This is a genomic window from Pseudomonas sp. TSRC2-2 (assembly GCF_049897785.1).
Taxonomy (GTDB): Bacteria; Pseudomonadota; Gammaproteobacteria; order Pseudomonadales; family Pseudomonadaceae; genus Aquipseudomonas.
Window position 1 is genome coordinate 56,100 of sequence record NZ_JAFCWZ010000005.1, and the last position, 115,343, is coordinate 171,442.

At 55.8% G+C, this 115,343-nt stretch carries 92 protein-coding genes, 5 tRNA genes, 3 pseudogenes and 1 riboswitch (2 of these 101 cut by a window edge); of the genes and pseudogenes, 43 read left to right on the forward strand and 57 right to left on the reverse strand.

Going from position 1 to position 115,343, the window contains the following annotated elements; translation table 11 throughout:
- Positions 1-448: the 5' portion of a hypothetical protein gene (locus tag ACP7D9_RS11335; protein ID WP_101156065.1), read on the reverse strand. It extends 158 nt beyond the left edge of the window; only the first 448 of its 606 coding nucleotides appear in the window; its start codon is at positions 446-448; its stop codon lies beyond the left edge, outside the window.
- A 143-nt stretch (positions 449-591) separates the two neighbouring features.
- Here ACP7D9_RS11335 and ACP7D9_RS11340 point away from each other — a divergent pair, with 143 nt between their 5' ends.
- The gene (locus ACP7D9_RS11340) at positions 592-1,383 is read left to right on the forward strand and encodes a dienelactone hydrolase family protein (RefSeq protein ID WP_426157461.1); all 792 of its coding nucleotides are present in this window, start codon (positions 592-594) and stop codon (positions 1,381-1,383) included.
- An 83-nt stretch (positions 1,384-1,466) separates the two neighbouring features.
- Positions 1,467-2,192: a 4'-phosphopantetheinyl transferase family protein gene (locus ACP7D9_RS11345; protein WP_426157463.1), complete on the forward strand. Its 726-nt coding sequence runs from the start codon at positions 1,467-1,469 to the stop codon at positions 2,190-2,192.
- A 75-nt stretch (positions 2,193-2,267) separates the two neighbouring features.
- Here ACP7D9_RS11345 and ACP7D9_RS11350 read toward each other — a convergent pair whose 3' ends face one another.
- Together ACP7D9_RS11350 and ACP7D9_RS11355 are read right to left on the reverse strand one after the other, a co-directional pair.
- Positions 2,268-3,878, reverse strand: a complete 1,611-nt coding sequence (locus ACP7D9_RS11350; protein ID WP_426157465.1) for an ATP-binding protein — start codon at positions 3,876-3,878, stop codon at positions 2,268-2,270.
- Complete coding sequence (locus ACP7D9_RS11355; protein ID WP_101156059.1) at positions 3,875-4,597, reverse strand: response regulator; 723 nt, start codon at positions 4,595-4,597, stop codon at positions 3,875-3,877. The genes ACP7D9_RS11350 and ACP7D9_RS11355 overlap by 4 nt, the downstream gene beginning before the upstream one ends.
- An 850-nt stretch (positions 4,598-5,447) precedes the next feature.
- Between ACP7D9_RS11355 and ACP7D9_RS11360 the strand changes: the two genes are divergently transcribed.
- Positions 5,448-8,342, forward strand: coding sequence for a ribonucleoside-diphosphate reductase subunit alpha (locus tag ACP7D9_RS11360; protein ID WP_101156057.1), 2,895 nt, complete (start codon positions 5,448-5,450; stop codon positions 8,340-8,342).
- 863 nt (positions 8,343-9,205) lie between these two features.
- Here the strand turns inward: ACP7D9_RS11360 and flgE are convergent.
- The 6 genes from flgE to ACP7D9_RS11390 all read right to left on the reverse strand — a co-directional run bounded on the left by flgE (position 9,206) and on the right by ACP7D9_RS11390 (position 14,256).
- On the reverse strand, positions 9,206-10,540 hold the full coding sequence (flgE, locus tag ACP7D9_RS11365) for a flagellar hook protein FlgE (RefSeq protein ID WP_101156055.1): 1,335 nt from the start codon (positions 10,538-10,540) through the stop codon (positions 9,206-9,208).
- 31 nt (positions 10,541-10,571) lie between these two features.
- Positions 10,572-11,300 carry a flagellar hook assembly protein FlgD gene (flgD, locus tag ACP7D9_RS11370; RefSeq protein ID WP_426157468.1) on the reverse strand — a complete coding sequence of 243 codons (729 nt, stop codon included), beginning with the start codon at positions 11,298-11,300 and terminating at the stop codon, positions 10,572-10,574.
- Positions 11,301-11,315: 15 nt separating this feature from the next.
- The gene (gene flgC, locus ACP7D9_RS11375; RefSeq protein WP_186552329.1) at positions 11,316-11,759 is read right to left on the reverse strand and encodes a flagellar basal body rod protein FlgC; all 444 of its coding nucleotides are present in this window, start codon (positions 11,757-11,759) and stop codon (positions 11,316-11,318) included.
- Positions 11,760-11,762: 3 nt separating this feature from the next.
- Entirely contained in the window at positions 11,763-12,173 is a 411-nt protein-coding gene (flgB, locus tag ACP7D9_RS11380; RefSeq protein ID WP_101156050.1) for a flagellar basal body rod protein FlgB, read from the reverse strand.
- Positions 12,174-12,449: 276 nt separating this feature from the next.
- Positions 12,450-13,277, reverse strand: coding sequence for a protein-glutamate O-methyltransferase CheR (gene cheR, locus ACP7D9_RS11385; RefSeq protein ID WP_016773612.1), 828 nt, complete (start codon positions 13,275-13,277; stop codon positions 12,450-12,452).
- A 46-nt stretch (positions 13,278-13,323) separates the two neighbouring features.
- Positions 13,324-14,256: a chemotaxis protein CheV gene (locus ACP7D9_RS11390; protein ID WP_101156048.1), complete on the reverse strand. Its 933-nt coding sequence runs from the start codon at positions 14,254-14,256 to the stop codon at positions 13,324-13,326.
- Positions 14,257-14,338: 82 nt separating this feature from the next.
- Here ACP7D9_RS11390 and flgA point away from each other — a divergent pair, with 82 nt between their 5' ends.
- From flgA to ACP7D9_RS11410, 4 genes are all read left to right on the forward strand, one after another.
- The gene (gene flgA / locus ACP7D9_RS11395; protein WP_101156046.1) at positions 14,339-15,100 is read left to right on the forward strand and encodes a flagellar basal body P-ring formation chaperone FlgA; all 762 of its coding nucleotides are present in this window, start codon (positions 14,339-14,341) and stop codon (positions 15,098-15,100) included.
- Positions 15,101-15,261: 161 nt separating this feature from the next.
- Entirely contained in the window at positions 15,262-15,588 is a 327-nt protein-coding gene (gene flgM, locus ACP7D9_RS11400) for a flagellar biosynthesis anti-sigma factor FlgM (protein ID WP_325717363.1), read from the forward strand.
- 48 nt (positions 15,589-15,636) lie between these two features.
- Positions 15,637-16,104, forward strand: a complete 468-nt coding sequence (locus ACP7D9_RS11405; RefSeq protein WP_101156042.1) for a flagella synthesis protein FlgN — start codon at positions 15,637-15,639, stop codon at positions 16,102-16,104.
- Positions 16,105-16,196: 92 nt separating this feature from the next.
- The gene (locus ACP7D9_RS11410; protein WP_101156040.1) at positions 16,197-16,943 is read left to right on the forward strand and encodes a flagellar brake protein; all 747 of its coding nucleotides are present in this window, start codon (positions 16,197-16,199) and stop codon (positions 16,941-16,943) included.
- A gap of 74 nt (positions 16,944-17,017) precedes the next feature.
- Here the strand turns inward: ACP7D9_RS11410 and ACP7D9_RS11415 are convergent, their stop codons facing one another.
- From ACP7D9_RS11415 to ACP7D9_RS11430, 4 genes are all read right to left on the reverse strand, one after another.
- Positions 17,018-18,403, reverse strand: coding sequence for an MFS transporter (locus ACP7D9_RS11415; protein WP_101156038.1), 1,386 nt, complete (start codon positions 18,401-18,403; stop codon positions 17,018-17,020).
- Between the two features lie 69 nt (positions 18,404-18,472).
- Positions 18,473-19,714, reverse strand: a complete 1,242-nt coding sequence (locus ACP7D9_RS11420; protein ID WP_178081143.1) for a glutamine synthetase family protein — start codon at positions 19,712-19,714, stop codon at positions 18,473-18,475.
- Between the two features lie 329 nt (positions 19,715-20,043).
- Entirely contained in the window at positions 20,044-20,736 is a 693-nt protein-coding gene (locus ACP7D9_RS11425; protein WP_426157473.1) for a sensor histidine kinase, read from the reverse strand.
- Positions 20,733-22,337, reverse strand: a complete 1,605-nt coding sequence (locus ACP7D9_RS11430) for a response regulator (RefSeq protein WP_397478863.1) — start codon at positions 22,335-22,337, stop codon at positions 20,733-20,735. Before ACP7D9_RS11430 ends, ACP7D9_RS11425 begins: the two co-directional genes overlap by 4 nt.
- 217 nt (positions 22,338-22,554) lie before the next feature.
- Here ACP7D9_RS11430 and ACP7D9_RS11435 point away from each other — a divergent pair, with 217 nt between their 5' ends.
- Positions 22,555-23,910: a lysozyme inhibitor LprI family protein gene (locus ACP7D9_RS11435; RefSeq protein ID WP_426157475.1), complete on the forward strand. Its 1,356-nt coding sequence runs from the start codon at positions 22,555-22,557 to the stop codon at positions 23,908-23,910.
- Between the two features lie 185 nt (positions 23,911-24,095).
- Positions 24,096-28,232 carry a CheR family methyltransferase gene (locus tag ACP7D9_RS11440; RefSeq protein ID WP_426157477.1) on the forward strand — a complete coding sequence of 1,379 codons (4,137 nt, stop codon included), beginning with the start codon at positions 24,096-24,098 and terminating at the stop codon, positions 28,230-28,232.
- A 6-nt stretch (positions 28,233-28,238) separates the two neighbouring features.
- Here ACP7D9_RS11440 and ACP7D9_RS11445 read toward each other — a convergent pair whose 3' ends face one another.
- Positions 28,239-28,778, reverse strand: coding sequence for a hypothetical protein (locus ACP7D9_RS11445; RefSeq protein ID WP_426157856.1), 540 nt, complete (start codon positions 28,776-28,778; stop codon positions 28,239-28,241).
- Between the two features lie 469 nt (positions 28,779-29,247).
- Here ACP7D9_RS11445 and ACP7D9_RS11450 point away from each other — a divergent pair, with 469 nt between their 5' ends.
- Complete coding sequence (locus ACP7D9_RS11450) at positions 29,248-31,737, forward strand: DUF4238 domain-containing protein (protein WP_426157479.1); 2,490 nt, start codon at positions 29,248-29,250, stop codon at positions 31,735-31,737.
- A gap of 48 nt (positions 31,738-31,785) precedes the next feature.
- Here ACP7D9_RS11450 and ACP7D9_RS11455 read toward each other — a convergent pair whose 3' ends face one another.
- The 4 genes from ACP7D9_RS11455 to ACP7D9_RS11470 all read right to left on the reverse strand — a co-directional run bounded on the left by ACP7D9_RS11455 (position 31,786) and on the right by ACP7D9_RS11470 (position 37,952).
- A complete protein-coding gene (locus ACP7D9_RS11455; RefSeq protein WP_426157481.1) occupies positions 31,786-32,421 on the reverse strand; it encodes a hypothetical protein in 636 nt (211 codons plus the stop codon).
- Positions 32,422-32,436: 15 nt separating this feature from the next.
- Positions 32,437-35,784, reverse strand: a complete 3,348-nt coding sequence (locus ACP7D9_RS11460; protein WP_426157483.1) for a hypothetical protein — start codon at positions 35,782-35,784, stop codon at positions 32,437-32,439.
- Positions 35,777-37,198, reverse strand: a complete 1,422-nt coding sequence (locus ACP7D9_RS11465) for a site-specific integrase (RefSeq protein WP_426157485.1) — start codon at positions 37,196-37,198, stop codon at positions 35,777-35,779. The genes ACP7D9_RS11460 and ACP7D9_RS11465 overlap by 8 nt, the downstream gene beginning before the upstream one ends.
- 262 nt (positions 37,199-37,460) lie before the next feature.
- A complete protein-coding gene (locus tag ACP7D9_RS11470; protein ID WP_426157487.1) occupies positions 37,461-37,952 on the reverse strand; it encodes a hypothetical protein in 492 nt (163 codons plus the stop codon).
- A 1,441-nt stretch (positions 37,953-39,393) separates the two neighbouring features.
- Between ACP7D9_RS11470 and ACP7D9_RS11475 the strand changes: the two genes are divergently transcribed.
- A complete protein-coding gene (locus ACP7D9_RS11475; protein ID WP_426157489.1) occupies positions 39,394-39,585 on the forward strand; it encodes a hypothetical protein in 192 nt (63 codons plus the stop codon).
- A gap of 156 nt (positions 39,586-39,741) precedes the next feature.
- Here the strand turns inward: ACP7D9_RS11475 and ACP7D9_RS11480 are convergent, their stop codons facing one another.
- Positions 39,742-40,167 (reverse strand): hypothetical protein, encoded by a 426-nt coding sequence (locus ACP7D9_RS11480; protein WP_426157491.1) that lies wholly within the window; start codon positions 40,165-40,167, stop codon positions 39,742-39,744.
- Positions 40,168-40,258: 91 nt separating this feature from the next.
- Between ACP7D9_RS11480 and ACP7D9_RS11485 the strand changes: the two genes are divergently transcribed.
- From ACP7D9_RS11485 to ACP7D9_RS11500, 4 genes and pseudogenes are all read left to right on the forward strand, one after another.
- Positions 40,259-40,570, forward strand: a complete 312-nt coding sequence (locus ACP7D9_RS11485; RefSeq protein WP_426157493.1) for a helix-turn-helix domain-containing protein — start codon at positions 40,259-40,261, stop codon at positions 40,568-40,570.
- A 46-nt stretch (positions 40,571-40,616) separates the two neighbouring features.
- Positions 40,617-41,066: an antitoxin Xre/MbcA/ParS toxin-binding domain-containing protein gene (locus ACP7D9_RS11490; RefSeq protein ID WP_426157495.1), complete on the forward strand. Its 450-nt coding sequence runs from the start codon at positions 40,617-40,619 to the stop codon at positions 41,064-41,066.
- Between the two features lie 91 nt (positions 41,067-41,157).
- Entirely contained in the window at positions 41,158-41,412 is a 255-nt protein-coding gene (locus tag ACP7D9_RS11495) for a hypothetical protein (RefSeq protein ID WP_426157497.1), read from the forward strand.
- A 429-nt stretch (positions 41,413-41,841) separates the two neighbouring features.
- Positions 41,842-42,192, forward strand: a pseudogene (locus tag ACP7D9_RS11500) (MFS transporter); the annotation flags it as partial.
- 261 nt (positions 42,193-42,453) lie between these two features.
- Here the strand turns inward: ACP7D9_RS11500 and ACP7D9_RS11505 are convergent.
- Positions 42,454-43,152 carry a hypothetical protein gene (locus ACP7D9_RS11505; RefSeq protein WP_426157499.1) on the reverse strand — a complete coding sequence of 233 codons (699 nt, stop codon included), beginning with the start codon at positions 43,150-43,152 and terminating at the stop codon, positions 42,454-42,456.
- 238 nt (positions 43,153-43,390) lie between these two features.
- On the opposite strand from ACP7D9_RS11505, the pseudogene ACP7D9_RS11510 reads away from it, so the two are divergent.
- Positions 43,391-43,741 (forward strand): annotated as a pseudogene (locus ACP7D9_RS11510) (glutathione binding-like protein); the annotation flags it as partial.
- Between the two features lie 341 nt (positions 43,742-44,082).
- On the forward strand, positions 44,083-44,568 hold the full coding sequence (locus ACP7D9_RS11515; RefSeq protein WP_426157501.1) for a hypothetical protein: 486 nt from the start codon (positions 44,083-44,085) through the stop codon (positions 44,566-44,568).
- Between the two features lie 36 nt (positions 44,569-44,604).
- On the opposite strand, the gene ACP7D9_RS11520 is transcribed toward ACP7D9_RS11515, so the two are convergent.
- The 3 genes from ACP7D9_RS11520 to ACP7D9_RS11530 all read right to left on the reverse strand — a co-directional run bounded on the left by ACP7D9_RS11520 (position 44,605) and on the right by ACP7D9_RS11530 (position 50,831).
- Entirely contained in the window at positions 44,605-46,491 is a 1,887-nt protein-coding gene (locus tag ACP7D9_RS11520) for a UvrD-helicase domain-containing protein (protein WP_426157503.1), read from the reverse strand.
- The gene (locus ACP7D9_RS11525) at positions 46,488-48,731 is read right to left on the reverse strand and encodes an ATP-dependent nuclease (protein WP_426157505.1); all 2,244 of its coding nucleotides are present in this window, start codon (positions 48,729-48,731) and stop codon (positions 46,488-46,490) included. The genes ACP7D9_RS11520 and ACP7D9_RS11525 overlap by 4 nt, the downstream gene beginning before the upstream one ends.
- 342 nt (positions 48,732-49,073) lie before the next feature.
- Complete coding sequence (locus ACP7D9_RS11530) at positions 49,074-50,831, reverse strand: hypothetical protein (protein ID WP_426157507.1); 1,758 nt, start codon at positions 50,829-50,831, stop codon at positions 49,074-49,076.
- A gap of 1,187 nt (positions 50,832-52,018) precedes the next feature.
- Between ACP7D9_RS11530 and ACP7D9_RS11535 the strand changes: the two genes are divergently transcribed.
- Positions 52,019-55,771 (forward strand): hypothetical protein, encoded by a 3,753-nt coding sequence (locus ACP7D9_RS11535; protein WP_426157509.1) that lies wholly within the window; start codon positions 52,019-52,021, stop codon positions 55,769-55,771.
- A gap of 500 nt (positions 55,772-56,271) precedes the next feature.
- Here the strand turns inward: ACP7D9_RS11535 and ACP7D9_RS11540 are convergent, their stop codons facing one another.
- Both ACP7D9_RS11540 and ACP7D9_RS11545 read right to left on the reverse strand, forming a co-directional pair.
- Entirely contained in the window at positions 56,272-60,900 is a 4,629-nt protein-coding gene (locus tag ACP7D9_RS11540; protein WP_426157511.1) for a hypothetical protein, read from the reverse strand.
- Between the two features lie 784 nt (positions 60,901-61,684).
- A tRNA-Arg gene (locus tag ACP7D9_RS11545) sits at positions 61,685-61,756 on the reverse strand.
- Between the two features lie 295 nt (positions 61,757-62,051).
- Here ACP7D9_RS11545 and ACP7D9_RS11550 point away from each other — a divergent pair.
- Positions 62,052-63,263, forward strand: coding sequence for a phage integrase (locus ACP7D9_RS11550; protein WP_426157513.1), 1,212 nt, complete (start codon positions 62,052-62,054; stop codon positions 63,261-63,263).
- Here ACP7D9_RS11550 and ACP7D9_RS11555 read toward each other — a convergent pair.
- Positions 63,260-63,757 carry a hypothetical protein gene (locus ACP7D9_RS11555; RefSeq protein ID WP_426157515.1) on the reverse strand — a complete coding sequence of 166 codons (498 nt, stop codon included), beginning with the start codon at positions 63,755-63,757 and terminating at the stop codon, positions 63,260-63,262. The two genes, ACP7D9_RS11550 and ACP7D9_RS11555, sit on opposite strands and share 4 nt — an antisense overlap.
- Before the next feature lie 161 nt (positions 63,758-63,918).
- Here ACP7D9_RS11555 and ACP7D9_RS11560 point away from each other — a divergent pair, with 161 nt between their 5' ends.
- The 4 genes from ACP7D9_RS11560 (at position 63,919) to ACP7D9_RS11575 (ending at position 65,113) form a co-directional block, all read left to right on the forward strand.
- Complete coding sequence (locus ACP7D9_RS11560; RefSeq protein WP_217862769.1) at positions 63,919-64,119, forward strand: helix-turn-helix domain-containing protein; 201 nt, start codon at positions 63,919-63,921, stop codon at positions 64,117-64,119.
- On the forward strand, positions 64,116-64,304 hold the full coding sequence (locus ACP7D9_RS11565; RefSeq protein WP_426157516.1) for a hypothetical protein: 189 nt from the start codon (positions 64,116-64,118) through the stop codon (positions 64,302-64,304). The genes ACP7D9_RS11560 and ACP7D9_RS11565 overlap by 4 nt, the downstream gene beginning before the upstream one ends.
- 103 nt (positions 64,305-64,407) lie before the next feature.
- A complete protein-coding gene (locus ACP7D9_RS11570; RefSeq protein WP_103303183.1) occupies positions 64,408-64,644 on the forward strand; it encodes a helix-turn-helix domain-containing protein in 237 nt (78 codons plus the stop codon).
- 67 nt (positions 64,645-64,711) lie between these two features.
- Positions 64,712-65,113, forward strand: coding sequence for a hypothetical protein (locus tag ACP7D9_RS11575; protein WP_134023845.1), 402 nt, complete (start codon positions 64,712-64,714; stop codon positions 65,111-65,113).
- Positions 65,114-65,610: 497 nt separating this feature from the next.
- Here ACP7D9_RS11575 and ACP7D9_RS11580 read toward each other — a convergent pair whose 3' ends face one another.
- From ACP7D9_RS11580 to ACP7D9_RS11595, 4 genes are all read right to left on the reverse strand, one after another.
- The gene (locus ACP7D9_RS11580; RefSeq protein ID WP_426157519.1) at positions 65,611-65,916 is read right to left on the reverse strand and encodes a hypothetical protein; all 306 of its coding nucleotides are present in this window, start codon (positions 65,914-65,916) and stop codon (positions 65,611-65,613) included.
- Positions 65,913-66,149, reverse strand: coding sequence for a hypothetical protein (locus tag ACP7D9_RS11585; protein ID WP_426157521.1), 237 nt, complete (start codon positions 66,147-66,149; stop codon positions 65,913-65,915). Before ACP7D9_RS11585 ends, ACP7D9_RS11580 begins: the two co-directional genes overlap by 4 nt.
- Positions 66,150-66,242: 93 nt before the next feature.
- Positions 66,243-66,413 (reverse strand): ribbon-helix-helix domain-containing protein, encoded by a 171-nt coding sequence (locus ACP7D9_RS11590; RefSeq protein ID WP_217864916.1) that lies wholly within the window; start codon positions 66,411-66,413, stop codon positions 66,243-66,245.
- Between the two features lie 302 nt (positions 66,414-66,715).
- Complete coding sequence (locus ACP7D9_RS11595; RefSeq protein WP_426157523.1) at positions 66,716-66,919, reverse strand: hypothetical protein; 204 nt, start codon at positions 66,917-66,919, stop codon at positions 66,716-66,718.
- Positions 66,920-67,942: 1,023 nt separating this feature from the next.
- Here ACP7D9_RS11595 and ACP7D9_RS11600 point away from each other — a divergent pair.
- From ACP7D9_RS11600 to ACP7D9_RS11635, 8 genes are read left to right on the forward strand one after another with little or no spacing between them, the layout of a single operon-like run.
- Positions 67,943-68,137, forward strand: a complete 195-nt coding sequence (locus tag ACP7D9_RS11600) for a hypothetical protein (protein ID WP_217862762.1) — start codon at positions 67,943-67,945, stop codon at positions 68,135-68,137.
- On the forward strand, positions 68,134-68,550 hold the full coding sequence (locus ACP7D9_RS11605; protein WP_426157525.1) for a DUF5681 domain-containing protein: 417 nt from the start codon (positions 68,134-68,136) through the stop codon (positions 68,548-68,550). The genes ACP7D9_RS11600 and ACP7D9_RS11605 overlap by 4 nt, the downstream gene beginning before the upstream one ends.
- The gene (locus ACP7D9_RS11610; protein WP_426157527.1) at positions 68,547-68,981 is read left to right on the forward strand and encodes a hypothetical protein; all 435 of its coding nucleotides are present in this window, start codon (positions 68,547-68,549) and stop codon (positions 68,979-68,981) included. Before ACP7D9_RS11605 ends, ACP7D9_RS11610 begins: the two co-directional genes overlap by 4 nt.
- A complete protein-coding gene (locus ACP7D9_RS11615) occupies positions 68,968-69,168 on the forward strand; it encodes a hypothetical protein (RefSeq protein WP_426157529.1) in 201 nt (66 codons plus the stop codon). The genes ACP7D9_RS11610 and ACP7D9_RS11615 overlap by 14 nt, the downstream gene beginning before the upstream one ends.
- Positions 69,165-70,019: a hypothetical protein gene (locus ACP7D9_RS11620; RefSeq protein ID WP_426157531.1), complete on the forward strand. Its 855-nt coding sequence runs from the start codon at positions 69,165-69,167 to the stop codon at positions 70,017-70,019. The genes ACP7D9_RS11615 and ACP7D9_RS11620 overlap by 4 nt, the downstream gene beginning before the upstream one ends.
- A gap of 50 nt (positions 70,020-70,069) precedes the next feature.
- Complete coding sequence (locus ACP7D9_RS11625) at positions 70,070-70,417, forward strand: hypothetical protein (RefSeq protein WP_426157533.1); 348 nt, start codon at positions 70,070-70,072, stop codon at positions 70,415-70,417.
- A gap of 11 nt (positions 70,418-70,428) precedes the next feature.
- A complete protein-coding gene (locus ACP7D9_RS11630; RefSeq protein WP_426157535.1) occupies positions 70,429-71,049 on the forward strand; it encodes a tail assembly protein in 621 nt (206 codons plus the stop codon).
- A 47-nt stretch (positions 71,050-71,096) separates the two neighbouring features.
- The gene (locus tag ACP7D9_RS11635) at positions 71,097-71,528 is read left to right on the forward strand and encodes a hypothetical protein (RefSeq protein WP_426157537.1); all 432 of its coding nucleotides are present in this window, start codon (positions 71,097-71,099) and stop codon (positions 71,526-71,528) included.
- Between the two features lie 10 nt (positions 71,529-71,538).
- On the opposite strand, the gene ACP7D9_RS11640 is transcribed toward ACP7D9_RS11635, so the two are convergent.
- Positions 71,539-72,267: a competence protein CoiA gene (locus ACP7D9_RS11640; protein ID WP_426157539.1), complete on the reverse strand. Its 729-nt coding sequence runs from the start codon at positions 72,265-72,267 to the stop codon at positions 71,539-71,541.
- A 187-nt stretch (positions 72,268-72,454) separates the two neighbouring features.
- On the opposite strand from ACP7D9_RS11640, the gene ACP7D9_RS11645 reads away from it, so the two are divergent.
- Both ACP7D9_RS11645 and ACP7D9_RS11650 read left to right on the forward strand, forming a co-directional pair.
- The gene (locus ACP7D9_RS11645) at positions 72,455-73,096 is read left to right on the forward strand and encodes a recombinase family protein (RefSeq protein ID WP_426157540.1); all 642 of its coding nucleotides are present in this window, start codon (positions 72,455-72,457) and stop codon (positions 73,094-73,096) included.
- A complete protein-coding gene (locus ACP7D9_RS11650; RefSeq protein ID WP_426157542.1) occupies positions 73,093-73,641 on the forward strand; it encodes a hypothetical protein in 549 nt (182 codons plus the stop codon). Before ACP7D9_RS11645 ends, ACP7D9_RS11650 begins: the two co-directional genes overlap by 4 nt.
- A 75-nt stretch (positions 73,642-73,716) precedes the next feature.
- Here the strand turns inward: ACP7D9_RS11650 and ACP7D9_RS11655 are convergent.
- Positions 73,717-73,793 (reverse strand) — tRNA-Arg (locus ACP7D9_RS11655).
- A gap of 299 nt (positions 73,794-74,092) precedes the next feature.
- On the opposite strand from ACP7D9_RS11655, the gene ACP7D9_RS11660 reads away from it, so the two are divergent.
- Both ACP7D9_RS11660 and ACP7D9_RS11665 read left to right on the forward strand, forming a co-directional pair.
- Positions 74,093-74,326 carry a hypothetical protein gene (locus ACP7D9_RS11660; RefSeq protein ID WP_426157544.1) on the forward strand — a complete coding sequence of 78 codons (234 nt, stop codon included), beginning with the start codon at positions 74,093-74,095 and terminating at the stop codon, positions 74,324-74,326.
- A gap of 20 nt (positions 74,327-74,346) precedes the next feature.
- Positions 74,347-74,526 carry a PA3371 family protein gene (locus ACP7D9_RS11665; protein WP_101155945.1) on the forward strand — a complete coding sequence of 60 codons (180 nt, stop codon included), beginning with the start codon at positions 74,347-74,349 and terminating at the stop codon, positions 74,524-74,526.
- Here ACP7D9_RS11665 and phnN read toward each other — a convergent pair.
- On the reverse strand, positions 74,501-75,070 hold the full coding sequence (phnN, locus tag ACP7D9_RS11670; RefSeq protein ID WP_426157546.1) for a phosphonate metabolism protein/1,5-bisphosphokinase (PRPP-forming) PhnN: 570 nt from the start codon (positions 75,068-75,070) through the stop codon (positions 74,501-74,503). The genes ACP7D9_RS11665 and phnN overlap by 26 nt on opposite strands.
- A gap of 388 nt (positions 75,071-75,458) precedes the next feature.
- Between phnN and ACP7D9_RS11675 the strand changes: the two genes are divergently transcribed.
- Positions 75,459-75,785 (forward strand): Arc family DNA-binding protein, encoded by a 327-nt coding sequence (locus ACP7D9_RS11675; RefSeq protein WP_003178899.1) that lies wholly within the window; start codon positions 75,459-75,461, stop codon positions 75,783-75,785.
- A 114-nt stretch (positions 75,786-75,899) separates the two neighbouring features.
- On the opposite strand, the gene mgtE is transcribed toward ACP7D9_RS11675, so the two are convergent.
- Positions 75,900-77,342, reverse strand: a complete 1,443-nt coding sequence (gene mgtE / locus ACP7D9_RS11680) for a magnesium transporter (protein WP_016773597.1) — start codon at positions 77,340-77,342, stop codon at positions 75,900-75,902.
- A gap of 321 nt (positions 77,343-77,663) precedes the next feature.
- Here mgtE and ACP7D9_RS11685 point away from each other — a divergent pair, with 321 nt between their 5' ends.
- Complete coding sequence (locus ACP7D9_RS11685; RefSeq protein WP_426157549.1) at positions 77,664-78,176, forward strand: cell envelope protein SmpA; 513 nt, start codon at positions 77,664-77,666, stop codon at positions 78,174-78,176.
- Positions 78,177-78,195: 19 nt separating this feature from the next.
- Here ACP7D9_RS11685 and ACP7D9_RS11690 read toward each other — a convergent pair.
- From ACP7D9_RS11690 to ltaE, 7 genes are all read right to left on the reverse strand, one after another.
- Positions 78,196-78,272, reverse strand: a tRNA-Arg gene (locus ACP7D9_RS11690).
- A 71-nt stretch (positions 78,273-78,343) separates the two neighbouring features.
- Positions 78,344-78,420: transfer RNA gene (locus tag ACP7D9_RS11695), tRNA-Arg, on the reverse strand.
- Positions 78,421-78,527: 107 nt separating this feature from the next.
- Positions 78,528-78,618, reverse strand: a tRNA-Ser gene (locus ACP7D9_RS11700).
- A 62-nt stretch (positions 78,619-78,680) separates the two neighbouring features.
- Complete coding sequence (gene csrA, locus ACP7D9_RS11705) at positions 78,681-78,869, reverse strand: carbon storage regulator CsrA (RefSeq protein ID WP_002554426.1); 189 nt, start codon at positions 78,867-78,869, stop codon at positions 78,681-78,683.
- A 187-nt stretch (positions 78,870-79,056) separates the two neighbouring features.
- A complete protein-coding gene (locus tag ACP7D9_RS11710; RefSeq protein ID WP_016773595.1) occupies positions 79,057-80,298 on the reverse strand; it encodes an aspartate kinase in 1,242 nt (413 codons plus the stop codon).
- A gap of 90 nt (positions 80,299-80,388) precedes the next feature.
- A complete protein-coding gene (gene alaS, locus ACP7D9_RS11715) occupies positions 80,389-83,004 on the reverse strand; it encodes an alanine--tRNA ligase (protein ID WP_101155940.1) in 2,616 nt (871 codons plus the stop codon).
- A 146-nt stretch (positions 83,005-83,150) separates the two neighbouring features.
- The gene (ltaE, locus tag ACP7D9_RS11720) at positions 83,151-84,155 is read right to left on the reverse strand and encodes a low-specificity L-threonine aldolase (protein WP_426157552.1); all 1,005 of its coding nucleotides are present in this window, start codon (positions 84,153-84,155) and stop codon (positions 83,151-83,153) included.
- A gap of 302 nt (positions 84,156-84,457) precedes the next feature.
- A riboswitch (FMN riboswitch) is annotated at positions 84,458-84,629 on the forward strand.
- A gap of 103 nt (positions 84,630-84,732) precedes the next feature.
- Here ltaE and ACP7D9_RS11725 point away from each other — a divergent pair.
- Positions 84,733-85,242: a 6,7-dimethyl-8-ribityllumazine synthase gene (locus ACP7D9_RS11725; RefSeq protein WP_426157554.1), complete on the forward strand. Its 510-nt coding sequence runs from the start codon at positions 84,733-84,735 to the stop codon at positions 85,240-85,242.
- A gap of 126 nt (positions 85,243-85,368) precedes the next feature.
- Here ACP7D9_RS11725 and astE read toward each other — a convergent pair whose 3' ends face one another.
- The 7 genes from astE to ACP7D9_RS11760 form a co-directional block, all read right to left on the reverse strand.
- On the reverse strand, positions 85,369-86,376 hold the full coding sequence (gene astE / locus ACP7D9_RS11730) for a succinylglutamate desuccinylase (RefSeq protein WP_426157556.1): 1,008 nt from the start codon (positions 86,374-86,376) through the stop codon (positions 85,369-85,371).
- A gap of 12 nt (positions 86,377-86,388) precedes the next feature.
- A complete protein-coding gene (locus ACP7D9_RS11735) occupies positions 86,389-86,679 on the reverse strand; it encodes a hypothetical protein (RefSeq protein WP_016773591.1) in 291 nt (96 codons plus the stop codon).
- A 57-nt stretch (positions 86,680-86,736) separates the two neighbouring features.
- Positions 86,737-88,083 (reverse strand): N-succinylarginine dihydrolase, encoded by a 1,347-nt coding sequence (astB, locus tag ACP7D9_RS11740; RefSeq protein WP_426157559.1) that lies wholly within the window; start codon positions 88,081-88,083, stop codon positions 86,737-86,739.
- Between the two features lie 92 nt (positions 88,084-88,175).
- Positions 88,176-89,645: a succinylglutamate-semialdehyde dehydrogenase gene (gene astD, locus ACP7D9_RS11745; RefSeq protein WP_426157858.1), complete on the reverse strand. Its 1,470-nt coding sequence runs from the start codon at positions 89,643-89,645 to the stop codon at positions 88,176-88,178.
- Positions 89,642-90,667: an arginine N-succinyltransferase gene (gene astA, locus ACP7D9_RS11750; protein ID WP_426157561.1), complete on the reverse strand. Its 1,026-nt coding sequence runs from the start codon at positions 90,665-90,667 to the stop codon at positions 89,642-89,644. The genes astD and astA overlap by 4 nt, the downstream gene beginning before the upstream one ends.
- Before the next feature lie 51 nt (positions 90,668-90,718).
- Positions 90,719-91,738, reverse strand: a complete 1,020-nt coding sequence (gene aruF, locus ACP7D9_RS11755) for an arginine/ornithine succinyltransferase subunit alpha (protein ID WP_059404897.1) — start codon at positions 91,736-91,738, stop codon at positions 90,719-90,721.
- A 223-nt stretch (positions 91,739-91,961) separates the two neighbouring features.
- The gene (locus ACP7D9_RS11760) at positions 91,962-93,182 is read right to left on the reverse strand and encodes an aspartate aminotransferase family protein (RefSeq protein ID WP_426157563.1); all 1,221 of its coding nucleotides are present in this window, start codon (positions 93,180-93,182) and stop codon (positions 91,962-91,964) included.
- A gap of 304 nt (positions 93,183-93,486) precedes the next feature.
- Here ACP7D9_RS11760 and ACP7D9_RS11765 point away from each other — a divergent pair, with 304 nt between their 5' ends.
- Positions 93,487-101,271: a dermonecrotic toxin domain-containing protein gene (locus ACP7D9_RS11765; RefSeq protein ID WP_426157565.1), complete on the forward strand. Its 7,785-nt coding sequence runs from the start codon at positions 93,487-93,489 to the stop codon at positions 101,269-101,271.
- A 7-nt stretch (positions 101,272-101,278) separates the two neighbouring features.
- On the opposite strand, the gene argR is transcribed toward ACP7D9_RS11765, so the two are convergent.
- The 7 genes from argR to acs form a co-directional block, all read right to left on the reverse strand.
- Positions 101,279-102,259 (reverse strand): transcriptional regulator ArgR, encoded by a 981-nt coding sequence (argR, locus tag ACP7D9_RS11770; protein ID WP_426157567.1) that lies wholly within the window; start codon positions 102,257-102,259, stop codon positions 101,279-101,281.
- Between the two features lie 236 nt (positions 102,260-102,495).
- Positions 102,496-103,260, reverse strand: coding sequence for an ABC transporter ATP-binding protein (locus ACP7D9_RS11775; RefSeq protein ID WP_047599668.1), 765 nt, complete (start codon positions 103,258-103,260; stop codon positions 102,496-102,498).
- Between the two features lie 27 nt (positions 103,261-103,287).
- Positions 103,288-104,400, reverse strand: coding sequence for a M14 family metallopeptidase (locus ACP7D9_RS11780; protein ID WP_426157570.1), 1,113 nt, complete (start codon positions 104,398-104,400; stop codon positions 103,288-103,290).
- A 1-nt stretch (position 104,401) separates the two neighbouring features.
- Positions 104,402-105,100: an ABC transporter permease gene (locus ACP7D9_RS11785; protein ID WP_101155916.1), complete on the reverse strand. Its 699-nt coding sequence runs from the start codon at positions 105,098-105,100 to the stop codon at positions 104,402-104,404.
- A complete protein-coding gene (locus ACP7D9_RS11790; protein WP_016773583.1) occupies positions 105,097-105,786 on the reverse strand; it encodes an ABC transporter permease in 690 nt (229 codons plus the stop codon). The genes ACP7D9_RS11785 and ACP7D9_RS11790 overlap by 4 nt, the downstream gene beginning before the upstream one ends.
- Positions 105,787-105,877: 91 nt before the next feature.
- Positions 105,878-106,651, reverse strand: a complete 774-nt coding sequence (locus tag ACP7D9_RS11795) for an ABC transporter substrate-binding protein (RefSeq protein WP_426157573.1) — start codon at positions 106,649-106,651, stop codon at positions 105,878-105,880.
- 717 nt (positions 106,652-107,368) lie between these two features.
- A complete protein-coding gene (gene acs, locus ACP7D9_RS11800) occupies positions 107,369-109,324 on the reverse strand; it encodes an acetate--CoA ligase (protein ID WP_101155912.1) in 1,956 nt (651 codons plus the stop codon).
- A gap of 409 nt (positions 109,325-109,733) precedes the next feature.
- On the opposite strand from acs, the gene ACP7D9_RS11805 reads away from it, so the two are divergent.
- From ACP7D9_RS11805 to ACP7D9_RS11815, 3 genes and pseudogenes are all read left to right on the forward strand, one after another.
- Positions 109,734-109,994 (forward strand): DUF2790 domain-containing protein, encoded by a 261-nt coding sequence (locus ACP7D9_RS11805; protein WP_101155910.1) that lies wholly within the window; start codon positions 109,734-109,736, stop codon positions 109,992-109,994.
- A 547-nt stretch (positions 109,995-110,541) separates the two neighbouring features.
- Positions 110,542-111,792: a ribonucleotide-diphosphate reductase subunit beta gene (locus ACP7D9_RS11810; RefSeq protein WP_039757978.1), complete on the forward strand. Its 1,251-nt coding sequence runs from the start codon at positions 110,542-110,544 to the stop codon at positions 111,790-111,792.
- Positions 111,793-112,140: 348 nt separating this feature from the next.
- Positions 112,141-112,701, forward strand: a pseudogene (locus ACP7D9_RS11815) (BRO-N domain-containing protein).
- On the opposite strand, the gene ACP7D9_RS11820 reads toward ACP7D9_RS11815, so the two are convergent.
- The gene (locus ACP7D9_RS11820) at positions 112,667-113,479 is read right to left on the reverse strand and encodes an HNH endonuclease (RefSeq protein WP_426157576.1); all 813 of its coding nucleotides are present in this window, start codon (positions 113,477-113,479) and stop codon (positions 112,667-112,669) included. The pseudogene ACP7D9_RS11815 and the gene ACP7D9_RS11820 overlap by 35 nt on opposite strands.
- A 259-nt stretch (positions 113,480-113,738) precedes the next feature.
- Here ACP7D9_RS11820 and ACP7D9_RS11825 point away from each other — a divergent pair, with 259 nt between their 5' ends.
- Positions 113,739-114,725, forward strand: coding sequence for a hypothetical protein (locus ACP7D9_RS11825; protein ID WP_426157859.1), 987 nt, complete (start codon positions 113,739-113,741; stop codon positions 114,723-114,725).
- Positions 114,726-114,728: 3 nt separating this feature from the next.
- Here ACP7D9_RS11825 and ACP7D9_RS11830 read toward each other — a convergent pair whose 3' ends face one another.
- Positions 114,729-115,343: the 3' portion of a hypothetical protein gene (locus ACP7D9_RS11830; RefSeq protein ID WP_426157578.1), read on the reverse strand. 576 nt of this gene lie beyond the right edge of the window; the window shows 615 of its 1,191 coding nt (coding positions 577-1,191); its start codon lies beyond the right edge, outside the window; its stop codon occupies positions 114,729-114,731.

Here is a 115,343-nt window from a genome sequence, read left to right on the forward strand (position 1 = left end):
ACACACCGACCTGGCCACCGATGGCGTAACCGATGTCTTTGTCACGGCTGAAACCTGGCGACTCCTGCGTCAGCTTGGTCAGACCGGCCGTGGCACCCCCGAACAACTTGGTGCTGCCGCCTACCGGGTAGAACAGGTCATAGCTGCCGAGCAGATTTTCCTGGCGCAGTTTAACGCCATTGTGCGAGCCGGAAACGTTGTCATAAGTGGCGTAGTAGCGGCCCTGGCTGTTTTGCTGACCCAAGCGCATGCCGTACGTGTTGTTGCCGTCGATGGCCCCGGTGGCGTTGGGGTGGTCGAGGTTGTCATTCAACGCGTGAGACTTTTTGATCTTGTCGCTGGTCTGGCCGAAGCTCAGGCCGGCGAAGTTTGAAGTCGTGTCGGCGTGAGCCGCGATGCTGGCGCTCATTACGGTCAAAGCCAGCAGCATTTTGTTCAAACGAGTCATGGGTATTTCCTCTTTCGCGGTGCTGTTTGGGTATGACGCAAGATTACTCAGCCGCCCCTGTACGGCCCCTGAACCGTCTCTGAACCTGACCTGAACCAGATCGACTAGGCTGTTCTGACCACTTATCATCAGGAGACCCGACCATGCGCCTGTTCCTCGCCCTTGCTTTGCTGGCGGTCAGCAGCTTCACCCAGGCTGCGATCAAGACTGAAGAAATCCCTTATCAAAGCGCCGACGGCAGCAAGCTGATCGGCTACTACGCCTATGACGACGCGATCAAAGGCCAACGCCCCGGCATCGTCGTAGTTCACGAATGGTGGGGGCTGAACGATTACGCCAAGCGCCGCGCGCGCGATCTTGCCGGGCTCGGTTACAGCGCGCTGGCCATCGACATGTATGGCGAAGGCAAAAACACCGAGCATCCCAAAGACGCGATGGCTTTCATGCAGACAGCAACCAGGGATGCCGATGCGGCGAGCAAGCGGTTTGCGGCCGGGCTTGATCTGTTGAAGAAACAGGCGCAGACCGACCCGAACAAAATTGCCGCCATCGGTTATTGCTTCGGTGGCGGCGTGGTGTTGAATGCGGCGCGTCAAGGTGTGCCGCTGGCCGGCGTGGTGAGTTTCCACGGCGCGCTGGTGACCAGGACTCCGGCGACGCCGGGCAGCGTCAAGGCGAAAATCCTGGTCGAACATGGCGCGCTGGACAGCATGGTCACTCAGGACAACGTCACAGCGTTCAAGGCGGAAATGGACAAGGCCGGGGCGGACTACGCGTTCGTCAGTCTGGATGGCGCCAAGCATGGTTTCAGCAATCCCGATGCCGATCGTTTGAGCCATGGCGAACACGGTGGGCCGGACATTGGCTACAACAAGGCAGCGGACGAGAAGTCATGGGTGGACATGAAAGCGTTCTTTCAGAAAATCTTCAGCTGACTACGCCTGACCTGATCGTTCCCACGCTCGGCGTGGGAACGATCATCTCGACCTCGCCCCGACTAATCGGCAAAATGCCCGCCATGCATACCATCCCCGCCCTGCCCGCCTGCTGCACCGCGCTCGAGAGCCACTGGCCATTGCCGACGGTATTGGCCGATACCGTCCTGCTCAGCACCCAGTTCGATCCGGCGCAGTTGCTTGCCGATGACTTCCAGCGCAGCGCTGTGCCGGCGCCGCCGAGCATCCAGCGCTCGGTGGCCAAGCGTCAGGCCGAATTTCTCGCCGGGCGCGTCTGCGCCCGTGCCGCGCTGCAACAACTCGAAGGCGTCAGCTTCATCCCGCCGATCGGCGAGGACCGCGCGCCAGTGTGGCCGGCGCATGTCTGCGGCTCGATCACCCACAGCACCGGCCGCGCCGCAGCAATTGTCGCCAGCAAACAGCATTGGCGCGGCTTGGGCATGGATCTGGAAAACCTGTTGAGCCACGAGCGCGCCGAACGTCTGTCCGGGGAAATTCTCACGCCGGCGGAACTGCAGCGCATGGCGGCAGGGTCGCAGGATCAACTGGCATTGCTGGTGACTTTGACCTTTTCAGTCAAAGAGAGTCTGTTCAAGGCGCTGTACCCGATCGTGCAGCAGCGCTTTTATTTCGAGCATGCCGAGGTGCTGGAGTGGACTGAGGCAGGTCGGGTGAAACTGCGGTTGTTGACGGATTTATCCAGCGAATGGCGCAATGGTTCGGAGCTGGAAGCGCAGTTCGGCGTGCAGGATGGGCAGTTGTTGAGTCTGGTCAGCATTCAGGCCTGAGGATTTGCACTGCCTGCCATGCCCTCTTCGCGAGCGAGCTTGCTCGCGAAGGCAGCATCACGACTACCTTAAGACTCAGCGGCGCTCCTGATTCCTCGGCCAACTCAGGCTGAAACACGCCCCGCCCAGGCTTTTGCTCTTGCCAATGATCGCCCGGCCGTCATGCCAGTGGATGATCCGCCGCACAATCGACAGCCCCAAACCGTGCCCGCCCGAGGCGCGCGTGCGGCTGTCGTCGAGGCGCAGGAACGGCGTGAAAATCCGCTCCCACGCCACCTCAGGCACTCCCGGCCCGTCATCCTCGACGTCGATCCGACAGCGCAACTGGCCGACCTGATAACTGACGGTCACCCGGGAATGCGCATGACGCATCGCGTTGCCCACCAGATTCTGCAACGCCCGATGCAGATAGCGCGGCTCGGCCTCGACCCAGGCGCCGTCGTTGTCGGCCGATGACAGACACAAACCGCGCTGCACCGTGACCTGGGCGCGTAGCGGCGCCAATTCTTCGATTACCTGATTGACCAGCGCATCCAGGTCTATCCGTTGAAAAGTCAGCGCTGGCGAGCCCTGCTCCAGTCGTGCGTAGGTGAGCATTTCGTCGACGAGCTTATCGAGGTCTTCAATGTCGTGATCCATGCCTTCGCGGTATTTTTCCAACGCCTGCGGGGTGGTCGCCGTGCCGATCATCTCCAGACCGAAGCGCAGCCGCGCCACTGGCGTACGCAGTTCATGGGACACCGCCCGTACCAGTTCGCGCTGGATGGCCAGCAGTTGCTGCAAGTGCTCGGCCATGCCATTGAATGCGGCCGCCAAACGCCCGACCGAGTCGGCGCCACGCGCCGGCACACGAGTTTCCAGACTGCCCTTGGCGATGCGCGTAGCGGCCGCTTCGAGGCCGCGCAAACGCCGCTCAAGCTGACGCACCAACAGATAAACGATGAGACCGATCAGGGTCAGACCCAGCGCGGCAATCAGCACCAGCCATTCCGGCGGGTATGGATTCATCTGATACAGCGGCCCGATTTCCAACACCCACGGCGTGCCGACCATGCCGGCAAATACGCGAATCGAATCGCCGCCCTTGCCCAACGCCATCACCGTGTCACCTTCGGCCACGCGGCGACTCTGGTCCTCGTCCATGTCGGCGTCATTCACCGTAACCAGACGCAAGTCGAAGCCGAAGCCTTTCTCCTGCTTTATCTGCGCCAGACGTTTGGGCTGTTCGCCGACCGGCACCCGCACCAGTTCATCGGCGAGCAGGTAAATAGTTGCCCGAGCCAGTTGCTCGCTGATCTGCTGCACCTCACCGACGAGCATCATCTGTTCTTTTTCGCTGATCAGCCGATAGACCTTGGCCGCGTGTGGCCCAGTCTGTTCGACCAGCGCCTGACCGCGCAGCACACGGGTGCGCTGGGCCAGATCGAGGTCGGTTTCAGAGAACTTCTTCAGCGTCAGCGGAATACCGAGCAGCCGCTCCCACCCCAACAGCGAACGATGGCGCTCGGTCTGGTTCATCGGCTGCAGGTTGTCGGCCATCAGCGAGAAAGTGCCATGCGCCAAGCGTTCGCGGTATTGCTCGCTGCGCACCTGATTGAGCAGGTTCAGCGCCAGCACGCCGAGCACCGCCACCAGAATCAGCGCGGCGCACATGCCGCCGTAGATGCGCAGGAAGATCGAATTCACAGCGCCAGATCTGCGCAGGCCTCAGGGACGAACAAATAGCCTTTGCTGCGGATGGTCTTGATCAGGCGCGGATGATCGGGGTCGTCGCCGATTTTCGGGCGGATGCGTGAGATGCGTACATCAATCGAGCGGTCCTGGCCGTCGTAGCCGATGCCGCGCAATGCGGTGAAGATCTCTTCGCGCGAGAGAATCCGCCCGGCATTGGACACCAGCAGCCAGAGCAGGTCGAACTCGGCGCTGGTCAGCTCGATGCCGTTGTCGCTCAGCCAGGCTTCACGCAAGGCGTTGTCGACCACCAGCGGACCGAATTGCAGGCGACGGGATTTTTCCGCGACCGGTTCCGGTGTGTCACTGCGTCGCAGCAACGCCTGAATCCGCGCGAGCAACAAGCGCGGGCGTACCGGTTTGCACACGTAGTCGTCGGCACCGAGGTCGAGGCCGTGAATCTGGTCGGCGTCGTCGGTACGCGCGGTGAGCATCAGGATCGGCCCGTCGTACTGGCTGCGCACCTTGCGGCAAATGCTCAGGCCATCTTCGCCGGGCAACATCAGGTCGAGGATCACCAGATCCGGTTGCTCCCTGATGATCCGCGCCGCTGCCAGCGCACCGTTGCCTTCGATCTCCACACGCAGACCATTGGCTTGCAGATAATCGCGGGTGAGCTCGGCGAGTCGCTGGTCATCCTCGACGATCAATACCTGCCAGTTTTGTTGCTCCACCGGTGACCTCTGCTTGCTGTTTTTATTGATATGTAAAGGTTTCGCTGAATGAACGCGGCCCCTGCAGGAGCTGACGAGTGAAACGAGGCTGCGATCTTTTGATCTTGAAAAATCACAATCAAAAGATCGCAGCCCTTCGGCAGCTCCTGCACGGATTCTCCCGATCATCTGTCATGTTTCGGGAGGATAAATATGCCCCTGCAGCCAGCGATTGTATAAACGCCGCTCACCCGGAAAACAAGTCGGTAAATGCGTTCGGACAAGACGAAATTCTGTGGTAGGGTTCGCGCCCTTAAAAAACCGCTGAAGCGTTTTTCCGGGCGAAAAAACAGTGACAAACGGTCTGGCTCAGCAGGTTCGCGGCCTACACGCGTTTTCCATGTTTCTTACACAAATTACGCACAGGCTTATCCACAGGTAGTACGTTGCAATCGTCCCCTGAAACGCATTATCTTGTAGCACGGCGAAAACGCAGACCCTACATATAGGGTTTTCGGCTAAAACGCCCAACCACATTTCAGACCTGAAACTCAAGCGCTTTATGGCGGGTTTCCGGTTGAACAAGCGAGTTTTTTCAAGCCCAAACCGCACTGGCGGATGGCACCGTTTTATTTGGTCCGAAACGGACAAAACGGTATGGGTGTTGCAGTCATGACTGTCACCCGCGAGGGAATCCGGTAGCGAGCTTGTGCTTGCGACCAAAACTTCGGCAAGGATGCGGCGTTGCAGCCTTTTTCCTACTGTTCCGAAGTTTGTAATGCCGACGCCCGTCGGTTGCAGTGCTTCGGTACAGAACGGTGAGCACCATGACGGTGCCAAACAAACATAGAGAATGTGGAGACCACCCCCCATGCAAACCGACACAACTCGCGAGAACCCGCAGGGCACCTTGCCGCAGGCCGCCGATTCGAATTCGGATCTGGCAGCCACCGCGCCTGGCCAGCTGCGCGTGATCAAGCGTAATGGCACTGTCGTTCCTTACACTGACGACAAGATCACCGTCGCTATCACCAAAGCGTTCCTCGCAGTTGAGGGCGGCACCGCTGCCGCTTCGTCGCGAATCCATGACACCGTTGCGCGCCTGACCGAGCAGGTCACCGCGACCTTCAAGCGTCGCATGCCATCGGGCGGCACCATCCACATCGAAGAGATCCAGGACCAGGTCGAACTGGCCCTGATGCGTGCCGGCGAGCAGAAAGTCGCGCGTGACTACGTGATCTACCGTGACGGCCGTTCGAAAGAGCGCGCAGCGCACGCTCCTGCCGAAGCAGCCGTCAACGCGCACCCGTCGATCCGCATCACCCGCGCCGACGGCAGCCTCGCGCCGCTGGACATGGGCCGCCTGAACACCATCGTTACCGAAGCCTGCGAAGGCCTGGAAGAAGTCGACGGCGACCTGATCCAGCGCGAAACCCTGAAGAACCTGTACGACGGCGTGGCCCTGACCGACGTCAACACCGCCCTGGTAATGACCGCCCGTACCCTGGTCGAGCGCGAGCCGAACTACTCGTTCGTCACCGCCCGCCTGCTGATGGACACCCTGCGTGCCGAAGGCCTGAACTTCCTCGAAGTCGCCGAAAGCGCCACCCATCACGAAATGGCCGACCTTTACGCCAAGGCCCTGCCGGCCTACATCGCCAAAGGTATCGAGTTCGAACTGCTGAACCCTGTGCTGGCTACCTTCGACCTGGAAAAACTGGGCAAGGCGATCAACCACGAGCGTGATCAGCAATTTACCTACCTGGGCCTGCAAACCCTGTACGACCGTTACTTCATCCACAAGGATGGCGTGCGCTTCGAACTGCCGCAGATCTTCTTCATGCGCGTGGCCATGGGCCTTGCGATCGAAGAGAAGCAGAAAGAAGACCGTGCGATCGAGTTCTACAACCTGCTGTCCTCGTTCGACTACATGGCTTCGACCCCGACCCTGTTCAACGCCGGTACCCTGCGTCCACAGCTGTCGAGCTGCTACCTGACCACCGTGCCGGATGACCTGTCGGGCATCTATCACGCGATCCACGACAACGCCATGCTGTCGAAATTTGCCGGTGGTCTGGGCAACGACTGGACGCCGGTGCGTGCACTGGGCTCGTACATCAAGGGCACCAACGGCAAGTCGCAAGGCGTCGTGCCGTTCCTCAAAGTGGTCAACGACACCGCTGTGGCCGTGAACCAGGGTGGCAAGCGCAAAGGCGCTGTGTGTGCCTACCTGGAAACCTGGCACATGGACATCGAAGAGTTCATCGAGCTGCGCAAGAACACCGGTGACGATCGTCGTCGTACCCACGACATGAACACCGCCAACTGGATCCCTGACCTGTTCATGAAGCGCGTCTTCGATGACGGCAAGTGGACCCTGTTCTCGCCATCCGAAGTACCGGACCTGCACGACCTGACCGGTAAAGCCTTCGAAGAGCGTTACGAGTACTACGAAGCGCTGACCGAGTACCCGGGCAAGGTCAAGCTGTTCAAGACCATCCAGGCCAAAGACCTGTGGCGCAAGATGCTCTCCATGCTGTTCGAAACCGGCCACCCATGGTTGACCTTCAAGGACCCGTGCAACCTGCGCAGCCCGCAGCAGCACGTCGGCGTGGTCCACAGCTCGAACCTGTGCACAGAGATCACCTTGAACACCAACAAGGACGAAATCGCCGTTTGCAACCTGGGCTCGATCAACCTGCCGAACCACATCGTTGACGGCAAGCTCGATACCGCCAAGCTGCAACGCACCGTCAACACCGCCGTGCGCATGCTCGATAACGTGATCGACATCAACTACTACTCGGTGCCGCAAGCGAAGAACTCCAACTTCCGCCACCGTCCGGTCGGTCTGGGCATTATGGGCTTCCAGGACGCCTTGTACCTGCAGCACATCGCCTACGGCTCCGACGCTGCCGTCGAGTTCGCCGACAAGTCGATGGAAGCGGTCAGCTACTACGCAATCCAGGCTTCCTGCGACCTGGCCGACGAGCGCGGCGCCTACGAGACGTTCAACGGTTCGCTGTGGTCCAAGGGCATCCTGCCGCTGGATTCGCAACAGATCCTGATCGAACAGCGTGGCGAGAAGTACATTGACGTCGACCTGAAGGAAACCCTCGACTGGGCACCGGTTCGCGCCCGTGTGCAGAAAGGCATCCGTAACTCGAACATCATGGCCATCGCACCGACCGCGACCATCGCCAACATCACTGGCGTTTCGCAGTCGATCGAACCGACCTACCAGAACCTGTACGTGAAATCGAACCTGTCGGGCGAATTCACCGTGATCAACCCGTACCTGGTTCGCGACCTGAAGGCTCGCGGTCTGTGGGACTCGGTCATGATCAACGACCTGAAGTACTACGACGGTTCGGTGCAGCAGATCGAGCGTATCCCGCAGGAACTCAAAGAGCTCTACGCGACCGCGTTCGAAGTGGACACCAAGTGGATCGTTGACGCCGCCAGCCGTCGTCAGAAGTGGATCGACCAGGCCCAGTCGCTGAACCTGTACATCGCCGGCGCATCGGGCAAGAAGCTCGACGTGACCTACCGCATGGCCTGGTACCGTGGTCTGAAAACCACTTATTACCTCCGTGCCCTGGCCGCGACCAGCACCGAGAAGTCGACCATCAACACCGGTAAACTGAACGCTGTTTCCAGCGGCGGCAACCACGGCGACGATTCGGTCCTGGCCGCTCCGGCAGGTCCGGCGCCAGTGCCAAAGGCCTGCGCGATTGACGAGCCGGATTGCGAAGCTTGCCAATAAGCTGAGCTGAGATCAGGCGTTGCGAGACGCCTGATATCTCGAGAAAAAAGAAAACCCCCGACAGACTTCTGGTTTGTCGGGGGTTTTGTTTTTTTGGGGTTTGGGCTTGGGTTTGGGTGAATATCCGTTGCTGCGGTAACGGCTTCTTATGGTTTCGCTCTTACAGCGAGTCACCTTTTCAGAGACCTGGTCGTACGGTCGCTGCGCTACCACCCCCGGATCGATCCCGTAACGAAGCCCGCCGAAGGGGCGAAAGATCAAGAGCCGAAGCAAAGCAAAAGCCAGATCAATAGATCGTCCGATCGCGGCCCGAGCCTTCGGCGGCTCCTACAGTTGGATCGTGGGTATCTGGGTGAAATTGGTTGGCCGCCAGACCGCTATCGCGAGCAGGCTCGCTCCCACAAAAGCAAAAGCAAAAGCAAAGCAGCGCAGTTGCCCGCGGCGAAGCCGCCCCACTCAACAATGAGCGCAAGCTCGAGGAAGGCTTTTGATCTTGATCCACCGGCGACGTCGGAAGGCTGAGTGGAGGGATTGATCCGGGCGTGGGAGCGCAGCGACCGTCTGGCGCAGCCAGACACAGCGGAAGTAGGTGCAGCGAAGCAAACCGTAGCCGCTGCGCCCGGATCGATCCCGCAGCGAAGGAACCCGAGCCTGCGAGGGCCGAACGCAGGAGCAAAGCGTTTTGGTTACTTTTGGGCGCCTGCAAAAGTGACCCGCTGTAAGAGCGGAACCGCCAGCCGCAACACCCGCAAAAACGGATATACCCCCAAAACCCCAAGAACCTGGTCGGCCCAAAGGCCCCCACGGCCAAAAAAAAAGCCCCTCAAAACCGAGGGGCCCAAAAAACCAGTCAGAAACCCGAATCAGGTCATCTGAATAATGGTCTGCATAATCGTGCTTTGCGTCGAAATGGTCTTGGCGTTCGCCTGATAGTTGCTCTGGCCCTTGATCAGATCAACCAGCTCGTTGGTCAGGTTAACGTTCGACTCTTCCAGCGAGTTGGACACCACCTCACCCAACGTACCGGTCTTCGGCGCGTCGTAACCCGGAATACCCGAAGCGAAAGTCTCTTTCCAACTGGTACCGCCAACAGCCTGCAGACCCTGTTCGTTGGTAAAACTGGCCAGCGCAACCTGACCGATCGCCTTGCTCTGGTTGTTGCTGAAGTTGGCGAAAAGGGTACCGGTGCCGTCGATGGTCAGGTTGGTGATCTGGCCAGTGGCGTAACCATCCTGAGTCGGAATTGTCCGCGAAGTATCCGCGTTGTACTGAGTGGTCTTGGCCATCGAAATGGTCACGCCATTCGGGTTGGCTGCCGCGCCGTTAGGCGTGAAATCGCCATCGGTCACTGTGCCCGGCACCCAGTTGGTCAGTTTCAGATCGCTGCTGATGATCGGGTTGGCGGGATCCGCCGGGTCAGGCGTGCTTACCTGAACCAGCTTGCCGGAACTGTCAAACGACAGCGTCGAAGCAACCGGCGCAGTGGTCACCGGGTTGCTGCCGGTAGCGTCCGGATTACGGCCATCAACCAGGGTGTAAACCTTCCAGGTGTTTTCGCCACTCTTGACCATGTACTGGTCCATGACGTGGGAGTTGCCCTGAGTGTCATAGATCGGTGTGCTGAACGACTTGGTATAAGTCTCAGGCTTCGACGGATCGAACTTGACGGCGCCGGTACCGGTGTCGACGATCACTGGCGCCGACGAATTCAAGTTGATGCTCGAGGTCACCGAAGAGGACGACTTCGGCGCCAGGTTCGACGTGTCGATCTTAAGGTCAGTCAACACACCGTTGAGGATCTTGCCGTTGGCATCCACACCGTAACCCTGCAGACGCGAGGTGTAGTTGGTGTTGGTGATGTAACCGGCGTTGTCGACCTTGAAGGTACCGGCACGGGTGTACGAGATCGAGCCGTTGTTGCTCATGGTGAAGAAACCGGAACCGTTGATACCCATGTCCAACACGTTACCGGTGTTGTTGATGTCACCCTGAGTGAACTGCTGGGACACGTTGGCCAGGCGCACGCCGTTGCCGATGACTTTGCTGCCGCTGCCCAGACGAGTCGACGAATACACGTCTTCGAATTCTGCGCGCGAGGATTTGAAACCGGCGGTGGCGACGTTGGCGATGTTGTTGCCAGTCACGTCGAGTTGCTTGTTGGCGGCATAGAGACCGCTAAGGCCGATGTTAAAAGACATGTTCCACTCCTTCGTGCCGGGTTAGTCGGCTCTATATACCAATGGTTTGTACTTTGGACAGGGCAACGGTGCCCTTGCCGGCCAGGTTGAGCATCAGCTCGCCACCGGTCTGGCTGATCGTCACGCTGTTGACGGTCGCTGGCAGGTAGGTCGCCAGGTCAGTTGCGGTGCCGTTGATCGGTGCATTGGCCTTGAACGTGTAAGTGCCGACCGGCACCACGGTGCCGGCGGTGTCCTTGCCGTCCCAGGTGAAGCTGGCATCGCCGGCAGCGCGGCTGCCCAGGTCGATGGTGCGCACGGTCTTGCCGTCCTTGTCGGTAATGGTCACGGTGCCGGCGGCAATCGTCGAAGGCACGGTGACCGAACCGGTCAGGCCTTTGCTCGGGTCGTCGAGCTGGGCGGTGTTGGTCTGCACGATCACGTTGCGACCAACCAGCGACGACGCTTGCAGCGCCTGCGACGAGTTGTAGTTGCCGGCAAGGCCACTGACCGTGGAGTTCAGCGTGGTGATGCCTTCCAGGCTGCTGAACTGCGCCAGTTGCGCAACGAAAGCGCTGTTGTCCTGCGGGTCGAGCGGGTTCTGGTTTTTCAGCTGGGTGACCAGCAATTGCAGGAAAGCATCCTTGCCCAACGCCTGGCCGCCGGTGGCACTGTCGGTCGCCGAAGCGATGCCGCCGGAGGTGGTGCCGCTGGCCTTCTTCGACGAGTTGGCCAGGATGTCGTTCATGCTCAGGCTGCTGGTGGTATCCGTAACGCTCATGGCAGTCGCCCCTTATTACTGACCGAGGGTCAGTACCTTCTGCATCATGGTTTTGGCGGTGTTCATCATTTCGGCGTTGGTCTGGAACGAGCGGCTCGCGGAAATCATGTCAGCCATTTCTTCCACCACGTTGACGTTCGGGTAGTAGACGTAGCCCTTGGCGTCGGCGGCCGGATGGTTCGGCTCGTAGCGCGCTTCGAGGTTGCTGTCATCCTCGACCACGCCCAACACCTGAACACCCTGACCGGCCGCGTCCTGGTTCTGGAACAGCGAGTTGCTGCCGCCGGCCTGGCCGCCCTGGAACATGGTGGCAAACACCGGGTGGCGGGCGCGGTAGGTCTGGTCGATGCTCGAGGAAACGGTTTCGGCGTTGGCGATGTTCGAGGCGACGGTATTCAGACGCGTGGTCTGCGCGCTCATGCCGCTGCCGGCAATGTTGAAAACGCTGGACAGGGACATGGATTATTCTCCGCGCAGGGCTGACACCAGCCCTTTGAATTTGCTGTTGAGCAAGGTGAAGCTGGCCTGGAAGCCGACGGCGTTTTCCGCGTAGTTCGACTGTTCCAGTTGAGCGTCAACGGTGTTCTGGTCGATCGAAGGCTGCATCGGCGTGCGATACATCAGCGACTCGTCGCCATTGCCCAGCCCTTCAGCTTCGATGTGACGGCTGTTGGTCATGTTCAGGGCAAAGTGGCCGCCGGTCCTGGTCTTCTCGGTCTGTGCTTCGAGCACTTTGGAGAATTCCAGATCCCGCGCCTTGTAGTTCGGGGTGTCGGCGTTGGCGATGTTGTTGGCCAGCACTTCGGCACGCTGGGCGCGGAAGCCCAATGCCTTTTCGTGAATGCCCAGCGCTTTGTCGAAGCTGATGCTCATGTCGGGAACCTTCAGGTGACCGGTTTTTCGTAACTGAGCTTTAGCAAGCGCCGTGCCAAATGGGCAAAGTCCCGTATTCCGGGGCTTTGCGCCAAACAGGCAAAGCGGCAATGCCAGAAAAGCGGCAACCGGTTTCCGCCGTATGCCGCTTTTCTGCCGCTGTCGCCTGCCAACACCGAACCTGTAGGAGCTGCCGAAGGCTCGGGGTGCGGTGTCAGGCAAAAAAAAACGGGAGGCCTTTGAGGGCCACCCGTTTTTTGTATTGCCGCGAACCGGTTATTTCGCCTTGTAGATAATCCCCGGGCTGCACTGAACCATCTGGTAATGATCCGGCAAACCGTTCAGCGCTTCGGAAGCACCGAGGAACAGATACCCGCCCGGCTTTAACGTGCTGTGAATGCGCAACAGGATGTCCTTCTTCACTTCGGCAGAGAAGTAGATCAGCACGTTGCGGCAGAACACGATGTCGAACTTGCCCAGCGCTGCGTAGCTGTCGAGCAGGTTGAACGAGCGGAACTCCACCCGGCTCTTGATCGGCGCCTTGACCACCCAGCGACCCGGCCCTTTCGGGTCGAAATAGCGTTGCAGGCGTTCCGGCGACAGGCCGCGACCGATTGCCAGGCTGTCGTACTCGCCGGTCTTGCAGTTGTTGAGCATCAGGCCCGACAGATCGGTGGCAACGATTTGCACGCCCATCTTCAACTGACCAAGGTTGCTGCGCTCGAACTCGTCGATCGACATCGACAGCGAATACGGTTCCTGCCCCGACGAGCAGGCCGCCGACCAGATGCGCAAGCGCTGGTTGGGACTGGCCTTGATCGCTTCCGGCAGTACCTTGTTCTTCAAGACTTCAAACGGATAGGTGTCGCGAAACCACAGGGTTTCGTTGGTCGTCATGGCATCGACCACCTGCTCGCGCAAACCGCTGCGCGGCTGGGTCTGGATGCGCTGCACCAGCTCACCCAGCGACTTGATGCCTTGCTGCTCCATCAGTTTGTTGAGACGGCTGGAGACCAGATACTGCTTGTTTTCACCGAGCAAAATGCCACAGGCCTTTTCCAGGAAGACCCGGAACTGTTCGAAATCCAAATTACCCGTAGACAATGGTGCCGCCTCTTAAATCGTGTTGAACACCAGGAGCAGAAGGCCCCTAGCTGATATCTGCTGCTTTGATCCGGTCGACTACCCGGGATGCGAGGTCATCAGGACGGAATTTGGCCAGAAAGTCATCAGCGCCGACTTTCTTCACCATCGCCTGATTGAATACCCCCGACAACGAAGTATGCAGGATGATATGGAGCTTTTGCATGCGTGCGTCGCCGCGGATTTCCGCCGTCAGGGTGTACCCGTCCATCTCCGGCATCTCGATGTCGGAAATCATCATCAGGAACTCTTCTTCCGGCTTCTTGCCCTCGTCGACCAGCTTGCGCAGGTAATCCAGCGCCTGCTTGCCGTCGTTCAGCGCCACCACCTCGACTCCGATGGTCTGCAGACAACGCGTGACCTGCTTGCGCGCCACCGACGAGTCATCGACCGTCAGCACCCGCAGCGACAACGCCTTGGTCTGCGTTTCGACATCGACCACGCCCACCGAGATCGCTTCCGGCGTCGGTGCCACTTCGGCCAGCACCTTCTCGACGTCGATGATTTCGACCAGCTGGTTGTCGACCCGAGTCACCGCGGTCAGGTAGTGATCGCGACCGGTACCCTTGGGCGGCGGATGGATCTCCTCCCAGTTCATGTTGACGATGCGCTCCACCGAGCGGACCAGGAAACCCTGGGTCTTGGTGTTGTACTCCGTGATGATCACGAACGGGTTCTTCTTGTCTTTCAACGCACCGGAGCCCGTTGCCATTGCCAGATCCAGGATCGGAATGGTCGCTCCCCGTATATTCGCCACCCCGCACACGACAGGACTGGACTTGGGCATCAATGTCAGTGACGGGCATTGCAACACTTCCCGTACCTTGAACACGTTGATCCCGTAGAGCTGCGGCCCGTCGAGACGGAACAACAGCAGCTCGAGGCGATTCTGCCCTACCAGTTGCGTGCGCTGGTTCACCGAATCCATTACACCAGCCATGCCCAGACTCCTACACCAACGCCAAGTGTTGTTGCGACGCACATTCATTGCTAAACGGCACGGCGCTTGCTTTTTAACTCGTATGAACGCTCAAACGACATTTTCCCGACGCCTGACATCCTCCCTTCGCAAAGGGCTTTGCGCGGTGTCCGCCGTTTGCTGCTTGCTTGCTGGCAGTCCTGCCAATGCAGATGCGGTTACCTTGCCTGATATGCTTATCGGCGTGACTCAGGGCTTTCTTGAATTCACCGTAGAAGACTATTTGGCTTCCAGTCAAACCGAAGGCCGCTACGAAATCGAAGTCAACCAGCTCGACCCGCGCATGCGCATGCCCATGTGCGACAAGGAATTGACAGCCACCCTAGAGAGCCCGGCGCGACCATTGGGCCGCGTTACGGTGAAGGTCCGCTGCGAAGGCAGCTCGCCATGGACGGTGTTCGTGCCCGCTCAAGTCCGCCTGTTTCGCGAGATCGTGACCACCACTCGCCCGCTGAAACGCGCCGGCATTATCCAGCCGCAGGATGTGACCCTGCGTGAGCGCGACGTCAGCACGATCAATCAGGGTTTCCTGACCTCGGTCGACGAAGCGATCGGGCAAAAATTGACCCGACCAACGGTAGCCGATCAGGTCATCACGCTGGTGCATCTGGAGCAGGCCGAAGTCGTGCGTAAGGGCGACCAGGTGGTGATCACTGCGCGTAGCGGCACCCTCGCCGTACGCATGCCGGGGGAAGCACTCTCCAATGGCGGCATGAAAGAACAGATTCGAGTAAAAAACCTTAATTCTCAAAGAGTTATCAAGGCGCAGGTGATTGCGCCGGGACAGGTCGAAGTGGCCATGTAAAAGCCCTGTGGAGAAAACTGGCGCCGATCCCGTCGCTTCCCTAAACTGTGCCGCAGCAGGTCTCGCAACGGCGCATGCAAGCTTATGGTTAATTGGGCCTAAAGTTTTTCAGGGGATAGCCGAAAACATGGCAAGCGTCCAAATTCCCAGAGGTTTTTATCATGGTTATCGATTTCAGCCGTTTGAACAGTTCCTCGTCTCTGACAGGCAATACACGTACCAGCAACGCCAAGGAAAGCGCTGAAAACAGCCCCTCCGCGCCGCTGAATACCCAGGCCGAACAGGCCAATGCCGCCAAAAGCGGGGAGTCGGTACACCTCAGCAATGAGGCTCAACAGTTGCAGAAGGTCACTGACAAGCTGCGCGATCAGCCTGCTGTCGACAAAGCCCGCGTGGCCGAGTTGAAAGCCGCGATTGCCGATGGCAGCTATAAAGTCGACAGCAACCGTGTAGCCAGCAAACTGCTCAACTTCGAAGCCCAGCGCTAGGCTTTTGCCGGCGCCAGGCTTTTGGACGCTTAAACCCCAAGGCCAGCCATGCACGACACTAACTTATTGCAACTGATCAACGACGACTTTGCTCCAGCGCAACAATTGCTGGAGTTATTGCAAACCGAATCCCTCGCTTTGCATGGTCGTGACATGCCGCTGCTGGAAGACATTCTGGCGACCAAGCAAGCGTTGATCATTCTGCTCGAGCAGCATGGCCGCAAGCGCAGCGAAATCCTCGCCAGCCTCAACCTGCCCACCGATCGCAGCGGGCTCGAGCAACTGGCCAGCCAATCGAGTATTGGCGAGCAGTTGCTGGCTCAGGGCGATGCACTGACCGCGCTGATTGCGCAGTGCCAGGCCGCCAACGTCAAGAACGGCCAGTCGATCCAGATCCAGCAGGCGACCACGGCCAATCAGCTGAAGATCCTCACCGGCGGTGAGCCGCCAGCGCTCTACGACGCCAGCGGGACCTTCGCCAAACCCGTCAAGCCGCGTACGCTCAGCCAGGCATGAGCCATTCGGTGGCCCTGCACTATCCACCTGCGCAACATGCTGGCAAAATACTGGCCAGTTGTAGTCTTATTTTGTCTGGAGATTGAAGAACCGTGTCCAACACCCTAAGCGCGGATGATGCTCCGCAGCCTCCGAAGGTGCTCACCACGCCCCTGGAAATCTCCAGCAACCTGCGCCAGCTGCAAGACAGCCATGACCCGCTGATCATTACCTTCCATGAACGCAGCCAGCGTTTTCAGAGTTACCTGATCAAGGTCGACCGTGAAACCGCAACCATTGCACTCGACGAAATGATTCCGCGCGATGGCGAGCGTTTCCTGCAGGCTGGCGAACCGTTCAAGGTCGAAGGCTTTCATGACGGCGTACGCATTGCCTGGGAATGCAACGGCACGCTGAACATCGAAGAATCCGAGGGCGACCGCTTCTACACCGGCGACCTGCCGAGCGAAGTGGTCTACCACCAGCGCCGCAATGCCTTCCGCGCCGCGCTGAAACTCACCGATCTGGTCAGCGTTGAATTGGGCGGGGAAAAGCTCAAGGTCCCTCTGCACGGCAAGCTGCTGGATATCTCCGCCACCGGGTGCAAATTCCGTTTTGAAGGCGATATCACAGATCGCCTGCAACTGGGCCAGGTCTACGATCGCCTGATCGCTCCGCCGCTGTTCGGCAACCAGCCAACGTCGGTCGAGCTGCGCTATTTGCACTTCGAAGAAAAACTCAACATCACCTTCGCGGGTCTGCGCTTCCACAACATCAGTGGTCAGGCTGCGCGCAACGTCGAGCGTTTTGTTTATCAGTTGCAGCGTGAAGCACGGCGTTTCGACAAAGACGACCTCTGATTCGCAGCGACCAATAAAAAGGGCAGCCCTTCACAGGACTGCCCTTTTTTATGCGCCGATCTTTTACGTGACCTTCAGGGCCTGCCGCCACTGATATCCGGCGCAGGTTTGTCATCGACGCTGTCCAGATCGGATTCGGCCACTGCTTCCGGCTGGGCGACGGGTTCGGGTTCGGGCTCAGGATTTGTTGGCGCCGGGTCCTGCACCATCTGCTCCTGCACCACCTGCTCATCGACACGCGGGTCAAGCGCCGCCACCAGCGGCGAGCTCGACATGCTGTCCGGCATTGCCACGTGGTGCAGCGGTGCGTCGTCGACCTGATGCAGGTTGGTAACCGCTTTCGGGCGAATCCGCCAGACCAGCACCAACGCAAAGAAACTGAAGAACGCATACAGGCTCTGACTGCCGAGAAACTTCATCAGCACACCCGCGAGCAGCGGCCCGATGCTCGCGCCAACACCATAAGTCACCAGCAACATGGCGGTCAGCGATACGCGCCGATCACCTTCGACGTGGTCATTAGAGAACGCCACCGCCAGCGGATACAGACAGAACTGCACCAGCGAACAGAAAAAGCCGACAACAAACAGCACCTCCAGCGGCACCTGCGGCATGATCGCCAACGGCAACGCCGCCACCGCCAGAAACCCGGCAAAGCAGCGAATCAGCAGCGCGCGGTCATAACGGTCGGACAACCAGCCCAACGGCCACTGCACCAGCAGACCGGCAAAAATGCAGCTACCCATGAACAGACCGACCTGCTCGGTCGACAGCCCCTGCTGCGAGGCATACAGCGGCGCCAGACCATAAAACGAACCGATGATCAGACCGGCACCGAGCACCGTGCTCAGCGATTGCGGCACACGTTTGATGAAGAAGCGCGGCTCCATCGGCGCCGGATGCAGTGGCGCCGGGTGAATCCGTCGGGTCAACGTCACCGGCACAAGACACAGGGCAAAGCACAGCGCCACCAGCATCAGCAGTTCCAGCCCGAGGCCGGGGTGCATGACCAGAATCAGCTGGCCCAGCACCAGGCCCAGATACGAAGCGATCATGTAGCCGCTGAAGACCAGCCCGCGTTGATTGGCGTCGGCCTGCTCGTTGAGCCAGCTCTCGATAACCATGTACTGGCACATCATGCCCAGACCGACGATTGTCCGCAGCACCAGCCACGCCGGCAGCCAATCCACCAGGCCATGGCCGAGCACCGCTGCGCCGACGATCCCGGCACACGCCGAGTACGCACGGATATGCCCGACCCGGGCGATCAGGCGATGGCCGATCTTGCCGCCTAGCACTAAGCCGAAATAGTTGGCCGCCATCAGCGCACCGACCCACAGCCCGTCGACATTGTCGGCAGCCAGACGCAAAGCCAGATAAGTAGAGAGAAGGCCTGAGCCGATCAACATCATCAGCGAGGCGAAATACAGCGCTCGAAAGGATTTCCAGATTTGGCGCATCGGCGTTCCGAGCGGCTCCTTGCAGTGAATTTCGGGCGGTCAGAACGACCGCCCGATGGCAGCAAAACGTCAGGCCTGGGCGGCCAGCACACGGCGCTCCCAGGGAGTGATTTCATCAAAGAAGCTGGTCAACTCCATGGTCTTCGAAGCGATGTAGCCTTCGATGAACTCCGATCCGAACAGTTCCCTCGCCAACTGGCTACGTTTCAGACGTTCAAGCGCGGCGTGCAAGGTACACGGCAACGCCAGATTATCGGGCACCGCAAATTCGCCCTGTATCGCTGCGCTCGGCTCCAACTCCTGCTCGATGCCGTGCAAACCCGCCGCCAGACTGGCGGCGATGGCCAGATAAGGATTGGCATCGGCGCCCGGCAAGCGGTTTTCGACCCGACGTGCGGCCGGCGAACTGGCGGGAATACGCAAGCCGGCGGCGCGATTGTCGTGGGACCAACAGGCATTGTTCGGCGACGCGTACGGATGACACAGGCGCTGATAGGAGTTCACGTTAGGTGCGAATAGTGCGGTGAAATCGGCGAGGCCTGCCTGTTGCCCGCCGATGAAGTGGCGGAACATGGCGGTCGGCTCACCATTGGCGTCAGTGAAGACATTCCTGCCGCTGCCGATTTCGACGATGCTTTGATGAATATGCATCGAACTGCCCGGCGTGTGCGCCAACGGTTTGGCCATGCACACCACGGTCAGGCCATGCTTGAGCGCGACTTCTTTGAGCAGGTGCTTGAACAGGAACGTCTGGTCTGCCAGCAGCAGCGGATCGCCGTGCAGCAGATTGATCTCGAACTGGCTGACGCCCATTTCGTGCATGAAGGTGTCGCGCGGCAGGCCGAGAGCGGCCATGCATTTATACACTTCGCTGAAGAATGGCCGCAGACCGTTATTGGAACTGACGCTGAACGCCGACTGGCCATCCTCGCGACGGCCGTCGAGACCAACCGGCGGACGGAACGGCTGAGTCGGATCGGTGTTCGGTGCGAAGACAAAAAACTCCAGCTCGGTCGCCACCACCGGCGCCAGCCCGTGCGCGGCATAACGGGCGATAACCGCCTTGAGCTGGCCACGGGTCGAGAGGCTGGAGCTCTCCCCGCTCAGTTCGTCGGCGTCGCAAATTGCCATGGCGCGCGGCTCGTCGCTCCAGGGCAGACGATGAATCTGCGCAGGGTCGGCGACCAGCGCCAGATCGCCGTCATCGCTGCCGTAAAAACGCGCCGGCGGATAACCGCCCATGATGCATTGCAGCAGCACACCGCGCGCCAACTGCAAACGCCGGCCTTCGAGGAAACCCTCAGCGGTCATCACCTTGCCCCGTGGCACACCGTTCAGATCCGGGGTGACACATTCAATCTCATCAATGCCGGTCAATCGCTGCGCGAGTGAACCCTGGCCATCGGTTGTCATGACGCAATCCTTGTTGTTGTGCGAGCCGCGAACGGCGACCCGGACAAAATAGGCTTCGCCTGTTCGGAATATCAAGCAGCGCCCACAAAAATCCCGATCATGTGCAGGAGCCGTAGGAGCTGCGTAGGAGCTGTGTAGGAGCTGACGAGTGCAACGAGGCTGCGATCTTTTGATCTTGTTTTTTAAAATCAAAAGATCGCAGCCTTCGGCAGCTCCTACACAAGATCTCAGGGCAAGTAGAGGCTGAACACCCCGCCACCCAACGGCCCGCCATTGCTTATTTCGGTGCGCCCTTCCACGCCGTTGCGCTGATGCAGCGCAGCGATGCGATTGGCGAAATACAGACCCAGGCCGGTGCTGCCGCTGCCGTGGTTGATGCCCTGCACGTAATCGGCCTGGCGCTCGAGCATCTCGCGCGGATAACCGACGCCGTCGTCATTGATGCTCAGCACCAGTTGCCCGGCTTCGTCGCTGACGGTAATCAGCAGCGACTCGCGGGCGTAACGGATCGCATTGTTGATGCAGTTGCCAAGCACCGAAGCGATCAGCTCGCGATCGAAGAAACCCAGCGGGCTCAACGGGTCGACTTCATAAGTGGCGATGATGCCGCGGCTGGCGAACACCTCCTGATGCGCGGCCAGTTGCGCCTCGATGAAATCGTCGAGTTCGTGATAGGCCGGCTGCAGCGGCAGCTGATTGACGCCGAGTTTGTACAGCCCCAGCAGTTGCACCAGCATGCCGTTGAGGTGGGCAAACTCGAAATCGATCACGCCCTGCTCCGAACCTTCGCGCAGCTCTTTGGGCAAACGCGCCAGCCATTGGCTGTGCGCCTGCATCAGCATGGCCAGGGAATTCTTCATGTCATGCACGGTGGAGGCAATCACCGTGGAAAAATCCAGCGCCGGATCAACTTGCTTCATTCGCCAAACGCCTTGCTTTTCAGCTTCTGATAACGCGCAAACCGCGCGTCGGTGTCGGGCATCAGGCCGACCATTTTCAGGCAGGCCCGACATTCTTCCAGCTCCGCCGACGGCACACTGGTGTCGGTGCCGTGCAGCAGCGACTGGGCCAGGTTCAGCGCAATACTGATGTTTTTCGGTTGCAGCTTGAGCGCCTTGCGAAATACCTCTCGGGCCTCGACCAGGTTACCGGTCTTGTACACGCGCACGCCCTGGCGGTTGAGATCGGCCGCAGCGTTGCTCGAGCTGAGAATGGTCGGATCGTCGGTGAGCTTGGCGATGTCTTTCATCACCGCCGGGTCATCACCGTAGATCTCCGCGCAACTCTTGAGCATCGAAGTGCCCGCCTCGGCCTGACCGAGCATCTGCAACTGTTTGGCCACCAGCAACGCGGCCTCGGGGCTCATGAATTGCTCCATGCCATCGAGGCGCATCAGTGCTTGTTCGGTGAGTTTGTCAGCGGTTTCGGCGTCGTTGAGCAACAGGCTGGTGGCTTTCATCAGTCGCGCACGGATTTGCAGGCCGGGGTCGCTCGGGTTCTCTTTGGCCACGGCGCTGAGGGTGGTGTTGATTTCCAGCCGCGTGCGCGTGTCGAGGCCGCGATCGCTGCCCTTGCTGATCAGCGCATGCGCCAGGCCGAGATTGCTTTCCGGGTCTTTGAAGCGCGACTGGGCCCCTTGCGACACGGCCTGACGATAGGCGCGCGAAGCGGTCTCGAAATCTTCGTTGGCCATCGCCAGTTTGCCCAGCAGCGCTTGGCGGCGTACCGCCAATGGCGACAGGCGAATCGCTTCTTCGAGCACCCGCTGCGCGCCTTTGCTGTCGCCTTCGGCCACCAGCACATCGGCCATGCCGTCATACAGTGCCGGCATCATCGGGAAGACTTTCAGGGCTTTTTCATAAACCTCTTTGGCCTGCGAGACCTGCCCGCGCTTGAACAGCAGTTTTCCCAATCCAGCAAAAGCCCACGGCAACGGACGGTCGGCGATGATGCTGTCATAGAGCCGCTCCAGCGCCTCGTTCTGGTTCATGTCGCGCAGCGCATCGGCGCGGTAACGCAGGCACAGTGGCGAGTAGCGGATGTCCTGTTTGCACAGGGCAATACAGGCATTGAGCACCTCGACCGGCTTACCGCGATCGAGGGCCTGCAGAATCGGTTTGAGCAAAGTCTTGCGTTGCTCCAGACGCTCAAGGCGTTGGGCCAGCCCGGAACGGTTGAACGGCTTGGTCAGGTACGCATCCGGCTCGTGCTCAAGTGCACTGAGCACCATGGCCTGGCTGGTCTCGGCAGTGACCATGACGAAGACGGCTTCGTGGCTGATGAGCTTTTCCGACATCAGGTCTTCTAGCACTTGTTGGCCGTTCTTCTTGCCATCGCCGAGATGGAAATCCTGCAGGATGAAATCGTAGGACTTCTGCGAACACATCTTCAGCGCCTGCTCGCCGGTGTCGGCGGTATCGACATCCTTGACGCCAAGCTCACGCAACATCGAACGCACGGAACTGCGGAAATCCGAAAAATCATCGACGATCAGAAAGCTTTTTTGGTGATACGACGACATCGAAGATTTCCAGGCAATTGAAGAAAACGAACCGAGGCGATTTCAGGCGCGCAGATGATAGCTGGAGGCCATGCGCCATCAAGCGATTTCGCGCGAGTCTGAACTCACCGTTCGGGTTATCGGCCAAAAGTGCCGGGGCCTGAGGGTGGTGCTTCAAGAATGTTGCCTGGAGTATTACTCTGCGCGCCTGCTCAAGGATTTCCATAAGGACTGAACCGTGTACATCAAGGGACGCTACATCCTGTCAGCGGGTTTGCTGGCCTTTATCCAGCAAGCGACAGCGGCAGCGATGGATTGCACAAAAGCCACAATCGCTGCCGAAATCACGATTTGCGCAAATAAACCGCTGTATGAGCTGGACGCGCAGATGGGTGGACTGTATCGCCAGGTGATGACAACTGCCACAGCGGCGCAACCTGAACTCAAGCGCACCCAGCGCGCCTGGCTGAAAACCCGCAATGCCTGCGCAGATGATGTCGCTTGCCTGGATGGCAGCTATCGCCAGCGCCTGCAAGCATTGCAGGCACAGTGGACGCAAGCCGTGGCGTGGCAACCGGATGCCGTTGATCTTCAGGCAATGAACGATCTGCAGGAAAGCATTCGGGCCGAGAGCAAAAGCCACCCGGAATTTGCGCTGGAACGTGCCTTGGCCGCACGGGCTTTGGACTCTTCTGAGACATCGTTCGCCGGCGATCCAGTCGATGACAGTTACGGCGAGCAAACCAACTTCCCCACGTCGCGCCCCAAAGGCGTGAGCGAGGATGAGTGGCAAGCATTGAACGCCTCGAACATCGAAGGCGCCGCCGAAACAGGACCGACGACCTACGCACTGCTGGATCTGGACAATGACGGCCAGCGCGACCTTATCGTTCAGACCTACGCAGGCGGCACCGGCCTGTTCACCTACGTGGAAACCTGGCGCCGGACGGGCGCGCGGTTTGTCAGAAGATCTGTCGAGCGGGAAAGTTCGCTGTTCCATACCAACGACCGTGGCGCCAATCAGGCGATCAGTTGGATCAAACTCCACGACAGAATTTATGCCGCCTATCGAAACAGCGCCTACGGTGTCGATAATCTGTATCTGCTCAATCCGCTGAAGGTCAACCTTCAAGTACCAACCGTGACCGCGCGTTACGCTTACACACTGCAAGTGCCTGCGACTCAAAACAAAGAGGACGGCACCAGCACGTATAAGCTCGAAGCGGATTTGCACGCGGCACTCGACCACGCCGTCACTCAAGCGATGAAAGCCGCCCCCGCCTCAACCAATAACGCGCCCCTTTGCCCAATTCCTCCCACGGGTACCGGAGACGACGATTACTACAGCTACGGCCCGACGCACTACGCCATCGAGAAGATCACCGATCTGCCGGTGATGATCGGCGGGGAATGCTACATCGGTGCGCTGATTGACTGGTTCGGCAGCTACAGCGAAAAGACTGGGTTATTCGCCCAATTGGCGGTGCGCAAGCCGGGTGAAGAGGCAAGCGGGACTGCCTACGAAGTCTACGGTCGTCGGCATCTCACCGACGTCAGCGCGGGACTTGGCAACGTCGAAATCGACGGCGGCTGACCACCGATCATCACACCGGCAAAATAATCGGCACGCTTGCCGCTTCAGGGATGTCACACGCTCAGACAAGGCGTTTGTCTTGCAAAAATGAAGGCAGATCTGCAAATGAGGTTTATTCTGCTCAATTACCTGCGCCCCCGGACGTCTGCGATACGCTTGTACCGCCACAAAAAAAGGCCAATGCCATGACCTCGAAAACCCCTGCCTCGCCCTCTGCGCCCGAGCGCAAGGATGTGACCCCCAGCCACCTGAATTTTCCGGTGGTGGGCATCGGCGCCTCGGCGGGCGGCCTGAAAGCGATCAAGCTGTTTTTCGAGCACATGCCCAAGGACACCGGCATGGCCTTTGTGATCATTCTGCACCTGTCGCCCGATCATCAGAGCATCGCCGACAAGATCATTCAGGAGTCGACGCGCATGCCGGTGCTGCAAGTGACGCAGCCGGTGCCGATCGAAAAGAATTGCGTGTACGTGATCTCGCCAGCGCATTCGCTGTCGATGAACGACGGCTATCTGCGGGTCAGCACGGCCGGTTCTCCGCAGGCGCGCCACACGGCCATCGACCTGTTCTTTCGCGATCTGGCCGATGTGCACCGTGAACGGGCGTTCTGCGTGGTGTTGTCAGGCACCGGTTCCGATGGTGCGGTGGGCTTGTCGCGAATCAAGGAACAGGGCGGCGTGACGCTGGTGCAAGTGCCGGAAGACGCCGAGTTCGACGGCATGCCGCGCGCCGCCATCGAGACGCGCATGGTCGATCTGGTTGTGCCAGCGGTTGAGATGCCGCAGAAGCTGATGGAGCTCTGGCGCAACTCTCAGAACATCAAACTGCCCAGCGCCAATGATCCGAGCCTGAAAGCCTTGAAGCCTGCCAACGAACACGAGGCGGCAATCGCCGAACAACGCCTGCATGAAATCCTGCTGTACCTGCGCAGCAGCACCGGCCACGACTTCAAACACTACAAGCGCGCCACCGTGTTGCGCCGCATCGAGCGGCGCATGCAGGTCACCAGCCAGTCTGACCTCAGCGCCTACTACGACTACCTGCAAAATACCCCGGAAGAAGCCAAGGCCCTGCTCGGCGATATGCTGATCGGCGTGACCAACTTCTTCCGTGACCGCGAAGCCTTCGAAGCCCTTGAGCGCGATGTGCTGCCGCAACTGGTGCAATCGGTTGCCGACTCGTCGGAAAAAGAAGAACTGCGCGTCTGGTCTGCCGGCTGCTCGACCGGCGAGGAAGCCTACAGCCTGGCAATCCTGCTCGATGATCAGATGCAGGTACAAAGCAGCAAGGCCAACCTGCAAGTGTTCGCCACCGATATCGACGAACGGGCGATCACCACCGGCCGCGCCGGCACCTATCCGCAAGCCATTGTCACCGACGTACCGCCAACGCGCCTGCGGCATTATTTCGTCAAAGACGATGTCCACTACCGGATCCGCAAGGAGATCCGCGAGAAAGTGCTGTTCGCCAAGCACAGCCTGTTGTCCGATCCGCCGTTCTCGCAGATCGACCTGATCGTTTGCCGCAATCTGCTGATTTACCTGGATCGCGAGGTGCAGCGGGAAATCCTGCAGATGTTCCACTTTGCCCTGCGACCGGGCGGCTTCCTGTTTCTCGGCACCTCGGAAAGTGCCGATGCCTGCCATGAACTGTTCGCGCCAGTAGACAAGCGCAACCGCATCTTCCGTGCCAAGACCGGTACCCCGAACAGCCGCAGAACACCGACCATGCCACGCGGCGGCTACATGCGCACCAGCGTTTCCCGACCGCCGTCGAAGGCCATCGAGCCCGTCAAGCTGTCGTTTGCCGATATCCACCGCCGCGCCATAGAACGCTTCGCCCCGCCGAGCATCATCGTCGACACCAATGCCGATATCCTGCACATGAGCGAAGCCGCCGGGCGTTTCCTGCGGCATGTCGGCGGCGAGCTGTCACGCAACTTGTTGACGCTGATCCTGCCGGAGCTGCGACTGGAAATTCGCACCACGCTGTTCCAGGTGCAGCAGAGCAATGTCACCGTATGCTCGCGAGAAGTGGTGCTCAAGCGTGAGGAGCGCCAGTTCCGCATCACGCTGATTGCGCAGCCGTACAAGGACGACGACTTCGACAGCGAGTGTGTGCTGGTGACCTTCGATGAAACGGAGATCGATGCGCACGAGCAGGCGCTGACCACGGTGCTGCAGACTGAAAGCCAGGTGCTCTCCAACCTCGAACGTGAGCTGCAACGCACCAAATTGCATTTGCAGGACACCATCGAACAGTCGGAAATCTCCAGCGAAGAGCTCAAGGCTTCCAATGAGGAGATGCAGGCGATCAACGAAGAACTGCGCTCGGCCACCGAAGAGCTGGAGACCAGCAAGGAAGAGTTGCAGTCAATCAATGAAGAGCTGTTGACGGTCAATTACGAACTGAAGACCAAAGTCGAAGAAACCGACAAGATCAACGATTATCTGACCAATCTGATCGCTTCCACTGACATTGCTACGGTATTCGTTGATCGCAGCATGCGCATAAAGTGGTTCACGCCTCGTGCCACGGACATCTTCAGCATGCTGCCGGTAGACACCGGCCGTTCGCTGCTTGATATCACTCATCGCTTGAATTACCCGGCAATGGCCGAGGACGCTGCGCAGGTGTTCGAATCGTTGAACATGATCGAACGCGAGGTCAACAGCACCGATAATCGCTGGTACATCGCCCGTCTATTGCCTTATCGCTCCAGCGAAGACCATATCGACGGCACGGTGCTGACCTTCATCGACATCAGCAAGCGCCGCGAAGCCGAGGAAGAGCTGCGCCTGGGCGAAGAACGCATGCGTTTGGTCGCCGAAAGCACCCGCGATTACGCAATCATCATTCTCGATGAAATGGGTGTGATCACCAGTTGGAACAAGGGTGCCGAACTGATCTTCGGTCACCCCAAGAGCGAGGCCGAGGGGCAGTTCTACGATTTCATTTTTACCGGCGAAGACCGCAACGCCGGTATGGCCGAAAACGAACTGGCGACGGCTCGTCTGCACGGGCGCGCCCAGGACGAGCGCTGGCACGTTCGCAAGGATGGCAGCCGGTTTTTCTGCAGCGGCGAAGTCACGTTGCTCAGCGGCGATCATCTGCAGGGTTATGTGAAGATCGCTCGCGACCTGACCGGGCATAAACGCACGCAGGACGAGCAAAGCCAGGAACTGGCCCAGACACGCAACACGGTGTCCCTGCGCGACGAATTCTTTGCAGTCATGTCCCACGAACTCAAGCATCCGTTGAACCTAATTCAGCTCAATGCCGAACTGCTTCGTCGCCTGCCGATGATCCGCACTGCTGGCCCGGCGACCAAAGCCGTCAACACCATTTGCGATGCTGTGAACAGCCAAGCGCGGATTATCGACGATTTGCTCGACGTGGCTCGCGTACGCACCGGCAAGCTCAAGCTGCAATTGACGCGAGTCGACCTCAGCACCGTACTGCGTGACATCCACACGGTTGTGCTGAATGAGCAGCATGCAACGCACATCGACCTGCAACTGCCGGAAGAGTCGCTGTTCATCCATGCCGATCCTACCCGTGTTGAGCAAATCATCTGGAACCTGGTGAACAACGCGCTGAAATTCACCCCACCGACCGGGCGCATCGAATTGATTGCCAGCAAGAGCGGGCAAATGGCTCAACTCAACGTCAAGGACAACGGCGTCGGCATTGCCGCAGAAAACCTCGAACACGTGTTCGACCTGTTCGGCCAGGCGGAAAAGCAGCACACCAATCATCAACGCGAAGGGCTCGGCATTGGCTTGTCGCTGGTACGGCAACTGACCGAGGCGCAACACGGCACGGTACGGGTCGCCTCACCGGGGCTGGGCGCCGGATGCACGTTCACCGTATGCCTGCCGCTGGCAACCGAAACCGTAGAAACCGCTGAGCAGCCGCCGGCAGAACCGGAGTCGGGCAAGCTGGTGGGCTTGAGCATTCTGCTGGTTGATGACTCGCCGCAAGTGCTCGAGACCTTGAAGATGCTGCTGGAAATGGAAGATGCCGAGGTGACCGCGTTCGACCATCCCGTGGCCGCCCTGAAAGCAGCCGAGGGCACGCGCTTCGATCTGATCATTTCCGACCTTGGCATGCCGGTCATGAGCGGTTATGAACTGATGGCTGCACTGCGTAAGTTGCCGCTGGTGAAAAACGTACCGGCGATCGCGCTCACCGGTTATGGCACTCAGAGCGATATGCAGAAGTCCCGTGAAGCCGGCTTCGATCAGCACTTGGGCAAACCCGTGGCGTACGACGATCTGATTGAAACCATCGAGGCGCTGCGCCGCTCGGAGTTGCTATAACAGCACTCAGCACAGATAAGCGCGCTGCACGCAGACCCGGCGATCGATCGCCTGCTGCAAACGCGCCTTGCTCTCGGCCCAGAGGCCGGGATCGACGCGCGTGCGGCGCATCAACTCAAGCACGACGGCTTTGGCTTCCAGGTATTCCGACCAGGCGTCGGCAGCCTTGAGCTTGAGCCGCTCGGTTTCGCTCATGTCCATCCGGCGCAGGGCCAGCGCCAGAGGGTCAGTCGCCACCGTACTTAAAACGCATTGCACCCGGTGCGGCGCGGTGAAGCCCTGATAGTCGACAACGATCTCCCGCGCCCGCCGGGTGCCCCACTTCAAGGCCAGCTCGCAGGACTCCTGGGTTTCATGATCGTGAAACTCTTCACTGACCGCCCGCCCGTCCGGCAGATAAACCCCGACGAACACCTGTGTCACGCCGCTTGTGTTGATCCGCGCCTGCACCTCGATCTGCAAGCCGTCGCTCAACACCTCTTCATGGCTGTGCAACGCTAAACGGCTGTTGGTCCAAAACCAGTACTGGGCACCCCGACGTCGCACCATGGCTGTCCTCCCTTGGGAGTCGGAAATTAAGGCACAGATCCGGTGGATCGCCACAACAATTCGTCGGCTGACGTTAAACGCAAAAAGCCCCGTCGCACGGTAAATGCGACGGGGCTTTCGGTGTTGAAGAAGTGGTGTCCCAGGCGGGGTTCGAACTCTTATCCGAGACCTCCCTCCCTTCGCAACGCCCAATCGACGCCGTAACCATCTAGAAATTAAGGGGTTTGTAGTCAATTTCTTCGACGAACCCAATACGCGCCTAGACTCATATTAGCTGCCAGAATGGATCCAGGATCAAAACGGCACGCGGTATTTCTGAAGAATTATGTAAAGACGATCCAAATACCGCTCATCGATGTCGACGAAATGGAACAGGGACCTCGGGACAAAATACGGCTAGCTACTACGACAAGCCTGCGTGTTAGCGTCCGTCAGCCCAATCCCATACCGGCTGAGGGGCACGGCCTTGGACTTCAGAAAGAATAGCCAGCGAATTTATGCCGTTACCTATCCAGAGATACGACGCCGGGAGAAAGGAGCTATGCCCCCCCAACTAACACGGAACAATCACTACGTTCCGGTATGGTACCAAAAGGCTTTTTTGTGTCCTGGCGGCTCCCAATACTATTACTTGGATATTACTCCTGATCAGAAAGCCCTCCCCACCGGCCATGTGGTCAGCAGCCGCGCCCTTTCGAAATTCGGGCCAAAGAGGTGTTTCTGCACATTTGATCTGTACACGACACAGCTAGGATCTACGCCTAACGATGAAATCGAACGTTATCTGTTCGGTAAAATCGATGACCAAGGCTCAAAAGCAGTTCAAGCCTACATAGCAGACGACGTCACTTCGATGCATGACGCATTTCAAGATTTCTTTGAATATCTAGATGCGCAGGTACTAAGGACGCCAAAAGGACTGGATTGGATCAGGTCCCGCTACCCCTCCCTGACGCAGCTTGAATTGATGCTTGAGATGCAGAGCTTGCGGCTCATGCATTGCACTATGTGGGCAGAAGGAGTACGTGAGATCGTCTCTGCTGTGACCTCGGACGTGAAGTTCATTGTTACCGACCATCCCGTCACCTTCTACAACGCCGCATTCCCGCCCTCCCTCAATGACCCTGACCCAACCTCAGGTCCCTCTATCGAACAGATTGGCACTCAAACCATTTTCGCGCTCGACGCTGATAACTGCCTTATTTTGACCCACCTGGAATATGCGAAAAACCCAGACGGTGCGAATCTGAAGTCCTCTCGCACAAATGCTAGGTACCGCGCGAGCAGTTTGGTAAGAACAGATGGCTTAATTAGAAAACGAAAACTGGCTTCCGATGAGGTGATAGCGATCAATCATGTGTTGAAAAGCAACGCACGACGTTTCATCGCCTCTGCCAATCAAGACTCATTGCATCCAGAGAAACACATCACTCTAGCGTGGCCCGACATCTCAAAAGTACTCCTCCCACATCCTGATGACCTGTGGAACTTTGGAGGCGAAATGTATGTAGGGTATGAAGATGGATCAAGTCAGTACCAAGACGCATATGGCAGAACATCCACTGCCCACAGATACCTGCAAAAGAAAAGACCTTCAACGAACCTAGGATCAAACGATCCTTGCGGCTGTGGGAGTGGCCGAAAATTCAAACGCTGCTGCAAGGACATACCAGAGAGCGAGCGGCCGTCTTGGCTTATTTACGGTATACGCGAACGCAACCTGATGCTTTGTAGTGCGGTGGAAGACATCCTTGATTTAAGGAATGGGAAAAGCTGGGACGACGTACGGCGCGAGCTAAGTGATGATCACGTTCGGCGCATCCATCAAGCGGTTGGCGCAATTTGGCCCATTGATACGGACCTAGTAGAAATACTCCCTAAGCCAACTGAGGACGTCTTCAGGGTTATTTATCTAGGCGCGCCTGACCCAAGCACGATGCCAAAAAAGATTATCGGCTGGCTGGCATACTTTGATGAAATGGTAATCGCACACCCGTTCTTGAACCCTTTAAGAGTCAAACCGGAATTTAGCCCAGTTCAAACTCCATCGCAGCACAAAGACCAAACCCTGAGAAACGTTTTGCTGCTACTGATGCTTGAGCCCTACATTGAAGCCGGGTATATCCACTTGGTGCCAGATCCATCAGATTTTAGCCATGAGTTCGCGATGACAACGATGCAGATGTCAAAGGATCGAACCAGAGGATGGAAGCCGGATCAGGAAAGCGCTGACCAGTTGAGAGGTCTGCATCGTGATGAATATATCGGGAGCCTCAAACGTCTATCTGAAAACTCTCTCCGATATCAGGTACAAAAACAATGCCCTGGGATGCGCATTGATCAGGTCGATGTCATCGTTAAACAAATGAAAGCAGAGCTGCTCGCGGATCCCTGCACGCTGCTTCAGCCAATAGTAATCGGGGATGCAGGTGTTCAGCTGAGGACAACCAAAGGCTATGGTCTGGAGGTAGGCATGTACCTTGCGATGCTGACAGGATCTGCCATCTGCACCGACATCAAAGCAATCTGGCAACAATTGCACGAGCACACAAACGCATCAAAATGGAATGAAGACGACGACGTTTGGCAGGTTGTCGTCAACGCGGTTTTCGCTAACGTCTTCCCTATTGAACTGGATTTTGAAGCCGCTTTTTTTGCTCGAAAACGAGGTACCGGTGGTGAAATGAGAAAAATCCTAGGCAAAATCAAGAGAGCGACTCGGGACAATACTGTCGCAGCTAAAGCTGAATACCTAGCATCAGAGTTTAAGAAAGTAGCAAAACTTACAGGCACCAAAATGTCACCACTGACATCAACACCTGGCACGAAAGGAAGACTTGAGATTTCGATTTCAAAAGGTGGATTCGAACGAAATGATATTAGGCGATTACTTCTTACATTTGGTCGATCAAAAGTAGCACAATTAGTCACACTTGCATTATTCACTGAGACCTAGATCGCCACCAGAAACACCAAAAAACTTTGAGATGCAACCTAGTGGTGCTTAAGGTGGGCCTGGTAATTCTTTTTCCTTCCAATCTAAAAAAGCTTCGAACATATCTGCCGGTACAATTATTGGGCGCATAACACTTGGTTCGACTAACGCCCCTCCATCCACGCTGCAAAACTCATTAAAATGTCTGATTAGCAACTCCGCAATCATAAACCCGGCGTCTGAATCCATTTTCTTTTTGCTAGGTAAAACTTTATCAGTATTGCCGATTGACTCTTGAAGCTCCATAAGCTCAAGTTCCAGTATCGCGTACTTATTGCTCAACCGGTTTAACTGAAGCTCAAGCTCTAACGCAATCTCATCATCTTGTCTATTGGCACCATTGGGATTCAACCTAGTGAACCAATGGTTGAGCACACGACGGTATACTCGGGACTTCAATAGAGTAGTAGCGCTACATTCACGCACATTGCTTAGGGCTAAGCTAATATTGTGACAAACCATCCCGTCTTGTAAGATCTCACGTTCGCGCTTTGCTATTTCAGCAGCGACATACTCGGCGAGGTGAGAGACATAGCAAAATTCTATTTTCTTCGATTCGAGATCTTGAAGTATCTCATCGATAAATTTAAGCCGACGCTCCTTTCTCTTATGCTGCCACAACGTGAAATTGCTTCGTCTAGACATAATTCACAACCCAAGCTACGCGTTAGGAATATCATTTTCCAGTAGAAATCCTTGGCTGCCCGGTGCCTCGTCAATCAGTGCAGCAATCCACTGTTTTTCGTCCATGTTTATGTACTTAACAAATTCATCAAGATTTAAATTATCGAACTCAAGCCCGGAACGGATCATTCCCGCTAATTTTACTGATGAGGAGTAACCCGCAGGCATCGTAAGTGCGGCAATGACACCTTCATTTTGAACAAGGAGTCTCCGAACAGCTCGGTCAATTTTAATCCGGAAGTCTTGTGACATCGACTGCTCGTAAAAGCAGGTTTCAGCAAGGCGTAAGAAAAAACCTTCTGAGGACGAAGGCTTCACCTCAAAACGCTCAATTTGCTGAAACAATTTCACTGTATCTGCACTCAAGTATTTAGGGGTTGGAACGTCTGCTTTTTTGCATTCGTTGATCATTGCCCATAGCGATTCTTCGACGACCATCCACCCTACAGCTTCCTTAGCGGCCTTATTTAGGCGTTGTTCGTAAACGACCATCTCCTTTTTGGTTATCGCGTTGTTATCGATATATTGTTTTACCAAAGAGACCATTTGCAGATATTCCTCTGCTAATTGTTGTCTCTTCGCCGCCACAGCAGCTATGTTGCTTGCAGAAAAAATTGCGTAAGGACACCGAGTACAATTGCGTTCCCCGTACTCCTTTACCACTTCTAGCGGGCATTGAAAGCCACATGCACACATGTGCGTATATTCGACGCCTATCGCTCTCGAACGATCACTCGCAATAATTTGTAGGCCATTTTTCTTGATGCCGGCGTTTGCGTCAGCGGCAATAGAAAACAACCCTCGACTCGCAGCTATGGCCTCGAAATTTTCATGATCTCTTAGTGCCTCCAGGGAAGTGCTTATTTCGCTAATCGAAGGTAGCCCCTCAAAGGGGTTAGTCAAACATAAGCTCGCGTCACGATTGTTGAACGCTCCTTGGATATTGCGACGAAGCAGATGCTGACCTTTACTATACTGACGTACGGAATGCTCTTTTTGCCCCGTGAGCATGACTATTGTTTCTGGCGACAACACGGTACTCATTGACGTAATGAAGGAAGCCCGCGCGCCATGAGGTGTTACTTTCGCTCTCAGGTTAACAGGGCAATAGTCTCCCAGATAAGTTGTGAGTGCCCATGAAGACTTTGGAATATTTCGCGAAACCACTAAAACTTTAGACTCATCAATACCCTGCAACCAATCATCCCAGTCAAAAAACTGCTTCTGTGGGTCATTACTTTTTGGTAGAAGTGCTACTAGTTGGGCGTCATCTATTTCATTTTTTTTCATCCAACACTGAAAACTGTAGCATTGGGCAGTCCAGAACCTAGCATAAACCGCATCAATAAACGGTTGACCGGTTATGGGGTCGGCGGCAAATAATGGAAGAATTTTCCCCCATTTTGAATGAGATTTACCTTCATAGTATACTTCCTGCGTAAAACCTTTCGCGCCCTTAACAATCATTTTATTTCGCCAATCTCGCTGGCTGTCAAGCAACCATAGAGCCTGCATTATCGATACAATAACTAAAGGCGAAGATGAAACTTTATCCGTATTTAACCAGAGACAAGTTAGTTGCAAGGGATTCGTCGAAATCCTATCCGACACCCTATCGTAACTGCGCGCATCCAACCATTGCGCAGTCTGCCCCCTAGTTCCAACTTCCAAAAGGAAAAGACTAAACCGAATGGAACCAGGATTATAAAACACCTCTAAATTAATCTCTGCGAATACAAATATATCGGGATGCACATCCATTACAGGAACTATCGCAGACTCCCTGTAGACGATTGGCACATAGCCAATATCCGAAAAGCTCACCATCTTCCCGTCATTTTTCGCTTTCTCAACCAGTTTTGACAGCTTAGTCGAATTAGAGTGGAGAAATTCGCTTGCGTATTCGATTGCATAGAGGAAATCCACATAAAGAAGCTGATCTCCAGGGAATATGTTCTTCGTAACAGAGGCATACTTGAATGAAGCAGGCAATTTAAGAACCGGTTGCTTTAAACCTTCACATCCGGGTAGATCTGGCCCAAAATCAATAAGCACCTTAAAGAGTATGAAAATTTTATGTAGATTCTCATAGCTCTCAACGAAGTCTAACTCACGGAAAAACTCTAAAAAAGATAAAGGACGACCGATATTTAAAGGCAACGTACAATTGTAATGTACGGACGCCTTGAATAAATTTGGCGCACTCGGATACTTATAGCCTGTATTTGGATTAGCATGAATCCAAAGCGGAAGATACAACAAAACATAAAGATTTAACCTACCTATGGCAGTGCGATACGGCTTGCTACTTTCCAAACCACTTTTATATTCAAAAAAGAACTCCTCAGCAGTTTTCCAGTTTTCAAATGCGCTACCAATGTCAATACCTAAAGATCTTAAAGCCTCGACGACCTCAAATTTGCCGATCTCCTGAACGGAGAAGCTAGCGGATCCTACACAAGTGATTTTTAAAACGTTTCTAATCACCTCCAACGGCTCTATAGTTACTGCTAGAGCATCTCTTAAAATTATTTTAGTATCTGTAAACTTAGCAACTCTAGCGGCGCCAGACTTTACGTCTTGCGCCCACTTCTTTACATCTAACGCGAGTCTTCCTTCAAAGCTATCGTTTAGTATATCTAGAATTTCAAGTAGCGGGATACCAGCCTTGCCATTTTCCATTGCTGCGGTCTGGAACTCTCTCCAAGCCTGGAGTTCTGGAGAATTTATATCTTCCGGTTCATACCACGTTGAAGATAGAAAAATTTTAGCGGCCGTTTGGCAGATTCGGGCTAACGTTTTATCATCACCATATTCTTTAGTTTGAGTCTTGTGCTCACCATTGACATCCATCGTCCGAAACACTTGGAAACATTCACTATAGAAACCATGTACAGCACCTACATTGTCAACCCACTCACCTATTGGTCTTACAAATGAATAGGGTAGGAGAACTGCCCGCTCAGCGTGAAGTAACATGAAAAACACTTTCAAGGGGTTACGTGCCCATTTTGCAGACGTATCCCCATAATAGTTATCCAACTCTGGAAAGGCACAACTCAATAGATTTTTGTTGCTTTTTATCTGAGCTTCTGGAAGTCCAGAAAAAGCACACCAACTATCAAGAATATTTCCTACGTTACTAACATCTACGTCTAAGCGATTGAATCGACGAACAAAATGCTCGTAACGCATTTTGGTTGTTTTCTGAACACAAGAGTGATCCATTAACGCATTGAATGTTTTGTTCAATGCAGAATCGAAGCTTTTTAAAAGTTCTTCGCCATGCTTTAATAGCTTTAACTCGCAGCTGAAGTTAATCATTTTCGGCCTCCTCATTTACCAGATGCTTGAACATGGCTAACCTCTCACTCAAATATTTAACCTGATGTTCAGCTTCCGATAACGGCGCTGATGCTCTTCGCTTTGCATTTCCATATGAGATTTTTTCTAAGACAATTTCGTAATCAGCTTTGGCATAACACATTAAACCTCGGATATCCCTATGCCCCGTCAACTGCATCAACTCCGAATCGCTCAAACCAACCCCTCTATTATGCTCAAGGAAATTCTTCATAAAATAAATATAGCTGTGCCTTAGAGAATGCAACCCCATTCCCCTGCCCGAAATACCACACTCGTTGAAAATTGAATTCGCGGCTCTTTTAAATGGCACCAAAACAACAGATGAATAATCAGACAAGAACAAGGGTGCGCCGTCTCTAGTTTGAAAAATGAAATTGTGCCCACACCCTGGTATGTATTCATGCTGCTTATACAGTTCCAGATAGTAAAAAAACAATGTACCGTAAGGCTCTAGCAACGCCGTGTAGGGTGTCGTACGGCTTTTCCAGCATAACTTGTTAGCTTGTACCTCGCTTATACCTCTATATGCCTTACTGAAATTTTTTCTCAGCTTCGGATCAACCGCATAAATTTGCCGTTCGGCATAATCGATATCTTCACGAAGAACTTGAAGTGCCTCTGATGCCCTTAACGATGTTGCAGCCATCAATGACCATAGCGCGGCGTCCCTGTAACATGTTGCAGATCGAATCAACTGTGTGATTTTGTTTAGCGGAAAAAATTTTTTGAGGCGGAATATTGTGCCGCCATTAGCTGAAGGAACATGCGCGTCAGTTTTTTTATGGGAAGTCATATTGCCACCATTAGAGCTTCTAGCATATTCAGTATTGTTCCGCCCCCGTTCTTCTCCAGGCTTCACGCTTGTTTTTATTTCGCTTATATTTCCAAGAAGTTCCAAATCATATGGCGAACCGGCATTGAACCCCGACTCTTTATAATCTGCTAATTTATCTAAGTAGCCACGACTAAATTTTACGAACAATTCAATTGGCGCGTGATAAGCTGACGAAGTATCCACTCCCACAAGAGGGGATGGTTTAGTTCGACATATTTTTTTCACTACTTCAGATGCGGCATTGGAACCATGAACCAAGTAAGAATGGTATCCTCTATGCAATAGATTTATATTGGCCTTTGACAAAGATAAAAACTTACATCCTTCGGCCATGTAGTCGAGATAATTGGCCTGGCGATAACCATACTGCTTGACCGTATGCGGGGCCTTATTTCTGTCCACCAAATCCTGCATAAACATTGTAAAAGGCAAGTACTCTTTGCCGTCCTCTTTTCCCCCAACGTGAAACAGCCGTAAAATCTCAACTCCCTCGTACAATGAGTGCACAGGACTGAAGTTAATATATTGCTGCTTCATCGTCTTCACCCGATGATTACTTTAACGAAGTGAACCATCCCAAAAAAAATCAACAATCAAGAAAATTTTTAAAATAATTAAAATGCGTTATTGCGACCAGTAATAATGACTTATAGTGAACAGGATCGAATTACTTAAAAACACGCAGTAATAGTGGTGCGCGGTGTGACTTAGCTTTTTCACTACGCGGTGCAGGCAAAAGCGATGTGAGCGCTGTGCAATGCTCAATAGTTTAGAAATAGTGAGAATGCTGCCTCGTAGGTTAGGGCGCTATAAATCGAAACGACCAAGGCCGGTCCCTATCTAGATATTGACACATAAATCCTTGAACCTCTCCGTAGCCGATGTATACGCGACCGTTTGACTGAGTCATGGTCAAGGCCTTGATTTCAAGCAATTCACTTCTTGCCAGCAAATCTGTGAGGAAACGCACGTTGTCTATACACAGAAGCTGTTCAGCCAAGCGAGAATCCTCGCCACCTCCATGTAATTTCATGGTGCCTAATACCCTAGAGAGCCAAAACTCCGAAGTTCCAATCGATGTTTTCAGCAAAGAATGTAACAACAGACAATCATTATCTATCGACTCTCTTTTCAACCACGCGAACGCCAACAGTGGTAGGTAGGATAAAATTGAGCCGTTGGAAATAGGAACCACTTCGAATACAACTCCGCTTATCTCCTCCAGTTCCATCGCCTGTTCAAGAATGCCATACACTTGAGGATCGAATATATCCAAATAAAGTATTGGCACAATCCCACCTCCTAACTTGGTGAGTGACGATATAAAGATTCAGAGCGTTAACAGGAACTACAGAGATTTATAAAAATGTAGCTGATATGTTCGCTTATGCAAACAATATTTAATTAGCCATGTCATGCTCTATTGAAAATCAAATTTACTCCAACTATTTCAGCCCCATAGAATCAATTAGCCCACCACATGTACTAATTGACGTATCAGACACGTTGAGTTTTACGCCCGCTCTGCTTTGGATGGTGCTCGGTTCGCCACTGCCGTGTTCGCCCTCAATGTCCGTTCAAACGTCCAAACGCAACAAACCCGAATTCATTCGCTGGTCACTGCACTGCCTTTCCTTTTCCACGATCAATTGCCCCCATCGATACACGTTATGCCTATCGTTTGTTTTTCTCGGTCCGGGCACGCCGTTACCTTGGCTGTATCTTATGATCACTGGTCCTTCTTATGAAAAATGTCTTTGGTTTGAATGTTATATTTTCAGCACTTACTGCCACGCCAATTCCACGTGTGTCTTTTTAGGAGGACAGCACCTTCAACCCGTCTCCTTCTGACGTGAACAGGGCCCGGACGTTGCGCAGAAGAGATAAGGCCACCGACCATCTCGATGGTGACGCCCGTAGGTAATTCGGGAACTAAGCTCGATGAGCTGCGAATTGAAGCCGTGCGTCTCGCATCGCTTCAAAACCTACCTGAGCAGCCGTGATCCGTTTGGCTGAAGCAAAGAATCTGATCTGTGGATTGGATATTTTGGTGCACCACGAGGACTGGAATCCTCATGGCTCTCACCTTTCCACGACGAGCTGGATACTTCAGAGCCCCAGGTGACCGGCGATTCCCCGTTGGCTCGATCCTGGGTGATGTACTTCAACGACCTACACGGCAGCTGGACGCTCAGCGAAACTGACTCGCACCGCTAGTAACGATCTCCGTCCACATAGAATCCTAAGTCATTGAGTATGTGGTTGAGCGCTCCAACAATCCGGGACTCTGCGCGGAACTCTGCGTCGGTGTAGGACAGCGCTACAGCTAGGCGCAACTCATCCTCAGTGAGGCTGGCGGGCTCGAACGACCAGATCTGGATTTTCGAAATATCGGTGTCGTTATGGTGAAAGTCGTCAACCAGCTCAACGCTTGAAGATAAATCCCTCCACTGTCCTAGAGACACTCCATACGTCCGCTGTGGCCAATCGGCGAGCATTGATCTATGGTCCAGGAACGTATCGCCCACATAGGTTAGTGTTCCCTTGAGGCCTCTTACGGTGAGATCGAACAACCTGGGTGACGAGACGTATCTTCGAACGTCATCTAGGTCAATTAGCGAGCCGTCGCATTTGAGTTGCTCATGCAGCCTGGCGATCAAATTCTCGCGATTTGCCATGCTGTACTTCAACGTCTACTTCCCATAGTGGACCTCACAACGAGGATGGTGGTAATGCATCCTCCGGTTGGGCGCGCGATTACCACAGATGGCGCAAATATGAACGGACGCCGCTTCTGCAAGGTTGAAGACACCTTCGACGAAATCGTCCCCTCCGCGATAGTGAATCCTCAAACCACCGAATTTTTCCTTAACCTGCTCGACGGCCACTTCACCGCAACCAGGACTAATATCGGTTCTCGCTGAAACAAGTGAGAAGGCGTGGTTGAGGATGTCGAACCACCCGTCTCCGCACTCAAACCCCCAAAAAAAGTGGTCGTTCACTATTACTGCATTTGGAAAAAGCGACAGATGTGGCTTACAGAGCAAATGTTCTAGATCAGGACTCATTTGAAAATCCTCCTACCGCAGTGGCCATATGGTTTTTCCCACAGGATGTGAGGCATCCACTTGCCGCACCGGATAGGTGCTGCCACCTGCAACCTCGTATGAGTATTTGCATCCTTCCTCACCGGGCGTTGCGATCAATTTAGTAAGCGCCTCCATTCGCCACTCATCCGTACCGTTCAACCATCCCGGCGATACGAGCTGTACTCCACTGACAAAGGCACTATCGGAATCTGACTGCACCAAGCTCATCAGGACGATGACATCGGGGATCAAAAACTGCTGAGCACACACGCAGTCGGGATCACCATCCTGAAAATATCGGTGCGTCACATAAAACCATTCGCAGTTCGCGGACTGCGCGATGAAAGCCCAGCGCGTCGTGTTCTGCTCGAAAGAGGGCAGCACCGGCAGCCTCGCTGCCTCATATGTTTCGAACATATAATTTCTCTAAAAGTTAAAATGAGCAGTATAGTGCGTGGTAGTATAGTGCTCATTTGATGCTTCATCATCCCTTTTGTGGGATGAGAATATGGAACTGAATGCCGCTTTCGCGAATGCGCTGAAAAAACTACGAAAGCGACGGAAGCTCACCCAGGAGGATTTTGTGTCTGTGACTAGCCGGGGGTACATGAGTCAGCTTGAGCGTGGGATGAGGTCTCCAACGCTCGACAAGGTCGAAGACCTTGCTGCTGTCATGAGCGTGCATCCGGCAAGCCTCGTGATTGCTAGCTACCTAGAAGCGTGGCCATTCGAGGACATTGAATCACTGTTCCAGCAGATCCAGTCAGACTTAGCTTGGGCGGCTTCAACTGAGGAAGACGAGACGTCCTTGGATGATTAGGCGGTGATGGACACTCAGATTCGTGCGGTTCTTACAGGGCACATGAATGATCGATCACGTACAAGAAGGCGGAGAAACTAAGCTCCTATCAGATTCATTTCTGAGCATGCTTGATGCTCGCTCAGATTTGTCGACGGTTTCAGCGCTCGTAAGTGAAGGACTGCCCTCATCCTTTTTCAGCGAGCTGAGCGTGTTGGTCGGGCTTTCTCAAGCAGCCCTAGGGAGACTCCTGGACGTAAAGGTTTCCACGCGCAGGCGTTGGTTGAAAACAGGCGCCCTGAATTCAATTGAAAGCGATCACCTTTTCCGTGCGGCAGTTGTCCTGAATGGTGCCTTGGGTCTATTTGCAGGTGACAAAATCGCCATGCGGAACTGGCTTGAAATCCCTGCCCTGGCCTTGGGCCAGAAAGCGCCAGCCGAGCTGTTATCCACGTTCGTTGGGCTTAACCTTGTTGAAGCGTTAATCTGGAAAATAGAGCACGGGGTTGTCGTGTAAATTCAGCTCGCGCAAAAAATCGAAATCGCAAACGGTTTCATGTGGGGTCTTCGGTCGAAGGCGCAAGCTGATTTTCGATAGGAAACTTAGCATGACAAGCCATACTTCCGACGGCGATGACTTCGAACGATTGCTGAAAATCAAGGCGATGAACCAGGCACGCTTGTCGCGGCAAAGAAACGAATGGCGTGCAAAGTATGAGGCGCTGAGCCCAGAAGAAAGAGCACTCGTTGACGAACACTTCAAGCAGACGTTTGTGGACATTGCGGCTCAGTTTGGCCGGAGCCGACGTTTTGTCTTTGGAAGCACAGGTACCACCTCACCAGATGGCGAAGAAGGCCGATGAACCTTGAGTGCCGGGTAAAAGCGTTGGACCACGAAGTCAAAATGAAACTGGCCAGTTTCTAGTACGCCCTACCTTCTGCCCAATAGGACGAAATCAAGGATGACACTGTCAGTAATCAACGATGAAGGTGGCGTTTTTTTCTACCGGCCGACTTCCCGATGGCCGATCTGCTACTGGTCGCGACGTCTCTTGAGAACGCAGATATTTTGGTTCCCGGCTATCTCCCCCCAGGCAGGGGAATCTACGATTCCTGCCGTCTTTCTTTATGCTCAGCATGAGGGGATCAAAACCCACATCCTGCCCGATCGCAATTTGCCTCTCGCTTTGCTCAGCTAGCGAGAGGGCACAAAACGTTTGCAGATCGTCAGCTTCAGACAGCGGCCGAATTGCTGGTCTTCACCCACTGTCTCAAGATTGATTTTGAGCCCAGCATTGCCTTTCACGAACTCGCCCACCTATCCGGCACTGATCCATCCGGCATACAGCATCATTGGTCTGGCGGTCACCGGTGTCGTTTGGGATTTCGCCGTACAGATGAACATGGTTCTGGGCCAACGCGCCGTTTACGCCTTGGACGCGGCCAGTCGAGGACGGTTGAACGCTCTGTACACGACCAGCATCTTCATCGGCGGTGCTATCGGCTCCGGTCTGGCTGGTGTTTTGTATGAGCACGGGGGGTGGTCTTCGATCATCATTGTTGGCAGCGTGCTGCCACTGATTGCGTTGCTCAGCCTTGCAGTAGTTTCGCGTTCGGAGAAAACACAGCTGGCAAGTGCCTGATCACCAGCAAACGGCTCACCCAAAAGATCTTCTTGATAGAAGGTTCTTCGGGGGTTAGATAACGGTGTGCCACCGCATTTGGCCTACCCCCTCAAACCGAAGCTACCCGCCTACCAGTGGTCGTTGGTGACGGCTCCGAACTGGGCTGGCAATAGCTTCGAATCGGCCCGTACACACGCACAGTTTTCCAAAGACTCAATCCGTGCGGGTGAAAGTTGGGTGAGCTGGCGATGTGATTTTTAGGAAGCCCAAAGTGCGCAGCTACAGGCGCGACTCTGACGCTTGGAACGTCAAAAATGCTGCGTACTGGACACCATTGTTAGTCCAGAACAGTGGCAGCATCTCTCCGTTGCTGAGTCGCCCGTTAGCTTCACCGGAGTAAGTGCTGGTTTCGATTTTTGAAACTGGTGCGATGTGATAAACCCTTAATTCAATCTCAGCTCGGTGGTCATTGCCTAATGGAGAAGCCGAGACAAATGCCGAAGCTCCTATCTGAACTCGCACAGATTTGTTAACTGTTGTCCTGCCATCCGCACTCTTCGTCGTGACAGGCACGCTTACGGATTGCCAATTCACTAAGGTGCCTTGGTATCCCTTTGCTCCTGCTAATTGCTTGTCGAACTCAACCCCAATTTGACCAGACGGGCTGAAGAAACGAGCCGCCTCTTCGATACCAAATCGCTTGCCCGAACTTTGGTCGCCCTGAAAGCTGGCAATCCTGCTACCGAGCCCTGGAATTAGCTGCTCGAAACGTAAAATTTTCACATCGACAGAGGTGTTTACGTCGCTGCGCGTATTCGCTTCGACTACAGGATGTACCTCGGCAACATACGTCCCAGCAAGAACGAAGGTGGTCGTAGTGATCGAGCAAGCAGCCAGCAACGCGATTGCCGTCCTTTTCATAAAATCTCCAAAAATTCGAGTAAAACCGGCTCTGCCGAAGTGATGCCAATTAGACATCAACGCCTATCCTTAAACAACATTCACAGAGTGTGTCAGACCGCGAATCTTTGTTCCTGAGGCTTCCCAACAAATGCGGCTGAGCAGGGTTGAGGGCTTGAATTATGAGATCCGTATTCTATTGAGAATAAGGGATATGCCCTTCGCATGCGTTCTCAGGATGGGGTGTAGCGCGCAACATCGATCTCAACAACCAACCACATTCCTGAAGGCGTATCCAATGACCACTTTCACCGTTCACACCATCGACAACGCTCCAGAAGCTTCCAAGCCGATTCTGCAAGCGGTAATGGAGACCAAACATCAACTGGATGTCCTCGACCGTCGTCTTGACGAAAGCCCTTACCTAGCAGGCGACCAATACACCATCGCCGATATTGCGGTTTGGTCCTGGAATGGCAAGTTGGTGCGAGGAGACCTGTACTCGGCTGCCTAGTTTATCTCTGCACATGAATACACAAACGTGCAGCGCTGGGCCGAGGTAATCGCCAATCGGCCAGCCGTAATCCGTGGTCAAAGAGTCAACCGGACGTGGGGGGATGAGGCCACTCAGATGCCCGAACGCCATGACGCCAATGATTTGTGCTAAGAGCTTGATACGTCCTCCCGTTCCACTCGACGGATAACACGCCACCAAACGGAGCGCGGCCGGTCGACGGAAAGATCGACAGTCCGCGCCGAAACAAAGACACGCCAGGCGCTCAGCGAGATTGAAGCTTGCAACTCAGCTCTTTGGAAGAAGATTTACGTGCTGCCGCAGGAGCAATAACCATATTTTAAGTGGATCCAGCTTGCGAGCAATTGCCGCATCCCAGTCGGGGCTAAGTGCAATGCTCACGCTTATCATGTACCAAACCCTAGCATTTCTGGTCACAACTAGATAATAATTTGCATTTCCCCGTTTGCACGACGTTTACCAAGAGCACAAAAATGCAACTGAACGTTAATAGCTTCGCCGACGCCGTCATGGACTCCATAATCCACCCTAAACATCAACTGCCCATCATCAGCCAAAAAAATGATGGGATATTGGTTAACGTTGAGAAACTCAAATCAAGCGATTATCCAGAATTACAGTGCTGGTATAACTGCAAAGAACACACCAAGGAACATAAAGGCAGCATCGTTTTTGGATGGGCTATTTTTTATGATTCTGGGATGTATCAAGCGCAGCACCATGCGGTGTGGCAAAGCCCAGACGGTGTTTTATTAGATGTTACTCCCGACACAGACTCGTCTATTTCAGAAATTTTATTTTTGCCAGATGGACGCGTACCGTACGACTATTTGAATCGTCGATTCCCCGTGAGCTGCTATTACGACCCAACCTCTGAAACCCTAGAATGGTGTATAAAAGACTCTAGTCTAAAAAACCTGACTCCTCCCAAAGATTATTGTTATTACGTCGCCCATTAAACCCGGACATGTAACAATCTGAATTAGAGACGAATGTTATCTCTCCATAGTCGCAAGACAAAGGATGTCTTCCTCGGAAAATATACCTTTTTCCTTAACGGCCTCAATTGCTGCGACAACATCTGGGACGAAGAGAACGACTGCGAGATCTTGAACTGCTCTTGAGCAGCAGACATAAAATAGACGCCGCGTCCTATCGACAACGGAATCCAAGTTCTGTTGTATGTTGTCCAGGTCGCGGTCGGAAAGCGGGGAAATACCGAAATATTTTCCGTAAGAAAAACTATTGTAATCACTCTCCTCGTCATCCAGCACAGCGAGAACGCGTTCGAACTCAGCTCCTTTCACACCTTGCTGAGTCGCGAACGGTGAGTTTCCGTCGATATATTCTCGATAGCCCCAAAGCTCTTTCACCTGACTGTCCAAAAAAGCTGCAACCGATGCCCAACCAGAATCACCATCCGCACCGTCCTGTGGATGTGCAAAGTGCTCCACAAAACGATCATCGGGCGTAGCTAGGTTTTGTTCAAAAATGAAGGTCAGCGCTTCCCTTATCGACGACGTCGCGTTCCCATCGAACATTGCTTCTAACTGAGCAAGCGATTGTCTAAGGTGAAGCAGAAGCGGCGCGGCATCCTTTCCCCGAAGCTCATCATTGGAAAATAACGGGCAATACGCTCGGAGCAGAGCCATCAGATCAAAGTTTTTTCCTGCTCGCAAAGCCAGTATGAGAGGAATGATGTAAGTCAAAAAAGGTCGTAGTACCCAGGCTGTTCCGTCGAGTAAGCCGTCCTTTAGACTACTTGGAGCGTCATCATTGAGTGCTGCATAAATTGTGGGAAATCCCAACCGCCGTGCAGCGATTCGGTGCACTAGGACCAACATCCGCACATCCGCGTCGGCTCTATCCTCAATCCAAAGGGGGTCTTGGTTTTCCCGTGCCAACCACTGCCTAACCAGCGCGAGATGTTCGGTGCGACGTTGGTCAGAGGGCAGAACGAACAGACGTGCAGTACCGTGAACCAGCTGCTCGAGACCGTCCTGAAGTACAGTTCGGCCACGAATCTGCTCCAGCCCATCATTCTCTGCTCGAATGCGGTTGACCACTTGGAGTACGCGCTGAGGGCAGCGGAAATTCTCGGGCTTTGTAATTGTGGTCCATCCGGGACCTTCTTCAATCGCACCGATCCCGGTCAGGTAAATTTTTTGCATAGGGTCGCCAAAAAAGCCGAGACAGAATTCGTCTCCGGCAAATTCATCAATTTGGCGCAAAGCTGCGACGATAGAGGGATTGGTGTCCTGACTTTCGTCGACGAAAACGAAAGGAAAAAGTTTTGCGACCAGCGATCTCAACAATGGCCGCTGCTGAATCAACTCCGGTCCAGCCTTCAGGATGTCGTCATGACCAAGAACACCATTGGAGTAGTCGCTTCCAGTGCCATAGGTAAATTTCGGCACCTGCCCAAGAGATGCGATTTGCCTTTCATACCTCTGAAGGTCTAAGGCAAGCTTTTCTCTGGTACTTGCCTGGGTTCGAGGCTTTGCAATTTTTTCATGGGCATCAGCAACCTTTTGTTCAATTCGCTCCCGGACCCATCTACGCAGATCGTTTTGGAAAGGACTTATTATCGTCCAAAGGAAACTATGGATAGTCGACACGTGGAACATTGAGGTTGTCCCGATATCACCGCGGATTTCCCTAACTGCAACCTCTGTGTAGGTAATGCACGCGATACGTTGACCACGACGACGTAAATCATTTCCCTTGGACATGGCGAGGTGATTCAGAGCCTTCACCAGCGACGTTGTTTTCCCTGAACCTGCCCCTGCCACCATTATGAAACTACGAACGGGTGACTCGTCCAGACAACGTCGGAGCGCCAGATCCGCATCTGTGTCGGGTTTTCCTATCCTACTGGTCACAGCTCACCCTCCCCATTGGGCGCAGCAGCATCGGGGGGCGGTGGAGCCACTTCAGTTTCAAGCCAGCGTAGTCCTTCGGCAATGTACGACGGCACTTGCCACGTTGCAGGGTCTTTTCCCAAGAGGGCAAGCGCAAAGTCGGTCTTCTTAAAACCAGCCGCTTTGACTTTTATGTACAGCTTTTCAGCGATTTGCTCGAGAGTCAGGAGATCTCCACCGCGCACCTTCAATCTCAAATCTTTGTTCATGGCGTTTTGGCAGTAAGCCAAATTCTGAAGGGCAAAAGCCTCCTCAAGTGTTCTTCCCGTAATCGCGCCGTTTGTATCGCCCCATTGAGCCATAGCGCTTTTCTGATAGGTGATCCGCACCAACGCGTCACCGACGTTAATGCGCATTTGAGTACAGTGCTCGGGAGTGGCAGCCAGAAGCTCAATAATAGAGTTTTTTCGCGGGAGCCACTTCCTGAGTGTCTGATTCGACGATACGGCACCTTCGGTATTAACGGGGCACGCAGCACCTGCTCGTTCAGGATCCGCCTCGTCAGCATCATCGCCCTCTTCGACCTCGTCATCCTCAACTTCTTCTCCGCCATCGCCTTCTATCAACGCCGCAGGGACTTGGACGGCCGGCCCTCGCACGCTATCAATATCGGTGATAATCAAAGCTGTAATGCCCAGGAACTCAATCAGGGTCTTAAAACGATGTCCGAAAGCACCGCCGATCTCCAGAACGCTGAGGTATGTCGATTGCAGACGCGGTGCTGCTTTACGAATCATCTCCGGGAGGAGTAACCGCTCGACGTTTCCCTCTACCAGTACAGCGGCATCTGCAAAGAATAAATCACAGTGCGTCAGCCTCAGATAACGTTCCAAAAAATCGCGCGTCGGGTTTGGAGTGTCATGATAAAACTTGGAGAGACTGAGTACTTCAGACGTATGCCCTCCCAGCGTTGCTACCCTTCTAAAATAGCGAATGGGTTGAAATCCGTGTTCGTAGAGGATGTGTGACGAATGTGTAGTAACCACTAGCTGAGTTGCGTAATACGGACGATCTGCTTCGCCAATCTGCAAAATATCCTGGATTTTTCGAATGAACACTTGCTGCAACTGAGCGTGCAGGTGAGCTTCAGGCTCCTCAATGAAAACAAGGTGTAGCGGTGGGCGATTCTCCTCGATATCCATCCATTGCGTATGCAGGTCCAGAATCTCCACGACCATGTAGATCAGGTTTTTGAAACCTAGGCCGTTGTATTGATCAGGCAGGGTCAACGCGTCAACCCCTGGTTCTCCCAACACGTAATGAACACGAGCGTCATGACTTCCCAAAATTGTGGCTGGGTTCAGAGCGGTTTTGATAAGAAGGCTCGGGTTTGAAAGTCCCGGATAACCCAAGTCGGAAAGCCTCGACAAGGTCGGCTCAAACACTCGGCTCAAGTGGTCATTTAGCAAGGCTTCAGAGTTTGACAAGGCTTGAATTGCGGCATGGTCGTTGCCACGCTTCTCAAGGTTGCGCTCGTAAAAACGACTCAAACAACGAGAGAGATCCTCCGCGCGGTTTCCACCTGCGCTGTCCGATAAATGTCTCTGCGCGTGCAAAACATCTACTCGGAGGAGCGAGCCTAAAATATCCCTCCCTGTCCGTCCTTTATCAGGGGTTAGAAGCGACGGTTCGTACCCCGCCAACGGCTTTAAATCAACGTCGAACTGGGCGTGGTCCAGCACGTAATAGCGAAGCTCAAATTCACGGCCAAGATTATCTTCCAAGTATGCTCGCAAATTCCGAGGCGCAGGCTCATACCCCTGGTTGCGCTCTTGCCCCACAGCGGCGCGAGCAAGCTCTCTAGCGTCTTGGAAGCTCCCAACAAGAGCCTCCGAATCCTTCGCCGTAAATTCGATGCGCAGACCAATCAAGGTCCCTTCCCACTCCAAGCTTGGCAACAAATCAATTACACGATGAAGGTCCGCTTCGTTGACATGGAACCAGATGTCCAGAGAAATAGAAGGCAATTGCGCATCCGCTGCGCGCTCACCAAATGCGTTGATTTCGCTCCAGCAGTGGGAGCTAAAATCGTGGATCGTGAACCGTTCCTTTGAAGCCGTGGTGAAGAGGCGCAGCGCATATGAGGCAGAGGTCTTGCCACTATTGTTGGCCCCCACAAATATGGAAATATCACGCGCCAGATCGATCTTCACATCACGTAAGCGGCGAAAATTCCGAATCCTCAACGATTCTATGTGCATATCCGTGCCTCGCTCGTCCCTGTTGTGGTACCCAGTAAGGTCCGCTTTCTTCGACTCCATACACCAACAGGATGGGCAATCGGAAGCACCACGGCCTACAAGCGTTTTAGCTTATGTGCCGGCTTTTTGATAGCACTGTATTCAGTAGAGCAAGGTCCTCCACCGCCTTCAGGGATCAACCAGCAGGACGCACTCCACCACCCTATACGCAGCTCAATGGAAGTAACCACTGCTGGATTGCCTTGAAGTTCGAATGGGAAACTGGGCTTTAACTCCCTGGGTGATTCGAACATCACCTGAAAACGCGTATCACCCAGGAAATTCGGTCCGCGAACAAGTCGACTATCGGGCTCGTGCCAGAATTCTGCTCAGAGGTAAATTTATTGCCGTAAAAGAGTTGATGACCCCATCGAGTATAAAATCTAGCGCCTGACCATAGCCTTGATGCAGCGTAGCTGTGTCGAAGTCTTGGTCTTGCAATCTTTCGACGATTTTATTCACCGCTTCGTGTGCATCGGCAATACGAAGATCGTAGGTCACAAACAGCATTGCGATGGCGTCGTTTTTCGCATTCCAGCCCTCCGGCTCTTCATCGCTACGAAGCGCGTCCGGAGCCTCGCAGTTGTCATCAAATTTCGTCAGGATGTTCAGTAAGCACTGTAGAAGTTTAAGGGCTTTGAGGCTCGCGATCGCCTTTCTTGGGACACCTAGTGCTTCCAAAATCTGTTTGACGAAACCGTCAGACAGGCCCTGCCAAATTTCATGTATGGATTTGCATCGAGCGAGAAATGCCTGCTGAGTTATGTCCAGCGGGACGCACTGAGCAAGCTTTGAAACCTGCGGGTAATGTAGCCAACCGTTGGCTACAACTTCGTCCCGCGAAAAACGAAGCAGTTCAGCAACCGGTTTTTTGATCCCTAGCAGTGCCCCGAGTCGCGAAAGATTTTCTCCTAAAGACAGCATTTGCTCGAGGAATCGATCAACCTTGGACACGATGTGTTCGGCGGTCAGGTCGCGTTGCTTTACGATATCAGGATCAAGAGCGTGAGCATGAGCATGTAAGGTTTCCCTGTCTGGCACCCCCTTATACAAATCCCGTAATTCCACCTGAATTAGGTTTCTCCCTACTCGATGGCACCCCGTGAAAGACCACTGCCCCAGATAGGATGGACTGCAATCCCAGGTACCATGCATGCCTACAGGGGTGCTTCCGTACAAGCTGTTCTGTTCATAGCGCTGAAGAAATTTATCGTCGAGATAGGTGGTCGTATCATTCCTCACGATGTCATCGACGCTAGCACGAGTAACCCTTCCGACTTCACCTGGCCACGTTAGTCCATCGGCGGTCTGTTGTGGGCAAAGGTCGCAAGAGACCGCCACTACCGTCGCCGAAACCTGGAGTAATAGACCCTCCGGTGTTTCCCGAAGATCGCCTTCTAGCCAAGTCCCTGGGGCACCAATGGGGAAAAACCTTTTCCCATTCATTAGCTTACGTAGCTCCGGGCAGCCCTCAAGCGTCGCCTGATAGAAGAACTGGCGAACACCTCGCCCGCCCCGAAGCCACAGATACTTGCGTAGGTACTCGTTTGACATGAACCACTTAACATCCCGGGAGGGTTTGAAGTGGTACCGAAGAGAAACCTCTCCTTCGGCGACTGCGAACTCTGGCAGGCTTAAGTCATCGTAAATCAAGCGCTGATCTTCATTTCCTATGCATCGCGGCGTTAAACCCAATGCCATCCATACCTTTTCGGACAAATTGTAGGTGAAGAACAAGCTGCTACCCCATGAGGCGACGATATAGTCATATCCGCTCACATCCGGAGCGAAGCTCTGCGCACTCCCTCTCCCACCTAAAATAGGCACGCCCTGCGCCACAACCCCATTACTGTAGAGCACGGGTATTGCTGCTTTGTTGTCTGGAACTACAGCCATAACCATATGTACCGTCTCGCGGTTCGAGTCTGAGTGCTGAGTTTCCGTAAAACTACTCACTTCGACCCTCTGCGACGGATCAGTTCCGACGGGCTCCAGTAGTGAACGCAACCTCTGCGGTAGCAGGTCGACCGGAATTGGAAAGCTGCCCAAGTAATCAAACATCAGTTTTTCTCCAAGACTGAGCCTAAGGGCCAACCTGATAGTTGCGGAAACACACCAGTGTTCTGAAACGGCAATAGAATAATGAGACTCGTGATGAACGATCTGAAGCCCAGACTTAAGTCTCTGACTGTGAAGAAAACTGCCCCAAAAAAATCGATGCTGAACGTCCGTTGAGGCGGACGCAGTCGCTGACGGTGCAGCGGCGCTGCCACATCATAGACAGATTCTTGCTGATGGCTCGAACGCGCAGACGTAAAAAACGCGCAGCCCAGTCATGGGATGCGCCTTTGACTTTTAGCGGTTTGTATCAGACAGCTACTGCTTCATGTGCCGCGAACAGATAGTCGATATAACCGCGCTCGCCACCACCGTAGAAAGTGTCGCGGTCCTACGGGTTCAGCGGCAGATCGTGACGCAGGAGCTTCGGCAAGTGAGGGTTGGCAATAAAAGCCCGACCGAAGGCCCCGGCATTTCTGGCCGTTGGTTTCTGGCAACCATAGCTATTCCTCCGTGGCAGCCAGCAAGGCGGCAGGGTTGATGACATAGCCACGGGCAATACCTCCACCTTTGATACGGATGCATTTGGTCAGGCGGCCGTATCGGTCGTTGTCGCGCTCTGCAATTGTGCCGGCTTTGTCTAAGCAAGACAGCACCTGCTTGATGTCAAAGCTATGGGCAGCGTCAGCAATGCCTGTGGGGGTAAAGCGAACGAGTGGGGCCCGTATTACTCCCGATAGGGATGTGTCCGGGCGTACCTTTTGAAGTTTTCCGCTCAGCCGGCCTAGCTTTCGACATTTCCTTTCCCTTAGTTTTTGCTGATTTTTTAGTTTTGTGGGGCCGCTGGGATCTGACGTTCTCCCCAAGGGTGATGCTTGAGCCACGTAGGTCTTTCGACCATTGGTTCAGGAGTATCGATGGTGGTGTACGGCTAACTATGGCTGAACCAGGCATTTGCATGCTATCTATCTACCGGAACCCAGCTTGGAAAGCGGCAGTAGAAAGGATCACTACATGCGTTTCGGTTGAGTCCGAAGCGATAGCTCCACATCGAAAAAATTTTTACCATCCATGATCAGCAATTTACGATGAAATATAGAATAGCTGTGAAGGCGCAAGGTTGGGGTGAAGGCGAAATATTTACATGGCAGGTCATTGGGCTCAAGAAACCAATCAACTAAAGGAAAGTCATGGCAAAGCCCTTTAAAGTCGAATCTGGTGATATCAATAAGTTAAACGATATCCAATTAACACAATTGCTCAAGGAGCTTCTGCACGCCGAAGCCTTTCGTTTTGGAATTGCGCAACGTGCTGTAGAAGTAGCACTTAATATAATCACGGGGGATGGCGGTGAAGATGGCAGGATTTCCTGGGAGCAAGGACCAGACTCCACAGACTATATTCCCAATCGGCTAAGCTTGTTTCAGAATAAAGCGACCGATATGGGGCCGGCAGCGTATGCTAAGGAAGTGATCACTGCTAAAGGTTTGGTCAAACCAATAGTGGATCAAGTTCTTACCGATGGGGGGAGCTATATAGTTTTTACCACCCAGGAGCTTAACTCAAAGCAAAAGCAGGCGCGGATTAAGCAAGTTAGAGCATCCCTTGTTGGTGCTGGCAAAGGGTATGCGAACGAGTGTGATTTGCGTATATATGATGCGAGTCAAATCGCAGGCTGGGTTAATCTTTATATTTCAGCTGTTGTAGCAGTTCAGCATTGGAGCGGTCGGCCAGTTGAACGGGGTTTGAAAACCTACGAACTTTGGAGTGAGCATGAAGATCTTTCTCGCTTACCTTTTGCCCCTGTTGCTAGTCGTAGCGAGGTGGTTGAGAAGCTAAAGACTGGTTTGTCTGTGCCGAAAGCTTGCTTTCGTATGATGGGGTTGTCTGGTTTAGGTAAAACAAGAACAGCGTTTCAGGTCTTCAGTGAAAATGAAGAGATTAGAAGCTTAGTTGTTTATGTCGACGCTAATCATGCGCCTAATATTGACTCACTTATAGCTGACTGGGTTACGTTAGGGTATGAGGCGATTATCGTTGTTGACAACTGTGAGTATCGGCTGCATGAACGGCTTGTCAAGGAAGTCCGTCGCGAAGGTAGCCAAGTAAGGTTGCTGACTCTCGACTATAATTTTGATTCGATTGCGGCCCCAACTGTTTGTTTTAGGTTGGAGCAAATGACTAATGATGAACTTTTTCAGTTACTAAGCCCCGTATATAACAATGTTTTGTCGGATTTGAAGCGGATAGTGGATTTCGCACAAGGCTTCCCTCAAATGGCGGTGCTATTGGCGGAAGCGAGACTAAACGAAGATCCAAGAATTGGAAGCCTTACGGAGGACGAACTCGCAAGCAAACTTCTTTGGAAACGTAACGAAGCAGAAAATCCAGAGTGCTTGAGGATTTTACAGGCATGTTCTTTGTTTGACGTGTTTGGTGTTGAGAAAGAAGTTGAATACCAGTTGGAATATATCTCCAGCACGATTGGCGTGCATCTTGATGATGTGTATGGTTGCATTCAAGAGTATTCAAGTCGAGGATTAATTGATCGTCGCGGACGATTTGGCCAAGTGGTCCCTAAGCCATTGGCAATACGATTAGCAGGGCAATGGTGGACAAAGTCACGAGAGGAAAAACAAAGAGGGTTAATCGACTCTATCCCCGAAGGGATGATTGAGGGTTTTTGTAACCAAATTGAGAAAATGGACTTTCATAGTGAGGTAAAGTTACTCACTGAGAAGCTTTGCGGGCCTCAAGCCCCTTTTGGCCAAGCGGAGGTGATCCTATCGGAACGGGGTTCTAGATTCTTCCGCGCTTTTGTGAATGTGAACCCCGATGCCACGTCCGCAGCGCTATATCGAACTTTAACCTCCATGGATCACGAACAGTTGTTCTCAATTGAGGGGGAGGTTCGAAGAAATTTAGTTTGGGGGCTAGAGAAACTCTGCTTCCATGCCGATTTGTTTATGGAGGCCTCATGGTGCATGTTGCTCTTAGCGTCAGCAGAAAATGAATCTTGGAGTAATAATGCCACAGGCATATTTTCGCAGTTATTTTGCATCAATCTCTCCGGTACTGCTGCTGCGCCAGATACCCGTTTCGCTTTGCTTCGACAGGCCATGGATATGGAACAAATTGAAGTTGATATGGTACTGCTTAATGCGTTAGAGCAGGCAATCAGCACCTTTGGAGGTAGTCGTACGGTCGGTGCAGAATACCAAGGTACAAAAGCACCTCTTGAAGAGTGGCGCCCAAAAATTTGGCAAGAGATCTTCGACTATTGGCAATCTGCTTTCGACTTGTATTCAGAGATGATGGATCGAGGCGAAAAACAAAGAGAAAAAGTACTAAGCGATATTGGGCATTCAATTCGTGGCTTTGTAGGAAGAGGTCGACTTGATATGCTAGATGTCGCTATTAGACACATTGTAGAATCTAATGGCCGATACTGGCCTGCTGCACTTGATAGCATAAAAAACACCTTCGAGTATGACCGCGAAAAACTCGAAGAAACTGCTATCACTGCGCTCAATTCTTGGATGAAACTACTTAGTCCAGAAGGTGCTGAGTTAGTGGAAAAACTAAGAATAATTGTTGTTAATCCACCTCGGGAACATCATAGGCTTGAGGGGGGGGAATACGTCGATGTCGCGGCAGAGAACGCTAAGAAATTAGCAACTGAAATTGCTGGAAATGTCGACGAGTTGTATTCGTGTATTGATTTGCTACTCGAAGGTGAGCAGCGACAGTCACACTCATTTGGGCGTCAACTAGTTTTGGAATTAGCGGATGAAAGCAAGCTTCTTGAGCTTGCTTTGAAGAGGCTGTCTGAAAACTCCAAAGCAAACTCTAGCTTTGTTACTGGGCTATATCGTGGGGTGTACGAGAAATCTCCGGAAACTTGGCAGAAGTATATTGAGTCGGCTTCATCTGATGAGCGGCTTGTAAACTTTTATCCTGAGCTTATTCGTACAGGGAATATTGAGGCTCAGCACTTAAATAAGTTGGTTGAGCTTATAACGACTGGATTGATCTCGGCCAATAGCGCAAATGTTTTGAGCTATGGTAGTGTTACTAGTGAACTAGCGCCAGAAGTTGTTTCGGATTTTTGTTTGAAATTGGCAGCGTTAGGTGATGAGGCCGCCTGGCCTGCATTGAATGTAATGTTTATGTACTGCTTTGGCAATATGGAGCGGGTCGAAACAATACGTACATCCGTAAAGTCATTGGTATCGGCAGTTCCCTTACACAAAAAACATTCGGCGGCATACACGGACCTCCACAGTTGGAGTGCACTTGTCGAGGCTCTATTAAAGACACGTGATGAAGGGCTAGTGATTGCGATTTCTCGTCAGCTAATTGATTCATGCCGGATTGGGTTTAATCATAATGATTTATGGAGCTACATAAAGCCGTTGCTTATGAAGATAGTGAAGCAATACGGCGATCTCTTATGGCCTGTTTTTGGGGAGGCTATATCTAGAGCGAAAGGTATGGAACTTTACTGGTTGCAGAAACTGCTTGATAGAGAAAATAGCGTTTCCAGCCAACTGCCAAGTGTTCTTTCTTCTTTTCCATCAGGAGAAATTATTTCGTGGTGTTATGAGCATCCAGATTCTGGCCCTAGCTTTGTCGCTGCCTGTATAAATATATTTGAGATTCGAGATGATGCTCAGAGTCCGTCGGAGTTATTTATTCTGCTGCTTGAAAATTTTGGCGGCGATAAACGTGTCGCGAGCGCTTTAAATGCAAACATGGGGAGTAGGGGGTGGTCAGGGTCATTAGTGCCTTATTTGGAGGCTGATAAATTAGCGCTTGCTCCTCTTTTGAAGCACAAGAATGGAAACGTAAAAAAATGGGTAAAAGAGCATATTGCCTCTATTGATAGTCAGATAGCACGTGAATCCAACATGGATGCGGAACGCGATCTAGGGATTTTCTAATCTGGTAGGCAGGAAATTAATCTGGTGACTTGAGAGACATAGGGTGGCTAGTACCGTAGCCGCCCACTACAAAGTTACTGGTCACGCCAAATCTAAATAATGAGCCAGTCGTAGACAAGCATATCCCAAAGTACTACGCGTACAGTCACTCGGATGTGGAGTCCCCCTGGAAATGCGCGTAATCACCTGTGATTAATTCCTGAGCGGCCGCTATCCGCCGCCAGCAGAGGGGGCGGCGGTGATAGCAGGACGCAGCTCGTCGCCCTTATACCTTGACTTCGCTCGTATTTGTCGGACTATGCAGCGCAGCCAACCCCCGACCATCGAGCCACGCATGCCAGCGCTCCAGGACACTGCGTTTCTGTGTCTTGGCAGTCGTGTGGATATAGGTCACATCAAAGCATTTCAGTGCATGGTCTAGCAGCATCAATGCCTAAATCGGTCCACGCTGTCCAGGCGGTTTAGCTACCGCTATCGATAGCTAAATATACCACCTGAAACTAATCTACAACCTTACCCCCCGTAATAAACTTACGGTCCGGAGTGCGCATGCCAAAAAGCTTCGACTCTCGCTTGCCTTTCCACTTACCGATCCTATTGCGGATCGGTCGATTAAGCGTACTGCCGAAGCGTTTAATAAGGGGGCTAGGAATCTCTCCATACAGCTCAGCCAGACTGAAGCGACCATCAACTATTTTCGACAGTAAAACTGAGTAGCGCCAAAGCTCGACTGGATCTGTCGCACTACGCATCTGAGAAGCCCAATGACGCGACCATTGATGACGATCCATAGCGTATTTGGACGCCACATAGGCCTGATGGAGAAATCCATGCTCGTCCTTCAACAAATCGATCGTCTCTATCGCCCAATCATTTTCCATTGAAAAGCCAGCCACCATCGTAGCCCGAGCCCGATGAGCTGGCTCTAGGCGCTTTCTCCGATCGACGACATAATCATGTAAGAGATGTTCTCGCTGAGCTTCTAGAGCAGCCAGAACCTCCTTAGCAAGCTCATGATCATTGTCGATGCCATCGAGCCGCGCGAAACAAGCGCCCTTAATTTCTTTGCTTTCAGCAGCCCGCCAAATACAGACCGCATCCAGTTCAACCTTGCTACGACCTAATGTCATTCGCACATCGGGACGTCCGGCTTTTAAACGCTTGAACAAAGCCATCCCAGCATCAACATTTCTTTTGGAAATAGCTTCGGCAACAAGCGAAGCAATATTGTGCACATTGTTAAAGCTCTGACTGTCCAGACCCAGAAAATATTCGTGCCATGAATCGACTAGTAGCGGTGCCACCCGGTCAATTGACTGAATCAATCCAATGGTGACGGCCTGAACAATCAGCTGCGCACCAACCTTCAACAGATCACGCTCAAAACGATCAAAAGCATCTTCGTTTTGCTGTTGGCGCTTGTACCAAGCATCGCTAGTATCGGCGAGCCGTTCTAGCTGCTCCCGAAGGCCTTCGCTTTGAGGTTTTTTTTCGGATACTTCAATAACCTCCGGCCAGTGACGCCCACCAATATTTTGTTCGATACTTGGCAAGTTACTTGTAACCTGAAACTCCGCTGCTTTGAAAATAGCCGTATTGATTCGGTCTGAAATTGCCAGTGCAGCATCAGGCCCAAGTCGCTCAGCGAAAAACTCATAAGCGGAAAGTGCAATTCGATCAAGGCATCCCTCGACTGAAATTAAGCCTTGCTCCGCAGCCCTTACAAGCGCCAGCGATCCATAAAATATTTCACTTTTTTGAGACACCGCATCGAGACAAGCTGCACTCCAACTAGATTTCACGAGCCCAACGAGTAGCGTCGGGACAGCGGCAGCTTGTATTAGGGACAACGCAGACAGACGGACGTGGCGGTGCGTCGATTCGAGTAGGGAGATCACAGTCTCTATGGTGTTTGCGCTGAGCGAGGTTTCTGATGCCTCAGCGAAACAAAGGATACGAAACTGAGCAACTTGGTTACCCTCCCTCAAGGCCTTGTCGAGCGAACGCTCCAAGGTAGCTTCATCTATAGGCAGGAATAGATCGCAAAGATCCCGAAGAATGGTTTTGTCTTCAGGATGCTTAAGCAGCGCAGTGAATTGCTCATGACCAGTCATGTGGGCAAAGGCAACAAGAAGAGCATGCTGCGAACTGACCCAAGCTTCATTATTCTCATCTTCGCCGGCACTCAATGCAACCTGTGCAATCTCCCCCGCTTTATCAACATAGGCTTTCGCAACTCGATCATCTAAGCAAACGGTATGACTTTCGAGAAGGTAAATCGCTTGGCGGAACTCCGACTCCGCCCGATTCAAAACCTCATCTGCGAATGACCGCAAAGCTTCGACAGCTGCGTCAGGTCGGAAGCGTGCGAGGCCTGGTTTAGCCATCGAAAAAAAGTGGTCTTGTAGTGAGACACTCCTGCCACAGCTCAACTTGACTGGGTTTATCGCCCTATAGTCGATTGCGGTCTGTTCAATGTTGTCAGGTTCTTCTGACGAAGGATCGCAAGGATCAGTAGCGCAATAGTCCTCTACCCTTCGCCAGCCTCCTCCACGCTCTTGATCCTTGGTCAACGCCTCAACGAAGGCATGAACCTCTTTTGCGTCGTCGCTATCACCTGTGGCGCGCAAAACATATATCAACGCCCATTGGCCCACTTTGGAAACATTGGCTTCCCGCAAGGGGGCCGCACATTCCCGCAGCGCGTCCCTAGTGGCCTCCCAATCAATCAAGTTGAAATGCAAAAGATCGTCAAAGACACCTTGGGGACTTTGATGGCCACCATTTAGCGATGTCGATAAACACCAGTTACGCAGATCCTTGGCATAAGAGGCTAGCGGCTGACCCGCTAATGCGTGGAAAGCAAGCAAGCTGAGGCGGCCGTAGTCCCCCTGATCAACCTGAGTCATGTCGCGAAAAAAATCTTGTTCAGTCACCGAAAATGACGTGATAGCGTCGGAAAGCTCCTGCTCACGTTCAACCTTTTTTTTATGTCGCTCGGCTGCGTGTTCCGCAGTGTTGGGATAAAAAACCGCACGTTCGGGCGCGAGGGAATACATGTTGAGCCAGCGATGGATACCGGCTGAAAGCTCGATCTCGAAGGCCTCATCACCGCGTAAATCATCAGCTGCATCGGTCAACCACGCGAGATTAGAGACAACATCCCGAGAAAGAGATGCATCTTCTAGGGCCGCGATAAACGCTTTAGGGTTGCGACTGAAAAGATTTCGAAATTCTGGATAACGTACAGAATCTATGTTCTGAAGCGAGACAAAACAACGAACTAATGGGCTCACAATTTCAAGAGGCGATTCTTCCAATACGGCAGAAAGAATTGCCCCCATCAATATATCGCCAGTTCTATCAAGCGCCGCAATAGGTTCAAGAATATTAGACAGTGCATCTTCAACACTCTTATTTTTCCGTAACGCGTCTCGAGCCGTCTTTACCAGAGAAAGCCCTAACGCCAGCGGTAGGCCCTCATCTTTCAAAAGATACTTGTTCGGATCTTCGTCCAACACTTCGAAGAAACGCCCAGCTGATGTGATGACAAACTGCTCGGTGATGGCCTGATCGTCACCACCAGCTTTCACTAGCATTCGCATCTGGAATTCGTTTATGTCGTCACGTTGCTGTTGCTCAAGACGACGCACAATGCTATCAGCGTGGGCGCAAATATCTGCTTTGAACTGCTTGTCAGATCTCTTTGCCCCTTCGGCGGCACTGCTACGAATATGCTCAAAAAGCAGGCGACTGATACTCAATTCGCCGAACGCTGTTATTTGTTCGGTGCTGAAGAGAGTAGCGGCAACTCCAAAAATCCGAGGGTTACGAAGGCTGTGCATCACCGCAGCATCGAGAGCAGAAATCGACGTTCCTCGCTCCTTTAAAAGCTCGTCTAGTTCTGAATCGCTCCACTCAGGGATCTTAACTTGGACCACCCGGCTATACAGTTTGTTATCTATGAAGTCGCGATAGAAAACCTGCCGACAGCTAAATACCAATTTTCCGCCAATCTCCACCATCAACTCACTCATTGCATCAATGAACGTTACCCAATCGATACTTTCGCGCTGATTGATACCGTCCATAAATACAACCACCCGAGGAATAGGAACGTCGGATTGGCCTTGCCAGTTCTGTAGCTCCTTGAGCCATACCTCCTTGTGCTGCTGAGTTGGTATCTCTCCGGTTTGTGTGAGAAGCATCGATACCAAGAGATCTCGGCAGTACTCTGAAGATGGTCGCCCCTGGATATCGTCGGGGACCAACACAACGGTCAGTGGTCGGTCAGGTTGATGGATCCAGGTCTGCGCAAAAATCCAAGACTTGCCATTTCCATCCGCGCCTACTAACGCAGTGACGGCATCATCTGGTTTACCAAAGACGTTACTAGCGACTGTGACCCGTAGATTTTTTCGATCAACTGTACGTAAAACCGATTCATCGCCTGGGCTGAGGGGCTGGCCAAATGCACTGCGAGCACGCGTCTTATCTCCGAATGCGTCTGAAAGCCAAGCAATATTACTCTCAAGCGCAGAAGCAATGATCTGGTTGGGCGTCTGCTGCTGAAGAGAAGAGTGAGCACCCAATAGAAGATTCTCGACTCCTTGCAGTTTGTCAGACAGGTCATGATGAGCGGCTGTGATTAACCCGGCAGCACCATGATCTTCAACGAGCGCGTTGATAGACTCCGCAAGAATTGCGATCGTGGCCGATACGACACCGCTCGCCTCCTGCGCGTTCGCGAAGGCTAATTCGGCATATCGATTCTGAAGCCTAGTGAGTATCTCTTTAGGGATTTCTGAGCCCAGCGACTTTCTACGAGCAGCCTGCATGATGTCGGCTTTCATCCCGCGATCACTGAGCCAGCTCACAACATTTGGCGTGTCCAGATGAGGAGGTGTAATCAGGAGGTGAGCTACCGCATCGGGGAAACGCTTATAAAACGGATCATCCGGCCGTCCGCCCACTAAGCGCTGAATCGCACTTTCTAATATTGAATCATCGGCAGAGCGCACTTCTTCTGGTGCTTTCCCGGCCGCCCTTTGCATGGCAAATGGTGTAATTTTTTTTAAGGCTACCCGCAGGATTGTAAACACGCCGCGAAATACGTTGCTAGGTTCCATTTTTATCCGCTGCAAAGTGCTGGATGAGAGTTCAGTTATGACCTTAGATTATGCCAGATCGAACCGTGGAAGAGCGGATGCGACACGGACCAAGCAGAGGTAATCCTTCCAACATAAAGTTTTGCTATCGCCCTTAGCAAGGTTGCTGATCTCCACCATGCTGCGTGGGAAAGTCAGTGTTTTGCTTTCCACATAACTTCTTGTGGCCAGCCCAGCAAGCAGCATGCTCAGCGAAACTGATATTAATACGCTTTTACGGCCATGACCTTGGAGTCATGTGATGATGTTCAGCACCGGCGAGACGCGAAAAAAAGGCCTGAATCGGACGCTTGCTTTGTTACTGAAAACACAGGTCTCTTAGCCAAGCGCTACCTATGCCATCGGTCAGCAAATAGACGTGAAAACGGGAAGCGCGAGCGCAGAGATCATTCGACCTATTGCCAGCACTACGGGTCTTAACAGACTCAGCAATACACACTATTGAACTTCTGTATTTAACTCTGAAGGAGAAACACATGAGGCTGATCAGTATGACAATGAAAGGATGAGCTTTCGTTATTGGAATAAAAAACGACTTAACCGAATATTATATTGCTCAGCTTCTACAACTCGCCGTTACGAAAACATCAGAATTATCGTACCTATGAGCGACCTTTCTCGCGGGAGGGCCGCCAGTGTGATCGTGTAGCTCAGAGGGAAGGTAATCGGAGCAAGGAGACTTGCCAACGACTGAAGCGTCAGGTCGTGGTAGGAATCAGAGGGTACGGCAAGCAGTTGAGGGTATTGCTCCCTGCTGGAGTCGAACCAGCATCTAACCCTTAGGAGGGGCTTATTCTATCCATTGAACTAAGAGAGCACAGGTCTATCATGATGCTTTTTTTTGGTCTTTTATTCAAGAGTACTGATAAATCAAAACCTTACGTCCTTAGCACTGCGTCCGAACCGTCTTACTCGCAAGAAGGCTTCCCATCCCAATACGCGCCTACGGAGTACCCCAGATAAGAACCTGCAACCTTCCCCTTAGGAGGGATAATTCTGCACCCAGCCCGCTTGGACAACACCCACTAATCACGGGTTATGCGTCCGGTTGCGTCCGTGAAAACGGCCCCGTATAGTTCTTTTTGCACCCACTCTGCACCCATGGGAACAAAGTGAAAGAGAAGATTACGGCCAAGCTGCTTGCCGGCCTGCAAGTCACCGGCCGGGAGTATGAGGTCCACGATACCATCATCACCGGGCTATTCGTGCGAGTGACGGCTGCGGGAGCGAAGTCCTATGTGGTGACTTGGGCCCGCGGCCGCAAAAAGACTTTGGGCCGAGTAGGCATCCTCACGCTAGACCAAGCTCGCCAGGAGGCAACACAGTACCTCGCCGACGCGAGGAAGCACGGCGAGCCGCTGGCCGTCACCCAAGGAAGGAAGGGCTCCGCCCTGCCCTCCCTGCGTCAGTTCATCGACGACACCTATATGCCCTGGTTCAAGACGCACCACAAAGGGCATGAGAAAACACTGCATACGCTCGACAACAACTTCGAGGCCATCATGGCTCAACGTCTCGACGCGATCACCGGCCGTGACCTGGACCAGATCCGCACCGGATGGATGAAGTCGGGCAACAAGCCTTCGACGGTCAATCGAAAAATGGGTTCCATTAGCGGGGTATTCAGCAGAGCAGTTGAGTGGGAGTACATCGATACCCACCCGATGGACCGGCTCAAAGCCTTAAAAGTCGACTCGATGGGACTGGTCCGCTACTTAGATGCAGAAGAGACGAAACGGCTCCGGGTAGCGCTGGACGCCCGCCAAGACGAAGCAAGGGCGGAGCGCGAGAGTGCGAACAAGTGGCGAGCGGATCGCGGTAAGGAACTGATGCCTAGCTTGCTGCAGGTTCCATTCACAGACCACCTAAAGCCTATGGTCTTGGTATCGCTGAATACAGGCATGAGACGCGGAGAGTTGTTCGACCTGAAATGGTCCGCGGTGAACTTCCAAACGAAGACGATCACCGCCGCCGGCGCCACCACCAAAACCAGCGACACACGACATATCCCGATGAACAAGGAAACAGTGCGTGTGCTGGAAGACTGGAAGAAGCTGGCCGGCAAATCTCGATACGTGTTCCCGAGTCAGGAAGGCGGCCGTCTGGAGGACGTTAAAAGCGCTTGGCTCAAGCTGCTAGAGCGCGCCGAGATCGAAGGCTTCCGCTGGCATGATATGCGGCATGACTTCGCGTCACGCCTGGTGATGGCCGGCGTACCGCTCAACACGATCCGGGATCTGCTGGGGCACGCCGATATCAAGATGACCCTGCGCTATGCCCACCTTGCACCCGACAGCAAGGCAGCGGCAGTTGAGCTGATTTAGTAGGGAGGCACGAAAGGCACAACCGTCCGGCTCTCGCGGTTGTCCACGACGTGCTCCGCCAGATCGCTCCAGAACATCCTGATCATCGCCTTATCAAGGCGGCCCACGCCATCAACCTCCCAATCCGTTAACGCGGTCGATGTAGGCTTTTCTCGAAATGCCACGGAGACCTTTATCGTCTCCCAAAGCCGCTGCTCCTCATAAGTCAGGAGTGAAGGCAGGCGGAAGCACGTATTTATGAATAGTTCGCTTTCGTCTGTAGACCATATTTCGGAAAAAATCACCCCGAGCGAGTAGTTGTGTGTTTCCCCATCGTCAAAATATGGGGCGTCCAAGTCAAAGGCGATCCCTTCGATAGCCGCTTCAACCACGCCGGTGATGGACTGCCTGCGAATCCGCGATATGAGCTCAATCATCATTTTCACCTTGGGGTCAAGACGGAGCGTCAACGTCTCCGTCTTTCGCGCACCTTGGCTCGGCTTGTTCTTGGCCATCGCTTACACCTATCAAATGTGGTTAGCCCAATCCTACCTTTTGCGTCCACCGAAGTCCATGCATTCATATTCAGTCCGTGATTGCAGTTGACGTGCATCACATACAGCAATATTCTTTCGGTGGACCTATGCCGTGTCGGCAGAGGATTGGGAGATGGCTCATGGAACAAGCAAATCAGTTAAGTCCACTTTCAGTCAGCGTCGAAGACGCGGCGCGGATTGTCGGGTATTCGCGCTCTGGTGTTTACGAGCTGATTGCCTCGGGAGACCTGAAGGCGTTCAAGCTTGGTCGCCGCCGGTTGATCCTGATGACGGAACTCAAAGCGTGGGTAGAGCGCGCCGCGAAGGATGGCGCGCGATGATCTTGGAATTTACCTATAAGGAGCAGCTGATGCTCCAGTCCGCCTGCGACACGTTCCTAGCAATGCAGGGGGCGAGCATCTCTACCACCGAATACGAACGACTGAGCAAGCGCTGGGAGGAGGAGAAATCCGCCGCCCTTTGGCTTGTTCTAAGTCGCTTCGTCGACGAGCCGAGTGACAAATGATCATGGAGAAATTGCGCAGGAACGCGCGAGAGATTGCCAAGGCGGTGCGGGAACACCGCCTGGGCGAAAACACACTGGATAGCACCAACGTGAAGGGCAAACTATGACACGTCATTCTTCGGTCGAGCAAGACCGCAAAATGATCGAGGCGCTAAGAAACGGCCCGATCTCCTCAGTCGAAGCGGCTCAAATGCTCGACATCGTGCAGCCACCAAGCACCATTCGGCGCCTCAGGAAAAAGGGGCACGAAATCCGCACCTACTGGACGCACCAGTCGACCGAGCCAGGTCGACCTCCGCACCGGGTCGCCAAGTACATCCTCATGCGCGAAGCGTCGTAAACCAGAGTGCGCAAGGGGGACGCCGCTTTTTTGCGGAATCCCCTTGCGCCTGCCTGTGAGCGTTTGAATGGCCAGAAAAAAGTCCTACAAGGTCGACTTTGGTGGCGGTCGAGTGCTGGCTCTGCCCTATCGACTGCTGATCAGTGATGCATTCGACAACCTATCGCCCAAAGCAGTAGTGGTGCTGATCAAGCTGGCCAGGAACTACAACGGTAAAAACAACGGAGACCTCGCGTGCACTGTGGCGATGCTGTCGAGCGGCCGGAGCATGGATGACAAAACGCTGCGATCTGCGCTTGAAGAGCTGATAGCCGCAGGCCTGATCGTGAAAACGCGGGAGCACGGTCCTTTCGCGCAGGACGGGAAACACCAGCCAGCACTGTATGCGATCACCTGGGCCGCAATAGACGATTGCCCCGGGAAGAACTTGGAACTTCGCCCGGGCCCGCCACGCTTTAAGTTCGTTTGATTTCGAAATTGCCGGTGGGATTTTTTCCGGAAGATACTGGGAATTTTTCCCAGTGGTTAGGGTGGTAATTGTCCGGTTCTGTCCGGTCAAGAGTTCTTACCGACTTACCACTGGGATTTTTTCCCAGTGCACGCCAATGAAATCGGGGGCTGTAGCGATCAGGCCAACGGGAAAAAATCCCAGTCTTATATAATTACACCACCATGGGGGTTATTAAATGACCTTGCACACCATCCAACAGGCCAGCTGCCAGCACGGGTATGCAGGCAAATGTAAGCAGGTCGGAGGCTTCACTTTCCTGGTTGTCGAGTTCTTGCCTTGGACGCAGATCGGGATGTGTCGACCTTGCGCGGAAGAGGTACGGAAGGATTTGATCTATCAGGTTGAGAAAGGTAAAGGTCGATAGTTTGCGATTGGCGCCGGGAGTCGCTCCTACAGCAAAAGGCACCACCCCGTTGCAGGGTAGTGCCTGGCCATACTACGAAGGTTTCGTGGTTTCAGTCATCAATGCCCGGCCGCTTTCCGACCTCACCCCACGCCGAGCCTACGTGTCGGTGCTTCCAGCAGAAATTGCCGCTGAATGTCCGGATCTGCTCAAGGTGACGTGCAATTTCGCAAGCCAGCTCATTGTCATACCCGCCCATGGCAGGCACCACGAAGGTGAGGAGGATTTTCTCGAGACGCTTCATCTCCTCCCGGGCAAAGTTCATTGAGCACATGGCCTCCCCGTTGAGGACGGCCTTTTCCGAAACCACCTCGCCTAGTACCTCGAGCGGCTCGATCACCACCAGTTCGCGGCTCATTGGGCGCCCCCAAGCAGCAGAGCGCGCAGCTTGATCTCTGAGCGCAGTGAGTGCACCCGGCCTGCTAAAGGATGGCCAGCGGCCTGCATCATCGGGACGACTTCATCGACCAGGATGCTTTCCAGCTGGATGGCAAGACCCATCAGGTCGCGAAACAGCTGCTCGCGAGATGTCTGACCTTCATGATTCCCTTGGACGATCAGTGCGTTACTGGTATTTTGGTATGGTTGCATGACGTGTGCCTCTAAGCTTCGTCGTGTGATCGCCTTCCCGGTGTTAGCGCACCGGGTTGGCACCTCTTTCTAATCGGCTAAATTCTCAGCCGGTTACTGCTTACCCTTCTCTTTGACTTCCAGCCCCGCCACCAAAAGCGCGCGGATTGCGGCTGTCCTGTTTACCTCGACCCCTGTGTCGCCGGTGACGCGCTTTGCGTATGCGTCGACGCGCTCGATCAATTCCTGGGGCAGTCTCATCGTTACGGTTGGTGTGTTTGCCATGGGAGCCTCATCTCGTCTTGATGGGCTCAGTGTAAGACACTGTCTTACATAGGTCAACAGGGGGATGGAAAATAATTGCAGCCCTCTGAAAGAGAGTCGCGGGAGATGCGCGGATTTGCGCTCACATCTGGATTACAGATCCCGAAGTTGTGGGAGCTGACCTACCAGAACGGGAGGGCAGGAAATGTTTTGTGGCCACCGCCTGCTATCTGCCGGATTTGCCGACACTTTTGCGGGATGGCCGTAAAAGGTGGGGCAATCCCACCAATGGTGAAAACCTCGACTTCCACCATTGGTGGGAGTTACAGACGCATCTGTCTGATTACCTGACGGGGATCGGCGCCGGCGGCCAGCGCTGAGGTTGCGTCCTTGGTGAGCTGATCAAGCGCCTGCTGCTCGAAGGCGTCGGCAAGCGATGCGGCCTTGCGCACGATCAACAGTGCCAGCTCCGGCGGGAATTTGGTCTTGGATGGGTCGGGCAGGTAATCGCAATCGATGACTGACATAGGGCCTCCGGGAGATGTGCTCAGTTTTGAGTGTATCTCCGACATCCAGGTAGAACCCCTGCAAATTCTCGCTCCCACAGGGAAATTTCTCGCAATGTGACGCTCCGGCCTCTACCTCGAGTGGTAGGAATGCCACAGTGTGGCGTTATCCACGATGTGTGCTGAAACCACCACAGGGGGTTGCGAGACAGACCAAATGGGCCGATTCGGGCCGTATGGCCTGACAGCAGGCCGGAGCAGGCCTTGTCATGACTTCGAACTCTAAATGTGATCCTGGCTCACTCCTAAACGTGGGGTGGTGAAGCGCCACCTCACCTGAATCTGTCTTGCGGACAGAATTGAATGTGGCAGCCAGGTTCGCATCCTCCTCAAAGCCGTGTTTCCGGCTTTCAAATACCCCAAATCAGGGGTATTACCCCGCCGAGGGAAGATGCATCCAAATCTGGATGCATCCAGTACGCGACACGTTTTCAAATCACGCAAAACGTGTCGCGACACCTGCCCTACCGAAATGGGATGACAGGTCCGGCCCCCAACGGGGGTTGGATAGCTCAACTTCCCCCACTGGGGGGTGTTCCTCAAATTGAGAAAGTGTCGCCACTTCACCGTAATTACCCGACCTCAGATTGAGGGTGAACGATGCGTTCAGCTGGGTAGCTGTATCACTTTGGCTGATATTGACTTACTGCAACAAAAAATCCTCCTTCCGATCCGCCGAAACCAACTATTTCAGTCCCATTCCGTCCCGTTCCGTGTAGCACATGGGGTGCACCTATAAAACACTGGATATACGCTCAGATAAGTCCTAATTTGGTTGCGTCACCCGGTTCCGCAGCCAATGAGGATTGATCATGCAGACCCAACAAACGAAACAGCGTGGACCACAGGCCAAGCCTACTCGGGCGGAGCTCAATTCGGCCTGGGCGCGCCTTCGCGCTGCCGCAGACACGGGCAGCATCGAAGCCTGCGCGCTGCTCATCGCCCTCAGTGAGAACAAACCAGTTATCGGCCTGGAGTCTCGACTTGCCCGTGCCTAGAAATTTCAGCAGTAAGCGCAACCGCGCCCGGCGCTGGATTGCGGAGCGCGGGTTGACGCTGACTGAGCTCGCCGGTGGCCGCTTCCATATCACCGGCCCCGGCGTCGATCTGCACATTGCAGAACTGGCACTGCTGCATCCGGCCGAACTGGTCGGCGCGCGCAAGAAGGCCGCTCAGTGACGGGCCGCGCCAACGCCGGGCAATGGGCGCCGGGGCAATCAGGTAACCCCGGCGGGCGTTCAGGGCAGACCCAAGCGATCCGCGCGAAGCTGGCGGAGGGTGCCGAGGCGGTGACCAAGAAGGTGCTGGCCGCCGCCAAGAAGGGAGATATGCAGGCCTGTCGGCTCATCCTTGAGCGGCTTGTGCCGCCTATCAAACCTTCAGTGGAGTCGGTGAAGTTCGACCTGGACGACACGGACCTGCCGAGTGCCGCCCGGTCGCTGCTCAGGGCTATCGCTGATGGGAAGCTGCCCCCCGACCAGGGTAAGAATCTCATTCTCGGACTGGGGGCCGTTGCTCGCGTCATTGAGGTGGCAGAGCTGCAACAGGCGATGGAAGAGCTTCGCCTACAAATTGAGGAAATGAAGCGATGAGCATCAAGTCCCTGAAATCCGAACTGCAGCGGCTGGCTCAAAAAATCGGTGCTGCCGACGAGTCGGTTCTGCTGATTGTGCTGGCAGTGATCCGCGCGAGCTCTACCGAACTGCAAGAAGAATCCGACTTCCCCAAGACTGCGGGACACCAGGTGGACTATCGAATCCAAGGGAAAAACGAGTGCCTGTTTTTCCCATTTTCCTCAATGGATAGCGACCAGTGCGAGGAGATGGCGAAGGCTCTGATCCTGCACGTGCGCCACGTTGAACGACCAGCCAGGTATGGCGCTCAGGTCGGGATCATGGATATCCGCCACGCCCCACCGCCCGGCGCCTGGATCGTCACCAGTCCTCCAGAGGGTATGACTGTCGATCAGTACGCCGCTCAGCAATATCGACAAATCATCGAGGCGCGCAATGAAGCCTCTTAAGCAGTTGGCCAAGCTCAAAAGCGAGTTGGGCCTAGCGGCCACCGATAACGATGTGAAAGCCATCAGCCAGATCATGGACGAGCTCAGCGCCGCGGCCGCCGGCGGAGTGAGTTCCGATCGAATGACGCTCGCTGACTACTTCGAGCCTCAACCACAAACGCAAACCAACCATAGGTGCACAAAATGAACCTGCAACGATCTGTCGGCGCTATGCAAAAAGTCGGATCTGCCACTGTTTTCCTTCACGACTTCAAGAAATACCACTCCGAAAATCTGCCCGGCACCGCCTGGGCTCTTTGGCCGAATGTCGGCCCGCTCCAGCGCCTTCAAGACGCCATGCTCGATCAATACTCGAAGGCATCGGCGAAAATGGAGGCCATCCGCGAAAACGCCGACCTTACCCGAGAGGCAAAAACACGGCGATCGGCAGCTGCGTTTGACGATTACGTTATGGCTGTGAAGGACGGTATTCCGACGATCCGCGAGACAGCCCAAAACCTCTACACCTACGCATCCCAAAAAATCCTCCCATTCCTAGCTCTCTCGCCAAATGACGCCGTGGGCGCATCTTTAGATGCCGAGTGCCGGGCATACACCAGCGACCTGCCAAACAACGAGCGCATGAACCTCCTGATGCAAATGCGCCAGGGGAAAGAGTCGCGCATCGCGGCGGCGGTCCTTCGCGGCCCGGCCAGAATCAGCGGCTACACCGATGAGCAGGCGGTAAAGCTCGGTGGCGCGGGAATCGCCATTGCGTATCCGGATGCGGTGATAACGCTGGGCCTGCTTGCGATCGGCGTGCGGGAGACGCTGATGAACGCTCGCGCCCTCGCTGTCGGCTTAATCACCGACGGCGTGGGAATCGACAATAAGGCCACCGAGGTGCAGAAGTGGGGTGATTTCGGCGACGGCTACGCGAAGCTTTCGGAGTGGCTGACCCCTATCCCGCTTGAGCTACCAGGCAAGGGGCCGACCGCCGAGATGCTCAAGAACACTCCGACCGCGGACGATGAAGAAGCTGCTGAAGACGCAGCCTGACCCAACGGTGGGCGGCCGCGATCTGGCGGCCGCGAATCGGGAGATAGCCCTTGGCCAACTATCAAGAACGTTTCGCCGAAGCGTGCAAAACCAACCATTTTTCATCGTACCCGCTGAAACAAGGTCCCGACTCCGGTTACGTGGTGTGGGATGTTCAGCACGTCCGCGATGGCCAGAAGGTGACGATTGACGGGCCGTTCTTCACCGAGGACGAAGCACGAGTTTCAGCCGAACTGCTGCGAGGAACGTTTCGTGGTGCAAGGGCGTACAAAGCAATCCACGACCGGATCTGGAACTACAACCCTCTGCATGAGCAAGTGATATTCGATCAGGCCCGCATGTCGCGATCCCTGCTCGCCATTCGCTTGGGCACCACCGCACCAACCATCAACCCATAGGAATAACACCAATGGCAGCCCTAGCTATTCATTACACCCCAAAAACAACTATCGAACTCACCAGCATCCTCGGTCGAAAATTCTTCCGCAAAAAAGACTACCTGCTTGACGTTGGCAGTACTTGGGAGGTCTTCAAAGCTCTGAGATCAACGGTCGAGGGATTTTCAGAGGAGGTTGACCGATTGGCCCGGCTGGGTATGAGGTTCGCAATAATCCGAAACGGGGAAAACGTCGGAACAAGTCGCTTTGACCTGGGGGGCACCAAATCTTTAAAAATCGTGCCCGTCATTACGGGAAGCAAGCGTGCTGGCGTTCTCCAGACAATTCTCGGGGTTGTAATGATTGCCGCCTCGGCGTTCATTACCTATGCATCCGGAGGGGCAGCCTCCCCATTTGCGAGCGCATTGGCAGCTGCCGGATATGCGACCGCCATTGGTGGCGCAATCCAGTTAATCAGCTCGCAGCAGGGTGGGCTTAAACAAAGCGCAGCCCCGGAAAACAGGCCAAGTTATGCCTTCGGCAGCGCCAAGAACACCACGGCCAGCGGCAACCCGGTTCCGATCTGCATCGGCGAACGCCGGTGGGGCGGGATGATTATCTCGGCCTCGATCCTGGCTGAAGACAAGGTGTAAGGGTTACGGCCGGTGCTACAGTTGCAACTTTACGACAAGGAATTCCTATGCTGAAGATCGCCGCTGCATCCGCCCTGGCAGCAATGATGGCAGGCTGCTCCACCTCACCCGTGCCTTTCGATCAAGCCAAGCCGGTACCCGCAGACAGGGTGCTGGCCTACGGGAAAAAACCTGCCGGCCCATACGGGACGATTCAGGTTGCGCGTGACACGGGGTTCGTCGCTGGCGGGTGCTTCGTTGCTGTTCACCTTGACGGTCGACCAGTGGCGCGAATAGACGCTGGTGAAGGGGTAAGCCTGTACGTTCCTGCGGGCGAACATCTGGTGGGACTTGGAGCGGACGAGCGCGGTTCGGGCTTGTGTAGTTGGGCAGGAGCTCTGAAAGAGCAGGCGACCATTCTCAAAGCTGGCCAGACGAAGCGCTTTCGAATCGGCGGCGATACCAACGCTGGCCTGGACATCCGCCCGAGCTCGATTTAATGAGCAGAGTTCAACTATCGCCTTCACCACAGCGTATCGTCAGCGCAGAGGGCTCGTCTCCGGCTACAGCTTTAAGAAACTCACGCACAGTGAGGCGCGCCAAGGCAAATTCTCCTTTGGCTTGGCCGTCGACCAATGAACGGCACGCAGCCCTTGTCGCAAGATAGAAAACGAAGCGGCCATGATTTAAAAAAACGTGTGCTCGAGATTGCTTCCACTTATCCAGCATCGTCCCACGCATGAACCACTCCATCCGGTAAAAGTCACGCCCCCCGACCTCTACCCGATTGTCCTCACTGAAGTTGAGGCACGATGCGAAATTGAATGAAAGGGCTGATGTCCTGCCCATGTTCAGAAGCCAAAACATTCGATTTTCTTTAGAGTAAAACGACTCCCTAGCTGTCCGCTCCTCTTCCGAGATTGAGGAGTGTTGTAGCTCCAAGACTACCCCTGCCCCTTCTGGTCGCGGACACAAGACATCAGCTCTATGGATTTCCATGGTCTGCGGATCTCTCATGAACACTTCACAATAGCGAGGGTTGAACAAGCCTTTCCATCCCAGGTGCCATTCACCTTCGGGCTCGCTCCACGGATCGCAATCGCCACTGTCATGACGCCAATGCGCAGCCTTGAATTGCGGAATGACGGCCCTAAGCGTGCCGCCACAGCCGACGCAGGTGGTTTGCTCTCCTTTGGCCTGCGGAGGCCTCTTTTCACCGTCTATCATCGCTGAGATCATTCCGCGCTCCATGATGGCAAGTAGCGACCATGCTATGCCTCCTCCGAGCCCATCTCAACGTGCACTTTTCTGGTATGCCTGAGCTGATACGCGCAAATTCGTCTTTATTTGCGTAATTCACTTGATAAGTGACACTCATAGTGCAACAGTATTAGTAGAACACCTTAACTGATACGGACAGCACATCATGTTCATCCGCGCATACCTCCGAGCATCAACCGAAGAGCAGGACGCCGGCCGCGCCCGGGCAGCGCTCGAGCAATTCGCCACCGACCACAATAAGGTGATCGCGAGCGTGTACCTGGAGAACGCCAGCGGCGCGTCGGCAGATCGGCCTGAGCTGCTGCGCCTGCTCAAAGATGCTCGTAAGGGTGACGTCCTGCTGGTGGAGTCGATAGACCGCCTCTCACGCCTTCCTGTGGAGGATTGGCAGAAGCTCAAGGCTGCGATCGACTCCAAAGGCTTGCGCATCGTCGCGCTCGACCTGCCAACCAGCCATCAAGGAATGCAAGACACCAAGGGCGACGAGTTCACCGGCCGGATGCTCGGCGCGATCAATTCGATGCTTGTGGAAATGATGGCGGCGATCGCGCGCAAGGATTACGAGCAGCGTCGGGAGCGTCAGGCTCAGGGAATCAAGAAAGCGAAAGCTGAAGGCAAATATCAAGGCCGTCCAGTGGATGAGAAGCTACACAGGCGTGTAAAAGAATTGCTCACGGCCGGCTTGGGTATCCGGGCAGTTGCAAGACACGCCGACTGCTCAACAACGACCGTCCTCAAAATCCGCGACAAACTAATAGAGCAGAGTGGCCAGCCGAGGAAAGCATGAAGTATCAACCCTATATGACTGTGTTTGCACATAGCACCAATATGAGAGTTCTGCTGGCGATGATGCACAACCTCAAATCTCATGAAGACTCTCCAAAGCATATGGTGCCTCCCGCGGTATTTATGGCTTTCACTATCGAGGGGTTTCTAAACACGCTAGGTTCCGAGCGCATTCCTGGATGGGAAGATCTGGAGCGAATGCCTTGGAAAACGAAAATCTCGCTGTTGCATTCCTTCGTAGGAGCTTCGCCCGATTGGGGTCGGCCTCCCCTTCAGTTTGCAAAAAGCATATTTAAGATTCGCGACCACTTGGCGCACGGCAAGCCGGAAACAACCCGAGGACCACGGTTCGACGAGAGACATGATGCAATCGAATACGCGCACGGGCATACGTTTGAGCCGATATGGTATTCGGAGCTCTCGAAGGCTTGGGTAAACGAGGCCTATCGCAACCTAACTCATCTACTCGGCTATCTATCCGAGCTACACGGGTTCCATTACGAGTTCCATTTGACGAGCGCGATCGGTGGTATTGATGAGCTCTAATTTGCGAATGCACCCATAACGCACCCATGAAGTAATCACAAAGGTGATCAAAAACGCTGGATCGCTTGAAAAATATGGTGTCCCAGGCGGGGTTCGAACCTGCAACCTTCCCCTTAGGAGGGGGATGCTCTATCCAATTGAGCTACTGAGACACTGATTGACGCGGCCTGCACGCGGTGCGACAGACGGCGTGCATGTTAACGGCCAGCCCCTGGTTTGTCATGTCGTCCGTAGGGCTTTTTAAGTGTAGGTAAGCGCCTTGGAAGATTGCGGGAACTTTTACCGGGCAATTTGCACTGCGCTAAAATGCAGTCATTGCATATTGCAATCAGCGTCGTTCGAAAAACCTTACCAAACCCTTGTTTTTAAAGGACTTATCACCCGCTACACTGTTGGCACGGCGGCTGCTATGCCTGTTCTATCAAAAAAGAACAATTTGGAGCGTCGTGCCATGAACAGCACCCTCTTGCTTGCAAACGCAGCGGCTCTGGCTTTCTTGATCGGATCACACTTTTTTCCCAAGGCTGACGTTGAGCAGCCAGTAGCGCAGCGCATGCCGCATTACCTGCAGGTGCAGAAAGCGCCGCAGTGGGCAGTGTTGAGTGATCGCAGCGACGCCTCTACGCACATGGTGAGCGAGCCTGGGCAAGCTGCGGCGCCAACCACCGAACGTCTGGTTTTTTGAAAAATCTTCAGGAGTACAACATGTCCAAATCGGCGGCAGGATTTCTCATCCTCGCTTTACTCAGTGGCATTACCCATCTGGCGTTGTTCGAGGAGACGCAAGTCACCTTGCCTCTGGTTGGCTGTGGCGTGTTTGCGGTGCTGTTTGTGCTCGCGCTGATTGCCGGGCGCAAGATCAAATTCGATCCGGTTCTACGCTGAGCTGAATAAGCTTCAGTAATGCGCAGACAGCGGCAGCCAGGTCGCCGGAATTGTCGATCTGATGGACGGGGCTGTCGCTGGATCTTCGATCCTTGAACAATGCATTGCGCGCCAGCCTTGCATCGATCTGATCAGGGGTTTCCCGACCGCGTCCGAGCAAGCGCTGACGCAGTACCTCGTCATTGACGGTTAGCAGCACTGGTACCAGATCCGGATATCGCTCCATCGCCTGGCGCAGGTTAGCTCGGGAGCCGTTTACCAGCACATGCCTACCGGCTTGCAGCCATTCATCCATTTCCCCTGGAATGCCGTAAGAAAGGTCGTTGGCTTGCCAAGCCAGGGAAAAAGCGCCGGCCTGTTGCTGCCGCCCGAACTCTTCAGGCGTGACGCCGATAGCGTCTTCACCGACGGACTCTGCTGATCGAGTAATCACCCGACGCATCACTTCACAGTTCAACGCGCGCAATGGCTCACGCGACGCTTCGATCAGGCTGTCCTTGCCCGAACCGGACGGCCCCATCAGGTAAAAAAGTTTGCCATCCATCCTGTAAACGCCCTCCGACGGGTCCTGCCTCTAGTAAATCGGCAAATTGCCACTATCCTGTACGCATAGGGATCAAAAATAGCGAGCCGCATAGCATGCACGTTCCGAGGTCTTCGGACATTAACGGATATGCATTCGACAGCGGGCAGCGATACGGATGGATGGAAAGATTTCCAACCAGTCCGCATTTCTGACAACTGGTGCTGGCATTAAGCCTTTATCCAGCTCAATATTTGTCACAGAATTGACGCCAATGATCTGGCAATTTTGAGGCATGATGCCGGCCTCTTAACAATTCAGGTTGAACCAATTGGTCCGGATGCTTGTCCTACCACACATCCTGCGGCCAATCCCGAGAACCGCTCCCCTGAACTAACCGGTTAAATATATGCGCCCATTGAAACAGGCAATTTATTCCAGCCGTACGGCTGACAAGTTTGTCGTACGTCTGCCAGACGGAATGCGTGAACGCATTGCCGAAGTGGCTCGCAATCATCATCGCAGCATGAACTCCGAGATCATTGCGCGCCTTGAGCAGAGTCTCATTCAGGAAGGCGCACTGGGCGAAGAGCTGAGCATGCGCCTGGACAGCCCGGAGCTGTCGCTGCACGAGCGCGAGCTGTTGCAACGCTTCCGTCAGCTGTCGCATCGTCAGCAGAACGCCCTGGTGTCGCTGATCGCTCACGATGCAGAGATGGCCGCAGACGCGTCCTGAGTCATACCGAACACATTGAAGCCAGCATGATTGCTGGCTTTTTTTTGCCTCGATTTCAACATATCGCAGGCGCAAAAAAGCCCGTCCTTTGACGGGCCTTTGGATTGCATGAGGTTAAAGCAGGAAAATTGTCGCCAACCCGAGGAAGATGAAGAAGCCACCGCTGTCAGTCATCGCTGTGATCATCACGCTGGCACCCATCGCCGGATCGCGACCCATCTTCGCCAGCGTCATCGGGATCAACACGCCCATCAACGCCGCCAGCAACAGATTGAGCGTCATCGCCGCCGTCATCACCACGCCGAGCGACCAACTGCCGTAGAGCATGTACGCGACCACACCGATCACCCCGCCCCAAACCAGACCGTTGATCAATCCCACCGCCAGCTCTTTGCGCATCAATCGTGACGTATTGCCGGTGCTGACCTGATCCAGCGCCATGGCACGGACGATCATGGTGATAGTCTGGTTACCGGAGTTGCCACCGATACCCGCGACGATCGGCATCAATGCTGCCAATGCCACCAATTTCTCGATCGAGCCTTCGAACAGACCGATCACCCGCGAAGCAACAAATGCAGTGATCAGGTTCACCGCCAGCCAGGCCCAACGGTTGCGCAGGGATTTCCACACTGAAGCGAAAATATCTTCTTCTTCACGCAAACCGGCCATGTTGAGGACTTCGCTTTCGCTTTCCTCACGGATCAGGTCGACCATTTCGTCGATGGTCAGACGGCCGATCAGCTTGCCGTTCTTGTCGACCACCGGCGCGGAGATCAAGTCGTAACGCTCGAATGCCTGAGCGGCGTCGTAGGCGTCTTCGTCCGGGTGGAAACTGACCGGATCGCTGGCCATCACCTCGGCGACCTGCTTCTCCGGATCGTTGACCAGCAGACGCTTGATCGGCAGTACGCCTTTGAGTACGCCGTCATAATCGACAACGAACAATTTGTCGGTATGACCGGGTAGCTCTTTGAGGCGGCGCAGATAACGCAGAACCACTTCCAGGCTGACATCCTCACGGATGGTCACCATCTCGAAGTCCATCAGCGCACCGACCTGATCCTCGTCGTAGGACAGAGCCGAGCGCACGCGTTCGCGTTGCTGGTTATCCAGACTCTCCATGAGTTCATGGACGACGTCTCGCGGCAGTTCGGAGGCAAGGTCAGCGAGCTCGTCAGCATCCATGTCCTTGGCCGCGGCCAGAAGCTCGTGATCGTCCATGTCGGCGATCAGCGTTTCACGGACAGAATCGGATACTTCGAGAAGAATATCGCCGTCGCGATCGGCCTTGACCAGTTGCCAGAGCGTCAGACGATCGTCCAGCGGCAAGGCTTCAAGAATATAGGCGACGTCGGCGGAGTGCAGATCATCGAGCTTGCGTTGCAGCTCGACGAGGTTTTGCCGGTGAACCAGGTTTTCCACACGGTCGTGGTGCGGACCTTCCTGGCGATGAGTCAGGTCTTCAACGACACGCTGGCGCTGCAGCAGCTCAACGACCTGAGCCAGGCGATCCTGCAGGCTTTCCTGGGTTTTCTTTACTTCGATTTCGGACATAGGCGAACTCCACTCCCAGCAGCGGGGCACGCCGGAAGTATCAATCAGTCAATTCATGATTGGTGAAACGGGCTACTGAACAACTACTGGGTAAGTCCATGGAGGTTTTCCATAAGCCCCGGCGGGGCTGACGGGCGCAATGATACACGCCTGACGGTTTAAAACGTTGAAAAAATCACGGCTGAAACAAGCGCTTGCGAAACAAACCTGAGCGCCTTCCTGATCCGTGCAAATGCGACGACTCATCTTGAAAAGAAAACACACCCGCGATGCAAAAAGCAGCGACTACTCTTGGTCGTAGATCGTCACGGAGGACATCGAATGCCCGTAAAACCAGCGTTTTTTTTACTGACCGCCCTGCTCCAGGTCACGCCGTCCAACGCCGCTACACTTCATCGCTGCCAAGCCTCTGACGGCCGCATCACCTTCACGTCGATGAGCTGCGCAACTGGCGAGCAACTCTCGATTCAGGAGGTTCACCCCTACTCCCCAGGCTGGGTCGCGATCATGCCGGAATTCGATCACGAAACTGTGACCGGCATGAAAGACCGTGGACGCGAACCGGGCATCGTGGGCGGTGCCGAACACAAATGTGGAAACCTGATCGACAGCAGGCAGCGGCGTGAGGCAATCATCAACCGGCGCGTCGTTGCCGGCATGAGCCAGCGGGACGTCGAAAGCGCACTGGGCAAGCCAGACAAGATCAACACGCGCACGTCGACCACGAGCTATCGTTACGACCTCAAGCGAGGCCGCAGTGCTCAAATTGATTTTGATGAAAGAGGCTGCGTGAAGGGAAAAGCCAAATCCCGGACAGCAAAAAGCCCGCGTTAAACGCGGGCTTCTTGGTATATGGTGCACTCGACAGGATTCGAACCTGTGACCGCTCGGTTCGTAGCCGAGTACTCTATCCAGCTGAGCTACGAGTGCATTTGTGTTTTTAAACCAGACCACAACTGGCTGAAACCGAGTTACTCACCTTACAGCAAATAACTCTTAAATGGTGCACTCGACAGGATTCGAACCTGTGACCGCTCGGTTCGTAGCCGAGTACTCTATCCAGCTGAGCTACGAGTGCATTTGTTGCCGCGCATTATAGGCCGTCTAATCTCTATGTCAAACACTTTTTCTAGTAATTTCAACAACTTACAGAAGAAGCCAGATTACAACGTACTAAGCAAATAATGGCGGAGAACGGGGGATTCGAACCCCCGACACCCTTTTGAGGTGTACTCCCTTAGCAGGGGAGCGCCTTCGGCCACTCGGCCAGCTCTCCGCAACACGGGGCGTATATTAACCAGCTTCTTCCCCGTTTGCAAACATAAAAATCGATAAAAATTAATGGCTTGGTTCTTCGTCCTTCTCTTTCTTTATACGCAGGTAAATTTCCTCACGGTGCACCGCAACCTCTTTAGGAGCGTTGACGCCGATACGCACCTGGTTTCCTTTGACGCCGAGCACGGTCACGGTGATTTCGCCGTCACCGATAATCAGGCTTTCCGCGCACCGACGAGTCAAAATCAGCATACCTTTCTCCTTACGCCATTCATTTCAGGGACAACAGTCTGCAAAAAAAAGGCACCCGACCTACGACCGCAGCGATCGTAGTCCTACATGCCTGAGTATTGACCAGCGCGAGCAAAAGAACAGTTCCGGGGCTCACGCCATTCAAAAATAAAGGGCGCGGTAAGACCGCGCCCTTTACAGAATCGGATTACTCGCCCTGACGGGCCGGAGCATCCAGTTCGAAAGCCGTGTGCAGCGCGCGCACGGCCAGTTCCAGGTACTTCTCTTCGATCACTACGGAAACCTTGATTTCCGAGGTCGAGATCATCTGGATGTTGATGCTTTCCTTGGCCAGGGATTCGAACATGCGGCTCGCCACGCCTGCGTGGGAACGCATGCCGACGCCGACGATCGAGACCTTGGCAATCTTGGTGTCGCCAACGACTTCGCGGGCACCGATCTCGCGAGCAGTGTTTTCCAGCACGGTCTGTGCGGCCTGGTAGTCGTTGCGGTGTACGGTGAAGGTGAAGTCGGTGGTGTTATCGTGCGCGACGTTCTGCACGATCATGTCGACTTCGATGTTCGCGGCGCTGATCGGGCCGAGAATCTTGAACGCCACACCCGGGGTGTCTGGCACGCCACGGATGGTCAGCTTGGCTTCATCGCGATTGAAAGCGATGCCGGAAATGATCGGCTGTTCCATGGTTTCCTCTTCATCAATAGTAATGAGGGTGCCCGGACCCTCCTTGAAGCTGTGCAGTACGCGCAGCGGAACGTTGTACTTGCCGGCGAATTCCACCGCACGGATCTGCAGCACCTTGGAACCGAGGCTGGCCATTTCCAGCATCTCTTCGAAGGTGATCTTGTCCAGGCGCTGAGCGACCGGCACCACACGCGGGTCGGTGGTGTAGACACCGTCGACGTCGGTGTAGATCTGGCACTCATCCGCCTTCAAGGCTGCTGCCAATGCCACGCCGGTAGTGTCGGAACCGCCGCGCCCGAGGGTGGTGATGTTGCCGTGCTCGTCGACGCCCTGGAAACCGGCGACAACCACCACGCGACCTGCCTTCAGATCACCGCGAATCTTCTGGTCATCAATCTGCAAGATACGCGCTTTGTTGTGCGCACTGTCGGTCAGGATCCGCACCTGATTACCGGTGTACGACACCGCCGGCACACCGCGCTTGATCAGCGCCATGGCCAACAGGGCAATCGTTACCTGCTCACCGGTGGAAACGATCACGTCCAGCTCGCGCGGAACCGGTTGCGCCTCGCCACTGATTTGCTTGGCCAGATCGATCAGACGGTTGGTTTCGCCGCTCATTGCAGACAGCACAACCACCAGGTCATCGCCGGCATCGCGGAATTTCTTAACCTTGTCGGCGACCTGCTCGATTCTCTCGACAGTGCCGACCGAGGTGCCTCCAAATTTCTGTACGATCAAAGCCATTTCAAAGCCGCCTCTGCCCATGAAGGGCGCCCAATAATCTTTCGAACAGTCGCCGGGCCCGCCACTAGACTGCGTGCCCGGCGAGCCGTCTTATAAAGCCTGCTCGACGAATGGAACGGTCAGCGCCAGTGCGCCATCCAGCGCAGCGGCGTCGACACCGCCGCCCTGCGCCATGTCTGGACGACCACCGCCCTTCCCGCCCACTGCCGCAGCGGCCTGTTTCATCAAATCACCGGCTTTGAGTTGGCCAGTCAGGTCCTTGGTCACGCCTGCAACCAGTACGACCTTTTCCTCATGGACACCGCCGAGCAGGATCACTGCGCGGCCGAGTTTGTTTTTCAGCTGATCGACCAGCGCCAGCAGCGCCTTGCCGTCCTGACCATCCAGACGGGCGGCCAACACCTTCACATCCTTGACGTCCACCGCCGAGGCCGACAGATCGTCGCCCGCAGCGCTGGCAGCCTTGGCTTGCAACTGCTCGAGTTGTTTTTCCAGCAGACGGTTGCGCTCCAGTACCGCCGAGAGCTTGTCGATCAGGTTGTCGCGGCTGCCCTTGACCAGGCTGGCCGCTTCCTTGAGTTGTTCTTCCGCCGCGTTCAAGTAGGCCAGCGCCGCAGCACCGGTGACTGCCTCGATACGACGCACGCCCGATGCCACACCACCTTCGCTGATGATTTTCAGCAGGCCGATGTCGCCGGTACGGTTGGCGTGGATACCACCGCACAGTTCGACCGAGAAGTCGCCCATGCTCAGCACGCGCACGCTGTCGCCATACTTCTCGCCGAACAGCGCCATGGCGCCTTTGTTCTTCGCGGTTTCGATGTCGGTTTCTTCGGTTTCAACGGCGGAGTTCTTGCGAATCTCGGCGTTGACAATGTCTTCCAGCTGCTTGATCTGTTCTGGCTTGATCGCTTCGAAGTGGCTGAAGTCGAAACGCAGGCGCTGACTGTCGACCAACGAGCCCTTCTGCTGCACGTGTTCGCCCAGTACCTGACGCAACGCAGCGTGGAGCAGGTGAGTGGCCGAGTGGTTCAGCGCGGTGGCGTGACGCACTTCGGCGTCGACGTGGGTATCCACTGGCGCGCCAATGGTCAGGCTGCCCGAGGCCAGCACACCGTGGTGCAGGAATGCGCCGCCGGTCTTGGTGGTGTCACGCACGTCGAAGCGGCTGTTGCCGGCCTGAATGAAACCGCAGTCACCGATCTGGCCACCGGACTCAGCGTAGAACGGCGTCTGGTTGAGCACGATCACGCCTTCCTGACCTTCGCTCAGTACGTCGACCGACTGACCGTCCTTATAGATGGCGACGATTTTTGCCGAGCCGCTGGTGGCGGCGTAACCGGTGAACTCGGTGGCCACGTCAACCTTGACCAGGGTGTTGTAGTCCAGACCGAACGAGCTGGCCGAGCGCGCGCGGACACGCTGCGCTTCCATCTCGCGTTCGAAGCCGGCTTCGTCGACGGTCAGGCCGCGTTCGCGGGCGATGTCGGCGGTCAGGTCCATCGGAAAACCGTAGGTGTCGTAGAGTTTGAACACCACGTCGCCCGGCACCACTGTGCCTTTGAGCTCGGCCAGATCCTGCTCGAGAATCTTCAGGCCGTGCTCCAGAGTCTTGGAGAACTGCTCTTCTTCGGCCTTGAGCACGCGCTCGATGTTGCTCTGCTGCTTCTTCAGTTCCGGGAACGCTTCGCCCATCTCGGCAACCAGCGCCGCGACGATCTTGTAGAAGAAACTACCGGTGGCGCCGAGCTTGTTGCCGTGACGGCAGGCGCGACGGATGATCCGGCGCAGCACGTAACCGCGACCTTCGTTGGACGGCAGCACGCCGTCAGCGATCAGGAAACCGCAGGAACGGATGTGGTCGGACACGACTTTGAGCGACGACTGATCGCCGTTTTCGCAGCCGATCGCTTCGGCCGAAGCCTTCAGCAGGTTCTTGAACAGGTCGATGTCGTAGTTGGAATTGACGTGCTGCATCACCGCACTGATCCGCTCCAGGCCCATGCCGGTGTCCACCGACGGCGCTGGCAACGGATGCAACACGCCATCGGCGGTGCGGTTGAACTGCATGAAGACGTTGTTCCAGATCTCGATGTAGCGGTCACCATCTTCTTCCGGCGAACCCGGCGGGCCGCCCCAGATGTGCTCGCCGTGATCGTAGAAAATCTCGGTGCACGGGCCGCACGGGCCGGTGTCGCCCATGGTCCAGAAGTTGTCGGATGCGTACGGCGCGCCTTTGTTGTCGCCGATGCGAATCATGCGCTCGGCCGGCACACCGATTTTCTGTGTCCAGATGTCATACGCTTCGTCGTCGGTGGCGTAGACGGTGACCCAGAGCTTTTCCTTTGGCAGCTTGAGCACGCCGGTGAGGAAGGTCCAGGCGAAGGTGATCGCGTCGTGCTTGAAATAATCGCCGAAGCTGAAGTTACCGAGCATTTCGAAGAACGTGTGGTGACGGGCGGTATAACCGACGTTTTCCAGGTCACTGTTCTTGCCGCCGGCGCGCACGCATTTCTGGCTGCTGGTGGCACGGGTGTACGCACGTTTTTCCTGGCCCAGGAAGCAGTCCTTGAACTGGTTCATCCCCGCGTTGGTGAACAGCAGGGTTGGGTCGTTGCCCGGAATCAAAGAGCTGGAGGCTACACGGGTGTGGCCTTGCTCTTCGAAGAAGCGAAGGAAGGCTTCACGGATTTCTGCGCTTTTCATTAGGTTCTTCCACGGAGGCTGCGGCCAAAGGCCTGTTCGAAACGTCGTGAGACGAAGCGACGGCAAAGGGCCGCATTATATCGGCCCTGCGCGCGGGGTACAGCGTGTTTATACGATAGAAACGGTCAATTGGACGGCTAACGCTGTCACTGGCGTGAAAACTCGACGAATGTAGCGATCACTTGCTCGATTTGCGCGCGGCTGACGTCCATGTGCGTGACCATGCGCAAGCGCGCAGCGGCGCTGAGCTTGATCCCCCGTTCGCCGGCAAAGGCCTTGAGCGCTTCGGCCTTGTCGCCCATTTGCACATAAACCATGTTGGTTTGCACCGGTTCCACGACGAAACCGGCCTCACGCAAACCCTTGGCGAGCAACTGGGCGTTGGCGTGGTCATCCGCCAGCCGTTCAACATGATGATCCAGCGCGTACAGGCCAGCCGCGGCCAGCAACCCGGCCTGACGCATGCCGCCGCCAACCATTTTGCGCAAACGCCGCGCTTTGCCGATCAGTTGCTCGGAACCGCACAACACCGAGCCCACCGGCGCGCCAAGACCTTTGGACAGGCACACCGACACCGAATCGAAATGCTGAGTAATTTCCCGCGCATCAACGCCGAGTCTGACCGCCGCGTTATATAGGCGCGCGCCGTCCAGGTGCAATTGCAGTCCGTGCTGCTGAGTGAAGCGTCGCGCCCGGGCCAGATACTCCAGCGGCAGCACCTTGCCTTGCATGGTGTTTTCCAGCGCCAGCAGGCGCGTGCGGGCGAAGTGAAAGTCGTCAGGCTTGATCGCCGCCGCGACCTGCTCCAGATCGAGCGAACCGTCAGCCTGCACTTCCAGCGGCTGCGGCTGAATCGAACCGAGCACCGCCGCACCACCGCCTTCGTACTTATAGGTGTGCGCCTGCTGACCGACGATGTACTCGTCGCCACGCTCGCAATGCGCCATCAAGCCGAGCAGGTTGCTCATGGTTCCGGTAGGCACGAACAGCGCGGCGGCAAAACCCAGGCGTTTGGCCAGTTCGGCCTCGAGGTGATTGACCGTCGGATCCTCGCCGTACACATCGTCCCCGGTGTCCGCTGCGGTCATCGCATCGAGCATGGCGGGAGTCGGTTGGGTGACGGTGTCGCTGCGAAGATCGATAACGCTCATGAACCTGGCCTCTGGTCAGCAGGGGGAAATCCCTTTACGAAGGTCAATTACTGCGGTCATGAGCCGGATTATTCAAGCCTTTAATGAGAAAAGGCCCCGTTACTCTTCAGGAAAGTGCAATGCATGTGGGAGCGGGCTTGCTCGCGAAGGCGGACTGCCAGCCAACATTTGCGTTGACGGTTAAATCGCTTTCGCGAGCAAGCCCGCTCCCACAGGTTCTGTATTTCGGTCGGCCGGCATTGAGTATGCAAGCGCTCAAAATCTGTGTTAAAAACGCTGCGCCGCCCGAGAATGGGCGGCGAAAACGTTCTCAGGGCGGGGTGCAATTCCCCACCGGCGGTAATTGCGCGCAATGCGCATAGCCCGCGAGCGCTTGGCGCTGCACACGACTTGAGTCGGGTGCGTCGGCAAGGTCAGCAGACCCGGTGTGATTCCGGGGCCGACGGTCATAGTCCGGATGAAGAGAGAACGGGATTGAAGCCAAAGGGCCGTCCGCGTGCATTCGTGCGTGCGCTCGTACCCTTGCATCCCTTTCGATTCATAACGCCCTGTTTTTCACACAAACAGGAGTCAGAACATGCAACCCACCGCTATCGACAGCAAAAGCAAACACCCACAGGGCGGGCGCGTCGCGTTCATCCAGGCCTGCTGGCACAAGGAAATCGTCGACCAGAGCCGTAAAGGCTTCATCGCCGAAATGCTGGTGCAGGGTTACCAGGAATCGGACATCGATTTCTTCGAAGTCGGCGGCGCCTTTGAAATGCCGCTGCACGCCAAGCTGCTGGCCAAGTCCGGCCGTTACGCCGGCATCGTTGCCGCCGCCCTGGTGGTCGACGGCGGCATCTACCGTCACGAGTTCGTTGCGCAATCGGTGGTCAGTGGCCTGATGCAGGTGCAACTGGAAACCGAAGTGCCGGTGTTCTCGGTGTCGCTGACCCCGCATCACTTCCATTCGGGTGAAGAGCATCAGAAATTCTTCTTCGAACACTTTGTGCACAAGGGTCAGGAAGCGGCGCGGACTTGCGCCGATACGTTGCAGAAGATTCGGGCATTGCGCCGCACCGAGCTGCAGGCTGTAGCGGTCTGATTCTTACATGATCGTTCCCACGCTCTGCGTGGGAATGCCTCAATGGGCGCTCTGCGTCCGCTGTTGGGACGCGGAGCGTCCCGGGCTGCATTCCCACGCGGAGCGTGGGAACGATCACAACCTGGGTCAGGCGAGGTTTTCGTCGGTACTCGGGACGATCAGGATGCCAGCGCGCAGGCCGTTCTTGACTTTGGGGTTGGGGAAAATGATCCGTGCGCCCTGCTCTTCGATCACCCAACGGGTATTGGCCAGGTCTTCGGCCAGCACATAACCCGGTTCGAGCTCGGAAAAGTTTTCGATGTCCGCCGGCAGGTTCAGGTGGAACGCATCGCTGTGCTTGATGATTTCCCGCGCCACGCTGAACAGCTGCAAGCCGTCCAGTCCCTCTTCCGTCTCCGGCTCAGTGCCTTCGATGATCTGCTTCAGACGGGTTTCCAGCAGTGAAACGTTAACGCCGTCGTTCTGCCCGAACGGTCGCGCCTTCCCCAGTTCCAGGGTGAAAGCCTCGGCATCGAGCTTGTCGTAGGTGTATGCGCTGAACACGATCGACGGTTTGTTCTGCAACAGCACCGCCTCCATGCCCGCCGCGCGCAGGCGCGCAAGCTCACGACGGGAATGCTGGCGCCCCTCCTTCCACGGGTACAAGGCGAACTGTTCGATCTTCGAACCGCGAATCGCCGTGTGCAGGTCGTAGTGCAAACGCTGGCGCTCGGGCTTGCTGAAGAAACTCGCCGCCAGCCGTTCCAGCTCACAGGCGCGCAATGCTTCCGAGCCGCTGCTTTGTTCGTGGCGGCCGTTGAACAGCCGATTGACGTCCTGCTCGACGAAACGCTCGCCTTTGCGAATCGCTTCCGGGTTGCCGAACAGAAAAAGAATGCGTGCGCGCGGCTTCAAGTCGCCGCGAGCGATGTCGTGCAGCAGCCGATCGAGCAACTCGATCGGTGCGGTTTCGTTGCCATGGATGCCCGCCGACAGCAGCAGGTCCAGGCCATTGTCGCGCGCTTGCGGGGGCCGGACTTCCAGCGCCCCTTCGCTCAACCAGCGCATGCGCACGCCTTCGACAGTCAGTTGAGTCTTCTCCGCCGGTTCGCGGCCGGCGAGGGTCAGTTCAAGCAGTTTGCCGAGGGCGAGCATAGAGCGGTTTCCTTAATGGTCGTGGTTGCAATCCGGGCCGTGTACGTGATCCTCGTCAGCGCCGAGGTCAGCCGGTTCCATTTCCAGTTGCAGACTTACCAGATTAGTCGCCAATGGGCGCAGCAGCAGGTTGGCGTACTCTTCGTCACCTTCCTCGACGTCCACGCCGATCAGCAACTGGCCACGGCCGTCCTGCTGGATCCACAGCTCCTTGCCTTGCCACATGACCGCAACGCGGGTGCACGAGGTTTGCAATTGCGTGCCGTCGGTGTCTTCAAGGATCAGCTGCAGGGAATCGCTCATGTTTTTACTCTCTTGGGGTGACACGCCGCGCGCCACATTCAGGCAGCGCGCCGGCGATCAATTGATCTGGAAGGGATAAACCGCGCCCAGTTTAAGGATTTGCGTCAGTTCATCCAGTGCCGTCCGGCATTCAAGCAGCAACTGCGGATCCGCCAGATCGGTTTCGCTCAGACGGTCGCGGTAGTGCTTTTCAACCCATGCGGTCAACGAACCGTACAACGGAGCCGTCATGATAACCCCTGGATTGACGGCCGCCAGTTCGGTTTCATTCAGCGCCACGCGCAGACGCAGGCACGCCGGGCCGCCGCCATTCTGCATGCTTTGCTTGAGGTCGAAGACCTTCACTTCGCGGATCATTGCGCCGGAACTGGTCAGGCTTTGCAGATAAGCCCAGACACGCTCGTTGGCCTGGCATTCCTGCGGCACGATCAGCAGCATCGAGCCATCGGCACGCGACAGCAACTGGCTGTTGAACAGGTAGGAACGCACCGCGTCGTCGACGCTGACCGCCGAACGCGGCACGCAAACGGACTGGAAGTGGCCGCCGACCTTGGCCAGTTTGCCTTGCAGTTCGGCGAGCATCTTGTCGGTCTCAAGGAACGCGTCCTCGTGATAGAACAGCACTTCACCGTTGCCCACGGCGATCACGTCGTTATGGAACACGCCCTGATCGATCACATTGGGATTCTGCTGGGCATAGACCACGCCGTCTTCACGCAGACCGTGCAGGCGCGCCACGGCTTGCGAGGCTTCGAGGGTCTGGCGCGCCGGGTATTTCTGCGGCGCCGGGACACGATTGTCGAATGCGCTGCGGCCGAACACGAAAAACTCGACGCCCGCCTCGCCATACTCACGGCAGAAACGTGTGTGGTTGGCCGCGCCTTCGTCGCCGAACTGCGCCACTGCCGGCAATGCCGCGTGATGGGCGAAGTGCTGTTGATTGGCGAACATCGCCCCGAGCACACGGCTGGTGGTGGGGTGTTCGATACTGCGGTGGTATTTGCAGTTGAGGTTGGCGGCGGTGAAATGCACGCGGCCGTCAGCGGTGTCAGCGCTCGGGCTGACCGTGGCGGCGTTGGCGACCCACATGCTCGACGCCGAGCAACTGGCGACCAGCAGCGGCATCGCCTCTTTGGCGGCGCGCTCGATCACTTGCGCGTCCGTGCCGCTGAAGCCCAGACGGCGCAGCGCGGCCACGTCCGGACGTTCCTGCGGAGCCAGCACGCCTTGCTGAAAGCCCATGTCCATCAGCGCTTTCATCTTTGCCAGACCTTGCAGCGCCGCTTCCTTCGGGTTGGAGGATTGCTGACTGTTGCTCTGCGAGGCGACGTTGCCGTAGGACAGACCGCCGTAGTTATGGGTCGGCCCCACTAGACCGTCAAAATTGACTTCATAGGATTTCATCAGCGAGGCTCCACGAGAATCTGTTGTTATAGGCTTCAGTAACTATTCTTTGCGACCGAGGTGCGACGATTCGACCTGCTCGCGAATGGGCATCACGCCATTTTCACGCCGGGTGTCAGGGCGGCAGGCAACACCAGGCTCGGAGTTTCCAGCGACGCCACCGGGTACGCGCAATAATCCGCTGCGTAGTAGGCGCTGGCGCGATGGTTGCCCGAGGCGCCGACGCCGCCGAACGGCGCGCTGCTCGCGGCGCCGGTCAGCTGCTTGTTCCAGTTGACGATGCCGGCGCGGCTTTCCAGCCAGAACTGCTGATAACGCGCTTCGGAATCCGAGAGCAAACCGGCGGCCAGCCCATAAGCGGTGTTGTTGGCCTCAGTGATCGCCGCAGCGAAATCGGTGTAGCGGATCACTTGCAGCAGCGGCCCGAACAGTTCTTCGTCCGGACGCTCGGCCACCGCCGTCACATCGACAATGCCCGGAGTCAGCAGCGCCGACTGCGCCTGTGGCTGAGTCATTTCCAGCAGCGACACTGCGCCGTTGGTCAGCAGATGTTCCTGTGCATCCATCAGCGCTTTTGCCGCGCCAAGGGAAACCACCGAGCCCATGAACGGGGCAGGTTGTTGATCGAACGCGCCGACTTCGATGGTCGCGCTGACTTCCACCAGACGCTTGAGCAGGCTGTCGCCCCACGCGCCTTGCGGCACCAGCAGACGGCGGGCGCAGGTGCAGCGCTGGCCGGCGGAAATGAACGCCGACTGAATGATCGTGTACACCGCCGCGTCCAGATCAGCGACCTGATCGACCACCAGCGGGTTGTTGCCGCCCATCTCCAGCGCAAGAATCTTGTCCGGACGACCGGCGAATTGCTGGTGCAGATGGTTGCCGGTGCGGCTCGAACCGGTGAAGAACAGACCGTCGATCCCCGGGTTCGCTGCCAGGGCGATGCCGGTTTCCCGTGCGCCTTGCAGCAGGTTCAGCGCGCCCGCCGGCAGGCCGGCTTCGATCCAGCACTTGACCGTCAGCTCGGCGACTTTCGGCGTCAGCTCGCTGGGTTTGAACAGCACGGTGTTACCGGCCAGCAATGCCGGGACGATGTGGCCGTTGGGCAGGTGACCGGGGAAGTTGTAAGGCCCAAACACCGCGACCACGCCGTGCGGCTTGTGGCGCAATACGGCAGTGGCGTCGCCCAGCGGGCCGCTCTTCTCGCCGGTCCGCTCGCGATAGCTTTGTACCGAGATGGCAATCTTGTTGACCATGCTGGTGACTTCGGTCGAGGCTTCCCACAGCGGCTTGCCGGTTTCCTCGCCGATGGTGCGGGCCAGTTCGTCAGCATGATTTTTCAGCGCCGCCGCAAAGGCTTCGAGCACGCTGATACGCTCATCGAGGGTATGACGTGCCCATTCAGGAAATGCCTGGCGAGCAGCCTGCACCGCCGATTCGACCTGCGCAGCAGTAGCGCCCTCCCCCGCCCACAGCACTTGCTGGGTCACCGGGTTCAGCGATTGGAAGGCTTCGCCCTGACCGGCCAGCCACTCACCTGCGATGTATAGCGAATTCATTATTTCGACTCCCGTGCAGCGGACAGCGCCACGGCGCGAACCTGATCGCCGGCGCTGAGTTGAAGACGTTTGGCGGTCTGCGGATCGACCACCAGCGTGCCGGCGGCCAGACGCGCAGGCGCCGCGGTGATGCGGCAATCTTCGCGCTTGCGGTTGTGGATGATGAACGGCGTGGCGTCATCGCCCGGCGTGCCGACCGCCAGCACGAGGGCTTCGCTGTCACGCACCGCGCGGATCTTGCCGGTTTCGCATTCGATGGCCGGGCCGGCGTCGAAGATATCGACGTAACCCTGATAACTGAAACCTTCGCTCTTGAGCATCGCCAGTGCCGGCTCGGTGTCCGGGTGAACCTGGCCGATGACATTGCGCGCATCCGGCGAGAGGAAGCAGGTGTATAGCGGGAATTTTGGCATCAGTTCGGCGATGAATGCCTTGTTGCCGACGCCGGTCAGGTAATCGGCCTGGCTGAATTCCATCTTGAAGAAATGCCGGCCGAGGCTTTCCCAGAACGGCGAGCGCCCGGCGTCATCGGACACGCCACGCATCTCGGCGATGATCTTGTTACCGAACAGCTCCGGAAACTCGGCGATGAACAGCATGCGCGCCTTGGACAGCATCCGGCCGTTGAGACCGCTGCGGTAATTGGCGTGCAGGAACAGCGAGCACAGCTCCGAGTTGCCGGTCAGGTCGTTGGCCAGAAACAGCGTCGGAATCTCACGATAGATGTTCAATTCCTGCGAGGCGCTGACGGTCAGGCCGACGCGGAAGTTGTACCACGGCTCACGCAGACCGACCGCGCCAGCGATGGCGGAAATGCCCACCACACGGCCGTCGTCGTCTTCGAGCACGAACAGGTAGTCCGCATCGCCACGCCCGGCTTCGCCGCGAAAAGTCTTCTCGGCCCAGCCGACCCGATGGGCCAGACGTTCTTCGTTGGCCGGCAAGGTGGTGAGGCCGGTGCCGGTGCTGCGGGCCAGGTCGATCAGCGCGGATAAATCGCTGCTGCGTACGGGACGAACAATCATGCTATCTCCTCAAACGGGTCGCTCGCGCCACCCGTGAAACTCGCTAAGGCGTTAAACCGCCACCAGGCGCACGCTGGCACCTTCACCGACGCCCAGGGCTTCGGCCGCTTCCAGATCCAGCGTCACCGGTTTGCCCGGCGCGTAATCCAGCTCGAGCAACACCGCGCGGTAATCCTGCAACTGCGCGTTGGCCACCAGATACTGACGCCCGGCGCCTTTGACCGGCTCACCGATCTTCACCGGCACCACGCGGCTCTGGGCGATCGAACGGATCCCCGACACGCGTGCATGCAGGGTCGGGCCGCCGTCGAAGATGTCGATGTAGTGATCGGTCTCGAAGCCTTCGCGCATCAGGATGTCGAAAGTGATCTGCGCACGCGGGTGCACCTGGCCCATCGCTTCTTGCGCGGAGTCGGGCAGCAGCGGCACGTAGATCGGGTAATGCGGCATCAGCTCGGCGAGGAAGGTGCGGCTCTTCAGCCCGCAAAGGCGCTCGGCTTCGGCGTAGTTGAGGTCGAAGAAGTTGCGCCCGATCGCATCCCAGAACGGCGAATCGCCATTCTCGTCGCTGTAGCCGACGATCTCGGTCACCACCGAGTCGGCGAAACGCTCCGGGTGGCTGGCCACGAACAGCAGACGACCACGGGAATTGAGCTCGGCCCAGGGCGATCCGACCAGCTCGCGCTGCACGTAGAAACTGGTCAGCAGGCTGTTGCCGGTCAGGTCGTGGCACTGCGAAAGCACGTGGATCTTGTTGTGGATCTTCAGCTCGCGGGAAGCGTGAACGAAGGTCTCGTTACGGAAGCTGTAGAACGGCTCAGAGTAACCGGCGGAAGCGACGATGGCCGAGCAGCCGACCAGTTTGCCGGTGGCGGAATCTTCGAGGACGAAGAAATAGCTTTCTTCACCGTTGAAGCTCACTTCGGCGGCGAACGACGCTTCGCTCGCGGCGATCTTGTCGCTCAGACGTTCCACGTCATCCGGCAAGGAAGTGACACCAATCGGGCTGTCCGCAGCCAGACGCTGTACCTCGCCCAGATCAGCCATTTGCGCGGGGCGCATCACCAGCATGGTGTCACTCCTTTCTCTCATAAAAATCACAGAAAAAAACCGGGCTCTGACTGTTTGAACAGCGCTCAGTGTGGGAGCGGGCTTGCTCGCGAAAGCGTTGTATCAGTCGACATTTTCGCTGTCTGACCCACCGCTTTCGCGAGCAAGCCCGCTCTCACATTTGATCCAGCCCGGCTTTGCAAATTTGATCGACGCCTGAAATCTCCAGGCGCCGAAAGGTTCATCAGGCTTGCGTCAACTTCGCCGCGGCACGTTCGAAGCGGTCCAGACCGGCATCGATATCGGCGTCTTCAACCACCAGGCTCGGGGCGAAACGGATCACGTCCGGGCCAGCCTGGAGAATCATCAGGCCTTCCTGTTCGGCGGCGTTGAAGATGTCCTTGGCCTTGCCTTTCCAGGCGTCGTTAAGCACGCAACCGATCAGTAGACCGAGGCCACGCACCTGAGTGAACAGGCCGTATTTGGCGCCGATCTGCTCCAGGCGCGATTTGAACTTGTCGTGCTTGGCGTTGACGCCGCTCAACACTTCCGGGGTGTTGATCACGTCGATCACCGCTTCGGCGACGGCGCAGGCCAGCGGGTTGCCGCCATACGTGGTGCCGTGAGTACCGACCACCAGATGTTTGGCCAGTGCTTCGGTGGTCAGCATCGCCGCAATCGGGAAACCGCCGCCCAGGCTCTTGGCGCTGGTGAGGATGTCCGGGGTCACGCCGTAATGCTGGTAGGCGAACAGCTTGCCGCTGCGGCCCATGCCGGTCTGCACTTCGTCGAACACCAGCAGCGCGTTGTGCGCGTCGCACAATTCACGGGCGCCTTGCAGGTAAGCCAGTTCGGCCGGCAGCACGCCGCCCTCGCCCTGAATCGGTTCGAGCACGACCGCGCAGGTCTTGTCGGACACTGCCGCTTTCAGCGCGGCCAGATCGTTGTAGGGAACGTGGGTGATGCCGGTGATTTTCGGGCCGAAACCGTCGGAGTACTTCGACTGGCCACCGACGTTGACAGTGAACAGGGTACGGCCATGGAAGCTGTTCAGCGCGGCGATGATTTCGTACTTCTCGCTGCCGAAGCGGTCGAACGCGACGCGACGGGCCAGCTTGAACGCGGCCTCGTTGGCTTCAGCGCCGGAGTTGCAGAAGAACGCACGCTCGGCGAACGTGGCGTCGATCAGCTTGTGCGCCAGGCGCAGCGCCGGCTCGTTGGTGAAGACGTTGGACACATGCCACAGCTTGTTGGCCTGCTCGGTCAAGGCACCGACCAGCGCCGGGTGCGCGTGGCCCAATACGTTGACGGCAATCCCGCCGGCGAAGTCGATCAGCTCGCGGCCGGCCTGATCCCAGACCCGGGAACCGGCGCCACGCACCGGAATGAAAGCGGCAGGCGCGTAGTTGGGAACCATTACCTGGTCGAAATCGGCGCGTTGTACCGCAGCGTGCTCAACGGACATCGGAGTCTCCTGAAAAGGAACACTCGCCGGAAACTGGCGAGCGATTGGGGGGATTGTAAGGACAGTTTGGTGCCCGGCCTTGTCGCCAAGCGACAACTTCTTATAGCGCAAACCCCGGATTTTCCCGGGTTTACGGCAATGCGACATATAGCGTCGCAAAGGCGCAGTTTACCGGGCGCGGCCGATTTGCGGCAGGCCGCGCAGGATAGCAAGTCAGCCTCGCGCCAGAGGCATAAATATGTACCGCACGAAGGGCGCGTCCTGCTGGTTTGCTGGGGGTTCTTACCGACGCCAAGGAATGGCCATGCATTTGTCGCAAGCACACCCATCCGTCACCGCTGCTGACACAAACAACGCGCAACATGCGGATGAACATTATCAACCGCTCAAAGAGGCGATCCCGCAGTGGCTGGGCAACACCTCAGCCACCCGGCGCGAAGCACTGAAGAACAGCGTCCCGCTGCTGCCCCAAGCGCTCAAGTCGGCACCCGCCGAACAGCACGCGCTGATGAAAACCCTCGCTGGCGCGCATATCGATGCACAGAGCCAAGTCGATAAAAGCCTGGAACATCTGCAGGACGCCGCCGCCTTCGCCGAGCCCTTGCTCAAGGCCGAACTCAAAAGCTGCTTCGATCTGGACGTGGATGTCAGAAACACCTTCGTGCGCCTGTACATCCCGGCGACGACTGCGCTGTTTCCGATCAAGACCGGCGCACGCGTCTGGAGCGTTTCCCTGCTGGAGGCGGCGCTGCATAACTTCGAAGATCGGGAAACCCAAGACAACGCGTTCGAAGCTGAATCGACATTCACCACGGCGCCGACGCTGACCGGGCAATTCGAAACCCTGCCCGCGATCAAAGCCCGACTCAGCGTCCCCGCCTTCACCCAGCTGTGCCGGCGGCTGGACATCGGCGCGAAATACAAAGCCAGCCTGGAAGACAACCTCGGTTATTCCGATTCGTTGGTCGCCACGGTGTTGCGCAACAAACTCGACGCCAGCCAGAAAACCGCTATGAAAGCTGCGCTGCAGTGGGCGCGGATGAACCGCGATGTCTCGGAGAGTGCCGTGCGCCTGGTCGAGGCCTTGCTCGATGGCATGAAAGGCCTCTATGTAAACGGCGCGCCTTTGCTCTGTCATGACGTGAGCATGCTTTGCGCGCCGCTGACCGGCATCGTCGTGTTCGCCCCGGACCTGTACCTCTCACAAAACAATGCGCGGGTCGTGGCGTATGTCCCGGATGACCCCGAACATCCGTTCAAGGAGTACACCTCGCCGCTGGAAATGATCGTTGAACTGACGCGCCAGCTGCGCTCAAAGGACTATCAGCGTTTCTTCAGCCGTTTCGTCAATCACGAGCAACGCGGGTTCTTCTTCAGCACCCTCAACAGCCGCCTCAGCGAAATCAAGTGGCACCCGCACGAACCCGGCAGTTCCCTGCCGGCGTGGCGCGAAGCGCCGGTGGAGCGGCCCGATCTGCAGACGGCGCTGGTGCCCTTCCATGAAGACGTCTGGCAGCATCTGCATCAGGCGAAACTGAACAAGGTCTTCAACGACGCGCGAAGCATTGCCGTGCCCACCGCTGTCGTCGATCAAAAGGCGCGCTGGGCATTCTGGGATTCAGTGGTCGAGATCATTTCCACCATTGCCCAGACCGCCGCGCTGATCGTCGCGCCGTTTGTGCCGGTGCTGGGCGAAGCGATGATGGCGTACATGGCTTATCAGATGCTCGACGAAGCGTTCGAGGGCATCGTCGAATGGGGTCAGGGGCGTAACACCGAAGCGTTCGGGCATTTGATGGGCACCGTTGAATCGATGATCCAGCTGGGCATGTTTGCCGTGGGCGGAGCGATTGCGGCAACCGAGTTTCGCAAGGTCCTGCCCAAGGAAGTCGTGGCATTTATCGACCGTTTCAAACCGGTGAAACTGGCCAACGGCGCAACCCGCTACTGGGAGCCTGACCTGGAACGCTACCAACATCCCGCTCGACCGCAAGCCGGTTCGCGACCCGATGAACGAGGCCTGTTCGAGCATCAGGGCAAGCAGCTGTTACCCCTCGAAGAAGCGCACTTCTCGGTCAAGGAACATGAGGTGCCCGGCCAGTACCGTATCGAACACCCGACCCGCCCCGACGCGTACCAGCCTGTGGTGCGCCACAACGGCGACGGTGCCTGGCACACCGAGCTCGAACAACCGATGGAGTGGGACGGCGAAACCGCGTTGCGGCGCATCGGCCCTGCGGTAGAAACCTTTACCCCGGCCGAGCGCGAAACCCTTCTTCAGGTCAGCGGCAGCAGCGAAGGTGCCTTGCGCAAGATGCATGTCAATCAGGAAAAAACCCCGCCACTGCTGGCCGACAGCATCCAGCGCTTCACGATTGATCAACAGGTGCAGCGTTTTATCGATCAGCTCGACAGCGATATCAGCGAAGAATTTCTGCGCGCCGATCAGGTCACGCAATTGCAATTGCTCAGCGAACGTGGCCGCTGGCCGAACAACCAGCGCCTGCGCCTGATCGATCGCAACGGCGAGCTGCTCTGGCAGTCGAGCGCTGACACAAGCCTGCCCCTGACCGAGCTGCGCCAGGACCAGTTGATCGACGGCGACCTGCTCAAGACCTTGCTATCGCTCCTCGACGAAGCGCAAATCAAGGCGCTGCTCGCCGAGCCCTTCACCGCAACGCCGCCGCTGGACATCCGTAGCCAGAACCTGCGCAAGCAACTGGCCGGCCTCGCCAGAACCCACCAGGGCGCACTGTTCGAAGCACGCTATCAAGCGCTGCAGCAAACCGATGATCCGCTGGCGCAACAGCTCAAGGCCCACAATCCCGACCTGCCGGCGAGCGTCAGCCGCGAACTGCTCGAAACCGCCACCGGCAACGAACTGCTGCAAATCAACGAGGGGTACCTGCCACCGCGCCAGCAGGAACTGATGCAACTGGCCAGTCAGGAAGTACGCCTGTCCCGTGCCTATGAAGGGCTCGAACTCGGCTCGGTGAATAACCCCGACTCCGACTCGCTGGCACTGCACAGCCTGAAATTGCTGCCGGGCTGGAGCGGCGATGTGCGGATCGAAATCCGCGATGGTCGCTACGAAGGGCCGGTCGTCGACAGCATTGGTCGCGAAGACGCGCCGGAAAAAAAGGTCTTGGTGCGCAGCGATGATCAGCACTATCAAGCCTTCGATGACCGAGGCCAGGAACTGCGCTCGCTCAGCGATTTCTATTCCAGCGTGCTGTACGCGCTGCCCGACAGTGAACGCGCCAGCCTCAACATCGGGATTGGCCAGGGCCAGACGCTGAAGACTGCCATTGGCGAACGCACGCTGGCACGTGACGAGCTGCGCGTCGTGCTGCACGAAACGCCCATCGCACCTCCGGCTCTGGACACGTTACGGCTCCTGGGCAGCGATGGTTATCCGCAGATTGATCGCGCTGAAAGCCTGAACAACACTGCACGCTCCCACGAGCAGGATCTTCGCGCGCTCTACCCCAGGATGGCAGAACTGCAAATCCGCGCGCTGGCCCAAGACATCCGCGCCAGTCCTTCCGGTGCGCGTGTGGAGATTCAGCGCCTGCAAAATGATTACCTGCAACTGCAAAACGATTTGCACATCTGGGCCAACGATCCGCCCGCCAGGCATCCCGATACCGGTGTTGCGCTGACCTCGCTGGACATGCGCGCAGAAATTCAGAACCGACGTTTGCTCAGGGAGGAAATCCTCAGGGGCTGGCGCCGCGAATACCCTACCGGGATCAATGAATACGGGCAGGCAACCGGTCACGCGCTGCGGCTTGTACACCCGATCATCGGCGACTTGCCGACGCTGTCGGCCGATCTCAGCCATATCACCGCGCTGACCCTTGATGGCAGCGCCACGCCAGGCTCTCTGGAAAGCTTTCTTCAGCACTTTCCACAGTTACAGATGCTGGAGGCCGAAAACCTGAAATTACCGGCCCTGCCACAGGTACTGACGTCAATGGCATCGCTGCGCGAACTGCGAATGCGCAACTGTGGACTGAGCCTGACGATAACGACGCAATCGGTCCTGGCCTCCATGCCACAGCTCACGATTCTCGATCTGCAGGGCAATCCCCTGGGTTTGGCACCCGACCTGCACACAATGCCTTCGCTGCGTTACGTCAACCTGTCCAGGACCGGCATCTACAGCCTGCCCGAAAACCTGCTTTATCATCCACGACTGATCTCCGGCGAGTTCGACGGCAATCGCCTCACCGCCATACCCGAAGCGTTCTTGAAGCTGCCCGCCTCCCTGAGTGATGGATTCACCTTCGCCGACAACCCGCTGACGCCCGTCGCACGCGAAGACGTGAAACGCTTCCATGACGCTACTGGCAGGCATTTCGGCATCCGTCCCGAGCAGGCCGACCTGCAGCGCACCACCGCGTTGTTTCCAGCCCTCGACGAGGCGCAAGCCACGGACGTGCTGTACCGCCTGCCCGGAACACTGGCTGAAGGCCGCGGCCAGTTGACGCGCTGGGAAACCGAGATTCAGCAGTTGAATCTGGAGCTCAGTCAGTGGATCAACCAGGCTGCCACATCCCACCTCGAGACAGGGGAACGCCTGTCTCAAGCCGAACAGACGCGTGAACTCAACGCCCGACGCTCTTTCGCACAACAACTTGAACGCTTCTGGCGCAGCCGGGACTCATTCGGCCATAGTGGAATATTTGAAGCTACCGCTGAGTTCAGTGGCGACATGCCTGTTCCGAGCGCCAATTTCGCGCATGTGTCGCGACTGGAACTGACCGGCAACGCGCATGTTTCGGCAAGCTTGCCCTTCGTGGAGTCATTCGCGAATCTGAACTCACTGAGCCTCAATGGCTTTGATCTGACTACCGACGCCCTTCCCGGGCCAGGTTTGTCCCGGCTGACCGACCTGAAACTGAACAACTGCGGCGTGGTCATGACGCCGGAAAATCAGGCTGCACTGGTTTCGCTGAACACGCTGCAGACACTGAATCTGAGCAGCAATCCACTGGGGACTTTCCCCGATCTGAACCTATTCCCTGCGCTCACGTTCATCGACCTGTCCAACAGCGGCCTCACCGTTGTTCCACAAGGACTGACAGGCCGTCCCGAATTGCGAACTGTGGTGCTGACCGGCAACCACATCACGGACTTGCCCGACGCCATATTCGACCTGTCTGCAGAACGCAGTGACGGCCTGTACTTTTCCGACAACCCGTTATCGGCCACAACGCGCGACAAAATCAAAGCCTACTACCGCACCCATCGGCAGGACTTCGACGTCAGGGCCGTCGACGAGGACGTAAGTCTGGCCAGGGAGTTGTTCCCGGAGCTGGATGAGCAAGAGGCCAGCGACAGGGTCTACGACCTGCCCGGCAACCTGACCGACAGCCGCGCGCAACTGCTGCGCTGGCAAGCGGAGCTGGCGCAGATGCAGCTCGATCTCGACCGCTGGGTATCGCAAATCCCGTCCACGCACCCGACCACAGGGCGAGCGCTGTCCGAGAACGAGCGCGCGCAACAGCGCTCGGCTCGGTCGGCATTCAAGCAAAACCTCGAAGCTTTCTGGCGTCAGACATCCAGCGAGACCGGCCAGCGCAGCACATCATTTGCCGCAGACCTGTCGTTCGTGGGCTCATTGCCTCGCCTGACCGTTGACTTCAGTCATGTCGCAAGCCTGAAGCTGAGCGGCAACGCAGCGATCGATGGCATCGAGACGTTCGTGGCGTTGTTCCCCGAACTCCAGACTTTGCAGATGAAGGATTTTGCGCTGAATGAAATTCCTGCCTTCATCGCGAGCCTGCGCAACCTCAGGAAACTGCGCCTCAACGGCTGCGCCGTGACCTGGACCACTGCGGCAAATGATGTGCTCAAGTCGCTGCCCGCCCTCACGCGCCTGGACCTGAGCAACAATCCATTGACCGCGGCACCCGATCTACAGACGTTGCCGACGCTGCAAGACGTCTCCCTGCTCAACAGCGGTCTGACGTCCCTGCCTGACGGCATCGCCGCACACCCTGCACTGCGGATTCTGAACCTGAACGAAAACGCCATCAGCCAGTTGCCGGAAGCGTTCTTCGGCCTCGATCCCAATCGTGCAGAGGGTGTGCGTCTGGCCGGTAATCCGTTGTCTCTGGCGGCTCGTGAGCGGATCAAGACTTACTATGCCCGGCACTATCGCAACTTCGGAGTTATGCCCGCCGCAAACGACGTAGCGATGGCACTTAGAGTGTTCCCGCGCCTGACCGATTACATGGCCAGCGACATGATCTATGGCCTGCCCGGCACGTTGCAGGCAGGCACGGCGCAACTGATGAGCTGGGAATCCGAACTGACCCGGCTGCTCAGTGAACTCGATACCTGGCAAGATCGTGTGCCGAGCCATGAGCCGACATCCGGTCAACTTTGGGATGCTGAACAACGCGCCGCACAACTTGAGGCCCGTACCCAGTTCCGGGACAAACTTGAAGCACTGTGGCGCGACAGTCGTATCGATGTGCCAGATCTGCGTGCGGAGATCTTTCAGGCCAAGGCTACATTCGCCGGCGAGCTGCCAAAGCTTACCGCTGACTTCAGCCAGATAACCCACCTGGAGATTCAAGGCAATCCAGACTCGACTATTCCCGATGGCTTCCTCGATTGCTTCACCGGACTGGAGGGACTGGAACTGCCGGGGTTCGCCCTGGGCCGAATCCCTAACGCTCTGGAACGCATGCCAGCGCTGGAAACGCTCATGATGAGCCGTTGCAATATCACTCTCGATGCTGCCGGACAATCCACCCTGGCGACGCTGAGCCGGCTGACGTCGCTGGATCTTTTCAACAATCCCCTGGGCCAGACACCCGATGTCTCGACGCTCGGGAACCTGGCGTTCATCGACCTGATCCGTACAGGAATAGATCGAGTTCCCGTTGGGCTGGAACAACTCCCGCACCTGCAGACAGCACTGCTGAGCGACAACAACATCATCGAATTGCCCAACCAACTGACGGCTTATGCCAACCGTGGCGTGGACGTGGGCTCCAACCCGTTGTCTGCGACCTCGCGGGAACAGATAAAGGCCTGCTATTTGTTGAAAGGAGACAATTTCGGCGTCTGGGCCGAAGAGACCGACATTGAATTGATCCAAACGCTATATCCCCGCTTGACCGGATTCGACGCCAATGACCTGATCTATCGTCTGCCGGGGACATTGGCGGACGGACGCACCGAGCTGCTGCGTCGACAAACCGAGCTCAGCACGTTGCTTAACAGTCTTGAAATCTGGGCGAACTCGACGCCGGATGACTCGGTCATGCGGGGAGCGCCGGCAAGCGAAACGGGATCCACGCCAATCAATCGGCGCCGGCGCTTCAGGGACAATCTGGAAAAACGCCTTCGGCACTATCCGGTCAACGCTCTGGATGGTGAATTCGTGTGCGATCTGTCCTTCACGGGCGAGTTGCCGCCACTGACCGGGCGTTTCGACTACATCGATCAGTTGCGGCTGACCAGCACAGCGGACATGCCCCCTCCAGTCGATGGCTTGCTGGCGCTGTTTCCCCGACTCAGGGCGCTGGATATCCGCGATTACCCTTTACGGCGCATTCCGCCGGCAATTTTTCGCCTCGAAACGCTGAGCAGCCTGAGCCTGTCGGGCTGCCAGATCATCATCACGCCACAAACCGCCGAAGCGTTCGCGGCCCTGAAAAATCTCGGCACGCTGGATCTGAGTAACAACCACCGACTCTGGACAGCGCCTGACATGACCCACTTTCCCGATCTGCAGATGCTGAACCTGCGCAACGCCGGCCTGACCCGGGCGCCTGCGGGTTTGTTCAGGCTCACAAGGTTACGAAAGGCCGACCTGAGCAATAACAGAATCCAGCAATTGCCTTCAGGATTTCCTTCCCGTCCGGACATGAGATTGACCGAGTACGATTTCACTGCAAATCCATTGACCCGGGAAAGTCAGCAGCGCCTGGACCGCTACAACGCGGCGCTTGCCGAACACGATATCGAGGCGCGGATACCGCATGGCCCGGGCATGGTTGAACTGGACGACGTCGTGGATTCGGACTTTTCCGATGGCGAGGAGCTCCCGCCTACCGGCCATAGCTGAGTCACGGTCAGCCGCGCTCTGGCGGTACTGATGACAATTCGAACGGGCTGCTGCTGCGCCGCTGGTTGCGATCTTCCCGCGGCGTGGCACCGAAGAAGTTGCGATAGGCACTGGAGAAATGTGGCCCCGAGGAGAAGCCACAGGACAGGCCGATCTGAATGATCGACTTGCTGGTCTGCATCAACATCTGCCGGGCCTTGTTCAGGCGCAATTCCAGATAGTACTGGCTCGGCACGCGGTTGAGGTATTGCTTGAAGATTCGCTCCAGCTGCCGGCGGGATACGCACACGTGTTGGGCGATTTCGTCGGTGGTCAGTGGTTCTTCGATGTTGGCTTCCATCAGCAGCACCGCCTGGGTGAGCTTCGGGTGACTGGAGCCGAGGCGATTCTGCAAGGGAATACGCTGACGCTCACCGCCCTCGCGGATACGCTCGACCACCAGCTCTTCGGAAACCGCACCGGCCAATTCGGCGCCGTGATCCCGGGCCAGTACTGCCAGCAGCAGATCGAGGACCGACATGCCACCGCACGCCGTCAGGCGATCGCGATCCCAGTCGAACAGATGGCTGGTGGCAATGACTTTCGGGAAGCGCTCGGCGAAATCGTCCTGCCAGCGCCAGTGGACGGCGGCGCGATAACCGTCGAGCAAGCCGAGCTGGGCCAATGGATAAACACCGGCCGAGAGACCACCGATTACGCAACCGGCACGCACCACTTGCTTGAGCGCACTGCTCAGTGCTGGGGCCAGGGTGATTGGCGGCTCGTCAGCGAGCAGGAACAGTTTCTGGAAGTTTTCAAGCTTGCCGACCCAGGGCTCGCCGGGCAATTGCCAGGCACCTTCGACTGGCGGCTCGGCCTGCAAGAACGTCAGTTCGTAAACCACGTCCGGGTGCACGCGCTGCGCAACACGCAAGGCCTCCTCCGCCAGCGCCAGCGTCAACGCTTTAGTGCTGGGCCAAATCAGGAAACCAATTCGATGGGCAGTCATGGGCGGGCAATCCGAAACGAACAACGGTGATGAAGGCATGGGCCAATGCTAGCCCCTAATCGAAAATGTCGCAGATCCATTGTGGGAGCGGGCTTGCTCGCGAATGCGGTGGTTCAGACAGCAATAATGTTGACTGACACACCGCCTTCGCGAGCAAGCCTGCTCCCACAGGAGATTCGGGCCAATTCTCAGGTCGCGAAGCATGACCTAATCTGGTGCACAACGGCAGCCCTGATTTATTTCAGGCTACCGGACAGGAACTGCTGCAAGCGCTCGGACTGCGGGTTGACCAGCACTTCGCGCGGGTTGCCGCTTTCTTCGACGACGCCTTTATGCAGGAACACCAACTGATTCGACACTTCACGGGCGAAACCCATTTCGTGAGTCACCACAACCATGGTGCGGCCTTCCTGCGCCAGCGCCTGCATGACTTTCAGCACGTCGCCGACCAGCTCCGGGTCGAGGGCCGAGGTTGGCTCGTCGAACAGCATCACTTCCGGTTCCATCGCCAGCGCACGGGCAATCGCCACACGCTGCTGCTCGCCACCGGACATGTGCCCCGGGAACGCGTCTTTGCGATGGGCCACGCCAACCTTGTTCAGGTAGTGCTCGGCTTTCTCGCGGGCTTCGGCCTTGGGCACGCCAAGCACATGCACCGGCGCTTCCATGATGTTTTCCAGCGCGGTCATGTGCGACCACAGGTTGAAATGCTGGAACACCATCGACAGGCGCGAACGCATGCGCTGCAGCTGCTTCGGATCAGCGGCTTTCAGCGCGCCGTCCTTGTTGGCGACCAGTTTCAGCTCTTCGTTGTTGAGCAGGATCTTGCCGGCATGCGGCTGCTCGAGCAGGTTGATGCAGCGCAGGAAAGTACTTTTGCCGGAGCCACTGGAGCCGATGATGCTGATCACATCGCCGGCGGCGGCTTTCAGGGACACGCCCTTGAGCACTTCGTGACTGCCATAGCGTTTATGCAGGTCTTGGACTTCAAGTTTGTACATGCGGTCGGTTCTCACAAAAACAGTCAGTCAGTCGTTGAGCAAGCGCCCGTGACGCAGCGCTTCGCGCCCCGCCACCTTGGCCAGCCAGAAACCGGGTTGGGCATAGCGCAGCCGTTCAATGGCAAACAGCACCCCGGAGGTACCAGCACATACCGTGCTGACCCGATCGGACAGAGGATCAATCACTTCAAAAATCTCGTCGCCCGCCTCGACCCACTCGCCGGGCTTGCGTGAAAAACTCACCACACCGGGATGCGGCGCGAACAACAATTGGGTGCCTTCGAAAGGCATGCCTTCACAGGCTTCGTGCGCCGGGTTCGGCCACTCGCCGGTGATCAAACCTTGCTCGGCAAGGAACGCCAGAATGCCTTCAGCGTAAGCCTCTGCTTCAGCGCGACCGGTATCCGCTTGGCCGCCCAGCTCGATGGTCGTTGCCAGGCATGCCAACGGAATCTGCGCATCAGGGAACTGCCGCGACAGACGCAGCCACGGCAACGAGCACGCCTCGTCGAACGAGCTGCCACCGGAATCTTCCGCGAGCAAGCCCACCTTGACGTTCAGATGAGCCGACAGCGAACGCCACTGCGGCCAGTGCTGCGGCAACGCATACATGTGCAGCGCGGCTTCGGCGTCGCAATGCAAATCGAGCACCACGTCGGCAGTGCAGGCATGGCTGAGCAATACGCGCTGCATGCCTTGCAGCTGGCTGCTCGCCTCAGGCAAAGCGGCCAGGTGATCGGCCATCGCCTGACGGATCAGCCGCACATTGGCATGCGGATCATCACCGAGCTTGTCACCCAGCGCCGCCGCGACCGGCGCGCTGAGCTCGACGAAGTCACGGTTGAAATTCTTGCCGCTGCCGGCCTCGAAACGGCCCTGGAAATTGCCTTGCAGCAATTGCCCCAGCCCCAGCGGATTGGCCACCGGCACCAGTTCGATCACACCGTTGAGCAAGCCACGGGCTTCAAGTGCGCCGAGGCGCTTTTTCAGCTCCCAGGCGGTGCGCATGCCCGGCAACTCATCGGCGTGCAGGCTGGCCTGAATGTAGGCCTTGCGCTCGCCTTCGCCAAAACGGAAAACCGAAACCTTGCGCTCGCAGCCCAAGTGGCTCCAGGGCAATACGTGATCGATGCGTTGCATATCAGTGCTTCCGTGGCGCGAGGTAGCTCAACCAGCGACGCTCAGCCAGTTTGAACAGCTTGACCAGAATGAAGGTCAGGCACAGGTAGAACACGCCAGCGGTGATGTACGCCTCGAACGGCAGGTAGAACTGCGCGTTGACCGTACGCGCTGCGCCGGTGATGTCGATCAGGGTCACGATCGACGCCAGACTGGTGGTCTGCAGCATCATGATCACTTCGTTGCTGTACTGCGGCAGCGCGCGGCGCAGGGCCGACGGCAGCAGAATGCGCTTGTACAGTTTGAAGCGCGACATGCCCATGGCCTTGGCCGCTTCGATCTCCCCGTTCGGCGTGGCCTTGAGGCTGCCGGCGATGATTTCTGCGGTGTAGGCACTGGTGTTGACCGCAAACGCCAGGCACGCACAGAACGTTGCGCTCGACAGCCACGGCCACAGGAAGCTTTCGCGCACCGCCTCGAACTGGGCCAGACCGTAGTAGATCAGGAACAGTTGAACCAGCATCGGCGTGCCACGAATCACGTAGGTGTACAGCCACGCCGCGCCGTTGACGATCGGGTTTTTCGAGACGCGCATCAGCCCCAGCGGCAACGCCGCGAGTAAGCCGAAGAACAGCGACAGCGCGAGCAGTTTGAGGGTGGTCAGCAGGCCGCCGAAGTACAGCGGCAGCGCCTCCCAAATGACGTTGTAGTCGAAGATCATAGATCAGCCGCCCTTACGCCTACCGAGTAGCGCTTCTCAAGGTGACGCAATGCCAGCAACGAAACACTGGTGATCACCAGATACATCGCCGCCACTGCGAGGAAGAAGGTAAAAGGCTCGCGCGTGGCATCCGCCGCCTGCTTGGCCTTGAACATCATGTCTTGCAGACCGACCACGGAAATCAGCGCGGTGGCCTTGGTCAGTACCAGCCAGTTGTTGGTGAAGCCGGGAATCGCCAGACGAATCATCTGCGGCACCATCACCCGGAAAAACACCTGAAAACTGCTCATGCCGTACGCCATGCCCGCTTCGGCCTGGCCTTTGGGGATCGCCATGAACGCACCCCGAAAAGTCTCCGAAAGGTACGCACCGAAGATGAAACCGAGGGTGCCGATACCGGCGGCCAGCGGGTTCAGGTCGATGTAGTCGTCATAGCCGAGCATCGGCGCCACGCGGTTGAGCAGGTCCTGGCCGCCGTAGAAGATCAGCAGGATCAGCACCAGGTCGGGAATGCCGCGGATCACTGTTGAATACAGGTCGCCCAGCCACGCCAGCCAGCGCACCGGCGACAGGCGCAACGCGACACCGATCAGCCCGAGAACGATGGCCAGAGCCATGGACGACAAGGCGAGCTGAAGCGTCAGCCATGCGCCATCGAGGATGACAGCCCCGTAGCCTTTCAACATGATTCAGGTCCTCGAAAGTTGGGATGAAAAAATGGCGCAAACCGCAGAGATTCTGTTGCTTGCGCCATTTCGGACTTGTCGCAGAGACGTCTTACTTGCCGTAGATGTCGAAGGCGAAGTACTTGTCCTGGATTGCTTTGTATTTGCCGTTTTCGCGGATGGCCGCGATGGCAGTGTTGATCTTGTCTTTCAGGGCATCGCCCTTGCGCACCGCGATACCGACGCCGTCGCCGAAGTATTTGACGTCGGTGAAGGCCGGGCCAACGAATGCGAAGCCTTTGCCAGCGTCGGTTTTCAGGAAACCGTCATCGAGCAGGGTGGCATCAGCCACGGTACCGTCGAGGCGACCGGCAGCCACGTCGAGGTAGATTTCGTTCTGCGAACCGTACGGCTTGATCTCCGCGCCCAGCGGAGCCAGAACTTCGCGGGCGAAACGCTCGTGGATCGAGCCACGCTGCACGCCGATGTTCTTGCCCTTGAGCTCAGCCAGACCTTCGCTGATCTGAGTGCCGGCCTTCATGACCAGACGCGCCGGGGTGTTGTAGTACTTGTTGGTGAAGTCGACCGACTTCTTGCGATCTTCGGTGATCGACATCGACGACAGGATGGCGTCGATCTTGCGCACTTTCAGCGCCGGGATCAGGCCGTCGAACTCTTGCTCGACCCAGACACATTTGACCTGCATTTCTTCGCACAGCGCGTTGCCGATGTCGTAGTCGAAACCGACAATGCTGCCGTCCGGAGCTTTCGAGGCGAATGGAGGATAAGCCGCTTCGATGCCGATCTTCACAGGTTTTTCGTCAGCGACGGCATTCAGCGACAGCACGGACAGTGCCATGGCGCCAAGCAGCACAAGTTTCTTCATCTTGGGACTCCATCGGTAAAGGGCAAAAACGGCAGAGTGAGCGACAGCCCAATATGCGAATGGGTGAATCGGAAATCGGTTGCGCATCGGCGGGAAATTTCCCGTTGAAACCGCAGGCGATTTCAACGTCAGCCACGATGAGCGAGTGATCGGCATTCTAACGAGAGGCCCGAAGCCGATATTTCTTCAATGCGACAACTAATTACAGATGCACCGAGAAAGCGGTTCGAGCTCATTGACAGCCCTGCAAATTCATGCAAGAGCGAAAGGCAGTGAACCGATACACATTGCAAGTTGCGGGCCCATTATTCGCAAACCCTTCTAATCCGGCAAGCGCAGCGTTGCGTCTTATTTTTCAGCGGAGCTTTTAAGGCTCTAATACGGGGCGTAGCGTTTCCCTTCGCCCCGGATTGGCGCGGGCGGTTACACATTGGGTTGTGGCGGGTAACAGACGGAAGAGTCCTGCGGCGCAGGTCGATAATTATTGGTTGGGGTGTTGCGGTTTCCTACAGCTGACTGCTGCCGTGTCTGACAGATCGCCTTCGCGAGCAAGCCCGCTCCCACAATTTTGAGCGCATTGGACCTGAAGGAACAGGTTCAACCTGTGGGAGCGGGCTTGCTCGCGAAGGGTCGGCAAAACCACCACAAAACCCACAGACAAAAAAAGCCCCGCCCGGCATACACCGGACGGGGCTTTCTTCTTTTCAGACCTGCGACTTAAGCCACATTCATCGTCTTGTGCGTATCAATCAAATGCTGCACCACACCTGGATCCGCCAGAGTCGAGATATCCCCCAGCCCGTCGTATTCCGCCGTGGCAATCTTGCGCAGAATGCGGCGCATGATCTTGCCCGAACGAGTCTTCGGCAGCCCCGGCGCCCACTGGATCACGTCCGGTGAAGCGATCGGGCCGATCTCTTTGCGCACCCAGTTCTTCAGCTCCAGACGCAGTTGCTCGGTCGGCTCCTCGCCATTCTTCAAGGTCACGTAGACATAAATGCCCTGCCCCTTGATGTCATGCGGCACACCGACCACTGCAGCTTCGGCAACCTTCGGATGCGCGACCATCGCGCTTTCGATCTCGGCCGTGCCCATGCGGTGGCCGGACACGTTGAGCACGTCGTCGACGCGCCCGGTGATCCAGTAGTAACCGTCGGCATCGCGACGCGCGCCGTCACCGGTGAAGTACATGCCACGGAAAGTCTTGAAGTAGGTATCGACGAAGCGATCGTGATCGCCGTACAGCGTGCGGGCCTGGCCTGGCCACGAATCGAGAATCACCAGATTGCCTTCAGCCTCGCCCTCGATGATGTTGCCAAGGTTGTCGACCAACGCCGGCACCACACCAAAGAACGGACGCGCCGCCGAGCCTGGCTTCAGCGCGTGGGCGCCTGGCAGCGGGCTCATCATGTTGCCGCCGGTTTCGGTCTGCCACCAGGTATCGACGATCGGGCAACGCGACTTGCCGACATTCTTGTAGTACCAGTCCCAGGCTTCCGGGTTGATCGGCTCACCGACCGAACCGAGCAGGCGCAGACTGCTGCCATCGGCGCCTTCAACGGCGGCCTGACCGGAAGCCATCATCGCGCGGATCGCGGTCGGCGCGGTGTAGAGGATGTTGACCTTGTGCTTGTCGATGATCTTCGCCACCCGGGTGATGTCCGGGTAGTTCGGCACACCTTCGAACAGCACGGTGGTCGCGCCGTTGGCCAGCGGGCCGTAGACGATGTAACTGTGGCCGGTGACCCAGCCGACGTCGGCGGTGCACCAGTAGATTTCGCCCGGACGGTAGTCGAACACGCGCTCGTGAGTCATCGCCGCATACAGCAGATAACCGCCGGTGGTGTGCTGCACGCCCTTCGGCTTGCCGGTCGAGCCGGAGGTATAAAGGATGAACAGCGCTTCTTCGGCACCCATCTCTTTCGGCGCGCAAACGGTGCCCGCGACTTTCATCAGGTCTTCGTACCAGATGTCGCGATGCTGGTTCCACTTGATATCGCCACCGGTGCGCTTGCAGACGATGACTTTCTGGATGCTGCTGGTTTCCGGGTTGGTCAGGGCGTCGTCGACGTTGGCCTTGAGGGAAATCTTCTTGCCGGCACGGATGCCTTCGTCAGCGGTGATCACCACTTTCGATTTGCAGTCGATGATGCGACCGGCCAGCGCTTCCGGCGAGAAACCACCGAACACCACCGAGTGAATCGCGCCGATCCGGGTGCAAGCCAGCATGGCGACCACGGCTTCGGGAATCATCGGCATGTAAATGGTCACCACGTCGCCACGGTGCACGTCCTGGCCGCGCAATGCGTTGGCCAGTTTGCACACTTGCTCGTGCAGTTCGCGGTAGGTGATGTTGCGGCTTTCGGAAGGATCGTCGCCTTCCCAGATGATTGCCACTTGATCGCCGCGCTCGGCCAGATGACGGTCGAGGCAGTTGTAGGAAACGTTCAGGGTGCCGTCGGCAAACCACTTGATGTCGACATGGTGATCGTCGAACGAGGTTTGTTTCACCGTGGTGAAAGGCTTGATCCAGTCGAGACGCTGGGCTTGCTCGCGCCAGAAGCCGTCAGGGTTGACCACCGACTGCTGGTACATGGCTTTGTAGGTCGCCTCGTCAGTCAGCGTGTTTGCCAGAACCTCGGGACGAACGGGATACAGAGAAGCCGCACTCATCTTTCCTACCTCGGTGTAATAGTTGTTTTTGTATGACCCCGTTGTAGCCGGGTGGGGCCCATAGAACCATTCGACGATGGTTGTAGGAGCTGCCGCAGGCTGCGATCTTTTGATCTTCAAAGCAAGATCAAAAGATCGCCGGCTCGTTGCACTCGACAGCTCTTACAAGGGAGGTGCGATGGATTGTTACCGAATATGCCAAAAGTGTTTATCAAAACCCGCTCTGTTTACCCCGGTTCCACCGCCCTAAAATTCACCTCGCCAACAAGGCAACCGCGATTAACAACGTTACAGCCCCCACGAAGGCCGTTAATCCAGCTCTCCAAGTAACGCATCAAATACTCAAGCTCCACACGCAACCCTAAAAAGGTTGCGTGACCCCACTCGACCTCAAAAAGGTGAATTAGAAATGAAAGCTTTATTGGTTCTGGCCCTCAGCAGTCTGTGCGCAACCGCCATGGCAAACGAGGGCCCGACTGATGTCGCACAGCAACAACCGGTCATCGAGGAATACACTTACTCCACACACCTGGACATCGCCAAAGTTGTATCGATGAGCGAAGTTCCGAATGTCTGCGAAGTCGTACCGGCGAAAATGGAATACGACGACTCCAAGGGCCAACGCCACATCCTGCGCTACAGCATCATGGGCAACGGCTGCACCAACTGAATCAGACTGCACCGAATCGGATCGCTCAGCGCTACATCGAGGGTCGATTCCAGCCCGGCTTCGGTCGGGCTCAGTTGTGTCTGGAGCCGCGAAAAACGCTTGCAAAACACTAGATATAGTGAAAAACGCGCTTTTCTGGCTATTTTTTAAACAGAAAATCATCTGCCAAAAATTTAACGAAAAAAAATCTGCAGGGGTCGACTCCGCGCAAAGCCCTGTAATCCCTCGGTCGGATCGAAATCCACCCCTTCCTCGTCCTCGCCATGAGCCGATTCGCCGCACCACGCCGGTAAAAATTTCCCTATAATGCCGCCCCATACGGGTCAGCAATATTCCCTTACAGGGAGCAAAAGCCATTCTGAAGCCCCGCAACAGTGCCAGACGCTGATTGCGCCCATCAGAGGCTCTCGGAACCCGTCAAAATTTCTGTTTATTTGCCTGCGTGCAGCGCTGCAAAAAACGACATCCAACGCGGCTTTGGCCGTGTGAAAAACCAAACCATCAGGTTTCACACGGGCACAAGCCCTCACGCAGGAGACGACACGTCATGCTGAGCTGGGACGAATTCGATAAAGAAGACAGTGAAGTCGCAACCGTGAAAGGCGCCAACGCCGGCCACGCAAGCGAAGCCAACATGGACCGCCTCGACAACGCCGGCGGCGCCGCAGCGCTCGAAGCCCGCGCCGTGACCGCCGACGACTCGGCCGCCGTGGCCCGCGCCAAGGCTGCACTGAACTCCCTCGACGTCGCCGAAGGCCTCGCCGAACTCGAAGGCGCCTCCGCCCGTGTCGCCGTTGACGAAAAGCGCATGATCAACTGCCGCGCCGACCTCAACCAACTCGTGCCATTCAAGTACGACTGGGCCTGGCAGAAATATCTGGACGGTTGCGCAAACCACTGGATGCCGCAAGAAGTCAACATGACCGCCGACATCGCCCTCTGGAAAAACCCGGAAGGCCTGACCGACGACGAGCGCCGCATCGTCATGCGCAACCTCGGCTTCTTCTCCACCGCCGACTCCCTGGTTGCCAACAACCTGGTCCTGGCCGTGTACCGCCTGATCACCAACCCGGAATGCCGCCAGTACATCCTGCGCCAGGCTTTCGAAGAAGCGATCCATACCCACGCCTACCAGTACTGCATCGAATCGCTGGCCATGGATGAAGGCGAAATCTTCAACATGTACCACGAGATCCCATCGGTCGCGAAAAAAGCCGCCTGGGGCCTGAAATACACCCGTTCGATCTCCGATCCGAAGTTCGAAACCGGCACCCCGGACACCGACAAAGAGTTGCTGCGCAACCTGATCGCCTACTACTGCGTGCTGGAAGGCATCTTCTTCTACTGCGGCTTCACCCAGATCCTCTCCATGGGCCGCCGCAACAAAATGACCGGCGTCGCCGAGCAGTTCCAATACATCCTGCGCGACGAATCCATGCACCTGAACTTCGGCATCGACGTGATCAACCAGATCAAAATCGAAAACCCACACCTGTGGGACGCCGAAATGAAGGAAGAAGCGACCCAGATGATCCTGCAGGGTACGCAGCTGGAGATCGAATACGCGCGGGATACCATGCCTCGCGGGGTGTTGGGCATGAACGCGGCGATGATGGAGGACTACCTGAAGTTCATCGCGAACCGTCGTTTGTCGCAGATCGGTTTGAAAGAGGAATACCCAGGGACGACTAACCCGTTCCCTTGGATGAGCGAGATTATGGACTTGAAGAAAGAGAAGAATTTCTTTGAGACACGGGTTATTGAGTATCAGACTGGTGGGGCGTTGAGCTGGGATTGATAGTCTCGCTTGGCACGATTTGACGAACGCTGCCTGAGTCGACAAGTCGAGAAAGCAAAAAGCCCCGATTTTATCGGGGCTTTTTTGTGGGCGATCGGTGAGCCTTTTTACGCCTAAGTCACAGCGCTCAATCTCCTACAGCACTTACAGTCGCTTCCCATTGAAGCCTGCTGCGAGCACTACTAAGCTCTGTAGCAGGTGCCTAAGAAACGCCCAACGTAGAAAGCTTCGTCAGTGACACAGACGCGTAATTCGTCGGTGACAACTGCTCTGCTCGTTGGGATTTTTTAAGTCCGCTCTACGTTGGGGTCCGGCCCTTCCAAAATCCAAAACGTAGAGGTCATAGATATGTCTGATCCATGCTCGGTAACAGTCTTCTCTCGCCACAACCTTTCTCTACATGCCCTTCTACTCGAAAATCAGCCATGGTTCTCCGCCCGGGATGTTGGCCGTTTGATGGGCTTCCACCTGAATGATCGGGTGGTCCACAAGCTAGATAGCGATCAACGCCGCGTCATGCGGATCGAGTACTTTCGAGAACCAGAACAGCATCTGATGCTCAGTGAATCGGGGGTGTATGCGCTATTGATCTATCACTACGTACCGGGAAATCGGTTGCTGCGTGAGTGGTTGACCAATGAGGTAGTGCCGACATTGCGCGATGCGCAGAATTCGGGGGATTCACATCGGCCAATGTTGAGTTTGTTGGATTGGCCGGAAATGTCTTTGAGTTTGCTGCATTAGCAGGATGAGGGCTGGATTCGGCTTCGGGATATGCCTTATTTGTTAAATGATCAGCCGCGACGACGAACGATCGAAGCTAATTCTTGGTGGCGGCGGGTCGTAAATACGTTGCAGTTTTCCAAACATTCGCTTAGGTCAAATCATCGAAAACCCAACGACCATTGAGAAGCCCTTTCAATTGCTCAACACTCAGTAATTGCTGAGGCTTTCTATGAACAATTGCATGGCAGTTTGCACAGAGAGGAATAAGGTCAGTCACTGGATCGACAACCTGTTCCTCTTCAAATTCGGAAATGGGTTTCACGTGATGTACATGAATAAAGCCCTTCGCGTGCGCCCCATAGGCTTTCTCAAAGTCAAAATCACATGCTTTGCATAGAAGGCCATGAATAGCGATAGCCTGACGTCTAAGCTTGGGACAGCGCTCGTATCTCACACCGTAATAAGTAGATTTTTTACCTTCAGTACCAACGATTACGGTTTCAAAATCCTCCGTACCGTCAGGCTGGATGAAGTCATCTGCCTGCGATGGCGTCAGCACAGCATTGGATGAGATCCGGTCGAACACGGTTTGATCAATGGACCGAACACCGTTACGCCAGTAATTGTTCTTTAGATTTGAGGGAATTTGCTCAAGGTACTCCCCCTCAAGCTTTAGTGGGATTGCCAACTCAAATTGACGAAAATCCTCAATAGAGGCAAACAGGTCTCCTCGCTTACTGTTCCTGTCTGCATACACCCTTCCTATGCGGGCTAAGCCAAAATAGTGAGGCGCAGAACTCAAACGTAACGCTGAGAAAGCCTTATTTTTCAGTTTCCCTTTGTAGTAGATAACCTCTGTTCCCTGGATAAGGATTTCCTTGTACCGCTTCGGGAAGTGGTAGAGGACCCCAGTTTGATCGGCCCATTTTGACAAATCATTCTCGGCAATTACGGCTGGCATCCACTCATCCTCTTATCAGAGGCTAGAGATTACCAAATCTAGAGAAAAGTCCTACACGACTTACGGAAGGCTCTCACGACTGACTCAAGCCAACGCTTCAGCCGTTCGGTGAGACATGTGTTCCACATCTCTCTCTAGAATGCTTTAGCGAAGCCTACAAAATGACCACTTCACTGCAGCAAAAAAGAATTATTAGGTGCACCACCACGCACCTCCCGCTATTAATACCCCTCCCCCACTCAAGGATCCGAGCCCCACCATGAAATTCGATCTCGCCTACTGCCTCAGCCTCGACGACAAGTTGTCGATCTATGACGTTCGCGATCTTAATTTCGATGAGACGGTGGCGTTTGACTCTGCGAAGGAACACTTCCAGTGCCCCAACGATGCCTGTCGTTCGGCGTTCGAAGCTTCCAATGAGTTGGGTACGTTCAACGCTAAGAACGTGAATTACGTGCGCACGCCCCACTTCAAGAATCTGCCCACGACGCAGCATGTGGCGGGTTGTCCGTATGTGAGCTTGAAGGCTTCGGCATCTGGCGTTGAGACGGCGGATGGCGAGGTGGATGATGGGCGTGAGGAACACTTTCCATCGGAGTTGTTGCTGACCCGGCGTGAGTATGTGCGCAAGCCTGTTGCGCCTGCGGGGGCGGCGGATGTGTTGCGGGATGATCCGGTGCGGGCGGCGGCGGACAGTGGCAAGGAGTCAGCGAGTCGTGAGTCGGCGCCGGACAAGACCAGTGTGTTTGCGCATCCGGTGGAGTGTTTTGTTTCGAACTTCGCTGACAAGGATTTGCTCAAGCGGATGCCGTTGAAGGTCGGTGAGCATTCGGCGCCGTACAGTTCGTTCTTCAAGAAGATTGAATATCTGACGGACAACAAGGGGCTGATTTACTGGGGGCGGATCAAGAAGATCGAGGACTTCCACAGTGCCAGTTTTCGTATCGATTTCGAGGACAAGGTCTGGTTCAAGAAGCCCGGAGACAGCAAGAAAAAGCCGTACCCGGTCAGTGTTTATCTGAACAGGAAGCTGATCGACAACTACCGCAAGCGCAAGGCGTTTCTGGAAGAGATCAAACACGCGGTGGACAGCGACAAGGCGTTGTTCTGTTTCTTCTATGGGGTGACGCCGGAGTTGAAGCAGGTGCCTGGCAAGAAGAACCCCGAAAAACCGTTCGAGGTCTTCAATGCCAATATCGAGAACCTGGATCACTTCATCATTCGTGAAGCGCCGGGGTTGGAGTGATGGCTAGCCTTGGGGCAGTTGCAGTTTTACGGCGCCAGGGTGTTGTTTGACCAGGGAGTACGGCAGGATCGACCAGTCAGGTCTATCACAAGAGCGTTGCACGCGAGCGAAGTAGGCGCCGAGGTACAAGCCCTTCTCGGTGAAGTACCAAGGTGAAGTCCCCCAGATGCTTTCATCCTGGAAGTTGCAGTCGTCATCTCCCGTCGGTGTCTTCATTTCTGTGGGGTACAGGGCCGTGAATTGTTTGATCACCCACGGCACCAACTCTTTGCTTACGTACTGATAGCGCGCGTTACTTTCGTCCTTGCTCAGAGGTTCGTCGCCCAGGCTGTCGCGTTCGGCATGTAAAAGTGGTTTGCCCTCACCGACCCACAGGACATCTTCGAGGGACAGCGGGTGGCCGGTTTTGACGTCAATGTTGAGCGGTGAATCGCCGAAGTCTGGATGCGCGCCGCCGCAGTAATAGCTGGTCGAGATGTTCAGGCTGACCACGGCTGGCGAGATCATCTTCGGTTGCGCCTGTTGCATGAAGTCGACGTTTTCGCCGCCCTGCAACTGGCAGCCGTGGTAACTGATGACTTCATTCCAGAGGCGTCCAAGCAACTGCTGGTTAACCCG

Coding starts and splice junctions, on each gene's coding strand:
- ACP7D9_RS11340 (WP_426157461.1), top strand. CDS start 592: ATGCGCCTGTTCCTCGCCCTTGCTTTGCTGGCGGTCAGCAGCTTCACC.
- ACP7D9_RS11345 (WP_426157463.1), top strand. CDS start 1,467: ATGCATACCATCCCCGCCCTGCCCGCCTGCTGCACCGCGCTCGAGAGC.
- ACP7D9_RS11360 (WP_101156057.1), top strand. CDS start 5,448: ATGCAAACCGACACAACTCGCGAGAACCCGCAGGGCACCTTGCCGCAG.
- flgE (WP_101156055.1), bottom strand. CDS start 10,540: ATGTCTTTTAACATCGGCCTTAGCGGTCTCTATGCCGCCAACAAGCAA.
- flgD (WP_426157468.1), bottom strand. CDS start 11,300: ATGAGCGTTACGGATACCACCAGCAGCCTGAGCATGAACGACATCCTG.
- flgC (WP_186552329.1), bottom strand. CDS start 11,759: ATGTCCCTGTCCAGCGTTTTCAACATTGCCGGCAGCGGCATGAGCGCG.
- flgB (WP_101156050.1), bottom strand. CDS start 12,173: ATGAGCATCAGCTTCGACAAAGCGCTGGGCATTCACGAAAAGGCATTG.
- ACP7D9_RS11390 (WP_101156048.1), bottom strand. CDS start 14,256: ATGGCTGGTGTAATGGATTCGGTGAACCAGCGCACGCAACTGGTAGGG.
- flgA (WP_101156046.1), top strand. CDS start 14,339: ATGAACGCTCAAACGACATTTTCCCGACGCCTGACATCCTCCCTTCGC.
- flgM (WP_325717363.1), top strand. CDS start 15,262: ATGGTTATCGATTTCAGCCGTTTGAACAGTTCCTCGTCTCTGACAGGC.
- ACP7D9_RS11405 (WP_101156042.1), top strand. CDS start 15,637: ATGCACGACACTAACTTATTGCAACTGATCAACGACGACTTTGCTCCA.
- ACP7D9_RS11415 (WP_101156038.1), bottom strand. CDS start 18,403: ATGCGCCAAATCTGGAAATCCTTTCGAGCGCTGTATTTCGCCTCGCTG.
- ACP7D9_RS11420 (WP_178081143.1), bottom strand. CDS start 19,714: ATGACCGCTGAGGGTTTCCTCGAAGGCCGGCGTTTGCAGTTGGCGCGC.
- ACP7D9_RS11425 (WP_426157473.1), bottom strand. CDS start 20,736: ATGAAGCAAGTTGATCCGGCGCTGGATTTTTCCACGGTGATTGCCTCC.
- ACP7D9_RS11430 (WP_397478863.1), bottom strand. CDS start 22,337: ATGTCGTCGTATCACCAAAAAAGCTTTCTGATCGTCGATGATTTTTCG.
- ACP7D9_RS11440 (WP_426157477.1), top strand. CDS start 24,096: ATGACCTCGAAAACCCCTGCCTCGCCCTCTGCGCCCGAGCGCAAGGAT.
- ACP7D9_RS11455 (WP_426157481.1), bottom strand. CDS start 32,421: ATGTCTAGACGAAGCAATTTCACGTTGTGGCAGCATAAGAGAAAGGAG.
- ACP7D9_RS11460 (WP_426157483.1), bottom strand. CDS start 35,784: ATGATTAACTTCAGCTGCGAGTTAAAGCTATTAAAGCATGGCGAAGAA.
- ACP7D9_RS11465 (WP_426157485.1), bottom strand. CDS start 37,198: ATGAAGCAGCAATATATTAACTTCAGTCCTGTGCACTCATTGTACGAG.
- ACP7D9_RS11475 (WP_426157489.1), top strand. CDS start 39,394: ATGCATCCTCCGGTTGGGCGCGCGATTACCACAGATGGCGCAAATATG.
- ACP7D9_RS11480 (WP_426157491.1), bottom strand. CDS start 40,167: ATGTTCGAAACATATGAGGCAGCGAGGCTGCCGGTGCTGCCCTCTTTC.
- ACP7D9_RS11485 (WP_426157493.1), top strand. CDS start 40,259: ATGGAACTGAATGCCGCTTTCGCGAATGCGCTGAAAAAACTACGAAAG.
- ACP7D9_RS11490 (WP_426157495.1), top strand. CDS start 40,617: ATGATCGATCACGTACAAGAAGGCGGAGAAACTAAGCTCCTATCAGAT.
- ACP7D9_RS11495 (WP_426157497.1), top strand. CDS start 41,158: ATGACAAGCCATACTTCCGACGGCGATGACTTCGAACGATTGCTGAAA.
- ACP7D9_RS11505 (WP_426157499.1), bottom strand. CDS start 43,152: ATGTCTAATTGGCATCACTTCGGCAGAGCCGGTTTTACTCGAATTTTT.
- ACP7D9_RS11515 (WP_426157501.1), top strand. CDS start 44,083: ATGCAACTGAACGTTAATAGCTTCGCCGACGCCGTCATGGACTCCATA.
- ACP7D9_RS11525 (WP_426157505.1), bottom strand. CDS start 48,731: ATGCACATAGAATCGTTGAGGATTCGGAATTTTCGCCGCTTACGTGAT.
- ACP7D9_RS11530 (WP_426157507.1), bottom strand. CDS start 50,831: ATGTTTGATTACTTGGGCAGCTTTCCAATTCCGGTCGACCTGCTACCG.
- ACP7D9_RS11535 (WP_426157509.1), top strand. CDS start 52,019: ATGGCAAAGCCCTTTAAAGTCGAATCTGGTGATATCAATAAGTTAAAC.
- ACP7D9_RS11540 (WP_426157511.1), bottom strand. CDS start 60,900: ATGGAACCTAGCAACGTATTTCGCGGCGTGTTTACAATCCTGCGGGTA.
- ACP7D9_RS11555 (WP_426157515.1), bottom strand. CDS start 63,757: ATGGCCAAGAACAAGCCGAGCCAAGGTGCGCGAAAGACGGAGACGTTG.
- ACP7D9_RS11560 (WP_217862769.1), top strand. CDS start 63,919: ATGGAACAAGCAAATCAGTTAAGTCCACTTTCAGTCAGCGTCGAAGAC.
- ACP7D9_RS11565 (WP_426157516.1), top strand. CDS start 64,116: ATGATCTTGGAATTTACCTATAAGGAGCAGCTGATGCTCCAGTCCGCC.
- ACP7D9_RS11570 (WP_103303183.1), top strand. CDS start 64,408: ATGACACGTCATTCTTCGGTCGAGCAAGACCGCAAAATGATCGAGGCG.
- ACP7D9_RS11575 (WP_134023845.1), top strand. CDS start 64,712: ATGGCCAGAAAAAAGTCCTACAAGGTCGACTTTGGTGGCGGTCGAGTG.
- ACP7D9_RS11580 (WP_426157519.1), bottom strand. CDS start 65,916: ATGAGCCGCGAACTGGTGGTGATCGAGCCGCTCGAGGTACTAGGCGAG.
- ACP7D9_RS11585 (WP_426157521.1), bottom strand. CDS start 66,149: ATGCAACCATACCAAAATACCAGTAACGCACTGATCGTCCAAGGGAAT.
- ACP7D9_RS11590 (WP_217864916.1), bottom strand. CDS start 66,413: ATGGCAAACACACCAACCGTAACGATGAGACTGCCCCAGGAATTGATC.
- ACP7D9_RS11595 (WP_426157523.1), bottom strand. CDS start 66,919: ATGTCAGTCATCGATTGCGATTACCTGCCCGACCCATCCAAGACCAAA.
- ACP7D9_RS11610 (WP_426157527.1), top strand. CDS start 68,547: ATGAGCATCAAGTCCCTGAAATCCGAACTGCAGCGGCTGGCTCAAAAA.
- ACP7D9_RS11615 (WP_426157529.1), top strand. CDS start 68,968: ATGAAGCCTCTTAAGCAGTTGGCCAAGCTCAAAAGCGAGTTGGGCCTA.
- ACP7D9_RS11620 (WP_426157531.1), top strand. CDS start 69,165: ATGAACCTGCAACGATCTGTCGGCGCTATGCAAAAAGTCGGATCTGCC.
- ACP7D9_RS11630 (WP_426157535.1), top strand. CDS start 70,429: ATGGCAGCCCTAGCTATTCATTACACCCCAAAAACAACTATCGAACTC.
- ACP7D9_RS11635 (WP_426157537.1), top strand. CDS start 71,097: ATGCTGAAGATCGCCGCTGCATCCGCCCTGGCAGCAATGATGGCAGGC.
- ACP7D9_RS11640 (WP_426157539.1), bottom strand. CDS start 72,267: ATGATCTCAGCGATGATAGACGGTGAAAAGAGGCCTCCGCAGGCCAAA.
- ACP7D9_RS11645 (WP_426157540.1), top strand. CDS start 72,455: ATGTTCATCCGCGCATACCTCCGAGCATCAACCGAAGAGCAGGACGCC.
- ACP7D9_RS11650 (WP_426157542.1), top strand. CDS start 73,093: ATGAAGTATCAACCCTATATGACTGTGTTTGCACATAGCACCAATATG.
- ACP7D9_RS11660 (WP_426157544.1), top strand. CDS start 74,093: ATGAACAGCACCCTCTTGCTTGCAAACGCAGCGGCTCTGGCTTTCTTG.
- ACP7D9_RS11665 (WP_101155945.1), top strand. CDS start 74,347: ATGTCCAAATCGGCGGCAGGATTTCTCATCCTCGCTTTACTCAGTGGC.
- phnN (WP_426157546.1), bottom strand. CDS start 75,070: ATGGATGGCAAACTTTTTTACCTGATGGGGCCGTCCGGTTCGGGCAAG.
- ACP7D9_RS11675 (WP_003178899.1), top strand. CDS start 75,459: ATGCGCCCATTGAAACAGGCAATTTATTCCAGCCGTACGGCTGACAAG.
- mgtE (WP_016773597.1), bottom strand. CDS start 77,342: ATGTCCGAAATCGAAGTAAAGAAAACCCAGGAAAGCCTGCAGGATCGC.
- ACP7D9_RS11685 (WP_426157549.1), top strand. CDS start 77,664: ATGCCCGTAAAACCAGCGTTTTTTTTACTGACCGCCCTGCTCCAGGTC.
- csrA (WP_002554426.1), bottom strand. CDS start 78,869: ATGCTGATTTTGACTCGTCGGTGCGCGGAAAGCCTGATTATCGGTGAC.
- ACP7D9_RS11710 (WP_016773595.1), bottom strand. CDS start 80,298: ATGGCTTTGATCGTACAGAAATTTGGAGGCACCTCGGTCGGCACTGTC.
- alaS (WP_101155940.1), bottom strand. CDS start 83,004: ATGAAAAGCGCAGAAATCCGTGAAGCCTTCCTTCGCTTCTTCGAAGAG.
- ltaE (WP_426157552.1), bottom strand. CDS start 84,155: ATGAGCGTTATCGATCTTCGCAGCGACACCGTCACCCAACCGACTCCC.
- ACP7D9_RS11725 (WP_426157554.1), top strand. CDS start 84,733: ATGCAACCCACCGCTATCGACAGCAAAAGCAAACACCCACAGGGCGGG.
- astE (WP_426157556.1), bottom strand. CDS start 86,376: ATGCTCGCCCTCGGCAAACTGCTTGAACTGACCCTCGCCGGCCGCGAA.
- ACP7D9_RS11735 (WP_016773591.1), bottom strand. CDS start 86,679: ATGAGCGATTCCCTGCAGCTGATCCTTGAAGACACCGACGGCACGCAA.
- astB (WP_426157559.1), bottom strand. CDS start 88,083: ATGAAATCCTATGAAGTCAATTTTGACGGTCTAGTGGGGCCGACCCAT.
- astA (WP_426157561.1), bottom strand. CDS start 90,667: ATGATTGTTCGTCCCGTACGCAGCAGCGATTTATCCGCGCTGATCGAC.
- aruF (WP_059404897.1), bottom strand. CDS start 91,738: ATGCTGGTGATGCGCCCCGCGCAAATGGCTGATCTGGGCGAGGTACAG.
- ACP7D9_RS11760 (WP_426157563.1), bottom strand. CDS start 93,182: ATGTCCGTTGAGCACGCTGCGGTACAACGCGCCGATTTCGACCAGGTA.
- ACP7D9_RS11765 (WP_426157565.1), top strand. CDS start 93,487: ATGCATTTGTCGCAAGCACACCCATCCGTCACCGCTGCTGACACAAAC.
- argR (WP_426157567.1), bottom strand. CDS start 102,259: ATGACTGCCCATCGAATTGGTTTCCTGATTTGGCCCAGCACTAAAGCG.
- ACP7D9_RS11775 (WP_047599668.1), bottom strand. CDS start 103,260: ATGTACAAACTTGAAGTCCAAGACCTGCATAAACGCTATGGCAGTCAC.
- ACP7D9_RS11780 (WP_426157570.1), bottom strand. CDS start 104,400: ATGCAACGCATCGATCACGTATTGCCCTGGAGCCACTTGGGCTGCGAG.
- ACP7D9_RS11785 (WP_101155916.1), bottom strand. CDS start 105,100: ATGATCTTCGACTACAACGTCATTTGGGAGGCGCTGCCGCTGTACTTC.
- ACP7D9_RS11790 (WP_016773583.1), bottom strand. CDS start 105,786: ATGTTGAAAGGCTACGGGGCTGTCATCCTCGATGGCGCATGGCTGACG.
- ACP7D9_RS11795 (WP_426157573.1), bottom strand. CDS start 106,651: ATGAAGAAACTTGTGCTGCTTGGCGCCATGGCACTGTCCGTGCTGTCG.
- acs (WP_101155912.1), bottom strand. CDS start 109,324: ATGAGTGCGGCTTCTCTGTATCCCGTTCGTCCCGAGGTTCTGGCAAAC.
- ACP7D9_RS11805 (WP_101155910.1), top strand. CDS start 109,734: ATGAAAGCTTTATTGGTTCTGGCCCTCAGCAGTCTGTGCGCAACCGCC.
- ACP7D9_RS11810 (WP_039757978.1), top strand. CDS start 110,542: ATGCTGAGCTGGGACGAATTCGATAAAGAAGACAGTGAAGTCGCAACC.
- ACP7D9_RS11820 (WP_426157576.1), bottom strand. CDS start 113,479: ATGCCAGCCGTAATTGCCGAGAATGATTTGTCAAAATGGGCCGATCAA.
- ACP7D9_RS11825 (WP_426157859.1), top strand. CDS start 113,739: ATGAAATTCGATCTCGCCTACTGCCTCAGCCTCGACGACAAGTTGTCG.